Annotated in this window: 97 protein-coding genes, 1 tRNA gene and 2 pseudogenes (1 of these 100 cut by a window edge); 55 read left to right on the forward strand and 45 right to left on the reverse strand. The window is 60.2% G+C overall.

From position 1 onward, the window contains the following. The 4 genes from AC3IX1_RS08810 to puuE form a co-directional block, all read right to left on the reverse strand. A protein-coding gene (locus AC3IX1_RS08810; protein WP_008146154.1) for an ureidoglycolate lyase crosses the window boundary here: on the reverse strand, positions 1-449 show its 5' portion. It extends 55 nt beyond the left edge of the window; 449 of the gene's 504 nt are visible here — the first part of the coding sequence; the start codon lies at positions 447-449; the stop codon falls past the left edge of the window. 142 nt (positions 450-591) lie between these two features. Further along, entirely contained in the window at positions 592-1587 is a 996-nt protein-coding gene (gene alc / locus AC3IX1_RS08815; protein WP_223535490.1) for an allantoicase, read from the reverse strand. A 90-nt stretch (positions 1588-1677) separates the two neighbouring features. Then, entirely contained in the window at positions 1678-2193 is a 516-nt protein-coding gene (gene uraD, locus AC3IX1_RS08820; protein WP_489387872.1) for a 2-oxo-4-hydroxy-4-carboxy-5-ureidoimidazoline decarboxylase, read from the reverse strand. Continuing rightward, a complete protein-coding gene (puuE, locus tag AC3IX1_RS08825; protein ID WP_056721809.1) occupies positions 2190-3116 on the reverse strand; it encodes an allantoinase PuuE in 927 nt (308 codons plus the stop codon). The genes uraD and puuE overlap by 4 nt, the downstream gene beginning before the upstream one ends. A gap of 434 nt (positions 3117-3550) precedes the next feature. On the opposite strand from puuE, the gene uraH reads away from it, so the two are divergent. Continuing rightward, positions 3551-3904 carry a hydroxyisourate hydrolase gene (gene uraH, locus AC3IX1_RS08830; protein ID WP_007988144.1) on the forward strand — a complete coding sequence of 118 codons (354 nt, stop codon included), beginning with the start codon at positions 3551-3553 and terminating at the stop codon, positions 3902-3904. A 196-nt stretch (positions 3905-4100) separates the two neighbouring features. Here the strand turns inward: uraH and AC3IX1_RS08835 are convergent, their stop codons facing one another. The 3 genes and pseudogenes from AC3IX1_RS08835 to AC3IX1_RS08845 form a co-directional block, all read right to left on the reverse strand. After that, positions 4101-4727, reverse strand: coding sequence for a LysE family translocator (locus tag AC3IX1_RS08835; protein ID WP_489387873.1), 627 nt, complete (start codon positions 4725-4727; stop codon positions 4101-4103). Between the two features lie 72 nt (positions 4728-4799). Beyond that, positions 4800-6149, reverse strand: a complete 1350-nt coding sequence (locus tag AC3IX1_RS08840) for an NCS2 family permease (RefSeq protein WP_489387874.1) — start codon at positions 6147-6149, stop codon at positions 4800-4802. A gap of 275 nt (positions 6150-6424) precedes the next feature. After that, positions 6425-6770, reverse strand: a pseudogene (locus tag AC3IX1_RS08845) (MarR family transcriptional regulator); the annotation flags it as partial. Between AC3IX1_RS08845 and AC3IX1_RS08850 the strand changes: the two are divergent. Continuing rightward, positions 6760-7197: pseudogene (locus tag AC3IX1_RS08850) on the forward strand (aminotransferase class I/II-fold pyridoxal phosphate-dependent enzyme); the annotation flags it as partial. The pseudogenes AC3IX1_RS08845 and AC3IX1_RS08850 sit on opposite strands and share 11 nt — an antisense overlap. Before the next feature lie 131 nt (positions 7198-7328). Here the strand turns inward: AC3IX1_RS08850 and AC3IX1_RS08855 are convergent. The 5 genes from AC3IX1_RS08855 to AC3IX1_RS08875 all read right to left on the reverse strand — a co-directional run bounded on the left by AC3IX1_RS08855 (position 7329) and on the right by AC3IX1_RS08875 (position 10106). After that, positions 7329-7700: a glutathione S-transferase N-terminal domain-containing protein gene (locus tag AC3IX1_RS08855; RefSeq protein WP_489387875.1), complete on the reverse strand. Its 372-nt coding sequence runs from the start codon at positions 7698-7700 to the stop codon at positions 7329-7331. Positions 7701-7804: 104 nt separating this feature from the next. Next, complete coding sequence (gene folE / locus AC3IX1_RS08860; RefSeq protein ID WP_007988130.1) at positions 7805-8350, reverse strand: GTP cyclohydrolase I FolE; 546 nt, start codon at positions 8348-8350, stop codon at positions 7805-7807. 77 nt (positions 8351-8427) lie between these two features. Next, positions 8428-8985, reverse strand: a complete 558-nt coding sequence (locus AC3IX1_RS08865; protein ID WP_056721819.1) for a Smr/MutS family protein — start codon at positions 8983-8985, stop codon at positions 8428-8430. Positions 8986-9063: 78 nt separating this feature from the next. Next, a complete protein-coding gene (locus AC3IX1_RS08870) occupies positions 9064-9384 on the reverse strand; it encodes a hypothetical protein (RefSeq protein ID WP_008048404.1) in 321 nt (106 codons plus the stop codon). 131 nt (positions 9385-9515) lie between these two features. After that, complete coding sequence (locus AC3IX1_RS08875; protein WP_046042958.1) at positions 9516-10106, reverse strand: cysteine hydrolase family protein; 591 nt, start codon at positions 10104-10106, stop codon at positions 9516-9518. A gap of 238 nt (positions 10107-10344) precedes the next feature. Between AC3IX1_RS08875 and prmB the strand changes: the two genes are divergently transcribed. Next, complete coding sequence (gene prmB / locus AC3IX1_RS08880) at positions 10345-11253, forward strand: 50S ribosomal protein L3 N(5)-glutamine methyltransferase (protein WP_414929349.1); 909 nt, start codon at positions 10345-10347, stop codon at positions 11251-11253. Between the two features lie 124 nt (positions 11254-11377). Here prmB and AC3IX1_RS08885 read toward each other — a convergent pair whose 3' ends face one another. Further along, complete coding sequence (locus AC3IX1_RS08885) at positions 11378-12169, reverse strand: hypothetical protein (protein ID WP_489387876.1); 792 nt, start codon at positions 12167-12169, stop codon at positions 11378-11380. A gap of 90 nt (positions 12170-12259) precedes the next feature. Beyond that, positions 12260-13258: an alpha/beta hydrolase gene (locus AC3IX1_RS08890; RefSeq protein ID WP_489387877.1), complete on the reverse strand. Its 999-nt coding sequence runs from the start codon at positions 13256-13258 to the stop codon at positions 12260-12262. Positions 13259-13341: 83 nt separating this feature from the next. Here AC3IX1_RS08890 and aroC point away from each other — a divergent pair, with 83 nt between their 5' ends. From aroC to mtnC, 5 genes are read left to right on the forward strand one after another with little or no spacing between them, the layout of a single operon-like run. Beyond that, positions 13342-14433 carry a chorismate synthase gene (gene aroC / locus AC3IX1_RS08895; protein WP_489387878.1) on the forward strand — a complete coding sequence of 364 codons (1092 nt, stop codon included), beginning with the start codon at positions 13342-13344 and terminating at the stop codon, positions 14431-14433. Between the two features lie 29 nt (positions 14434-14462). Further along, entirely contained in the window at positions 14463-15614 is a 1152-nt protein-coding gene (locus tag AC3IX1_RS08900) for an MFS transporter (protein WP_489387879.1), read from the forward strand. Further along, on the forward strand, positions 15611-16231 hold the full coding sequence (locus tag AC3IX1_RS08905) for a methylthioribulose 1-phosphate dehydratase (protein ID WP_489387880.1): 621 nt from the start codon (positions 15611-15613) through the stop codon (positions 16229-16231). Before AC3IX1_RS08900 ends, AC3IX1_RS08905 begins: the two co-directional genes overlap by 4 nt. Positions 16232-16251: 20 nt before the next feature. Then, positions 16252-16797, forward strand: coding sequence for a 1,2-dihydroxy-3-keto-5-methylthiopentene dioxygenase (locus AC3IX1_RS08910; protein WP_489387881.1), 546 nt, complete (start codon positions 16252-16254; stop codon positions 16795-16797). A gap of 4 nt (positions 16798-16801) precedes the next feature. Next, a complete protein-coding gene (gene mtnC / locus AC3IX1_RS08915) occupies positions 16802-17485 on the forward strand; it encodes an acireductone synthase (RefSeq protein WP_489387882.1) in 684 nt (227 codons plus the stop codon). A 124-nt stretch (positions 17486-17609) separates the two neighbouring features. Here mtnC and AC3IX1_RS08920 read toward each other — a convergent pair whose 3' ends face one another. Further along, positions 17610-17888: a DUF3509 domain-containing protein gene (locus AC3IX1_RS08920; RefSeq protein WP_046042946.1), complete on the reverse strand. Its 279-nt coding sequence runs from the start codon at positions 17886-17888 to the stop codon at positions 17610-17612. A 372-nt stretch (positions 17889-18260) separates the two neighbouring features. On the opposite strand from AC3IX1_RS08920, the gene AC3IX1_RS08925 reads away from it, so the two are divergent. The 10 genes from AC3IX1_RS08925 (at position 18261) to AC3IX1_RS08970 (ending at position 27347) form a co-directional block, all read left to right on the forward strand. Further along, positions 18261-20099: a long-chain-acyl-CoA synthetase gene (locus AC3IX1_RS08925; protein ID WP_489387883.1), complete on the forward strand. Its 1839-nt coding sequence runs from the start codon at positions 18261-18263 to the stop codon at positions 20097-20099. A 97-nt stretch (positions 20100-20196) separates the two neighbouring features. Beyond that, positions 20197-20715, forward strand: coding sequence for an ankyrin repeat domain-containing protein (locus AC3IX1_RS08930; RefSeq protein ID WP_489387884.1), 519 nt, complete (start codon positions 20197-20199; stop codon positions 20713-20715). A 239-nt stretch (positions 20716-20954) separates the two neighbouring features. Beyond that, the gene (locus AC3IX1_RS08935; protein ID WP_489387885.1) at positions 20955-21485 is read left to right on the forward strand and encodes a hypothetical protein; all 531 of its coding nucleotides are present in this window, start codon (positions 20955-20957) and stop codon (positions 21483-21485) included. Between the two features lie 80 nt (positions 21486-21565). After that, a complete protein-coding gene (locus tag AC3IX1_RS08940) occupies positions 21566-21757 on the forward strand; it encodes a PLD nuclease N-terminal domain-containing protein (protein WP_046042941.1) in 192 nt (63 codons plus the stop codon). Between the two features lie 160 nt (positions 21758-21917). Continuing rightward, on the forward strand, positions 21918-22793 hold the full coding sequence (gene speE, locus AC3IX1_RS08945; protein ID WP_489387886.1) for a polyamine aminopropyltransferase: 876 nt from the start codon (positions 21918-21920) through the stop codon (positions 22791-22793). A 221-nt stretch (positions 22794-23014) separates the two neighbouring features. Further along, on the forward strand, positions 23015-23248 hold the full coding sequence (locus AC3IX1_RS08950; protein ID WP_489387887.1) for a hypothetical protein: 234 nt from the start codon (positions 23015-23017) through the stop codon (positions 23246-23248). A gap of 210 nt (positions 23249-23458) precedes the next feature. Continuing rightward, entirely contained in the window at positions 23459-23803 is a 345-nt protein-coding gene (locus AC3IX1_RS08955) for a ribonuclease E inhibitor RraB (protein WP_053157306.1), read from the forward strand. 365 nt (positions 23804-24168) lie between these two features. Beyond that, positions 24169-25578, forward strand: coding sequence for a circularly permuted type 2 ATP-grasp protein (locus AC3IX1_RS08960; RefSeq protein WP_007988088.1), 1410 nt, complete (start codon positions 24169-24171; stop codon positions 25576-25578). 12 nt (positions 25579-25590) lie between these two features. Further along, a complete protein-coding gene (locus AC3IX1_RS08965) occupies positions 25591-26541 on the forward strand; it encodes an alpha-E domain-containing protein (protein WP_095945245.1) in 951 nt (316 codons plus the stop codon). Further along, positions 26538-27347, forward strand: a complete 810-nt coding sequence (locus tag AC3IX1_RS08970; protein WP_150758897.1) for a transglutaminase family protein — start codon at positions 26538-26540, stop codon at positions 27345-27347. The genes AC3IX1_RS08965 and AC3IX1_RS08970 overlap by 4 nt, the downstream gene beginning before the upstream one ends. Positions 27348-27465: 118 nt before the next feature. On the opposite strand, the gene AC3IX1_RS08975 is transcribed toward AC3IX1_RS08970, so the two are convergent. Beyond that, positions 27466-28287 carry a c-type cytochrome gene (locus tag AC3IX1_RS08975; protein WP_489387888.1) on the reverse strand — a complete coding sequence of 274 codons (822 nt, stop codon included), beginning with the start codon at positions 28285-28287 and terminating at the stop codon, positions 27466-27468. A 593-nt stretch (positions 28288-28880) separates the two neighbouring features. Here AC3IX1_RS08975 and AC3IX1_RS08980 point away from each other — a divergent pair. From AC3IX1_RS08980 to AC3IX1_RS08990, 3 genes are all read left to right on the forward strand, one after another. Continuing rightward, positions 28881-30086, forward strand: a complete 1206-nt coding sequence (locus tag AC3IX1_RS08980) for an acetyl-CoA C-acetyltransferase (protein ID WP_489387889.1) — start codon at positions 28881-28883, stop codon at positions 30084-30086. A 24-nt stretch (positions 30087-30110) separates the two neighbouring features. Then, entirely contained in the window at positions 30111-32255 is a 2145-nt protein-coding gene (locus tag AC3IX1_RS08985) for a 3-hydroxyacyl-CoA dehydrogenase NAD-binding domain-containing protein (RefSeq protein WP_489387890.1), read from the forward strand. 95 nt (positions 32256-32350) lie between these two features. Then, entirely contained in the window at positions 32351-33073 is a 723-nt protein-coding gene (locus tag AC3IX1_RS08990) for an amidotransferase (protein ID WP_489387891.1), read from the forward strand. Between the two features lie 157 nt (positions 33074-33230). Here AC3IX1_RS08990 and AC3IX1_RS08995 read toward each other — a convergent pair whose 3' ends face one another. The 3 genes from AC3IX1_RS08995 to AC3IX1_RS09005 form a co-directional block, all read right to left on the reverse strand. Continuing rightward, the gene (locus AC3IX1_RS08995; protein WP_489387892.1) at positions 33231-34202 is read right to left on the reverse strand and encodes a magnesium and cobalt transport protein CorA; all 972 of its coding nucleotides are present in this window, start codon (positions 34200-34202) and stop codon (positions 33231-33233) included. A 172-nt stretch (positions 34203-34374) separates the two neighbouring features. Then, positions 34375-35097 (reverse strand): lysophospholipid acyltransferase family protein, encoded by a 723-nt coding sequence (locus tag AC3IX1_RS09000; RefSeq protein WP_489387893.1) that lies wholly within the window; start codon positions 35095-35097, stop codon positions 34375-34377. A 214-nt stretch (positions 35098-35311) separates the two neighbouring features. Continuing rightward, the gene (locus AC3IX1_RS09005; RefSeq protein ID WP_489387894.1) at positions 35312-36001 is read right to left on the reverse strand and encodes a crotonase/enoyl-CoA hydratase family protein; all 690 of its coding nucleotides are present in this window, start codon (positions 35999-36001) and stop codon (positions 35312-35314) included. Between the two features lie 308 nt (positions 36002-36309). On the opposite strand from AC3IX1_RS09005, the gene AC3IX1_RS09010 reads away from it, so the two are divergent. The 7 genes from AC3IX1_RS09010 to AC3IX1_RS09040 all read left to right on the forward strand — a co-directional run bounded on the left by AC3IX1_RS09010 (position 36310) and on the right by AC3IX1_RS09040 (position 40019). Then, positions 36310-36399, forward strand: a tRNA-Ser gene (locus AC3IX1_RS09010). A gap of 163 nt (positions 36400-36562) precedes the next feature. Further along, positions 36563-37906, forward strand: coding sequence for a serine hydrolase domain-containing protein (locus AC3IX1_RS09015; RefSeq protein WP_489387895.1), 1344 nt, complete (start codon positions 36563-36565; stop codon positions 37904-37906). Next, a complete protein-coding gene (locus AC3IX1_RS09020) occupies positions 37903-38223 on the forward strand; it encodes a YbjQ family protein (protein WP_489387896.1) in 321 nt (106 codons plus the stop codon). The genes AC3IX1_RS09015 and AC3IX1_RS09020 overlap by 4 nt, the downstream gene beginning before the upstream one ends. A 146-nt stretch (positions 38224-38369) precedes the next feature. Continuing rightward, positions 38370-38558 (forward strand): hypothetical protein, encoded by a 189-nt coding sequence (locus tag AC3IX1_RS09025; RefSeq protein ID WP_032829518.1) that lies wholly within the window; start codon positions 38370-38372, stop codon positions 38556-38558. 312 nt (positions 38559-38870) lie between these two features. Then, positions 38871-39239, forward strand: a complete 369-nt coding sequence (locus tag AC3IX1_RS09030) for a bacteriocin (protein WP_095945186.1) — start codon at positions 38871-38873, stop codon at positions 39237-39239. A gap of 113 nt (positions 39240-39352) precedes the next feature. Continuing rightward, a complete protein-coding gene (locus tag AC3IX1_RS09035; protein ID WP_489387897.1) occupies positions 39353-39820 on the forward strand; it encodes a hypothetical protein in 468 nt (155 codons plus the stop codon). Between the two features lie 16 nt (positions 39821-39836). Then, positions 39837-40019: a hypothetical protein gene (locus AC3IX1_RS09040; RefSeq protein ID WP_489387898.1), complete on the forward strand. Its 183-nt coding sequence runs from the start codon at positions 39837-39839 to the stop codon at positions 40017-40019. 147 nt (positions 40020-40166) lie between these two features. On the opposite strand, the gene AC3IX1_RS09045 is transcribed toward AC3IX1_RS09040, so the two are convergent. After that, a complete protein-coding gene (locus tag AC3IX1_RS09045; RefSeq protein WP_489387899.1) occupies positions 40167-43400 on the reverse strand; it encodes an RHS repeat-associated core domain-containing protein in 3234 nt (1077 codons plus the stop codon). Between the two features lie 247 nt (positions 43401-43647). On the opposite strand from AC3IX1_RS09045, the gene AC3IX1_RS09050 reads away from it, so the two are divergent. Then, positions 43648-44343: an HAD-IA family hydrolase gene (locus tag AC3IX1_RS09050; protein WP_489387900.1), complete on the forward strand. Its 696-nt coding sequence runs from the start codon at positions 43648-43650 to the stop codon at positions 44341-44343. Positions 44344-44483: 140 nt separating this feature from the next. On the opposite strand, the gene AC3IX1_RS09055 is transcribed toward AC3IX1_RS09050, so the two are convergent. After that, entirely contained in the window at positions 44484-45230 is a 747-nt protein-coding gene (locus AC3IX1_RS09055; protein WP_489387901.1) for a 3-oxoacyl-ACP reductase family protein, read from the reverse strand. Between the two features lie 124 nt (positions 45231-45354). Here AC3IX1_RS09055 and AC3IX1_RS09060 point away from each other — a divergent pair, with 124 nt between their 5' ends. Next, positions 45355-46278, forward strand: a complete 924-nt coding sequence (locus AC3IX1_RS09060; protein ID WP_489387902.1) for a LysR family transcriptional regulator — start codon at positions 45355-45357, stop codon at positions 46276-46278. Positions 46279-46381: 103 nt separating this feature from the next. On the opposite strand, the gene AC3IX1_RS09065 is transcribed toward AC3IX1_RS09060, so the two are convergent. The 4 genes from AC3IX1_RS09065 to AC3IX1_RS09080 all read right to left on the reverse strand — a co-directional run bounded on the left by AC3IX1_RS09065 (position 46382) and on the right by AC3IX1_RS09080 (position 51223). Continuing rightward, a complete protein-coding gene (locus tag AC3IX1_RS09065; RefSeq protein WP_489387903.1) occupies positions 46382-47344 on the reverse strand; it encodes an IS110 family transposase in 963 nt (320 codons plus the stop codon). Positions 47345-47577: 233 nt separating this feature from the next. Continuing rightward, positions 47578-48306: an aspartate/glutamate racemase family protein gene (locus AC3IX1_RS09070; protein ID WP_489387904.1), complete on the reverse strand. Its 729-nt coding sequence runs from the start codon at positions 48304-48306 to the stop codon at positions 47578-47580. Positions 48307-48362: 56 nt separating this feature from the next. Continuing rightward, the gene (locus AC3IX1_RS09075) at positions 48363-49904 is read right to left on the reverse strand and encodes an NCS1 family nucleobase:cation symporter-1 (protein ID WP_489387905.1); all 1542 of its coding nucleotides are present in this window, start codon (positions 49902-49904) and stop codon (positions 48363-48365) included. 578 nt (positions 49905-50482) lie between these two features. Continuing rightward, on the reverse strand, positions 50483-51223 hold the full coding sequence (locus tag AC3IX1_RS09080) for a phosphoadenylyl-sulfate reductase (protein WP_057715715.1): 741 nt from the start codon (positions 51221-51223) through the stop codon (positions 50483-50485). Between the two features lie 173 nt (positions 51224-51396). Between AC3IX1_RS09080 and thrH the strand changes: the two genes are divergently transcribed. After that, on the forward strand, positions 51397-52014 hold the full coding sequence (thrH, locus tag AC3IX1_RS09085) for a bifunctional phosphoserine phosphatase/homoserine phosphotransferase ThrH (RefSeq protein ID WP_489387906.1): 618 nt from the start codon (positions 51397-51399) through the stop codon (positions 52012-52014). Positions 52015-52167: 153 nt separating this feature from the next. On the opposite strand, the gene pabB is transcribed toward thrH, so the two are convergent. From pabB to rloA, 4 genes are all read right to left on the reverse strand, one after another. Then, a complete protein-coding gene (gene pabB, locus AC3IX1_RS09090; RefSeq protein WP_489387907.1) occupies positions 52168-53511 on the reverse strand; it encodes an aminodeoxychorismate synthase component I in 1344 nt (447 codons plus the stop codon). 239 nt (positions 53512-53750) lie between these two features. Beyond that, positions 53751-54737, reverse strand: a complete 987-nt coding sequence (locus tag AC3IX1_RS09095; RefSeq protein WP_489387908.1) for an alpha-L-glutamate ligase-like protein — start codon at positions 54735-54737, stop codon at positions 53751-53753. Further along, positions 54737-56272, reverse strand: coding sequence for an osmotic stress tolerance membrane protein RloB (gene rloB, locus AC3IX1_RS09100; RefSeq protein ID WP_489387909.1), 1536 nt, complete (start codon positions 56270-56272; stop codon positions 54737-54739). Before rloB ends, AC3IX1_RS09095 begins: the two co-directional genes overlap by 1 nt. Before the next feature lie 5 nt (positions 56273-56277). Beyond that, complete coding sequence (rloA, locus tag AC3IX1_RS09105) at positions 56278-56814, reverse strand: retropepsin-like aspartic peptidase RloA (protein ID WP_116261799.1); 537 nt, start codon at positions 56812-56814, stop codon at positions 56278-56280. Between the two features lie 297 nt (positions 56815-57111). Between rloA and AC3IX1_RS09110 the strand changes: the two genes are divergently transcribed. The 6 genes from AC3IX1_RS09110 to prpD all read left to right on the forward strand — a co-directional run bounded on the left by AC3IX1_RS09110 (position 57112) and on the right by prpD (position 65468). Continuing rightward, a complete protein-coding gene (locus AC3IX1_RS09110; RefSeq protein WP_218431358.1) occupies positions 57112-57831 on the forward strand; it encodes a GntR family transcriptional regulator in 720 nt (239 codons plus the stop codon). Further along, positions 57828-58718 carry a methylisocitrate lyase gene (gene prpB, locus AC3IX1_RS09115; RefSeq protein WP_008017616.1) on the forward strand — a complete coding sequence of 297 codons (891 nt, stop codon included), beginning with the start codon at positions 57828-57830 and terminating at the stop codon, positions 58716-58718. The genes AC3IX1_RS09110 and prpB overlap by 4 nt, the downstream gene beginning before the upstream one ends. Positions 58719-58760: 42 nt before the next feature. Beyond that, positions 58761-59888: a bifunctional 2-methylcitrate synthase/citrate synthase gene (prpC, locus tag AC3IX1_RS09120; RefSeq protein WP_489387910.1), complete on the forward strand. Its 1128-nt coding sequence runs from the start codon at positions 58761-58763 to the stop codon at positions 59886-59888. Between the two features lie 203 nt (positions 59889-60091). After that, the gene (acnD, locus tag AC3IX1_RS09125) at positions 60092-62686 is read left to right on the forward strand and encodes a Fe/S-dependent 2-methylisocitrate dehydratase AcnD (RefSeq protein ID WP_489387911.1); all 2595 of its coding nucleotides are present in this window, start codon (positions 60092-60094) and stop codon (positions 62684-62686) included. A gap of 62 nt (positions 62687-62748) precedes the next feature. Then, on the forward strand, positions 62749-63951 hold the full coding sequence (gene prpF / locus AC3IX1_RS09130) for a 2-methylaconitate cis-trans isomerase PrpF (protein ID WP_489387912.1): 1203 nt from the start codon (positions 62749-62751) through the stop codon (positions 63949-63951). Between the two features lie 32 nt (positions 63952-63983). After that, entirely contained in the window at positions 63984-65468 is a 1485-nt protein-coding gene (gene prpD, locus AC3IX1_RS09135; RefSeq protein ID WP_489387913.1) for a 2-methylcitrate dehydratase, read from the forward strand. Between the two features lie 135 nt (positions 65469-65603). Here the strand turns inward: prpD and ppsR are convergent, their stop codons facing one another. After that, on the reverse strand, positions 65604-66422 hold the full coding sequence (gene ppsR / locus AC3IX1_RS09140; RefSeq protein ID WP_007996714.1) for a posphoenolpyruvate synthetase regulatory kinase/phosphorylase PpsR: 819 nt from the start codon (positions 66420-66422) through the stop codon (positions 65604-65606). A gap of 174 nt (positions 66423-66596) precedes the next feature. Here ppsR and ppsA point away from each other — a divergent pair, with 174 nt between their 5' ends. The 8 genes from ppsA to AC3IX1_RS09180 all read left to right on the forward strand — a co-directional run bounded on the left by ppsA (position 66597) and on the right by AC3IX1_RS09180 (position 74765). Then, the gene (gene ppsA / locus AC3IX1_RS09145; protein WP_489387914.1) at positions 66597-68972 is read left to right on the forward strand and encodes a phosphoenolpyruvate synthase; all 2376 of its coding nucleotides are present in this window, start codon (positions 66597-66599) and stop codon (positions 68970-68972) included. Positions 68973-69165: 193 nt separating this feature from the next. After that, entirely contained in the window at positions 69166-70155 is a 990-nt protein-coding gene (locus AC3IX1_RS09150) for an alpha/beta fold hydrolase (protein ID WP_489387915.1), read from the forward strand. A 141-nt stretch (positions 70156-70296) separates the two neighbouring features. After that, on the forward strand, positions 70297-70785 hold the full coding sequence (rraA, locus tag AC3IX1_RS09155; protein ID WP_177318800.1) for a ribonuclease E activity regulator RraA: 489 nt from the start codon (positions 70297-70299) through the stop codon (positions 70783-70785). 26 nt (positions 70786-70811) lie between these two features. After that, positions 70812-71807: a zinc transporter ZntB gene (locus AC3IX1_RS09160; protein ID WP_489387916.1), complete on the forward strand. Its 996-nt coding sequence runs from the start codon at positions 70812-70814 to the stop codon at positions 71805-71807. A gap of 62 nt (positions 71808-71869) precedes the next feature. Next, positions 71870-72118 carry a CrfX protein gene (locus AC3IX1_RS09165; RefSeq protein WP_489387917.1) on the forward strand — a complete coding sequence of 83 codons (249 nt, stop codon included), beginning with the start codon at positions 71870-71872 and terminating at the stop codon, positions 72116-72118. A 2-nt stretch (positions 72119-72120) separates the two neighbouring features. Further along, complete coding sequence (locus tag AC3IX1_RS09170; protein WP_008048604.1) at positions 72121-72945, forward strand: mechanosensitive ion channel family protein; 825 nt, start codon at positions 72121-72123, stop codon at positions 72943-72945. Between the two features lie 90 nt (positions 72946-73035). Further along, positions 73036-73626: an RNA polymerase sigma factor SigX gene (gene sigX, locus AC3IX1_RS09175; protein WP_095945166.1), complete on the forward strand. Its 591-nt coding sequence runs from the start codon at positions 73036-73038 to the stop codon at positions 73624-73626. Between the two features lie 107 nt (positions 73627-73733). After that, a complete protein-coding gene (locus AC3IX1_RS09180) occupies positions 73734-74765 on the forward strand; it encodes an OmpA family protein (RefSeq protein ID WP_489387918.1) in 1032 nt (343 codons plus the stop codon). A 73-nt stretch (positions 74766-74838) separates the two neighbouring features. On the opposite strand, the gene cobA is transcribed toward AC3IX1_RS09180, so the two are convergent. The 8 genes from cobA to AC3IX1_RS09220 form a co-directional block, all read right to left on the reverse strand. After that, positions 74839-75603 carry a uroporphyrinogen-III C-methyltransferase gene (gene cobA / locus AC3IX1_RS09185; RefSeq protein ID WP_489387919.1) on the reverse strand — a complete coding sequence of 255 codons (765 nt, stop codon included), beginning with the start codon at positions 75601-75603 and terminating at the stop codon, positions 74839-74841. Between the two features lie 10 nt (positions 75604-75613). Then, positions 75614-78331: a nitrate reductase gene (locus AC3IX1_RS09190; RefSeq protein ID WP_489387920.1), complete on the reverse strand. Its 2718-nt coding sequence runs from the start codon at positions 78329-78331 to the stop codon at positions 75614-75616. Continuing rightward, positions 78331-78648: a nitrite reductase small subunit NirD gene (nirD, locus tag AC3IX1_RS09195; protein ID WP_046042889.1), complete on the reverse strand. Its 318-nt coding sequence runs from the start codon at positions 78646-78648 to the stop codon at positions 78331-78333. The genes AC3IX1_RS09190 and nirD overlap by 1 nt, the downstream gene beginning before the upstream one ends. After that, positions 78645-81098 carry a nitrite reductase large subunit NirB gene (gene nirB / locus AC3IX1_RS09200; protein WP_489387921.1) on the reverse strand — a complete coding sequence of 818 codons (2454 nt, stop codon included), beginning with the start codon at positions 81096-81098 and terminating at the stop codon, positions 78645-78647. The genes nirD and nirB overlap by 4 nt, the downstream gene beginning before the upstream one ends. Before the next feature lie 290 nt (positions 81099-81388). Then, the gene (locus tag AC3IX1_RS09205; RefSeq protein ID WP_489387922.1) at positions 81389-83056 is read right to left on the reverse strand and encodes a bifunctional protein-serine/threonine kinase/phosphatase; all 1668 of its coding nucleotides are present in this window, start codon (positions 83054-83056) and stop codon (positions 81389-81391) included. A 7-nt stretch (positions 83057-83063) separates the two neighbouring features. Further along, entirely contained in the window at positions 83064-84275 is a 1212-nt protein-coding gene (locus tag AC3IX1_RS09210) for a nitrate/nitrite transporter (RefSeq protein ID WP_489387923.1), read from the reverse strand. 241 nt (positions 84276-84516) lie between these two features. Beyond that, positions 84517-85092 (reverse strand): ANTAR domain-containing response regulator, encoded by a 576-nt coding sequence (locus tag AC3IX1_RS09215; RefSeq protein ID WP_008048624.1) that lies wholly within the window; start codon positions 85090-85092, stop codon positions 84517-84519. Between the two features lie 15 nt (positions 85093-85107). Continuing rightward, positions 85108-86319 (reverse strand): CmpA/NrtA family ABC transporter substrate-binding protein, encoded by a 1212-nt coding sequence (locus tag AC3IX1_RS09220; RefSeq protein WP_489387924.1) that lies wholly within the window; start codon positions 86317-86319, stop codon positions 85108-85110. Between the two features lie 228 nt (positions 86320-86547). Between AC3IX1_RS09220 and AC3IX1_RS09225 the strand changes: the two genes are divergently transcribed. Next, positions 86548-87567 (forward strand): quinone-dependent dihydroorotate dehydrogenase, encoded by a 1020-nt coding sequence (locus AC3IX1_RS09225; RefSeq protein WP_008048626.1) that lies wholly within the window; start codon positions 86548-86550, stop codon positions 87565-87567. Between the two features lie 294 nt (positions 87568-87861). Here the strand turns inward: AC3IX1_RS09225 and rmf are convergent, their stop codons facing one another. Beyond that, the gene (rmf, locus tag AC3IX1_RS09230) at positions 87862-88077 is read right to left on the reverse strand and encodes a ribosome modulation factor (protein WP_003223300.1); all 216 of its coding nucleotides are present in this window, start codon (positions 88075-88077) and stop codon (positions 87862-87864) included. Positions 88078-88607: 530 nt separating this feature from the next. Between rmf and rlmKL the strand changes: the two genes are divergently transcribed. Together rlmKL and AC3IX1_RS09240 are read left to right on the forward strand one after the other, a co-directional pair. Further along, positions 88608-90878, forward strand: a complete 2271-nt coding sequence (gene rlmKL, locus AC3IX1_RS09235) for a bifunctional 23S rRNA (guanine(2069)-N(7))-methyltransferase RlmK/23S rRNA (guanine(2445)-N(2))-methyltransferase RlmL (protein WP_489387925.1) — start codon at positions 88608-88610, stop codon at positions 90876-90878. 214 nt (positions 90879-91092) lie between these two features. Then, positions 91093-93492, forward strand: a complete 2400-nt coding sequence (locus AC3IX1_RS09240; protein ID WP_489387926.1) for a sensor domain-containing diguanylate cyclase — start codon at positions 91093-91095, stop codon at positions 93490-93492. 138 nt (positions 93493-93630) lie between these two features. Here AC3IX1_RS09240 and dacB read toward each other — a convergent pair whose 3' ends face one another. Further along, positions 93631-95091, reverse strand: coding sequence for a D-alanyl-D-alanine carboxypeptidase/D-alanyl-D-alanine endopeptidase (dacB, locus tag AC3IX1_RS09245; protein ID WP_489387927.1), 1461 nt, complete (start codon positions 95089-95091; stop codon positions 93631-93633). A 234-nt stretch (positions 95092-95325) separates the two neighbouring features. Here dacB and AC3IX1_RS09250 point away from each other — a divergent pair, with 234 nt between their 5' ends. Continuing rightward, positions 95326-95670, forward strand: coding sequence for a YggL family protein (locus tag AC3IX1_RS09250; protein WP_007971486.1), 345 nt, complete (start codon positions 95326-95328; stop codon positions 95668-95670). Positions 95671-95730: 60 nt separating this feature from the next. On the opposite strand, the gene AC3IX1_RS09255 is transcribed toward AC3IX1_RS09250, so the two are convergent. Further along, on the reverse strand, positions 95731-96921 hold the full coding sequence (locus AC3IX1_RS09255) for a benzoate/H(+) symporter BenE family transporter (RefSeq protein WP_489387928.1): 1191 nt from the start codon (positions 96919-96921) through the stop codon (positions 95731-95733). Between the two features lie 260 nt (positions 96922-97181). Between AC3IX1_RS09255 and AC3IX1_RS09260 the strand changes: the two genes are divergently transcribed. Next, positions 97182-97946, forward strand: coding sequence for a GntR family transcriptional regulator (locus tag AC3IX1_RS09260; protein WP_489387929.1), 765 nt, complete (start codon positions 97182-97184; stop codon positions 97944-97946). A gap of 163 nt (positions 97947-98109) precedes the next feature. Here AC3IX1_RS09260 and guaD read toward each other — a convergent pair whose 3' ends face one another. The 4 genes from guaD to xdhA form a co-directional block, all read right to left on the reverse strand. Then, a complete protein-coding gene (gene guaD / locus AC3IX1_RS09265) occupies positions 98110-99414 on the reverse strand; it encodes a guanine deaminase (RefSeq protein ID WP_489387930.1) in 1305 nt (434 codons plus the stop codon). Positions 99415-99422: 8 nt separating this feature from the next. Next, positions 99423-100265: a xanthine dehydrogenase accessory protein XdhC gene (xdhC, locus tag AC3IX1_RS09270; RefSeq protein ID WP_489387931.1), complete on the reverse strand. Its 843-nt coding sequence runs from the start codon at positions 100263-100265 to the stop codon at positions 99423-99425. 118 nt (positions 100266-100383) lie between these two features. After that, positions 100384-102783, reverse strand: a complete 2400-nt coding sequence (gene xdhB, locus AC3IX1_RS09275; RefSeq protein ID WP_489387932.1) for a xanthine dehydrogenase molybdopterin binding subunit — start codon at positions 102781-102783, stop codon at positions 100384-100386. Next, the gene (gene xdhA, locus AC3IX1_RS09280) at positions 102776-104230 is read right to left on the reverse strand and encodes a xanthine dehydrogenase small subunit (RefSeq protein WP_489387933.1); all 1455 of its coding nucleotides are present in this window, start codon (positions 104228-104230) and stop codon (positions 102776-102778) included. The genes xdhB and xdhA overlap by 8 nt, the downstream gene beginning before the upstream one ends. A gap of 277 nt (positions 104231-104507) precedes the next feature. Here xdhA and AC3IX1_RS09285 point away from each other — a divergent pair, with 277 nt between their 5' ends. The 5 genes from AC3IX1_RS09285 to AC3IX1_RS09305 all read left to right on the forward strand — a co-directional run bounded on the left by AC3IX1_RS09285 (position 104508) and on the right by AC3IX1_RS09305 (position 113682). Then, positions 104508-105167 carry a GntR family transcriptional regulator gene (locus AC3IX1_RS09285; RefSeq protein ID WP_056721937.1) on the forward strand — a complete coding sequence of 220 codons (660 nt, stop codon included), beginning with the start codon at positions 104508-104510 and terminating at the stop codon, positions 105165-105167. 2 nt (positions 105168-105169) lie between these two features. Beyond that, a complete protein-coding gene (gene smc / locus AC3IX1_RS09290; protein WP_489387934.1) occupies positions 105170-108658 on the forward strand; it encodes a chromosome segregation protein SMC in 3489 nt (1162 codons plus the stop codon). 257 nt (positions 108659-108915) lie between these two features. Further along, positions 108916-109770, forward strand: a complete 855-nt coding sequence (gene zipA / locus AC3IX1_RS09295) for a cell division protein ZipA (RefSeq protein WP_489387935.1) — start codon at positions 108916-108918, stop codon at positions 109768-109770. A gap of 215 nt (positions 109771-109985) precedes the next feature. Then, complete coding sequence (gene ligA, locus AC3IX1_RS09300) at positions 109986-112343, forward strand: NAD-dependent DNA ligase LigA (protein ID WP_489387936.1); 2358 nt, start codon at positions 109986-109988, stop codon at positions 112341-112343. Positions 112344-112515: 172 nt separating this feature from the next. Continuing rightward, positions 112516-113682: a zinc-binding metallopeptidase family protein gene (locus AC3IX1_RS09305; protein ID WP_489387937.1), complete on the forward strand. Its 1167-nt coding sequence runs from the start codon at positions 112516-112518 to the stop codon at positions 113680-113682. Positions 113683-113816: the final 134 nt, after the last annotated feature.

Consider the following 113816-nt stretch of genomic DNA (forward strand, 5'->3'; position numbering starts at 1 on the left):
CAGTTATTGCCTGTGCCACTGCGATCAACCACCAGGAAGTCATCCCGCTTTTCGATCGTCAGCACCGGATGGTGCCAAACGCCGCGATGGTAATTAATGCCCTGCCTGCCGTTGGTGACGAAGGCGCGGACCAAGCCTGATACAGGTTCATCGCCAAGTGGCGCGACCACGATCAGAAAAGGGTTGCCGAGCAGCGGTATGAAAGCCTGGCTGCCCAGCGGATGGCGCTCCAGCATGCTCACGGTCAGCGGCATGTCCTGCGCGTCGGCGCGGAAGATGCTGATGATCGCGTTGTCCTCTGGCTTGGCGGTTTCTACCGTGGCCAGTTTGTGGAAGCGCATGGTCGAACCGTTGTTGATCATAAAGTGATCGCTGCCGTCGGTTTCGATCACGTCACCGAAAGGGGCGAAGGCTTCTTTGGTCAGCGGTTCAATCGTCAGTGTGCGCATGCTGTTCTTCTTTGTTTAGTGTTTGTGGTTCTTTGTAGGAGCGAGCCTGCTCGCGAAAAACGTCAAGACACCGCATTCATTCAGGTTGGGCGCGTTTTCGTTAACGACCATCGCGAGCAGGCTCGCTCCTACAGGCTCAGCATTACTTCGCGACCTTGCCCAGTACACGAAGGCGGCTCACACCACCATCGGGGAACACGTTCAGGCGGATGTGGGTGATCGGGCCCAGCGCCTTGATCTGCTCGGCGAAGGTGTGTTCGGCGTGCATTTCCAGCTTCTGGCTTGGCAGCAGTTCGCGCCAGAACAGCGACTGGGTTTCGATCTGGCTGTCGGTGCCGCCCTTCACGAACGCGCCCTGGATCGAGCAGGTGTCCGGGTAGTTACCTTTGAAGTGCAGGGTGTCGACGATGACTTTCTCGACTTCACCGGCATGACCCAGCGCGACGATGACCCAGTCATTGCCCGGGGTACGGCGACGCGCGGTTTCCCAGCCATCGCCCATGTTGATGCCACGGCCCGGGTTGAGGATGTTGCTCATGCGCCCGAAGTGTTCGTCGGAGCAGGCGAGGGCGCGGCCACCGTTGAGGGCTGCGGCCAGGTCGACTTGCTCGTTGTCGCCGGTAGCCGACCAGTCACGGAACGGCACGCCGTACACGCGCAGACGGGCCACGCCGCCATCCGGGTAGATGTTGAAGCGCAGGTGGCTGAAGGCCTGGTCGTTGTTGATTTCGTGGTAGTGGTGGCTGTTGCCTTGCAGCTCGACGGCGGACAGCACTTCAACCCACTGGGTGTTTTCGTTCGGCTCGCCTTCGGCCAGGAAGCAGGCTTCCAGGGATGCCGACGGCGGGAAGTTGCCGGTGAAGAATGAAGTGTCGATGTCGACGCCCTTGATCGAACCCGGTACGCCCAGGCGGATCACTGCGCTGTCGAAGCCTTCGAAGCGCTTGCGGCGCGATTCCCAGCCGTCCATCCACTTGCCGTTGTCATCGAACACGCCCTCCTTCCATACGGCCGGGGTCGGTTGGAACAGACGGTTAGCGTCTGCGAACCAGTCATCGGTGACCGAGATGATTTTGGTGCCCAGGCGGGCATCGGCCAGGTTGACGAACTTCTCGAAAGGTACGGCGTAAGCTTTCATTCTTCTTGTCTGCCTTTAAATAAGTGGCTTGGGATGCTTGCGAGGCCCTTGGCGGTTTCGGCGTTCTTGAATTCGCTCAGGCCAGGCTTGCTATAGGGTCAGTAATCGGAACAGGGCGATCTTGTTGATCTCCGCCAGCGCGCACTTGAACTCGGTGTCGACCGGGTTGTGGATGCGCGTTTCGAACGCTGCGAGGATCTGATGCCGGTTGCTGCCTTTTACCGCCATGATGAAGGGAAACTTGAACTTGGCCTTGTAGGCGTCGTTCAGCTCGGTGAAGCGCTGGAACTCTTCGGCCGTGCATTGGTGAATACCCGCGCCAGACTGTTCTTCAGTGCTGGCTGCGGTCAACTGGCCCTGGACGGCCGCACGGCCTGCCAGGTCCGGGTGAGCGTTGATCAAAGCCAACTGGCTTTCGTGATCGGCGCTCAACAGGATGTCGCTCATGCGCTGGTGCAGGGTTTCGATCTCGTCGATCGAGGCGTCCTGGCCCAGGTCGAAGGCCTTCTCGGCCACCCATGGCGAATGTTCGTAGATGTCGGCGAAAGCGGCGACGAAAGCGTCGCGGCTCAGGGCCGAAGGTTTGACGGTTTGAAAGGTGCTCATTTGGCAGCCCCTGTGTACGGGTGGGTTTCTTGCCAGTGACGCGCGATGTCGACGCGACGGCTGAACCACACCTGTTCATGACTTTTAGCGTATTCGATAAAGCGCTTGAGTGACGCCAGACGCGCCGGACGGCCGATCAGGCGGCAGTGCAGGCCGATCGACAACATTTTCGGTGCCTCGGCGCCCTCGGCGTAGAGCACGTCGAACGCGTCTTTCAGGTATTCGAAGAAGTCGTCGCCCTTGTTGAAGCCCTGGACCTGGGTGAAGCGCATGTCGTTGGTGTCCAGGGTGTACGGGATCACCAGGTGCGGCTTGCCGGTCGGGTTGTTCGGTTCCCAGTAGGGCAGGTCGTCGTCGTAGGTGTCGCAGTCGTAGAGGAAACCACCTTCTTCCATCACCAGGCGACGGGTGTTCGGGCCGGTGCGGCCGGTGTACCAGCCCAGCGGGCGCTCGCCGGTGATTTCGGTGAGGATGCGGATCGCTTCGAGCATGTGCTCGCGTTCCTGGGTTTCATCCATGTACTGGTAGTCGATCCAGCGATAGCCGTGGCTGCAGATCTCGTGGCCGGCATCGACCATGGCGCGGATGACGTCCGGGTGACGCTGGGCGGCCATGGCCACGGCGAAGATGGTCAGCGGAATGTCGAATTCCTTGAACAGCTTCAGGATCCGCCACACGCCGGCACGGCTGCCATACTCGTAGAGGGATTCCATGCTCATGTTGCGCGCGCCTTGCAGCGGCTGGGCGGAAACCATTTCCGAGAGAAACGCTTCGGATTCTTTGTCGCCGTGCAGGATGTTGCGCTCGCCGCCTTCTTCGTAATTGAGTACGAACGACAGGGCGATTCGGGCATTGCCCGGCCAGTGTGGGTGCGGAGGGTTACTGCCGTAACCGACCAGGTCGCGTGGGTAGTCAGCGCTCACTGCAGGCTTCCTTCTTATTCGATGATGACGGTTGGTGTGACGCAGCTGAAAATTGGATGGCAGGCTGGCGTCACAGCGATGGGCTGATTGTATACAACTTTATATTCACTTTGTAAGCCTGATTTTTCGCATTTTTCACCGACTGTCATCTTTTACTGCTATTGGCGTGAGCCTGCAAGAAATCTGCCTGACTGGTCAATTATTGATTGAAGGGTTCATAGGCTGTGCGGTTTGGCGGGAAATCGACGGTAAATATGCAGATGGCGGGGGTAATGCGAAAAATGTCGTTTTTATTGTGTACAATTTTTTTGAAAAGTGTCTTAATCAGTCGCTCGCCGCAGCTTTTCGTGCTCCGAATCGGTGCGGTCTCCTTTTCAACTGACTTCGGGAGGCGCGAAGTCTGACTGCTCCACGCAGGCAGGCGCGCAGAATCAATGGGACGTTTGACTACACACGTTTTGGACGCAGCACACGGTTGCCCGGGCAGCTCGATCAAGGTCGAGTTGTACCGCGTTGAAGGATCGCAGCTGGAATTGGTCGCCAGCGCGATAACCAACAGCGATGGCCGTGTCGATGCACCGCTGCTGCAAGGCGATGACTACCGCACCGGGGTCTATCAGGTTCAGTTTCATGCCGGCGATTACTACCGCGCCCGTGGCGTCAAGCTGCCGGAGCCGGCCTTCCTGGATGTGGTGGTGCTGCGTTTCGGCATCTCCGCCGAGCAGGATCACTACCATGTGCCGTTGTTGATTTCGCCTTACAGCTACTCCACCTATCGCGGCAGCTGATCCCCCAGGTAGCTGCTGCACCCTGGAAGCGACTGCGCATATAGCTTCTTTGGTCTTTCGCCCGCTCACACTGCGGGCTTTTTTTCGTCTTCTGTAGGAGCGAGCTTGCTCGCGATGATCTCCAATGCTCCGCGCAGATCCAGAATGTACGCGTCATCGTTAACGTCCATCGCGAGCAAGCTCGCTCCTACAACTGTTATCGGCTCAACAACGATGCAGTCCCCGCACCGCTGAACAACCCCGCACTCACCCGGTTGAACCAGCTCTGCCCCTTGCCACTGCGCAGATATCGCGCCGCACCATGGGCGCCGAGGCCATAAGCCAATTTGCACAGCAGGTCGAGCACGGTCCAGGTGACAATCATCACCAGCAACTGCGGCAGGAACGGTTGTTCGGCACTCAGGAACTGCGGCAGGAAAGCGGCGAAGAACAGGATGTCTTTCGGGTTGCTGGCGCCCAGCATGAACGCACGCCCGAACAGTGCACGAAAGCGAGGCACCGGCGCGGCCTGTGGCACTTCAGCGCCGTGGGAAGGTAGGCGCGATTGCTGCCAGCTCTGCCAGGCGAGATAGAACAGGTAAAGGGCGCCAAGAATCTTCAGGGCACTGAACAACTGTTCCGACGCCAGCAACAACGCACCCAGGCCTAGCGCCGAAGCACTCAGCAGGCAGATCGATGCGGACACGCCGCCGAGGAAGGCCGGGTAAGAGCGGCGCAGACCGTAATTCAGACTGTTGCTGATCATCAGCAAAGACAGCGGCCCCGGGATCAGGATCACTATCAGCGCAGCGCCGCTGAACAGCAGCCAGGTTTCCAGACTCATCACTTTCCTCCATTTGCACAAAAGCCCCACCCGTCGGGGTGAGGCTGTTTTCAAGCGTGTACCGCGTGTGGCTTACAAGAAGATGAACTTGGCGATGAAGATCGCGCAGAGCACCCACAGGCTCACCGAAATTTCCTTGTGCTTGCCGGTACCGGCCTTCATCGCCACGTAGGTGATGAAGCCCAGCGCGATGCCGTCGGCGACCGAGAAGGTCAGCGGCATCATGATTGCTGTAACGATCGCTGGAATGCTGTCGGTCGCTTCGTCCCATTCGATGTGGGCCATGCCGCCCATCATCAGCATCGCTACATAAATCAGCGCACCCGCGGTTGCATAGGCAGGAATCATCCCGGCCAGCGGAGCGAAGAACATGGCTGCAATAAATAGCACACCTACGGTCACCGCGGTAAGACCAGTCCGACCACCCGCTGCAACACCGGCAGCACTTTCGACGTAGCTGGTGACCGGCGGAACGCCAACTACCGCACCGAATACGCTGGAAGCACTGTCGGCTTTCATGGCGCGGGAGAGGTTTTCGATCTTGCCATCAGCGCCCACCAGGTTGGCACGTTGGGCAACGCCCATCAGGGTGCCGGCGGTGTCGAACATGTGCACGAAGAGGAAGGCCAGGACCACGCTGACCATGCTGATGTTGAATACACCCACAACGTTCATGGCCATCCAGGTCGGAGCCAGGCTCGGCGGGGCGGACATGATGCCCCCGTAGTTCACCAGCCCAAGGCCCCAACCAGCCAGGGTCACGGTGATGATGCTGATGAGGATCGCGCCGAACACCTTGTGATAGCTGAGGATGGCGATCATCAGGAAGCACACGGCGGCGAGCAGCGGGCCGGGTTCGCGCAGGGAGCCGAGCTTGATCAGCGTGGCCGGGCTATCGACGACGATACCCGCGGTTTTCAGGCCGATCAGCCCCAGGAACAGACCCACGCCGGCGCCCATGGCGAAGCGCAGGCTGACCGGAATGCTGTTGAGCAGCCATTCGCGGATCCGCGAGAAGGTCAGGATCATGAACAACACACCGGACACAAACACCGCGCCGAGGGCGGTTTCCCAGTTGTAGCCCATGGTGCCGACCACGGTGTAGGTGAAGAAGGCGTTCAGCCCCATGCCCGGTGCCAGGCCGACTGGCCAGTTGGCGTACAGGCCCATCAACAGGCAACCGAGTGCCGCAGCGATACAGGTGGCGACGAACGCCGCACCGTGATCGATCCCGGCGTCGGCCATGATGTTGGGGTTGACGAAAATGATGTAAGCCATGGTGATGAAGGTTGTCAGGCCGGCAATCAGCTCGGTCTTCACCGTGGTGCCGTGCAAGCTGAGTTTGAACAGACGTTCCAGCAAGCCATTGCGTAATGGCGGCGAGATTTCCAGCGTCGATGCTTCGGATTTGCGGCTTTCCACAGCGAGTACTCCTCAAGAGTTTTATTGTTATTTCCAGGGCCGGATCCGAGAGGGGTGGCAGCGGCCCTTTGAGGTACTTGCGAATTTGTTGACCGCTTGGTCAGGAACTCGCACGAAGTGGATTATGCTTTTGTAAACAAAGAATGCAAATAATGTTTTTGGTTTTGTTTACGATTTTTTTGGCGATAGGAATATATCGCCTGATTTGACGCCTTCGCGGGCTTGCCCGCGAAGAGGCCGGATCAGCCAGCATCAAAATCAGCAGACGGAATGATTCAGTCGGTATGCGCCTGGCTTTTCCCCAACGCCAGATTCACCGCCAGCCACCCATTCACCGCCGTCTCCCCGGCTTCGGCAAACACCCGCTTCAGCAATTTCACCTGCTCGCGACGCAATGCTTGCTCAAAACGAACGCCTTCGGCGGTCAACTCCAGCAGGCGCTTGCGCTTGTCGGCTTCGGACGCGACGCTGTCGACCAGATGCATCTCCAGCAGTTGCCGCAACGGCATGTTCAACGCCTGCTTGCTCACGCCGAGCAACGCCAGCAGTTCCTTGACACTCAGGTTCATAGCGGGCGATGAAAAACACAATGCGCTGATGCACCCGGCTCAGCCCGGACCTGTTTCCCCATCTGTTGAAACTCAAGCAGTCAGCGGATTTGCACACCAACCGGGTCGGCCAGTGGCAGGCACTGCAATGGATCGGCAGCGAGAAATATCAGCAACACCGCAGTGAGTTGCGCGATTTTTATCGGGGGCGTCGGGATGCGTTTCAGGCTGCGCTGGAAACTCACTTCTCCGATCTGGCGGACTGGAACGTGCCGCAGGGCGGGCTGTTTTTCTGGTTGAAACTCAAGCAGCCGCAAGACACCCGCACCTTGCTCGATGCCGCGCTGGCCAACGATGTGGCGTTCATGCCGGGGGAACCGTTCTTCCCCGAGCCGGATAATCATCCGGGGTATTTGCGGTTGAACTTCAGCCACATTGATCCGGCGCGGCTGGATGAAGGGCTCGAGCGGTTGGCGGCGGTGGTGCGTTCGGGACTTGCGTTGTCTGGGCTGGCCTCATCGTCGGAACGCCGCCCGGAGCAAGCTCGCTCCCACAGGTTTTGTGAGCGCCACAAATCCACTGTGGGAGCGAGCCTGCTCGCGATGGCGTCAGTCAAAACACCACAGACAAATCAGGCCGCCGCGAAACGCTTGTCCAGATAATCAATGATCACCTTGGACTCATACATCCAGGTGGTCTGGCCATTCTCTTCAATGCGCAGGCACGGCACCTTGATCTTGCCGCCTTGCTCGAGCAAGGTCTGGCGATCCAGTTCGTTGTTCTTCGCATCGCGAAGGGCCACCGGCACATTCAGGCGGCGCAGGGTGCGGCGGGTCTTCACGCAGAACGGGCAGGCGTGGAATTGATACAAGGTCAGACCCTTGGCGGCGGATTCGACCTGAGCCTGAGCAGCGGCGGGGCGCTTCTTCTTGCTTGGGCGAGTAATGAAGTCGATGAAGATGATCAGTTGGCCAAGGCCGACACGAAGCGCTTTTACGAACACGTTGAAAGCCTCACGGTGCAATTGATGAAGGGCGCGCAGCTTACCTGATTTTTTGCAGGCGAAAAAAAACCGGCGATGAATGCCGGTTTTCTTCGTGCCGCGAATTACTTGATGAGGCTGAGGAACTCGCTGCGGGTGGCGGCGTTCTCGCGGAACTCACCGAGCATCACCGAGGTGATCATCGTCGAATTCTGCTTTTCCACGCCGCGCATCATCATGCACATGTGCTTGGCCTCGATCACCACTGCAACGCCCAGGGCGCCGGTGACCTGCTGGACCGCATCGGCGATCTGGCGGCTGAGGTTTTCCTGGATCTGCAGGCGGCGGGCGTACATGTCGACGATCCGCGCCACCTTCGACAGGCCCAGGACCTTGCCGCTCGGGATGTAGGCGACGTGAGCCTTGCCGATGAACGGCAGCAGGTGGTGTTCGCACAACGAGTACAACTCGATGTCCTTGACCAGCACCATTTCGCTGTTGTCGGAGCTGAACAGGGCACCGTTGGTGACCTCTTCCAGTGTCTGTTCATAGCCGCGGCAGAGGTACTGCATGGCTTTGGCGGCACGTTTTGGCGTGTCGAGCAGGCCTTCGCGGGAAACGTCCTCGCCGAGCTGGCCGAGGATCGCCGTGTAATTCTGTTCCAGGGACATGAAACTACCTGTGGGATTTTACGCAAAGGGCAAGGGTACGGTGACGGACACGACGCTGCAAGCGTGACGCGTCAGCTTTACTCGTCGCGACCTTCCATCATGGTGCGTTTGAGCATCACATATACCGCGCCGGCACCACCATGTTTCGCCTGGCACGAAGTGAAGCCGAGTACCTGTGGATGCTGGCGCAGCCAGGTGTTGACGTGGCTTTTGATCATCGGCCGCTTGCCGTCCAGGCGAACAGCCTTGCCATGGGTAACGCGCACGCAGCGGATTTCGAATCTGGTGGCTTCGGCCAGGAACGCCCAGAGGGTTTCCCGGGCTTTTTCCACGCTCATGCCGTGAAGGTCGAGGCTGCCTTCAAACGGAATCTGCCCGACCTTGAGCTTGCGCATCTGGCTTTCCTGCACGCCATCGCGGGCCCACATCAGCTCGTCTTCAGGGCCGACGTCGATGACGAACTGATCGGACAGCCCGTCAACGGTGGTGGATTCGGTGCGCACGGTGGCCGCTTGACGCAGCTTGGCAATCTGCGCGCGGTCAGCCTTGGGTTTGCCGGTTTCGGCGCGATCGTGCTTGATCGGCTTGACGCCTTGGATCGCGCTTTTGAACAGGGAAAAATCGTCGTCTTGCATGTCAGCCTCCGCGAAGGGCGGCCAGTTTACCCAACTCGAAGCGAATCGGGCGCGACAAAAACGCGCGCGACGCCAGGCTCAGTCGTGTTTTTTCATCAGGTGCGGGGACATGGCCAGTTCCCGGGACTGGCGCGAGCGGCGACGGCAACGGCGCCAAAGCCAGACACCGAGGTACAGCACGAACAGGCCGATGGCCAGGATCACGGCAGCACCGGTGCGGCTGGTGTTCAATTCACCCAGGGCGGGTGCGTGGCCGAGCAGGCTGGCGGCACCGGCCATGGCCAGCAACACGCCGCACATCGCCAGCAACGCCGCGAACGTCGCGCCGATTCGAAAACGCCAGTTGCTTTGGCCTTTGGGCCGCAAGCGGCGAGCGTCAAAACCATCGGATAACTTCATTCCGACCTTCCTCAATGGGTATCGGCCCTTCGACCGGGAGTTGACCGGGATGTTCCTGAGGCTAAGACAATTACGGCAAATGCGAGGCTTTTGCGGATGAGCGGCGTTCCAGGCCGCTCATTGAGCGTCGATCAGATCAGTTCACGGGTCAGCGCGAGGGTGGCGAAGTTGTCGCCCATGATCGCCATTTCCGTCTGATGAACGTGTGCTGCACTGAGCACGCCGCCCTTGTAAGGCAGGTCGCGGGTGGCGCAGGCGTCCTCGACCAAGGTGCAACGGAAGCCCAGGTTCTTGGCGGCACGCACCGTGGTGCTGACGCTGGAGTGGCTCATGAAACCACAGACGATCAGGTCAAGGGCGCCAAGGTCTTCCAGGCGTTTTGCCAGTTCGGTGCCGTGAAAAGCGCTTGGCAACAATTTGCCGATGACGGTTTCATCGCTCTGTGGCTCCAGGCCCGGAATGAACTCACCACCTACGCCCTGGGGGTTGAACAACCCGCCAAGCGTACCGAGGTGGCGGACATGCACGATCGGCCGGCCGGCGGCGCGGGCAGCGGCGAGCAATTGCTTGATGTTCGCGACAGCTTCATCCATGCCGCTCAGGGCCAGGGGACCGCTGAGGTATTCTTTCTGGGCATCGATGATGACCAGCGTGGCATGGCTCAGATTGGCCGCTGCATAACCGCGGCCGCTGAGTTGAAACATCGTTTTTGGAACAGACATTCTGGGGCTCCTTGGAGTGGGGCTTTTGCGACATTGTCCTCTGGCTGAGCGGTTCTGTGAATCGCTACGATCGTAGGTGCCGTCGTTGCTGGCCTGTAGCCTTGTCAATAGTCGCGTTTTGTTCAATAGCCAAGCGAAAAAATGGATAACTCCTACATTTGAATCGGTAGTTTCCCGCGTCGTCGTGACGTCGTTTGACTGGTAGAATCGCCCGTCGATTTTTCTGGAGTTTGCCGTCGTGATCACTTCCCGCCTTCGCACCCTGCGTGACCATATCCGTTGGGCTGTCAGCCGCTTCCATGGGGAGGATCTGTTTTTCGGCCATGGCACTGACAACGCCTGGGACGAAGCCCGGCAGTTGGTGTTGGGCGCACTGCACCTGCCGTGGGAAATCGCCGACAGCTACCTGGACTGCAATCTGGAAGAAGAGGAAGTGGTTCACCTGCAGCTTTTGCTCAAGCGCCGTATCGAAGATCGGGTGCCTACCGCTTATCTGCTGGGCGAGGCCTGGTTCTGTGGCATGTCGTTCATCGTTGATGAGCGTGTGCTGATCCCGCGCTCACCTATCGGCGAGTTGATCGAAAACCGCTTTACCCCGTGGCTGGCTACAGAGCCTGCGCGGATTCTCGATCTGTGCACCGGTTCCGGTTGCATCGGCATCGCCTGCGCCTACGAATTCCAGCATGCCGAGGTGGTGTTGGCGGACCTTTCGTTCGAAGCACTGGAAGTGGCCAATCAGAACATTGAGCGCCATGGTGTCGATGAGCGCGTGTACACGGTGCAGGGTGACGGTTTCGAGGGTTTGCCGGGGCAACGTTTCGACCTGATCGTGTCGAACCCGCCCTACGTCGATGCGGAAGATTTCGCCGATATGCCGGACGAGTACCAGCACGAACCGGAACTGGGTCTGGCCTGCGGTGACGACGGTTTGAACCTGGTGCGGCGCATGCTTGCCGAAGCGGCGGATCATCTGACCGAGAAGGGCTTGCTGATTGTCGAAGTGGGCAACAGCCAGGTGCACGTCGAGGCGTTGTACCCGGAAGTCGACTTCGCCTGGCTGGAGTTCGAGCGTGGCGGCCATGGTGTGTTCATGCTCAGCGCGCAGCAATGCCGTGAGCATCAGGCGTTGTTTGCTTCTCGCGTCTGACCTTTGTAGGAGCGAGCCTGCTCGCGATGGACGTTAACGATGACGCGTGTTTTCTGGAAAAAAGCGTCGACCTCAAGTCCATCGCGAGCAAGCTCGCTCCTACAAGTAATGGCCGCACCGCCGATCAGCGGTGCGTGGCAATCCAGATCAACAACCCCGCCTGAAACACCGCAAACGCCACCAGGCAGGTGATGGTGAATCGCAGACCGGCGTCTTCGCGTTTGTACTTGCTGACTTTCTCTTCGTGTTTCTTGAGTTTGACTTCCTGCTCGGCCAGGTTCTGTTCGGCTTGCTGGAGCATCTGCGCCGCTTCGAGAATTTCCACGACCTGCAGTTTTTCGCTGTTCCAGTCGCCAGAAAGGTCGCCGACCTTGACCGGCTTGACGCTGCCTTTCAAATGCTGGGCATCGGCATACACCACGTCGAAACCGTGCACACGCAAAAAATGATCGCGGCGCAGGCGGGTATCTTCGTTCAACGCGTCCTTGTTGTTCAGGTCAAAGCCGTCGACGGTGTAGGTCGGCCAGCGCTTCTTCGCCCAGTTGATGCCCTGGGCCGCCATGTAGCGGCCAATGCCACGGTTCAGCGGTTCAATCTGCAATCCGCTTTCCGGTCCGAAATGCACGCGTTTTTCGGCGTGATCGACCCACACGTCCAGATGATTCTGTTCCTTGCGTACGCGCTGGCCGGGGAGGGTGATGCTCATGCGCATCAGGCTGCGTTCCTTGTCGTTGCGTTCGGCATAGCCTAATTCGACAAAGCGCAATGGGCGCCCGCCTGTGTTGCGGTCAGTCTGCAACGGCGCCAGACGGAGCATCTTTTGGTGCTCGACGTGGACGTCCGCCCAGGGCAGCTCGACCGCTGGCGGTGCGTCTTGTTCAGCGCTGGTGTCGGGTGAAGTCTGGGTGTCAGTCATAACGGCGAGATCCTGTCCAAGCTCAGCTTGTCGCCAACCAATGTGTTGGCGACAAAGGCTTATCGGCCGTTTTTCCCAGGACTGGAGGGGTTAACTGGTGCGAAGTCCGTCAATAAATCCGAGGATTCGCGTGCCCAGTTCCGCCGCCAGGGGCAATTGCGGATCTCTATAGGAAGCCAGTTGGCGTTTGACGTCGTTGGGCACGATGCGCATGACGTGGTTCATGCCCTCGATCAGCGCCAGTTCGGCGTCCGGTTTGGCCGCCTTGAGCAGCCTTGCGTCATTGACGCCGACCTGGATGTCGTTGCTGCCCTGGATGATCAGCGCCGGCATCTTCAGCCTGGCAAACGCTGCGGCCGGGTCCTGGCGGAACAGGGAAATCAGGTAAGGCTGCACGCTCGGGCGGAAAATCACCTGCAAGGGTGGCGGCACATTGTCGTCGGTTTTCCCGGCCTTGAGGCTGTCGAGCAATTCATTGCTGCGCAGCATCAGCGGTGGCGGCAGGCGATTGCCCAGTTGCTCGCGAATGACCTGATCCACCGGCCTTGCGCTACCCGAGACAGAAATCACCGCGTCGGCATCGATATCCGGCGCAGCGAGGCTGGCGATCAGGGCGCCTTCGCTGTGACCCAGCACGATCAGTTGGCCGAAACGCGGATCGGTCTTGAGCTTGCGGCCCCAGGCTTGGGCGTCGGCCACGTAGGCGTCCACCGTCAGATTGCGTTCATCCGGGGTTGCCGCCAGGCTCGCGGCCACGCCACGCTTGTCGTAACGCACGCTGGCGATGTTGTGTTTGGCCAGCACCCAGGCCAGGCGCTTGAGGCTGTCATTGCGCCCGCCGTCGGTATTGTTTCCGTCACGATCCGTAGGGCCTGAGCCGGAAATGATCAGCACAACCGGCACTCGATTGTCGGATTTTGGCAGCAACAGCGAGCCGAAAAGCTCGCCGGTGCCCGTATCCAATGTGATCGGTCGTTGCAGGACAGTTGCCTGGGCGAAGCCGGAAATCAGGGTAAGGCTCAAGGCTAGAACTCGCAGCATCATCGCGCCATCATCAAGAAGATGCCGGTTGGACTCACCGGCACCCATAAGGTTCGAGGATGAACTACTTGGGTAGCCTGCGTATACTGGCGCGCATTACGTATTCAGGTTCATTTCACGGAGCGTCCTGCATGTCCGGCAATACCTACGGCAAGCTGTTCACTGTCACCACCGCGGGCGAAAGCCATGGCCCGGCGTTGGTCGCCATTGTCGATGGCTGCCCGCCGGGGCTGGAGATATCCCTTGAGGATCTGCAGCGTGACCTGGACCGCCGCAAGCCCGGCACCAGCCGCCACACCACCCAGCGCCAGGAAGCCGACGAAGTCGAAATCCTCTCCGGCGTGTTCGAAGGTCGCACCACTGGCTGCCCGATCGGCCTGCTGATCCGCAACACCGACCAGAAGTCCAAAGACTACTCGGCGATCAAGGATCTGTTCCGCCCGGCCCACGCTGACTACACCTACCACCACAAGTACGGCGAGCGCGACTACCGCGGCGGCGGTCGCAGCTCGGCGCGGGAAACCGCAATGCGCGTGGCGGCAGGGGCGATTGCGAAAAAATACCTGGCCAGCCAGGGCATCGTCATTCGCGGCTACATGAGCCAGCTCGGCCCGATCGAAATCCCGTTCAAGACCTGGGATTCGGTGGAACAGAACGCCTTCTTCAGCCCGGACCCGGACAAGGTGCCGGAACTGGAAGCCTACATGGACCAGTTGCGCCGCGACCAGGATTCGGTCGGCGCGAAAATCACCGTGGTCGCCGAAGGTGTGATGCCGGGCCTGGGAGAGCCGATCTTCGACCGCCTCGACGCCGAACTGGCCCATGCGCTGATGAGCATCAACGCGGTCAAGGGCGTGGAAATCGGTGCCGGTTTCGCCAGCGTCGCCCAGCGTGGCACCGAGCATCGCGATGAAATGACCCCGGAAGGTTTCCTCAGCAACAACGCGGGCGGCATTCTCGGCGGTATTTCCTCCGGTCAGCCCATCGTTGCGCACCTGGCGCTGAAGCCGACATCGAGCATCACCACGCCGGGCCGTTCCATCGACATCCATGGCAACCCGGTGGAAGTGATCACCAAGGGCCGTCACGACCCGTGCGTCGGCATCCGTGCCACGCCGATTGCCGAGGCGATGATGGCCATCGTGCTGATGGATCACTTGCTGCGCCACCGTGGGCAGAACGCCGATGTGCGTGTGACCACGCCGGTGCTGGGTCAGCTGTAAATGGTTGACTTCATGGTCGCAGCCGTCTGATGGCGACTGCGACGCTCCCGTACTGGCGGCTTTCCAGTTTCTATCTGTTCTATTTCGCCTTGCTCGGTTCGACAGCGCCGTTTCTGGCGCTGTACTTCGATCACCTGGGATTCAGCGCCGCGCGTATCGGCGAACTGGTGGCGATCCCGATGCTGATGCGCTGCGTGGCACCGAACATCTGGGGCTGGCTGGGCGACTACACTGGGCGGCGGCTGGCCATCGTGCGTTTCGGCGGGGTGTGCACGCTGCTGACCTTTTCGCTGATTTTCGTCAGCAAGACCTACGCCTGGCTGGCGATGGTCATGGCCTTGCATGCGTTCTTCTGGCACGCGGTGTTGCCGCAGTTCGAAGTCATCACCCTGGCGCATTTGCAGGGCCAGACCTCGCGCTACAGCCAGATTCGCCTGTGGGGCTCGATCGGTTTCATCATCACCGTGGTCGCGCTGGGCCGTTTGTTCGAATGGCTGAGCCTGGACATTTACCCGGCGGCGCTGGTGCTGATCATGGCCGGCATCGTGGTCAGCAGTTTGTGGGTGCCTAACGCGCAACCGATTCAGGGTGAACGGTTGACCGGGGAGGGATTTCTCCAGCAACTGCGCAACCCCGGTGTGTTGGCGTTTTACGGCTGCGTGGCGCTGATGCAGATGAGCCACGGGCCGTATTACACGTTCCTGACCTTGCACCTTGAGCGCCTGGGTTACAGCCGGGGCGTGATCGGCATGCTCTGGGCGGTTGGCGTCGTCGCCGAAGTTTTGATGTTCTTGGCCATGAGCAAGATCCTCGCGCGGTTTTCCCTGCGGCGGGTGCTGATGGCGAGTTTTCTGCTGGCGGCGTTGCGCTGGTTGCTGCTCGGGTCGTTGGCCGAATTCCTTTGGGTACTGCTGTTTGCCCAGGTGCTGCACGCGACGACATTCGGCAGCTTTCACGCCGCTGCCATTTCATTCGTGCAACGTAGCTTCGGTGCGCGCCAGCAAGGCCAGGGCCAGGCGCTGTATGCCGCGTTGGCCGGCACCGGCGGTGCGTTGGGCGCGTTGTATTCCGGCTACAGCTGGAATGCCCTCGGCGCAGCATGGACATTTAGTATTGCCAGTCTCGCAGCCGTCGCGGCTGCCGTTATCATTGCCACTCGTATGCAAGAGGACAGGCCATGAGCCTTACCCGTGAACAACTCGCCCAGGAAATCATCGACGCCGGGCGTATTCTGTATGGTCGCGGCTGGTCGCCGGCCACCAGCAGCAATTACTCGACCCGCCTGTCGCCGAGCGAAGCCTTGCTGACCGTGTCCGGCAAGCACAAGGGGCAACTCGGCATGGACGACGTGTTGGCCACTGACCTGTCGGGCAACAGCCTGGAACCGGGCAAGAAACCGTCCGCCGAAACCCTGCTGCACACCCAGCTCTACACCTGGCGCCCGGAGATCGGTGCCGTGCTGCACACCCACTCGGTGAACGCCACCGTGCTGTCGCGCCTGACGCCGCAAGACTTCATCGAGTTCGAAGACTACGAACTGCAAAAGGCCTTCAGCGGTGTGACGACCCACGAATCCCGGGTGCGGGTGCCGATTTTCGACAACGACCAGGATATTGCGCGCCTGGCCGCCAAGGTGCAGCCTTGGCTCGACGCCCATCCCGATTGCGTCGGCTACCTGATCCGTGGTCATGGCCTGTACACCTGGGGCGCGCGCATGAGCGATGCCCTGCGGCAGATCGAGGCCTTTGAATTTTTGTTCGAGTGCGAGTTGAAGATGCGCTCGCTCTTTAAAGCATGAACCGTTAAGGAGTTGCCCTGATGAGCAGCCTGTCCGTCTATCACGTCTCCAGCCCTGAAATTCCCAACAAGGTGCTGACCCATTTCGAAGACATCGCCTCGACCCTGGCCGAGCAGGGCGTGCGTTTCGACCGTTGGCAAGCGGCGGCGAAGATCCAGCCGGGCGCCACTCAGGAAGAAGTGATTGCCGCCTACCAGGAGCAGATCGACCAGCTGATGACCGAGCGCGGTTACGTCACTGTCGATGTGATCAGCCTCAACAGCGATCACCCGCAAAAAGCTGAACTGCGTGCCAAGTTCCTCGACGAACATCGCCATGGCGAAGATGAAGTACGATTTTTCGTCGCCGGCCGTGGCCTGTTTACCCTGCACATCGACGATTACGTCTATGCGGTGCTTTGCGAGAAGAATGACCTGATCTCGGTGCCAGCCGGCACCAAGCATTGGTTCGACATGGGCGAACACCCGCATTTCGTCGCGATCCGTCTGTTCAACAACCCGGAAGGCTGGGTGGCCAATTTCACCGGCGAAGACATCGCCAGCCAATTCCCGCGCCTGGAGGACTGAGTCGATGCCGATCAAAGCGATTCTCACCGACATCGAAGGCACCACCAGCGCGGTGAGTTTTGTGTTCGACGTGCTGTTCCCCTATGCCGCCAAACACCTTCCGGCGTTTGTCCGTCAGCACGCCGAACGCGCCTACGTGGTCGAGCAACTGGCTGCCGTGCGCCGCGACAGCAACGAACCGGACGCCGACGTCGAGCGGGTCATCGAGATCCTGTTGGGCTGGATCGCTGAAGACCGCAAGGCCACGCCGTTGAAAGCGTTGCAGGGCATGGTCTGGGAACAGGGCTATCAGGCCGGGCAGTTGAAGGGGCACGTGTACCCGGACGCCGTTGAAGCACTCAAGCGCTGGCATCAGGACGGCTTTCAACTGTTTGTTTACTCATCCGGCTCGATCCAGGCCCAGCGGTTGATCTTCGGTTGCTCGGAGGCGGGGGATCTGACGCCGCTGTTCAAGGGTTATTTCGATACCACTTCGGGCCCCAAGCGCGAGGCGCAGTCCTACGCCAACATCACCCAGGCGATCAACCTTGAGGCGGGGCAGATTCTGTTTCTGTCGGACATCGTCGAAGAACTCGACGCGGCGCGCACGGCGGGGATGGCCACGTGCGGGCTGGCCCGTGAGGGCGGCGAACTGGCAGGGCATGTCACGGTCGACAGCTTTGCGCGGATAAATCCTGCTGCCTTCTAAGCACTACACAACTTGTAGGAGCGAGCCTGCTCGCGATTGCGATCTGTCATTCAACATTGATGTTGACTGACACTCCGCTATCGCGAGCAGGCTCGCTCCTACAGTGTTTTTTCCACAATGTTTTCTACAGCGAGTGATAGGTCGGCAGCGCAAACCGTTGCTGGCTCTGCAGCATGGAAATCTGCGGCAGTTCACTGGCTTGTTCGGCGAGGTCACGGCGAATCGCGCTGATCACCCACGTCAGTTGGTCGCCATTGTGCAATTGCTGGTAGGAAATCGAGCGCTTGAACACTTTGCCTTCGCCGCCGCTCAGGGTCAGCAGGATCCCACCGTCAGGACGGGCCTGTGTGGTGACTTCGAAGTTGGAGAACAGGGACGAAAATTTTTCCTGAATCAGGTTCATGTCTTTCAGCTCCGTTGGCTCTTGAATGGCAAGCATACGGAGAGGGTTGCAGTGATTGTGCCAGCCTTGGTTGTTTGTAAATAACCTTATAAAACAATAAGTTAGTATCTGTGGTGATTTTTGCTTTCGTGCATTCTGCATGAACGGCCATCGTGCATCCTGCATTTTGCGCGGTCGCTCGGCGATTCGATGGAACCATTGCGTGTGCGGGGGTTCACGATCGGCCCTGTATCAATCGCGGATCAGATCGCAGATCAAGATCGCAGATACAAAACATTTCAAAAACCGCGTGTACAGCTCAAGAACCGTTGACGTATTTTCGGGCTCAGTCATCGCCGCCCGACAATAAAAAAAGATCGAACGGGAGCAAAAATGAGCCGTACGTCGCACGACACGATTACCTGGAGCATGATGCTCCGCAAGCTGCCTTCCATCGCCAAGGCCATCCCCCGGGTGGTGAAGGGCATGAAGGCCGCCAACGTCAAGGACCCGACCCAAGCGTGTGGTTTGGGCTGGAGTTTCGAGCAAGCCACGTTGCGCAACCCGGATGGCCCGGCGCTGATGCAAGGTGACGTAACGCTCAGTTACTCCGAGGTCAACCAATGGGCCAACCGCATCGCCCACCACCTGGTTGGCCAAGGCATCGGCAAGGGTGATGTGGTGGCGGTCTTCATCGAGAACCGGCCGGAACTGCTGGTGACGATTCTGGCGGTGGCCAAAGTCGGCGCGATCAGTGCGCTGCTCAATACCTCGCAGACCCGCGACACCCTGGTGCACAGTGTGAATCTGGTGGCGCCGGTGGCGATCATTGTCGGCGAGGAACTGGTCCCGGCGTACCTGGCGGTGCGTGATCGGGTGTCGATCAAGGCTGACCGAACCTGGTTCGTCGCCGATCAGGACACCTCGCGCCAACCGGGTATCGCGCCTGAAGGTTTCGTCAACCTGATGACCGTCAGTCTCGACGACGCCAGCGACAACCCGGCCAGCAGCCGGCAGATTTTCTTCGACGATCCCTGTTTTTATATCTACACCTCGGGCACCACGGGGCTGCCCAAGGCGGGCGTATTCAAGCACGGACGCTGGATGCGCAGCTCCGCGAGCTTCGGCATGATCGCCCTGGACATGCGCCCCGACGATGTCGTCTATTGCACCTTGCCGCTGTACCACGCCACGGGCCTTTGCGTGTGCTGGGGTTCGGCCGTCAGTGGTGCCAGCGGGTTCGCCATCCGCCGCAAATTCAGCGCCAGTCAGTTCTGGAACGACGCGCGCAAGTACCGTGCGACCACCATCGGTTATGTCGGCGAACTGTGCCGCTACCTGGTCGATCAACCGCCCAGCGCCGACGACAGCCGGCACGATGTGAAGAAAATGATCGGCAACGGCTTGCGTCCCGGCGCTTGGAACGAGTTCAAGACCCGCTTTGTGGTGAATCACATCTGCGAGCTGTACGCCGCCAGCGACGGCAATATCGGTTTCACCAACATTCTCAATTTCGACAACACCATCGGTTTTTCCCTGATGTCCTGGGAGCTGGTCGCGTACGACCACGACAGCGGCGCGCCGATTCGTCAGGCCAATGGCCTGATGCGCAAGGTGGCCAAGGGCGAGCAGGGGTTGTTGCTGGCAAAAATCGACGACAAGGCCCCCCTGGACGGTTACACCGATCCGCAGAAAACCGCCAAGGTCGTGCTTGAGGATGTGTTCGAAAAGGGTGACCGCTACTTCAACACCGGCGACCTGTTGCGCAACATCGGCTTTGGGCATGCGCAATTTGTCGACCGCCTGGGCGACACCTACCGCTGGAAGGGCGAAAACGTCTCGACCACGGAGGTCGAAAACATCCTCCTGCAACATCCGCTTATTTCCGAAGCCGTGGCCTATGGCGTGGAAATCCGCAACACCAATGGCCGGGCCGGGATGGCGGCGATTACCCCGGCCGAATCCCTGGCAACCCTGGACTTCAGTGAACTGCTGGCCTTCGCCCGCGAGCAAATGCCGGCCTATGCGGTGCCGTTGTTCCTGCGGGTGAAAGTGAAAATGGAAACCACCGGGACGTTCAAATATCAGAAGACCCGACTCAAGGACGAAGCTTTCGACCCGGGTAAAACCGGCGATGACCCGATCTATGCCTGGCTCCCGGGGACCCAGACCTACGTGCAGGTCACCGAGCAGTTGTTGTCCGACATTCACGGCGGCAAGTACCGCTATTGAATCTGGCTATGGCGACCCATGAGAAAAAACAAGTGACAGTGCCGGGGGCGCTCGGGAAACTGTCGGCTTTTACGAATGACAGAAAAGGGAGTGCCCAATGTCAGACAAAAGCCGCCAGATGACCCCCGAAGAAGCCGCCGAATTCACCGAACAGGTATTCAACAAGGCACGGGAGGGCGATGCGGCGATGATGGCCGCACTGCTGACCAAGGGTTTGCCGCCGAACCTGCGTAACCACAAGGGCGATACCTTGCTGATGCTGGCTGCGTATCACGGTCATGTGGACACGGTAAAAGTCCTGCTGGAGCACAAGGCCGACCCGGAGATCCGCAACGACAACGGCCAGAGCCCGATTGCCGGCGCCGCCTTCAAGGGCGACCTGGCGGTGATCAAGGCCTTGGTCGATGGCGGTGCGCAGGTTGAAGGCTCGTCCTTCGATGGCCGTACGGCGTTGATGATGGCAGCGATGTTCAACCGCGTCGAAGTGGTCGATTACCTGATCAGCAAGGGCGCCGACCCGAAAGCCAAGGATGCCAATAGCATCACTGCGCTGGAGGCTGCCAGGACCATGGGGGCTTCCGATACGGTTGCTCAGCTGGAAAAATTGCTGGGTTGACGTTGAACCCTGTGGCTACGGGGCTTTTGTGGCGAGGGGGCTTGCCCCCGTTGGGTCGCGAAGCGGCCCCAATGGCGGAAATTCAGATAAACCGCGTCTACCGGGTTTACGACTGCTTCGCAGCCGAACGGGGGCAAGCCCCCTCGCCACAGGGATTGCATCGCCACAGGTCCGCATTTCACTCATTAATGCGCTATCCTTCGCGCCCTCAAAACTCCCCTCGCTACAGGATCCGCCCCATGAAAACCGCACTCGTCGAACTCATCAGCAAAATCAGCTCCGGGTGCATGGGCGAAGACGAAATCCTCAAGGTCGCGGACGAAGCGGCCCAGGCCTACGCCGATCCCGAGGCTTTCCTGACTGCCAATCCGGATATCAACTACGACGAAACCTTCCCGATCCCGCTGGGCGAGTGGGTGGTGGTCGGCAGCCTGCCGGAAACGGTGCTGTTCCAGGCTGACACCTACATGGACCTGTTCGCGCAGATCGTCGCCTCGTTCGGCCCGGGGGTGGAATTCAATCTCAAGCCCAAGCAACTGGCCAAGACCGAAGCCCTGACCGCGCTCAACCGCATCCAGGTGCAGATGAGCAGCATGAACAAGGAAAACGGCGGCTACACGCTGATGAACTTCAGCCAGTTGCTCGATGACGAGTTGCAGGTGGTCCTGGTCTACGGCGATGACGTGCCACGGGTGCTGGAATTGTGCGCAGAAGTGGGCATCGCAGCCGCGCCATCCCTGGAAGCCCTGAAAGTGGCGATCCACGTCTGATCCAAACACTGTCAATAAAAAGGAATCCTCGCGACGACCGTCTATCCTGAGGGGGCATACCACTCTTTGGGAGCGTCACCATGGGTTCCACGTTCAACAGCCTGGTTGCCTTGATCATTTTTGTCCTGGACATCTGGGCCATCATCAACGTCTTCAAAAGCAGCGCCGAGACCGGGATGAAAATCCTCTGGGTACTGCTGATCGCGCTGTTGCCGGTGCTGGGACTGATCATCTGGGCCATCGCCGGGCCGCGGGGCAACGTCAAACTCTGAACAGGCGACACTGAACCTGAGGAATGCTGATCAACTGAGGTTCGACCTGTCATGTTCCGCGACGTAGAATGCGCGCCTTTCCCGGTCAATCGAGACGCTCGATTGGCCATCATGGGCGGGTAACCGTCCGTTGCCACCCGCATTCATCGGAGCACTTCCCATGAGCAATACCCCGACCAGCGACTACCTGGAAACCCTCTACGAAGGCTACGGCCAGCGTTTTCGCATGGAAAAACTGCTGCACGAAGTGCGCACCGAGCACCAGCACCTGGTGATCTTCGAGAACCCGCGCATGGGCCGGGTGATGGCGCTGGACGGCGTGATCCAGACCACCGAAGCCGACGAGTTCATCTACCACGAAATGCTCACCCACGTGCCGATCCTCGCCCATGGCGCCGCCAAACGCGTGCTGATCATCGGCGGCGGTGACGGCGGCATGTTGCGTGAAGTGGCCAAGCACCGCAGCGTCGAGCACATCACCATGGTCGAGATCGACGGCACCGTGGTCGACATGTGCAAGGAATTCCTGCCGAACCACTCCAAGGGTGCGTTTGATGATCCACGCCTGAACCTGGTGATCGACGACGGCATGCGTTTCGTCGCCACCGCCACTGAAAAGTTCGACGTGATCATTTCCGACTCCACCGACCCGATCGGACCGGGCGAAGTGCTGTTCTCGGAAAACTTCTACCAGGCCTGCCACCGTTGCCTGAACGAAGGCGGCATTCTGGTCACCCAGAACGGCACGCCGTTCATGCAGATCGAAGAAGTGAAGACCACCGCCGGTCGCCTGCGCAGCCTGTTCCCGGACTGGCACTTCTACCAGGCCGCCGTGCCGACCTATATCGGTGGCTCGATGACCTTCGCCTGGGGCGCCACCAATACCGCTTATCGCAAGTTGTCCCGCGAAACCCTGCAACAGCGCTTCACGGGCAGCGGTATCGTCACCCGCTACTACAATCCTGAAATCCACATCGGCGCCTTTGCCTTGCCGCAATACGTGTTGCAAGCGATAAACAAGCCAAGTAACGACTGATCTTTCAGTCCACGCACCAATCCTGTGGGAGCGGGCTTGCTCGCGAAAGCGGTGTATCAGTCAACAATTCTGTCAACTGACACACCCTCTTCGCGAGCAAGTCGAATCGCCGCACCGCCGCCCCCACATTGAATTGCGGCGCAACAAGGCGGAACAATTAGCCAGCTAACAAGGTCGAGATAGAGGTAAGCCCATCCCTGGGTTTTATCGAGGAGGCACCAATGCAAAAGTGGAAAGTCACTTTCGTGGATGATCATGGCGAAACTATCGACGAAGTCTTTGAGTGCACCGAGCGCCCGGACTACGAGCGTGCCGCCAAACTCATCAAGGCCCGGCTTCTTCCTGTTGCCGCCGAACTGGATCTGAACGATCTGGAAGGGCGAACCGCTGATGCGTGCGTCAAAGAGCTCAAGTTGCAGAACAGCATCCAAATCCTCGACATTACTCCATTCTGAAACACACCTGTCGCATTCGCATCCAGACCTTGGCAGCGGCTCTATCTTGAGGCTACTCTGCAAGCGAGATCAGCGAATGAATCGCTAAGGTCTGGTCTTGTCAGCTCCATGCTTGTTTCCCGCCGGCACATCGGTTGCCGTCGCTCGCGCTGTTCGGTTGCGGGTGAGGGAGTACGGAAAGTCTATCCATCGTTTTGAGGAGGACGTTTCATGAGCACAGCCTATCAAGAAGACATCAGCAGCAGCGTGTTGCGCCGCATGAAAGAAGGCGGTTTTGACTTTTCGCGGTTTCATCCCATCGAGTTCTACGCCATTTTCCCGGACGAGGAGCGGGCACGCAGGGCGGCAGGTCATTTCCACCGTGGTGAATCCCTGAATGCGCAAATCAGTGTGCGCGACGACGGCGCCTGGGCGCTTGAACTGAGCAAGGTGATGTACGCCACTTACGATGACATCGGCGATTTCGAGCAGGGTTTCGAAGCAGTGGTCGAGCCGTTGGGCGGCATCATCGAAGGCTGGGGTGTGAAACAGGAGGTACGAGGGCGACTCGCATAACCTTATGAACAGTGACAACCAGCAATGACGGCTGACCTTCGGGTTGGCCGTTTTCATTTGTGGGCGTTGGACACCAAAAAAAAGCCGCCAGGGCAGGCGGCTAAAAGGGAAGTTCGGTGAGCTTTTCAGCGAATGTCTGGATTATCCGCACCCGTTGCCGGGCAGTGAAATCAACTCTGGCTATGCTGGTGATAGGCGACCACCACGCCTTGCAATGAAGCGGAGGCAATCAGGTTGGGGCATTTACCGCACAGGATTGGTGCGGCGCGTGTGTCTTGATTATCCAACCGATTGAAATTTAAGCGTTTATGCCGATGGCACGGGCCTTGCGAAGGTCTGGACGTCCGAGTGACAAGGAGTACGGCATGATCCGCACCTATTTTGATGAGATGTACGATGCCGGCGGCCAGGTCCGCCCGCATTATCGGGAGTTTGCCCGTTGGCTGGCCGAGACGCCTGACGAGCTTCTGGCACAACGGCGACGCGAGGCCGATCTGTTGTTTCATCGCGCCGGGATTACCTTCACGCTCTACGGGGACGAGCAGGGCACAGAGCGCCTGATTCCCTTCGACACCATCCCCCGCAGCATCCCCGCCAGCGAATGGCGGATTGTCGAGCGCGGCTGCATCCAGCGGGTCAAGGCGTTGAACATGTTCCTCGCCGATCTCTACCACGAGCAGCGCATCATCAAGGCCGGCATCATTCCGGCCGAGCAGGTGCTGGCCAACGAGCAGTACCAGTTGGCGATGCAGGGTCTGGATCTGCACCGCGATATCTACTCGCACATCTCCGGCGTCGACCTGGTGCGCGATGGCGACGGCACGTATTACGTACTCGAAGACAATCTGCGTACGCCGAGCGGCGTCAGCTACATGCTCGAAGACCGCAAGATGATGATGCGCCTGTTCCCCGAGCTGTTCGCGGCGCAACGCATCGCCCCCATCGACCACTACCCGAACCTGCTGCTCGACACCCTGAAAAGCTCAAGCCCCATCGATAACCCGAGCGTGGTGGTGCTGACGCCGGGGCGCTTCAACAGTGCGTTCTTCGAGCATGCGTTTCTGGCACGGGAAATGGGCGTGGAACTGGTGGAAGGCGCGGACCTGTTCGTGCGTGACGACAAGGTCTACATGCGCACCACCGACGGGCCGAAAGCGGTCGACGTGATTTATCGTCGCCTCGACGACGCCTTCCTCGATCCTCTGGCCTTCAACCCGGAATCGATGCTCGGTGTGCCGGGGCTGCTGTCGTCCTACCGTTCCGGCAACGTGGTGCTGGCCAATGCCATCGGCACGGGGGTGGCGGACGACAAGTCGGTGTATCCGTTCGTAACCGACATGATCCGTTTCTACCTCGATGAAGAACCGATCCTGAAGAACGTTCCTACGTGGCAATGCCGTAATCCCTCTGAGCTTTCCCACGTACTGGCCAATCTTCCAGAACTGGTGGTCAAGGAAACCCAAGGCTCCGGCGGGTACGGAATGCTGGTGGGACCGGCGGCGACGGCGGCGGAAATCGAAGCCTTCCGTGCGCGGATCATCGCCAAGCCCCATGCGTATATCGCGCAACCGACGCTGTCGCTGTCGACCTGTCCGACCTTTGTCGAAAACGGCATTGCGCCACGCCACATCGACTTGCGGCCGTTTGTCCTGTCGGGTCGTGAAACCCGGGTCGTGCCCGGCGGTTTGACCCGTGTCGCCCTGCGCGAAGGCTCCCTGGTGGTCAATTCCTCCCAGGGCGGCGGAACCAAGGACACCTGGGTGGTCGAGGATTAAAGGAAGCCTGTCATGTTAAGTAGAACTGCCTCGGATTTGTATTGGATGTCGCGTTACCTGGAGCGGGCGGAAAACCTCGCCCGGATGCTCGATATCAGCTATTCGCTGTCGCTGATGCCGCAAGACGGTCGTGGCGACGGTTTGCACGAACTGGCCATGCCGCTGTTGATCACCGGCACCCTGGACGATTACCTGGAGCGCCATGGCGAACTGCATGCCGAACGGCTGCTGCATTTTTTCGCCCTGGATGCGGCCAACCCGGCGAGCATCTACAGCTGCCTCGGTGCCGCTCGGGCCAGCGCCCATGCAGTGCGTGGGCGCATCACCGCCGACATGTGGGAAAACATCAATGCCACCTGGCTGGAAATTCGCGGCATCGCCGAACAGGGTCTCAGTCGCTACGGCATGAGCCGTTTCTGCGAGTGGATCAAGGAACGTTCCCACCTGTTCCGGGGCGCGTCCTACGGCACCATCATGCGTAACGATGCGTTTCGCTTCATTCGTCTGGGGACCTTTATCGAACGGGCGGACAACACCTTGCGCCTGCTCGATGCCCGCTACGAAATGGCCGGCGACCAGGCCGAAGCGGTCAGCGATGGCACCGCTCACGCCTATTACCAATGGAGCGCATTGTTGCGGGCGCTGTCGTCGTTCGAGGCCTACACGGAAATCTACCGCGACGCCCCCGGCGCCCGGCATGTCGCCGAATTGCTGTTGCTGCGGGCCGATGTACCGCGATCCCTACGCGCCTGCACCGAAGAAATCGACCAGATCCTCGCGCAATTACCGGGGGCCAACGGTCGTCCCGCACAACGCCTGGCGGCAGAAATGGACGCACGCTTGCGCTACACCGGCATCACCGAAATTCTCGACGAAGGCCTGCACGCCTGGCTGACCGAATTCATCCCGCTGGTGCGCCAGTTGGGTAACGCGATTCACAGTTCTTATCTGGAGGCCGCATGAGACTTTCCATTAGCCACGAGACCACCTATCACTACGAAGACAAGGTGCGGGCGAGCATCCAGTATCTGCGCCTGACTCCCCATGACAGCGAGCGTCAGCACGTGCTCAGCTGGCAGCTCGACCTGCCGCGTCCGGTGCGGGCGCAACTCGATCCGTTCGGCAACATCCTGCATGTGCTGACCATGGACGAGCCCCACGAGGCGATCATCATCGGCGCCCGTGGCCAGGTCGATATCGATGAATGGCGCGAGGCCGAACACGAGAGCCAGTCGGCACTGCCGTTTCTGCGCTTTACCCGTTTGACCGAAGCCGACGCCGCCCTGCGGGCGTTCGCCGAGAAGGAGTGCAAGCAGCGCCGCGATCGCACGGCGCTGATCGATCTGATGCATGGCCTCAACCAGCATATGACCTACACGCCAGGCTCCACGGAAGTGGACACCAGCGCGGCCCAGGCCTTTGCCGGACGCTCCGGCGTGTGTCAGGACCACACCCACGCGTTTCTCGCCTGCACCCGCAGCCTGGGCATTCCTGCGCGTTATGTGTCGGGCTATCTGTACAGCGAGAACAGCGAACACCTGGCCAGCCACGCTTGGGCCGAAGCCTGGCTGGATGACGCTTGGTACAGCTTCGACGTGACCAATGAACTGGCCCGGCCGGAACGTCACCTGAAGCTGGCGGTGGGCCTGGATTACCTGGATGCCTGCCCGGTGCGCGGGATGCGCCGGGGCGGCGGGTGTGAGCAGATGCACGCCAAGGTGCTGGTGTCACCGACGCCCGCGCCGGTGATTTCGGTGCAACAGCAGTAACAGGCAGAGGTGATCCCTGTGGGAGCGAGCCTGCTCGCGATGGCGTCTTTTCAGCCAGTACTTTTGTGACTGACACATCGCTATCGCGAGCAGGCTCACTCCTACAGGTACGATGTTGTTACGGCTTAACCTTGCGCCCAACCATATGCTTCAAATACCCCACCAGCATCCCCAGATCCCCATCCGGCAACACCTCCGTCGAGAACCCGGGCATCTTCGCCTGCGGCCATTGGCGCAAACTCTGTGGATCGCGAATGTAGCGTTTGAGAAAGTCCGCGCCGAAGTACTCGGTCGGGTTGTACGGAATATTCAGGTCTGGTCCGAATTGCGCATCCCCGGCGCCATTGAGTCGATGGCACGCCAGGCAGTTTTTCTGGAACAACGCAAAACCCTTGTTCACCGGATCATCCGCCTTCAAGGACGGATCGGGCAGCAGGGCAGGAAAGCGTTCGGCCACGGGCGCCAGGCGTTTGATGCTCGCCACCTGGAACGGCCATTGTTCGGGGCTGATGTTGCCTGCCTGCGGATGGGTCCAAACCAGATAGAATGGCCCCGCGCCTGGCTTGCCTTCCGATAGCGGTGGCCAGGGTTTGGCCGGGTCTTCAATCGCCAGCCACGCCTGTGCACCTTGGGTATTGAGCAACGGCGCTGCGGCCATTTCGGCGGCAAAGCCATCCAGGGCCACGGCTTGCAGGTGGTCGTCAGGCTTGATGCCGGTCAGCAGCGCGGACAGGGGCACGGCGCGGTAGCTCATGTCCCGTTTGTAGGAAACGTCGTTGCTGATGTTGATGCTTTGAACCTGAGGATGCTTGAGCAATTCCTCGGTCTGCCAGGTGCGGCTGTTCGCGCCCAGCTCCAGGTTCAGCTGTGCGGCATACAGGGGCGAGCCGAACAGCAGGGCCCCGAGCAGAATGAGCATTTTCAAGTGATCGCCGTCCATGTCGTGCAAGTGCCGCAAAGATTGGCACAGCCACGCTGGCCCGGGTAGCGGGCCAGTCACATTTTGAGAGTGGCAATTCAAAAACTGTGACGCCGAATCTTTTAGACGCGACTAGCCGATCACCTTGGTCAGGTTCGGCAATATCAACAACAGCGTGGTGGCGAAAAGGATGAGACCGGCTTGACGTACTTTCGATTGTTTGAACATGGCTTGACCGCCTTTTTTGTTATTTCCTGATGCCTGCCTGCATAGCTCCATGTTGGCAGCGCGTTGCACTTCCTGTAGTGACGAGCGCCTCGGCAAAACCCGACGACAACTTCGTACAAGTTCACCTTAGAGCCCGCGTTAAGCTTGGCTTAGATCCATTTCGTATGGTGTTCTTGAAATTCGCTTTAAAAAAGGCATGAGGCCTATTGCCAGCTTCTTTGGCGCCCGTTGGCTAGACAGCTTGGTGTCCTGAATGGTAGCTGACTACCGTTCGTCTGAGCGTGAGCGTCAATGTCTGTGAGCGCTGCGGTCATTGAATCAAACGCGGCTCGGGCCAAGAGTGGGCACTCGGTATTTACCCACCTGCACTGCGGTTCGAGGACGTCATGACCCAAGCATTGATTTTCGACGCGTTACGCACGCCCCGTGGCAAAGGCAAGGCCGATGGCGCCTTGCACAGCGTCAAACCGGTGAACCTGGTGGCCGGTTTGCTCACCGCACTGCAGCAGCGCACGGCGCTGGACACCAGCCAGGTCGATGATGTGGTGCTCGGCTGCGTGACACCGATTGGCGATCAAGGTTCCGACATCGCCAAGACCGCCGCTCAGGTGGCCGATTGGGATGTCAGTGTGGCGGGGGTACAGATCAACCGTTTCTGTGCTTCTGGGCTGGAGGCCGTGAACCTCGGCGCGATGAAAGTGCGTTCCGGCTTCGAAGACCTGGTGGTGGTCGGTGGTGTCGAGTCGATGTCCCGGGTGCCGATGGGCAGCGATGGCGGGGCCTGGGCGCTGGACCCGGCGACCAACCTGCACAGTCACTTCACACCACAGGGCGTGGGCGCCGACCTGATCGCCACCCTTGAAGGCTTCAGCCGGCAGGATGTCGATGCCTACGCGCTGCATTCCCAGCAAAAGGCTGCGCGGGCGCGGGCCGACGGTTCGTTCAACAAGTCGCTGGTGCCGGTGCAGGACCAGAACGGCATCATCCTGCTCGATCACGATGAGTTCATCCGCGAAGAATCGACCCTGGAAGGCCTGGGCAAGCTCAAGCCGAGTTTCGAGATGATGGGGCAGATGGGCTTCGACGCCACCGCGCTGCGGGTCTACAGCCATGTCGAGCGGATCAATCATGTTCACACCCCCGGCAACAGTTCCGGGATTGTCGACGGCGCGGCGCTGATGCTCATCGGCTCCGAGGCCAAGGGCCGGGCGCTGGGCTTGCAGCCCCGGGCGCGGATTGTCGCTACGGCGGTCACCAGCACCGATCCGACCATCATGCTCACCGGCCCCGCGCCGGCGACCCGCAAGGCGCTGGCCAAGGCCGGGCTGCGGGTAGAAGACATCGATCTGTTCGAGGTCAACGAGGCTTTCGCTTCGGTGGTGTTGAAGTTCATCAAGGACATGGCTGTCGATCCGGACAAGGTCAATGTCAACGGCGGTTCCATCGCCATGGGCCACCCGCTGGGTGCCACCGGGTGCGCCATTCTCGGCACGCTGCTGGATGAACTGGAAGCCCGACGCCTGCGTTATGGCCTCGCGACCCTGTGTGTCGGCGGCGGCATGGGCATTGCCACCATCATCGAACGCCTCTGAGCCCGGACTTCAAGGAATCCAGTTATGAACGAAGCCATTCGTTACGAAAAAGACCAGGACCAGATTGTCGTCCTGACCATCGACATGCCGGGCCAGAGCGCCAACACCATGAACGCGGTGTACCGCGAAGCCATGGCTCACTGCGTTGCGCGCCTGGTGGCCGACAAGGAGAGCATCGCCGGTGTGATCATCACCTCGGCCAAGAAGACTTTCTTCGCTGGCGGCGATCTCAACGAACTGATCAAGGTCGGCAAGCCCCAGGCCAAGGCCTTCTACGACATGGTGCTGAGCCTCAAGGGCCAGTTGCGCACCCTGGAAACCCTCGGCAAGCCAGTGGTCGCGGCGATCAATGGCGCGGCACTCGGCGGCGGCTGGGAAATCTGCCTGGCCTGTCATCACCGCGTGGCGCTGGACAACCCGTCGGTGCAACTCGGCCTGCCGGAAGTCACCCTCGGCCTGCTGCCGGGCGGCGGTGGCGTGGTGCGCATGGTGCGCATGCTCGGCCTGGAAAAAGCCCTGCCTTATCTGCTTGAAGGCAAGAAGGTGCGGCCACAACAGGCGTTGCAGGCAGGATTGATCGATGCGCTGGCGAGCGATCACGAAGACCTGTTGGCCAAGGCGAGGGTGTGGATTCTCGCCAACCCGGCGGCGGTGCAGCGCTGGGACGTGAAGGGCTACCAGATTCCGGGCGGTACACCGTCAAACCCGAAAGTCGCGCAGATGCTGGCGATCGCACCGTCGATCCTGCGCAGCAAAACCCAGGGCACGATGCCCGCGCCGGAGAAAATCCTCTGTGCGGCGGTCGAGGGTGCCCAGGTGGACTTCGACACGGCGCACCTGATCGAAACCCGCTACTTCACCGAACTGACTACCGGCCAGGTCTCGAAAAACCTGATTGGCACGTTCTGGTTCCAGCTCAACGAAATCAATGCCGGCGGCTCGCGGCCTCAAGGTTTTGCGCCATATGTCACCCGCAAGGTCGGCGTACTCGGCGCCGGGATGATGGGCGCCGGTATCGCGTTTGTCAGCGCGTCGGCGGGGATCGATGTGGTGCTCAAGGACATCAGCCTCGCGGCGGCGGAGAAGGGCAAGGCGCATTCGGCGGCGCTGCTGGACAAGAAGGTCGCTCGCGGACAAATGAGCATCGAGCAACGCGACACCGTTCTGTCACGCATTCAAACCAGCGAAAGCGATGCCGACCTGGCCGGTTGCGACCTGATCATCGAGGCCGTGTTCGAGGATCGGGATTTGAAGGCCAAGGTCTCGTTGGCGGCGCAGAAGGTCGTCGGCGCGGACGCGGTGATCGCCTCCAACACCTCGACCTTGCCCATCAGCGGCCTGGCGTGCGCCGTGCCCGACCAGAGCAAGTTCATCGGCCTGCATTTTTTCAGCCCCGTGGAAAAAATGCCGCTGGTGGAAATCATCAAGGGCGCCAATACCAGCGACGAAACCCTGGCCCGCGGTTTCGATTACGTCCTGCAAATCAGGAAAACCCCGATTGTGGTCAACGACAGCCGCGGTTTCTTCACGTCGCGGGTGTTCGGCACCTTCACCAACGAAGGCATCGCCATGCTGGGCGAGGGCGTGAGCGCGGCGATGATCGAGACTGAAGCGCGCAAGGCCGGCATGCCGGTAGGACCGCTGGCGATCTCTGACGAAGTTTCCCTCAGCCTGATGAACCATATCCGTCTGCAAACCGCCAAGGACCTGCAAACAGAAGGCAAACCGCTGACAGAACACCCGGCATTTTCCGTGATTGACTTGTTGCTCAATGAGTTCAAGCGTACGGGCAAGGCCGGCGGTGGAGGTTTCTACGAGTATCCGGCGGGCGGTCAGAAACACCTGTGGCCTGAGTTGAAAACCCGCTTCGAGAAAGCCGACGGGCAGATTTCGCCGAAAGACGTGCGTGATCGCCTGCTGTTCGTGCAAGCCATCGAAACCGTGCGCTGTGTGGAGGAGGGCGTGTTGACCTCGACGGCGGATGCCAACGTTGGCTCGATCTTCGGCATCGGTTTCGCCGCCTGGACTGGCGGTGCACTGCAGTTCATCAACCAGTACGGCGTGCAGGACTTCGTTGCCCGCGCCCAGTATCTGGCCACGCAGTATGGCGAGCGGTTCGCGCCTCCCGCCTTGCTGCTGGAGAAGGCTGCCAAAGGGGGGGCGTTCTAAGGGGCAGATGTTGCATTTCGGGGCTTGCCTTGTCACCGCGTTTCAAGGCAGGCTCTGGGGTGTGCATTATTCCCATCACGTGTCAGGTATTTTTTATGTCGTTACGCATCTGCATTCTGGAAACCGACCACCTGCGTCCGGAATTGGTTGACCAATATCAGGGCTACGGGCAGATGTTCAAACACCTGTTTTCGCAGCAACCGATTGCCGCCGAGTTCACCGTCTACAACGTGGTGCAGGGCGAGTACCCAAGCGACGACCTGACGTTCGACGCCTACCTGGTGACGGGCAGCAAGGCCGACTCCTTCGGCACCGACCCGTGGATCGAAACCCTCAAGAAGTATCTGCTGACCCGCTACGAGCGCGGCGACAAGTTGCTGGGCGTCTGCTTCGGCCATCAATTGCTGGCACTGCTGCTCGGTGGCAAGAGCGAGCGTGCAACCCAGGGTTGGGGTGTCGGTACGCACAACTACAAATTGGCCGCCAAGGCGCCATGGATGAGTCCGGTGCGCGAAGAACTGACGTTGTTGATCAGCCACCAGGATCAGGTCACGTCGTTGCCGGAGAACGCCACGGTCATCGCTTCCAGCGATTTCTGCCCGTTTGCCGCCTACCACATCAACGATCAGGTGCTGTGCTTCCAGGGGCATCCGGAGTTCATCCACGACTACTCCCGCGCCCTGCTGGAGATTCGTCAACAGGCACTGGGCGAGCAGGTCTACTCCAAGGGCATTGCAAGCCTGGACAAGGAACACCACGGCACCACGGTTGCCGAGTGGATGATGCGGTTCGTCGCGCACAAGCCTGCAGCTGATTGAAATTAAAAGCATTCGCGAGCAGGCTCGCTCCCACAGTGGATCTTCGGTGTTGCAGAGATCAATGTGGGAGCGAGCCTGCTCGCGAAGGTCGTGAACGATAGCGCGTTGAACCAGGTGCACAGCGGCGCCCTTGGGTTTTTCGCGAGCGAGCTCGCTCCTACAACCACCCCGACTTCTTGAAACTCGCCCACAAACTCACACAACCCACCGTAATGAACCCCACCACCCCGAAATACCCGTAATGCCAAGTCAACTCTGGCATGTTCTCGAAGTTCATCCCGTAAATCCCCGCCACCGCCGTCGGGAACGCCAGAATCGCCGCCCAAGCGGCAAACTTGCGCTGCACCACGCTCTGGCGTGAGGCTTCCAGAAGTACCCCGACCTCGATGGTCTGGCTGGCAATGTCCGCCAGGGTCGCCAGGTCCTCCATCTGCCGCGTGACATGAATCTGCACATCGCGGAAGTACGGACGCATGTTCTTGTCGATGAATGGAAATCTCAGCTTTTGCAGTTCTTCACCGATCTCCACCATCGGTGCGGCAAACCGGCGCAAACGCAATACATCGCGGCGCAGACTGTGAAGCTTTTGAATATCGCGCTCATTCAGCGAGCCGCACATTACGTTGCTTTCCAGCTCATCTATCTCGGCATGGATCGCTTCGCCCATCGGCTGGTAATTTTCAATCACGAAATCGAGGATGGCATAGAGTACGAAATCTTCTCCATGTTCAAGCAACAGCGGACGTGCCTCACAGCGCTGCCGGACGTAGGCGTAGGACGCTGAGTGACCGTTGCGTGCGGTAATGATGTAGCCGTTGCCGGCAAAGATATGCGTCTCGATGAACTTGAGTTTGCCGTCTTCGCGTATTGGCGAATACGTGACGATGAACAGCGCATCGCCGAAGGTTTCCAGCTTCGGGCGACTGTGTTTTTCCAGGGCGTCTTCGATGGCCAGTTCGTGCAGGTTGAACTGGCGTTGCAAGTTATACAGTTCCTCGGCGTTCGGCTCTTCGAGGCCGATCCAGACAAAGTGACCAGGTTTGGCAGCCCAGGCTGCGCCTTCGTCGAGGGTGATATTGGTGACTTTCTTACCAGCGCTGTAAACCGCAGCAGCAACAACTCTACCCATGATCTTGATTCACTTTTTGGCAGCTTTTATTGGACGCTTTCTATTACAAAAGAAGGCCGTGGCAGGCAGTGTTCAGCTTAGCCTTGTCTGCTGCTTGAGAGTCAGTGAAATCTGCGGAGTTCGCCGGCAAAAGCGCGCAGGCAAAAGAAAACCCGCACGAGGCGGGCTTCATTCAAGCGGCTTGCAGTTGCCGGTCCATCGATTCGATGCATTCACGCATCTGCTCGCGGCACTGGGCGATCAGCAGGGGCATGTCGTCCAGGCTCAATCCGGCAGTGGGAATCGCCGGCAACGAACGAATCAGGATTTTCCCGCTGCGCCAGCGGTTCAATCGCATATGTTTGACGTAACTGCTGACACACACCGGCACGATCGGCACCCCGGCGGCAATGGCCATCTGGAACGCGCCTTTCTTGAACGGCAGCAAATCTTCACCAAGGTTGCGCGTGCCTTCCGGGAAAACCCAGATCGAGGTGTCTTTGTTTTGCAGGGTGTGGGTGGTGGTCAACATCGACTTGCGTGCCTTTTGCGCATTGCCACGGTCGATCAGCACATTGCCGGCCAGCCAGAACAACTGCCCGAACAGCGGCACCCACTTCAGGCTCTTTTTGCCGATGCAAACGGTACGGCGGGGCACCACGTTGCCAAACACAAACAGGTCATAGTTGGACTGGTGATTGGCGATGATCACGCAGCTGTCGGGTTTATCCATCAACGGCCCGACTTCGGCTTTCACCCGCAAACGCAAAATACACATGGCCGGCCATGCGTACAGGCGTGCGCACAGACGGCTATTGTCCGGGTTGAATGGCCGGCACAGGCCGAGAATCACACCCAGCACACCTGCCACAATAAAGTGCAGGCCCATCAATGACATACGGAACAAAAACAGCATCTACAGGCCCCACCGGGACAAAAGGTGGCGCAGTGTACGGATGTGCACTGTTTTCGGCAATTGCTGCCAGGGAAGTGGGAGATGGCCGATGTTTGTGCTGATGTTTCCGACTAATCGGTCAGATGCGGTCTAGAGCGCTTACAGACGTTTAACACAGACAAGTATGAAAAAGCCCGACACGACGGTCGGGCTTCTTGTTACGGCAGATCCGGGCTTAACCCAAATGTTCCTGATCCTGGAGGATCGCGTTGTCCAGGGCTTCCAGCAGCGATTTGCGCACTTTCAATTTGGTGTTCTTGTGCGCGGTCATGTTGATCTTCTTCAGCTGACGAGCCGCCGCCAGTGCCGCGCCTTGCAGTTCTTCAGGCGAGACCACGACATCAAGGAAACCGGCAGCCACGGCGCCTTGTGGATTGAACATCTCGCCGTTGACCACTGAACGCTGCAGCGCCACTTTGTTCAGGCGGTCACGTGCGATCTCGATACCGGCGTGGTGCATGGTCATGCCGATCTGCACTTCGTTCAGGCCAATGCTGAACGGACCGTCTACGCCGATGCGATAGTCGGCCGACAACAGCAGGAACGCACCCTTGGCCACAGCATGCCCAGGGCACGCGACGATCACCGGGAAGGGGTGCGACAGCAGACGACGGGCCAGGGTCGAGCCGGAGGTCACCAGTGCCACGGCTTCTTTAGGGCCGGCCGTCATCACCTTCAGGTCATAACCGCCGGAGAGAATGCCCGGCTGGCCGGTAATGATCACCACTGCACGATCAGTCACGGCCTGATCCAGCGCAGCGTTGAACGCGGCAATCACGTCCGGGGAGATGGCATTGACCTTGCCATTGCTCAAGGTCAGGGTCGCGATACCGTCTTCGAGATGGTAGGAAATCAACTCACTCATGACGCTATTCCTTTCAATAAAGTTGGGCAGACGTTACCCACCGCCGCAAGCCAGGTAAAGCGCCGTGACTGACCCGCCAGTCACCCTTTACCCGCCCGCCAAGCGTAGCCCGCCTTGCCTGCTGCGCATTCCCCTCTATATAGAAGAGGGCACGAAGCCGGAGATTGGCCGGTTTGCCATGGCCCGGAACGAGCGGAAACGCTGAATCGCGTTAACCGCATGAAAATTCTGAAAAAAATGTTTGCCATCGGAAAAGCTTTCGACTACATTAGCGCGCCTCGACAGACAGAACATGTTTGAAGAGATACGGTGAAGTGTCCGAGTGGCTTAAGGAGCACGCCTGGAAAGTGTGTATACAGGAAACTGTATCGAGAGTTCGAATCTCTCCTTCACCGCCAAATTCGATGTAGACAAAACCCCTGGTTTCGAAAGAAGCCAGGGGTTTTGTGTTTTCGGAGTTTGAATTTCGGCAAGTAAGAGACAAGAGCATCTACCGTACAAGCGGTAACCAAGCCAATCCGGCTGTTAGACTGCTCAAACTCTTCGAACGGAATCGACATCATGCTCTATCCTCGCGCCAGTTTTCGCGGCGCAGCCAAGCTCATCGCGGCTGTGTCGATAGTTGCCATGTCATCACTGGCCCTCGCATCCGCCCCCGTAACCTTTCCCGACGCTGAAGCCAGCGACCCCGCCAGGCTGGGCTGGATGGTTGGTTCGCCACCCCCCTCTGATCGCACCGTGCGTTTTGAAGACGGCAGCTATTTCCAGTTCCCGGCAATGCGCTGGAGTGTTTCGAACTTTCGGCAATTGATGCCGACTATCAACGTTTCACGCGGCCTGGGTGCTCCGGTTCCACTGGAGACAGTGCTACGCAAAGATATCGACGGGATTAGTTTTGTGCCCCTTGGCGCCAAGGCGCCTATGACCTGGGAGCAATCCCTCGCGGCCACGTACACCGATGGCATTGTGGTGATGCACCGCGGGAAAGTTGTCTACGAACGATACTTCGGCGTGTTGAAGCCGGACGGCCAGCACGCCGCGATGTCAGTGACTAAGTCCGTGGTCGGCACGCTGGGCGCCATGTTGGTGGCGCAGGGGCGTATCGATGCTGACAAGCGGGTTGCCGAATATGTACCGGAGCTGACGGATTCTGCGTTTGGCAGCGCCACGGTACGGCAGGTGCTCGACATGACCACGGGCCTCAAATACAGCGAGGATTACGCGGACCCGGATGCCGAAGTCTGGGCCCATGCCCGGGCAGGCAACCCGTTGCCCAAGCCCAAGGGTTATGGGGGACCTCGCAGTTACTACGAATTTTTGCAGACGGTGCAACCGCAAGGTGGGCACGGCAAAGCGTTTGCCTACAAAACCGTCAACACCGACGTGTTGGGCTGGGTCATTGCCCGCGCCACCGGCCGCAATGTTGCACAACTGCTGTCGGAGAACATCTGGAGCCGGTTGGGTGCCGAACAGGACGCCTATTTCACCGTGGACTCCATCGGCACGCCGTTCGCCGGTGGTGGCCTGAATACGGGGTTGCGGGATCTGGCGCGTTTTGGCGAGATGTTGCGTAACGGCGGTCGGTTCAACGGTCAGCAGATCGTGCCGCCGGCAGTGATCGACGATATCCGTGGCGGCGGTGATAAACAGGCTTTCGCCAAGGCGGGGTACACATTGCTCAAAGACTGGAGTTACCGGTCGATGTGGTGGGTGACGGACAAGGAGGGCGGGGCATTCATGGCGCGTGGGGTCCATGGGCAGCGCATCTATGTCGACCCGGAGGCCGAGATGGTCATCGTCCGCTATGCATCCCATCCGGTGGCCAGCAACTCGGCTAATGATCCCGTCACTTTGCCGGCGTTTGATGCGTTGGCTGAATATCTGAACAGGAAGGAACACCCATGATCATCACCACGACCCACTCCATCGAAGGCCGGCAAGTTACCGCCTACCTGGACATCGTCAGCGCCGAGTCGGTGCAAGGGATCAACGTTGTCCGCGACGTGTTTGCCGGGATGCGCGATTTTTTCGGCGGGCGCTCCCAGACGCTGGAACGAGCGTTGAAGGAAGCACGCATTCAGGCCACCGATGAGATCAAGGAGCGGGCACTGGCGATTCAGGCGGACGCGGTGGTCGGGCTCGATTATGAGATCAGCATGCCGGCCGGCAAGGGCGGGATGGTCGTGGTGTTTGTGACCGGGACGGCAGTCAAGTTGCGGTGAAAGGTGAGAAGCCATTCGTCGGTCACGGGGAAATCCGAACGGCAGGTCCATTAGTGACCGACTAGTCTCAAAAACCTTGGCGATCGATATTCTTTCAGGCAAAGGGCTTGCCGATGTCGATCGCGCTTTTTGAAAGGGGTGAAGAGATGGCTGATCCGTATATCGAGGACGATGGCGCAGAATTCCCGATCAACAACTCCGTGCGGTGTGGTCAAACCCAGTATGTGGCCAGCTTCGGCGAGGACCAGACTGAGGTCGACAAGATCAAGACCAGGGCGTGCCGGGTACTGAAGGGCAAATTTTTACCCAAGGTGACAGCGCCGGTCAGGAAGTAACCGAACGTCAGGCAGACCCCGTCATAGAACGGGGTTTTTCATGCCTGAAAAGTTTTATGACAATTTTTTTGAAAAGGTGATTTTTTCACAAACTTTTCACAGATCCCTTCGTAATCTCGACTCATCCGTTAGAAAGCAACACCTGGCCCGTTCCCCAGCGGGCTTTTTTTTGTCCGCGATAAAACCTTTTCGGTAAACGCTGTCCAACCGTCGCCAATCGCGAAGTTGGACCGGCGTGCTGGACTTTGTCCGCGCAAAAGCATTCAATCTCGCCCCTCTTTTTGTGTACCCCTATTTTTTGAGGTTTTTGTCATGCGTTTAACACTGCCCGCTCTGGTTCTGGGGCTTCTGGTTGCTCAAGGTGCAATGGCTGGTGACGGCACTGCCGCGCTGGGCGGTGGCTTGGGTGGCGCATTGGGTAACGTGGTCGGCCAGAAGATGGGCGGCAGCACTGGCGCAGCGATTGGTGCGGGCGTGGCTGGCGCGGCGGGCAGCGCAGTTGCCGCCAAAAAAGGTCATCGTACCAGTGCTGCTATCGGTGGCGGTGTCGGCGCTGCCGGTGGTTCGGTGATCGGCAATAGCCTTGGCGGCAAGTCCGGTGCCACCATCGGTGCTGGCCTGGGCGGTGCGTTGGGCGGCGGCGTAGGCAGCAACCTGGCCAAGGGTCACAAGGGTCACTGATCCTGATTGTGCATCTAAAAGAGCCCGGCTTGATGCCGGGCTTTTTCATTTATGAACGTTTTACGGTGCAGCGGCTCAAATCTTCCATACCCCTGAAAAATGTGAGGCATGTCATGGACCCGAAAACCAACGGCAAGAAAACCGCAAGCCTGAGTGTTCGACGATTGATGTTGCCTGCGATTGTTTTTGGTTGGCTGATCTCTCAGGCGGCACTGGCGGGAGGTAATGGAGATGCCGCGGTGGGCGGTGGTCTTGGTGGGGTGTTGGGCAACGTTGTCGGTGGTCAGGTGGGCGGCAGCACGGGGGCAGCGATTGGTGCCGGTGTCGGCGGAGCGGCCGGCAGTGCCATTGCCGCGCCCAAGCGCAGTCGCACCGAAGCAGCCGTAGGCGGTGGTTTGGGCGCGGCGGGTGGATCGGTGGTCGGCAACAGTCTTGGCGGTTCGACCGGATCGGCCATCGGTGCAGGCCTGGGCGGTGCAGCCGGCGGTGCGATCGGCAATGATCTGGGGAGTGACAGTGGTCATTCCCATTCCGGTAACGGTCATAAACACTCGAACAAGCACCACAAAAAGCATCACTAGTTGAGCGAGGCATCCCATGACTGCGAAAAGCGAAGGCAAGGAAGAAAAGGGCTCGGGCGGACTGTCACCTATCAACGATCCCGGCAATGAAGATCCGGGATCGCTGATGGATGATGCGACGGTGCCGCTTAACGATGCTGATGATTTGGGCGATGTGGGGAATGTCGAGTTTGAAGATGAGGAAGAGGACGAAGACTGATCGAGCTGAGTTGGCGGATTGACTGGTTGTCCAGCTGAACGAACGCGTCCATCGACCGCCGGACGATCCCGATGATCGGGACGATGGCGCGGGTGAGCCAGCTATTACGAAACGACAGTGAGCAAGCCTGGGCCCCGATTCACTTCGTCAAGGCGTCGGCCCGAGGGATTCAAAACCGGTTGAAAACATTTCCCGGGGCTCCCTCGAGTCTGCGCGATACGCGTATTTGTTCGAAAGTTTTGGAGAGGGTACACCAGGCTCCCCCACATCAACCTTTGCCCCTCCTTCCCCATACGGCGTCGAGCATCCCTGCTTGTTCGCTTGCGTGCAATTCCCGCCCAATCCCAATGGGTCCACCCACCCCGTCGGGTTCCGGGTGTACCGATACGGGTTCAACCCATCGGCCAGCTTGACCGGATCCGGAGTCAGATAACGACCGAAGTCGGGATGGTAGTAGCGATGCCGGTTGTAGTGCAGGCCGCTCTCGGCGTCGAAGTATTGCCCCTGAAACCGTAGCGGCTGTTCGAATCGTTCGCCGTCGCCGTGGCTGACTTCGCGGAGTTTGCCGTGGGCGGTGTATTTCACCGACCAGACGATGGCGCCACGATAGCTGGTCAGTTCCAGCGGGGTGCCGAGGTGGTCGAGTTGGTAGTAGAGCGGGCAGGCGTCTACCTGTCCCTTGCCGGCAAGCAGCGCCAGCGGGCGGAAGCTGCCGGGTTCATAAACGTAACTGCGGTAGTGCCGAGGAGCGCTTTCGGCGATGAGCTGGTCGCCTTGCCAGAAGAATTGCGTGGTCTGGCCGTCGACGGTTTTGCGGATGCGCCGGCCGAAGGCGTCGTAGCGGTAGCTGACACTTTTACCGTCCGGGGTGCTGATACTGATCAGGCGGTGCTGGCTGTCGTAGGCGTATTTACTGACCTGGGGCGGCATACCGCGGTGTTCACGGATCAGGTTGCCGAAGGCGTCGTAGACGTAGTGACTGTTGCAGTGGCGACGCAGACGGTTGCCCTGGAGCACGAACGGGCCCGGACGGCCGTGGATCTGCAGGTTGCCGGCCGGGTCATGGGTGAAGTTCTCCGCGAACTGGTCGCGGGCGTGGCGTACGCCGGTCAGGCGGTCGAGCGCATCGTATTGATAGTGGCGTTGGCCCTGACGGCTGTCGGCAATCTGCAGGAGATTGCCCTTGGCGCTGTAGGCATACTCGCGACGGTACAGCGGTCGTTGCTTTTGGCTGACGGCATGGACCTGCAAACGGCCTTGCTCGTCGTAGGCGTAATCGCTGAGCAGCTGGCCCTGTTGGCGTTGTTGTTCGCGGCCGCAGACCCAACGGTGGCTGGTCAGGCGCGTGCCATTGAGATTGATGGCGGTGAGGACGCCCCCCTTGGCATGGTGGTAGACAAGGACACAGCCGTCCGGCAGTCGCAGTCGCTTGAGCCGACCGCAGGCATCATAGCCGTAACGCAGGGTGCCCCAGCCCTGATACTCGGTGGTCAGACGCCCCTGGAGGTCGTATTCGAACGCAAGCGGGTGGTCCTGACCGTCATCGACGCGGACCAGTCGCCCGAAGTTGTCGTAGTGGTACTCGACCTTGACCCCGTCGGGCAGGGTCTTGAGCAATAAGCGCCCGGCGCTGTCACGTTGGTACTGTGTGACGAGTTGCGAACCGTCGTCACCGAACTCGGTTTTCTCCAGCAACTGGCCATTACCGTCATACGCATAGGTGGTACGTCGGCCATCGAAGTCGGTTTCCTGTCGGATCAACCCTCCTGGCGTGTACTCCAGCCGATAGGTGTCGCCGACCTCGTTTTCGATCTCGGTGATCAGTCGTTGCGCATGGTCGTAGCGGAACTTCAGTGCGCTGCCGTCGGGGTTGATCCGACGGCTGACCAAGTGCAGGTCGTCGGCGTATTCGTAACGGGTTACCCGCCCCAGTTCGTCGGTTTCGGCGGTGACCTGGCCGTAGGTGTTGTATCGATAGGCACGGCAGGCACCGGTGGGCAGCGTGGTCCGTGTCAGTCGACCCACGGCGTCCCACTCATAGCTGGTGACGGCACCGTGTTCGTCCTGCCGGGTAATCCGCCGGCCCAGCACATCGTAGGAAAAAGTGCGCTGGGCACCGTCCGGCAAGGTCTCCTCCAGCAGTTGCCCCAAGGCGTTCCAGACAAACCGGTGACCGCTCTGGTCGGGGAATCGGATTGTCAGCAAGCGCCCTTGCGGGTCGTAGACATAGCGGGTGATCTGCCCGTCCGAATCAGTAACGGCAGTGATATCGCCCTGGAGATTGCGCTGACAGGTCCACGTCTCCTGACCCCGCGTGCGGGTGTGCAGGAAACCGTAACGATACTCGCAGGACGTGGGCGCCTCATTCTGCGCAAGAAGCGTAACCAGCCGACCGACTTCGTCATATTGGTATTCGGTGACGGCGCCGAGGGCGTCCTGCTCGGCGATCAGGCGGCCTTGATCGTCGTAGGTGTAACGCGCCTCCATTTGCGTAAACGAGGCCCAATGATGGATGCAGCGGGCTGCCTTGCCGGTGCGTTCCCACGCCCAGAAGAAACTCGCGCCGCCGGCCAGTTGCCGTTGCAGGATGACGTGCTGCTCGTCGTAGTCATAGCGCTCGCTTTCACCCGCGGCGTTGGTTGCCTCGATCAAGCGCTGGCGGGCGTCGTAGCGGTAGCTGACCAGTGTCTGTTCGGTGCGCCAGGTGTTCGTCTCGGGATCGCCGCGCTGAAGCACCTGATAGTCGACGGCCACCAGGTGCTTGAGGTCGTAACGCAGCAATAAGGCGCGGTCGGCGCCGTTGTCCAGGCGTTGGATCCGGTCACAGCGGTCCCGTTGCACCGTCAGGCGGTTGCCGTAGGCGTCGCTGATCGCGCTGAGCCGGCCGTCATGAAAGTGGTAGAACCGCGCGCGGTCGCCGGCCGGGAAAAGGATCAGTTCGTCCGGCTCTTCGCCGAGGTAAATCGCCGCCCGCGACAGGCTGTTGTGGAGCTCCGGCCGCGTCGCCGTCGGCCGGGGAAAGAGCGTGCGGCGGTTTTCGGGGTCGATCCACAGTACCTTATCGCCGTGAAGTTCCAGTTGCTGGGACAGCGAATGGCTCCAGCCAAAACCGAGGCCGCTGTCGATATCGACGGCACTGGTGCGATAGAGGCGGGTGAAGTCGAAGGGCAGGATCCCGTCGAGGGTGCCGTCGGTCAGGGTCAGCAGTCCTTCGCCGGTAACCAACGACACCGGGCAGTTGTGTGTGGCAGTGCGCTCGGCGCTGTCGCCGTTGGGGTTTTTCGCCTGTCTGGAGGCGTCCTCGTGGCGTTCATGCCTGCCAGAGTGAAGTAACAGGGGACCGCTGGCGGGGCATGCCAATACCTCTTGGGGATCGAACATCTGCTGTCTTTCGCTTGGCGGAATGTGGAGCGCGAAACTCTGCGGGGGATCGGTGAGGAAATAAGTCGGGAAAGGTGGCGCTTGCTGTAGGGCGATTCGCCAAATCAGGGAAGGCCATTCGGCGTCGATCGGGATTTGATCATTGCCCTAAACCGGCGGCGCTCGCTATGCTGCTGAATCCTTTAATCCATGGGGCATCCGCCGTACCTGAGCTGCCCGGGATGCCTTAGAAAACGGATCAGATGCGATGAATGCACCACTGAAAGCATTCGGCCCGATCAAGGCCGTGATTTTCGATATGGACGGCTTGTTGCTGGATACAGAGGGCATCTACACCGAAGTCACGTCTATCATTGCCGCGCGCTACGGCCGGACGTTCGACTGGAGCATCAAACAGAACATCATTGGCCGAGGCGCGGGCGATCTGGCGCGCTATGTGGTTGAAGCGCTGGACTTGCCGATCACGGCGCAAGAATTTCTGGTGATCCGCGAGCCGCTGATGCGCGAGCGTTTTCCTACAGCGCAGGCAATGCCCGGCGCACAGGAGCTGGTACGGCATCTGAAGGCCAACAATATTCCCATCGCCGTGGGCACCAGTTCTTCGAGCCAGTCGTTCGGCCAGAAAACCACCTTGCACCGCGACTGGTTCGCCTTGTTCGACTTCATCGTCACCGCCGATGACCCCGAGGTGGGCGCGGCCAAGCCGGCACCGGATATTTTCCTGACGGCGGCGCGGCGCCTGGGTGTTGCACCGCAAGATTGCCTGGTGTTCGAGGATTCGCCCTTTGGTGTCACTGCGGCGAAAGCGGCGGGGATGACGGCGATTGCGATTCCGGATGCGGCAATGGCCGACGCCAGGTACGCACACGCCGATGGCATTCTTCGTACGCTGAAGGCGTTTGTGCCGAGTGCCTTTGGTTTGCCGGCGCTTGAGTGGACCTAGCTAAAAAAACGGGGCGACTCTGGCAAATGTGGGAGTGAGCCTGCTCGCGAAAGCGGTGTTTCAGACAACATCAACGTGTCTGATACTCCCTCTTCGCGAGCAGGCTCGCTCCCACAGTTATTGCAATTGACTGACGCGCATCAGGCGCCAAAGCCACCGTCGATGGTCAGGCTGGCTCCCGTGATGTAGCCGGCTTCAGGGCTGACGAGGTAGGCGACGAAGCTGGCGATCTCTTCGGCCTTGCCGTAACGGCCCACGGCCATCAACGGGATCAGGCTTTCCGCGAAGTCACCGTGGGCCGGGTTCATGTCGGTGTCGACCGGGCCCGGTTGCACGTTATTGATAGTGATGCCTTGCGGGCCGAGATCACGGGCCAGGCCTTTGGTCAGGCCGACCAGCGCCGACTTGCTCATGGCGTACGGACCGCCACCGGCGAAGGGCATGCGGTCGGCGTTGGTGCTGCCGATGTTGATGATGCGACCGCCTTCGGTCATGTGTCTGGCGGCGGCCTGGGTGGCGATGAACACGCTACGCACGTTAATGGCCAGGGTCTGGTCGAAGTCTTCGAGTTTGAACTCGGCCAGCGGTGCGACCGCCAGTACGCCGGCGTTGTTGACCAGGATATCCAGGCGACCGAAGGCTTCTACCGTGGCGGACACGGCACCGCGGATCGCCTCGGCGTCGGCACTGTCGGCCTTGATGGCCAGGGCCTTGCCGCCCTTGGCGGTGATGCTGTCTTGCAGTTCTTCAGCCTTGACCGTGGAACTGACATAAGTGAAGGCAACGGTCGCGCCTTCAGCAGCCAGGCGCTTGACGATGGCTGCACCGATGCCGCGGGAACCACCTTGAATCAATGCCACTTTGCCGCTGAGGTTCTGAGTAGTCATGTCAATCTCCAAGTTCCGAGGCGAGATGTCCCGGTTGATGGAGGCTAGTATCGATTCAGGATTACCTGCTGTGTAGACCATAATTGCGATAGTCTGTGTAAACCAAAAGTTTATAGTGGCGCCTATGGAAACCTTCAGCAGTATCGAATGCTTTGTGCGCAGTGCCGAGGTCGGCAGCTTTGCCGAGGCGGCGCGTCGCTTGAGCCTGACACCGGCGGCGGTGGGCAAGAGCGTTGCCAAGCTCGAGGCGCGCCTGGGTGTCAGATTGTTCCAGCGCAGCACTCGCAGCCTGACCCTGACGGAGGCCGGTCAGTTGTTTCTCGGCGAAGTCAGCGGCAGCCTGCACACCATCCAGAATGCCGTGGCCAATCTCGCCAGCGCCGGAGGTCAGCCGGCGGGCACTTTGAAAGTCAGCATGGGGACGGTGTTCGGCTGCCTGTACATTGTGCCGATGCTCGGCGAGTTTCTGCGGCGATTCCCGGCGATCAACCCGGACTGGCACTTCGACAACCGCCAGGTCGATCTGATCGGACAGGGGTTCGACGCGGCAATCGGCGGCGGCTTCGAATTACCCCAGGGCGTGGTGGCACGCCGGTTGAGTCCGGCGCATCGGGTATTGGTGGCTACGCAGGACTACCTGGAGACACATGCGGCGATCACCGAGCCGGATGACCTCAAGCACCATGACGGGATTCTGATCCGCTCGCCGCAGACCGGTCGGGTGCGCTCCTGGCAGTTGACCCATCGCAATCAGCAGCACAGCCCGTTGACGCTCAAGGCGCGGATGACCATGAGCGATTCCGAGGCGGCCTGCGCCACGGCCGCGCAGGGTCTGGGCATTGCGCTGGTGAGCATGCCGTTTGCCGCGGGCTATCTGGAGTCGGGCAGGTTGCAGCGGGTGTTGCCGGACTGGTACATCGATGATGGCTACACCTCCATCTATTACGCCGAACACAAACTGCTGCCTGGCAAGACCCGTGCGTTTGTCGAATTCGTCATTGAGCAGTTTGCCGAGCGGGGGTTGGGGCAGCGGTTTAGTGCGGTTTGAGGCAGGCTCAGGACCGAGGTGCGACCATCGCGGGCAAGCCACGCTCCCACAGGTTTTGCGTCGAACACATTACTGAGGTACGACGCAAAACCTGTGGGAGATTCTATGTTGCAGGGGAACCCTGCAGCCTTAAATTAGGTTGGTATTCGCTCTGATTTTTCATGAGGGCGAATGCCACCCGGCAAAGTTTGCGGGCGAGAATGACCAAGGCTTGGGTTTTGGCGAGACCTCTGGCCAAGTAGGACTCGTAGTACGGCCTCCAAGCGGGTGATCGACAAGCGGCCATTGCCGCGTTGTGCGCCAGACGGCGCAACTCTGCATCGCCTTTTTTGGACAGATGCCGAGGCCCGTTCTTCTTGCCTGAATCCTTTGCTCTCAGGTCCATACCCAAAAAGGCAATGAAAGCATCGCCGCTGGCGAATTGGCCACGCATGAAAGCGGTCGCCAAGCCAGTGGCCGTAAGCTCTCCAACTCCTTCAATGGCTTTGCAGCGCTTGATGTTTGCGGTGATGCCAGCCTCTCGACTGGCTTCGCGCAGCAACTTCTGAATGGCCTGCTCAGCTTGTTCGCAGGACTTCAGCAGCAGGGCCAATGTCTCTTGTAGAAGCGGTTCGCTGGACCAGCTCAGCGTGATACTGACACGCAACTTGATTAGCTCTGCACGTCGATGGAGCAGGCTTTTCAAGACCTTGTAGGTCTGCGGAGGTGGGCTCCAAATGCGCAACCGCTCCTGTTCGCTGCTCAGATAACGCGCTAGCAAACGCGCATCACAGGGGTCGGTCTTCGCCCGCTGGCCAATACTTTCGCGGTAATGACTGACCCGATAAGCATCCACAACGTAAACCCGATGGCCCATTTCGTGGGCCAGTTCGGCGGTGTCCAAGTGGTAGAGACTGGTCGCCTCCAGGGCAATCGAGCTGTGCGCTGGCAGCGTTTTGAGCCAGCGGCCAACAGCCTGCCGGTTGTTGTCGACGGTTTGAGTGTTTTTCGGGTCTTCGCGGTAAGCGACTATTGCGGCCTTGGCGACATCGATGCCAACCACTGTTGGCAAAGTAAGGATTGTCATGACGAATCCTCGGAGCTAGGGTTTAGGTGCTTGTCGGGGTCTACCGTTGCGCTGGCTTGCCTCTATCGTCGGTTTTACCGATGAATTCCTTATCGGCGCTTTGGGTAGAAAGGGCGGGACGAGAAGTCTCCCACGGTCCGTACTGGCTAGAGTCGGAATCGAGCTTTTAGTCCCGCCCACCCCTTCAAGTCTAAACATACAAGCGAGCTTGCTCGCGATTGGGGCACTGCGGTCTACCGGGCAAACCGCCCCGGCCAGCCAATGATGTTTTTCGGCCGTGGCGTCGCATAAGTCCGCACCTTCGACGTCGACAACCCCAACCGCACCAATGATTCGGCAATGGTCACCGCCGCCGTCACCCCATCCACCACCGGTACCCCGGTTCGCCGGCGAATCTGCTCGTCCAACCCGGCCATGCCGCCGCAGCCCAGGCAAATCACTTCGGCCTTGTCGTGGCTCACTGCCAGTTCGGCCTGATGCACGATGGCCTCCAGTGCGCGCTGCGGTTCGTGTTCCAGTTCCAGCACTGCCAAACCACTGGCCCGTACCGAGGCGCAACGGTCCCACAGGCCAGAGAGCTTGAGGCGATCTTCGATCAGCGGCACGGTGCGGTCGAGGGTGGTGACCACGGAATAGGCGTGACCGAGAAACATCGCCGTGCTGGCGGCGGCATCGGTGATGTCCACCACCGGCACATTGAGCAGTTCCTGCAAGCCTTCACGGCCGTGTTCGCCGTAGCCGGCCTGGATCACGGCGTCGAACGGCTGGTCGTAGGACATCACCCGGTCCATGACCGCGATGGCCGCCAGGTAACTTTCGAAGTTGCCTTCGATGGAGTCGGCGCCGAAGTGCGGGGTGAGGCCGACGATTTCCGTGCCGGGCGACGCGACGGCCTGCGCCGAGCGGGCGATGGCCTGGGTGATGGATTCGGTGGTGTTGACGTTGACCACGAGAATGCGCATGGGGAGTCCTTATTGCTGTTGGTTCTGCGGCCCGACAACACCGGGCCGCGACAGGATCAATGGCTGACGTTGTCGACCGCGATGGCTTCGCCGCTGACATCGGCGTAGTGCGGTTGGCGCTTGGCGATGATCAGGTAGAGCATCCCGGCGATGCCGGCACCAATCAGCCAGGAGAACGGCGATACGCTGTGGAAACCCGGCACCAAGGCCAGGACGATGGCGATCAGAGCGGCGGGAATGAACGCTGCCACGGCGCGCAAATTGACCCCGCGGCTGTAGTAATAAGGGCCGTTCGGGTCTTCGCTGTACAACTGCGGCACGTTGACCTGGCCTTTTCGCACCAGCCAGTAGTCGACCATGATCACCCCGTACAACGGGCCGAGCAGGGCGCCGAGGCCGGACAGGAAATACACGATCACCAGCGGGCTGTTGTAGAGGTTCCACGGCAGGATCAGCACGGCGATGGTCGCGCTTATCAGCCCGGCGCGGCGGAAGGTCAGGTACTTGGGCGCCAGGTTGCTGAGTACGAACGCCGGGGCGACGAAGTTGGCCATGATGTTCACCGCCACGGTGACGATCAGGAACGCCAGGCAGCCGAGCACCAGGAAGAAGGTATTGGGGATCGAGGCGATGATTTCGGTCGGGCTTTCGATGATCCGGCCATTGATCTGAAATTGCGCACCGCACAGCAGGACCGTGATGCCGGCGAACACCAGAATATTCACCGGCAGGCCCCAGAAATTTCCGACCTTGATGGTCTTGCGGCACGGCGAAGAGCGGGCGAAGTCGCAGAAGTTGAGGATCAAGGTGCCGTAGATCGCCAGCCACAACGCGCCACCGGCAAAGATATTGCGCCACATCTCACCGCCAGTCAGCGGCTCACGGATCGACCAGGCGATGGTCGCATCGGCCTGGGTGTACATCCAGGCGGCAAGGGCGGCGACGGTCAGCAGAATCACCGGGCCGGCAAACGCCTCGTAGCGCCGCACCATCTCCATGCCATAGGCAAGGATCGCCAGTTGCACGAACCAGATCGCGACGAAACACACCCAGCCCAGGGTCGACAGGCCGAGGATCGAGTCGTGGTCGTAGTCGGCGAACCCGGGATGGACCGCCGTCAACAGCACGCGAAAGACCACGGACGCAAGGTACGTCTGGATACCGAACCAGGCGATGGCGATAACGGCGCGGATCAATGCAGGAATCTGCGCACCGTGAATGCCGAAACTGATCCGGCTGATGACCGGAAACGGCACCCCGGTTTTCTGGCCCATGTAGCCAGACAGGTTCATGAAGAAGTAAACCAGCGCCGCGCCGATCCCCAGGGACAACAGAATCTGCCAGCCGCCCAAGCCAAGGGCATACAGGCCGATGGCAAACGAGTAGTTGGCAATGTTGTGCACATCGTTGGTCCACAGGGCAAAGATGCTGTAGCGGCCCCAGCGTCGGCCTTCGGACTTGGTCGGTGCCAGGTCCTTGTTGTGCAATCGGGGACTGAGTACCACGGGGGCGTGATGCGCCTGATTGTCGGCGGTGTGAGTGGATTGGGAGGAGGGTAGATCCAGCGCGATGTTGTTATTGGAGAGACTAGTACGCATTCCGGCAGGCTCCTGATGTTCGACGCCGCGATGACTGTGCATGAGCGTTGGCTCGACAAATCTTCGTCGCGGGTGGCGAATATCACTGGTTACGGGGCATCTGCAGCCTGTACGGGATAGGGCGCTTCAGGCTTGCGGATCTAAAGTGTGTGTATGTTTTGAATTGATTGTATACAAAACATGTATGCACTAAAGCCAGATCCATGCCAGTCAGAAGTTCTATGAAAGGCGCTGCTCATTTCGTTTTGTTATGGCTTTTCGCCAAGCTACTGAAAAATAGTCAATATAAATTGACTGTTTGATCAGGTATTTATTTTTGGAAGGGGTTCAGGAAGGCGTAGCGGCGCGAGTCAGGCGTCGGAATGTAACTTTTGGGGGCGCAGAAACTAAAAGTGCACACATAAATGGCACCGATGGTGACATTCTTGTGTACACATTTTTGAAGCTGCAGATAACACTGTAGGAGCGAGCCTGCTCGCGATGGTCGTCAACGATAACGCGGGGTGCCTGATACCCCGCTGCGTTCTCGGGTTCATCGTCGGAACGCCGCCCGGAGCAGGCTCGCTCCTACAGTGGGTTTACGCTTTGGATTTGCTGATGATATTCCCCGCATGCAGCCCGCACTCCTTCTGCGTCGCTTCTTCCCACCACCAGCGGCCTTCGCGCTCATGCTGGTTCGGCAGCACCGGGCGGGTGCAGGGTTCGCAGCCGATGCTGATGAAGCCGCGTTCGTGCAGGCTGTTGTACGGCAACTCCAGCATGCGGATGTAGCCCCAGATCTCTTCGCTGGTCATTTGTGCCAGCGGGTTGAACTTGTACAGGGTGCGTTCCGGGGTGGAGAACGCGGTGTCGATTTCCATCACCGCGACGGCGCTGCGGGTGCCGGGGCTCTGGTCCCGGCGCTGGCCGGTGGCCCAGGCCGTTACGCCAGAGAGCTTGCGGCGCAGCGGTTCGATCTTGCGGATGCCGCAGCATTCGCCATGGCCGTCCTTGTAGAAGCTGAACAAGCCTTTTTCCTTCACGAAGGGTTCGAGTTTCGTGTAGTCCGGCGACACCAGCTCGATGTCGATCTTGTAGTGCTCGCGCACCTGATCGATGAAGCGGTAGGTCTCGGGGTGCAGGCGGCCGGTGTCGAGGCTGAACACTTTGACGTTCTTGTTCAGCTTCCAGGCCATGTCCACCAGCACCACATCCTCGGCGCCGCTGAAAGATATCCACAGGTCATCGCCGAACTCGGCGAACGCGAGTTTGAGAATGTCCTGGGCGGACTTGTTGGCATAGGTCGTGGCGAGTTCCACGACGTCGAACGTTGGGCTCATCAGGGCGGCTTCCTACAGGTCGGTGGCGCTGGGCGCTCTATATGGGGTCGATGGTAACAAAAAGCTGCGCGGGCCGGGGCATCCTCTGCGTTGCGCAGGCAAGCCCGAGTCGCTAGAGTTCGGCAGTCTTTTTGCTCGCTCGACTCAATAATCAATACAAATGGGAGTGTCTTGTGGAAATTGCCTGTCTGGATCTTGAAGGTGTGCTGGTCCCGGAAATCTGGATCGCCTTCGCCGAAAAAACCGGGATCGAAGCCCTCAGGGCCACCACCCGGGACATTCCCGACTACGACGTGCTGATGAAGCAGCGCCTGCGGATTCTCGACGAGCACGGCCTGAAGCTCTCCGACATCCAGGAAGTGATCGCCACGCTCAATCCGCTGGACGGCGCCATCGAATTCGTCGATTGGCTGCGCGAGCGCTTCCAGGTGGTGATCCTGTCGGACACCTTCTATGAGTTCTCCCAGCCGTTGATGCGCCAGCTGGGCTTCCCGACCTTGCTCTGCCATCGCCTGATTACTGACGACACCGGGCGAGTCACTGACTATCAACTGCGTCAGAAAGATCCAAAACGTCAGTCGGTCCTGGCCTTCAAGAGCCTCTACTACCGGGTGATCGCGGCGGGGGATTCCTACAACGACACCACGATGCTGGGCGAGGCCGATGCCGGGATTCTGTTCCATGCGCCGGATAACGTGATTGCGCAGTTCCCGCAGTTCCCGGCGGTGCATACGTTTGAGGAGCTGAAGCAGGAGTTTATCAAGGCTTCGAATCGGACCTTGAGCCTGTAACTCGATCCCCTGTGGCGAGGGGGCTTGCCCCCGTTCGGCTGCGCAGCAGTCGCAAACCGGTACACGTGTTCTATCTGAGGATGCGCGGTCTTAGGTATTGGGGTCGCTTCGCGACCCAACGGGGGCAAGCCCCCTCGCCACAAAAGCGGTGTGTCAGAGGTTTTGTAAGGTATCGAGCAGCACCTTCACCTTGGTGATCGACTCCTGATACTCAGCCTGCCACTCTGAGTCCGCGACAATCCCGCCACCGCCCCAGCAACACACCTGCCCGTCCTTGACCAGCAAACTGCGGATGGCGATGGAACTGTCCATTTCGCCGCGCACGTCCAGATAGATCAATGAACCGCAATACAGGCCGCGCCGGGTCGGTTCCAGCTCGTCGATAATCTGCATGGCGCGAATCTTTGGCGCGCCGGTAATCGAGCCGCCGGGGAAGCTGCCGGCGATCAGGTCCAGGGCGTCGCGGTCATCCGCCAGTTCACCGGTGACGCTGCTCACCAGGTGGTGCACGTTCGGATAGCTTTCCAGGCTGAACAATTCCGGCACCCGTACCGAGCCGGTGCGGCAGGTGCGACCGAGGTCATTGCGCAGCAGGTCGACAATCATCAGGTTTTCCGCGCGGTCCTTGGGGCTGGCCAGGAGTTCGGCGGCGTTCGCGGCGTCTTGCTCAGGCGTCAGGCCTCGCGGGCGTGTGCCCTTGATCGGGCGGGTTTCCACATGGCCCTGGCTGACTTTGACGAAGCGCTCCGGCGACAGGCTGAGTACGGCATCGCCATCAGGCAAGCTCTGGAAGCCGGAAAAAGGCGTCGGACACGCTGCGCGCAGTGCGCAGTAGGCGGCCCATGGATCACCCTGGCAGGGTGCGCGAAAACGCTGGGCGAAGTTGACCTGATAACAGTCGCCGGCCTGAATGTATTGCTGGATGCGCTCGATGGCCTGTTGATACTCGTCAGCGCTCAAGTCGGCAGTCATAGGGGTGAGCAGTTTGAAGGGCGCGACCTCTTGCGGTGCAGGCTGGCTGAACAGTTCGATCAGGCGCTGACGCTCGCTGTCGGGCAGGGTCGGGTGGAACACCAATTGACTGGTCAGCGACAGGTGATCGCTGATCAATGCCCAGCCGTACAAGCCGAAACGCGCGTCAGGCAGATGCAGGTCGTCACGGGCCTGGCTCGGCAGGCGCTCCAGATGTCGGCCGAAGTCGTAACTCAGGTAGCCGATCAATCCACCGGCAAACGGCAACTCATGAGGTGCCGGTAGAGTGGCTTCGCCCAGGCGTGTCAGGTTATCGCGCAGGCGTTGCAGGAAAGCGTCGCCACTTTCGTCGGGCGATACCGTCAGTTGCTCCAATGGCCAGGCGCTGAGCAGGTCATAGCGACCGCGGTCGGCGCTGGGGCGTCCGCTGTCGAGCAGGACGGCGCCAGGGGCATGGCGAATCGCCGCGAAATATTCGGCGGGGTTGGCGCGATAGGGCAGCGGGTGTACGGAGCAGGTCAACATGGGCGGGGGAAGTCAGCCATCGAGGCGGGGTGGCGATTGTAGTCCTCTGCAGGATTTGGTCCTAGAGGGATGTCGGAAAGAGGCATGTGGCCGCACACTCTTGTGGCGAGGGGGCTTGCCCCCGTTCGGCTGCGCAGCAGTCGCAAACCCGGTTAACTCGGTCTAGCTGATAAACCAGAGGCGGATGGATTGGGGCCGCTACGCAACCCAACGGGGGCAAGCCCCCTCCCCACAAGGGATCAGCCTTCGACCGCAGGAATATGCCCAAACATCTCCTGCACAAACGCCATGCGCTCTTCGACCGTTTCGGTCACGCCACGAGCCTTGAGGTCTTCCAGTCGCGCCTCGACCGCATGAGTGCGCAGCGTCAGGCCGCAGTCATTGGCAATCTGGATATTCAGCCCCGGTCGGGCGTTGAGCTCCAGAATCAGCGGGCCTTTTTCCTGGTCCAGGACCATGTCGACACCGATGTAGCCCAGGCCGCACAACTCATAGCAACCAGCGGCGAGTTTCATGAAACCGTCCCAGTAGGGCAGTTGCACGCCATCCACTGCGTTCGTGGTGTCCGGGTGTTTGTTGATGATGTTGTTCAGCCAGGTGCCGCGCAGGGTCAGGCCGGTGGCCAGGTCCACGCCGACACCGATGGCGCCCTGGTGCAGGTTGGCCTTGCCGTTGGACTGGCGCGTCGGCAGGCGCAACATGGCCATTACCGGGTAGCCCATCAACACAATGATGCGAATGTCCGGCACGCCTTCATAGCTGATGCTCTTGAAGATCTGGTCCGGAATCACCCGGTATTCGATCAGCGCCCGGTCGCGGTGACCGCCCAGGGAGTACAGGCCGGTCAGGATGCTGGAAACCTGATGCTCGATTTCTTCATGGCTGATGATCCTGCCGGACACCGTTCGATAACGCCCTTCAAAGCGGTCGGCGATGACCAGGATGCCATCGCCGCCAGCGCCCTGGGCCGGTTTGATCACGAAATCACTGCGTGCGCCGATGATCTGTTCGAGGTTGTCTATTTCCTTCTCGGTGGAAATTACGCCATACAGCTCGGGCACGTGGATGCCGGCGGCGATGGCGCGTTCCTTGGTGATGATCTTGTCATCGACGATCGGGTACAGGCTGCGCTTGTTGTACTTGAGCACGTAGTCTGCGTTGCGCCGATTGATCCCCATGATGCCCCGGGCTTCCAGGGCCTTCCAGGTCTTCCAGAGGCCGAACATCAGGCGTCAACCTTTTTCAGGAAGGCCTTGAAGCGCACCAGTTCGGTCAAGCGATAACCGCGATAACGCCCCATGGACAGCATGAAACCTACCAGGATCAGCAGAATCGCCGGGAAAGTGAATACGAAGTACACCAGTTCCGGCACGGTCATGATCAGATGCGCCAGGGAGGCTGCGAACAGCGTGCCGATGGCCACTTTCATGGCATGGCCACCGCCGCGCTCTTCCCAGGTGATCGACAGGCGTTCGATGGTCATGGTCAGGATCACCATCGGGAACAGCGCGACCGACAAGCCGCGCTCCAGGCCGAGTTTATGACTGAGCAGGCTGATGGCCGCAATCAGCACCACCACGAACGTCAGCACCACCGACAACCTCGGCAGCATTTGCAGTTTCAGGTGTTCGAGGTAGGAGCGCAGCGACAGGCCCAGCGCCGTGATGATGGTAAACAGCACGATACCGAAGCCGAGCTGGGTTTCGCGGAAGGCCAGGGCGATCAGCACCGGGGTGAAGGTACCCAGGGTCTGGATGCCGATCAGGTTGCGCAGGATCAGGATCACCAGCACGCCGATCGGGATCATCACCATGATCATGAAGGTCTGCTGGGTTTGCAGCGGCAGGCCGTACAGCGAGTACTCGAGGAAGTTGGCGTCGGTGTTTTCGTCGGTCAGCTTGGCCAGGCGAATGGCGTTCATTTCGCTGTTGTTCAGACTGAAGGTCACGTTGGCTTTCTTGCCGCCATCGACGGTGATCAGGTTTTCGTCGCCGGTCCACCACAGCAGGCGGTCGGTCGGCAGGCCCTGTTCACCGGATTCCGGGTTGAAGTACAGCCAGTCGGTGCCATTGAAACTGCGCAGCCACAGTTCCGGCATTTGCGGCTGGTCAGCCACCAGGCGGATGGTGTGGACCTTCTCGATCGGCACGTGGGCGATGGACAGCAGCAACTCGACGATTTTCGCCTTGTGCGCGGCGGATGGATCACCGGCCAGCAGCAGTTTCACGTTGTCGTCGTTGAGGTTGTTGACCCGCTTGATGGCTTCGCCGACGAAGGTTTCGACGTCGGCCGAGTGTTGGCGAATCGGTGCGAGCAGGGCTTCGGCGGCGATTTTTTCCGGGCCTTCGATGGTGATGCTGTCGCGAAAGGTCGGGCCTTTGATCTTGGCTTTCTCGCCGGAATAGCGCTTGGTCAGTACCAGGCGGTAATACAGCGTCTGGTTGCCTTTGGCCCGGCGTGCCGACCAGGTGACCTTGCGGTTGCCGTCGACCCGGTTCACGGCCACGCCGTAGTTGTTGGAGATGAAGCTCTCGTTGAGGCTGACGAAGTCGCGGCTCAGCGGAGGCACGAACATCTGGATCTTGACCGGGTCCTTGGCGCTGGCGACGAACTCGACCTTGGCGTCGATGTTCCACAGGTCGTCGGTGGCGTCTTCGGTCACGGGGATGCCCAGCACGAAGATCTGATAGGCCGTAACTGAAATGCCCAGCACCACCAGGATGGCGATCAGCAGTTTCAGGTGAAGGGTAAGAGAGCGCATTTGAATTACTCGGCGGTATGAGCGTCGGTGGTGCAGGCAGGTTTGCCGGCAGCATATTTAAGGCTGGGGTCAACCAGTGCATCGAAGCGTTTGAGCGCTTCGGAGCCAATCAGTAGCGGGTATTGGAAAGCGCTGCGGTCGGTCAGGTTCACTTCGATGCTGCGCAGGGCCGAGCCCATGCAGATGTCCAGTTCGATCACCGGGCGGGCCGTGTACTTCTTGCCTTCCTCCGGGTCGTAGTCGCCGGCCCTGCGCTTGATCTTGCTGACACGGGCCAGCGGGCGTTCGATCGGGTGCGAATGGGCGGTGTCGATGGCCAGATAAAAACGCACCCACGACTCGCCGTTGCGTTTGAAGCGTTTGATATCCCGTGCACTCAGGGAAGCGGTTTTCGCCCCGGTGTCGAGTTTGGCCGCCACTTCCAGATCGATGCCATTGAGCGATGCGTACTCATTGAGGCCATACACGGTCTTTTCCCCGGCCATTGCGAAGCCGGGCAGGCAAAGAAAATAAAGGAAGGCAGGGAAGGGCTTGAGTCTCATAAATCCTGGTGCGCAGCGGTCCGACTTGATTCAAGGCCCTGGCATCACTGCGCAAGCTCCCTCGTATGCCTGGCAGAGTTTTATGACAGGCAGTGCAGATGTGACAAACAAATGCGGGCGGCATTCTAGCACGGTGGCTTGATGGCGCCAGCGCTGGCCGGTGGCTATAAATAGACGGGTTGCGTCGTTATGGTGCAGCCGGTTATCAAAAGATTGTCGACAATATCTATTTATCCTTTGACTGGCGCGCCTGTATTCGTTAGTTTTTACGGCATTGGCTTACAAGGTGTCGACAATATGCTGGATCAACTCGATCCCCCGGTTTCTACGCAAGACGATACGGAGACGCTTTCCGAGAACGTCTTCCGACGCATTCAGGCGGCTATCGTCAAAGGCGAGATCGCGCCGGGCAGCAAAATCTCCGAACCGGAACTGGCGCGCACCTACGGCATCAGCCGTGGCCCGTTGCGCGAGGCCATCCACCGTCTGGAAGGCCAGCGCCTGCTGGTTCGCGTGCCGCATGTCGGCGCTCGGGTGGTGTCGCTCAACCACGCCGAACTGATTGAGCTATACGAAATCCGCGAATCCCTGGAAGGCATGGCCTGTCGCTTGGCCGCCGAGCGCATGAGCCTCGAAGAAATCGACGAGCTGCGTCGGGTCCTGGAAACCCACGAGCGCGATGAGGCGTTTCAGGCCGGGAGAGGCTACTACCAGCAGGAAGGCGATTTCGACTTCCATTACCGAATCATTCAGGGCAGCGGCAACCGCACGCTGACCCAAATGCTCTGCGGCGAGCTGTATCAACTGGTGCGCATGTACCGCATCCAGTTTTCCACCACGCCCAATCGCCCGCACCAGGCGTTCGCCGAGCACCACCGAATTCTCGATGCCATCGCCGACCGTGACGGTGAACTGGCCGAGTTGTTGATGCGCCGTCACATCGGCGCCTCCAAACGCAACATCGCCCGTCATTACCAGGACGGCGCCAACCCGACAGCCAAACGAGGTGAGTCATGAGTTTGAACAAGAGCACTCCAGGCCAGCGTTTCCGCGATGCGGTCGCCAGCGAGCATCCATTGCAAGTGGTCGGTGCGATCAATGCCAACCATGCGCTGCTGGCCAAGCGCGCCGGTTTCAAGGCGATCTACCTGTCGGGTGGCGGGGTGGCTGCCGGCTCCCTCGGCGTGCCGGACCTGGGCATCACCGGTCTGGATGACGTGCTGACCGACGTACGGCGTATCACCGATGTTTGCGACCTGCCATTGCTGGTGGACGTGGACACCGGTTTCGGTTCCTCGGCGTTCAACGTCGCTCGCACCGTCAAGTCGATGATCAAGTTTGGCGCCGCAGCGATTCATATCGAAGACCAGGTCGGTGCAAAGCGCTGCGGTCACCGTCCTAATAAAGAAATCGTGACCCAGCAGGAAATGGTCGACCGCATCAAGGCCGCCGTCGATGCGCGTACCGACGACAGCTTCGTGATCATGGCCCGTACCGACGCCCTGGCGGTGGAAGGCCTGGAGTCTGCCCTGGATCGCGCCGCCGCGTGTATCGAGGCCGGCGCCGACATGGTGTTCCCGGAAGCCATCACTGAACTTGAAATGTACAAGCTGTTCGCCAACCGCGTGAAAGCGCCGATCCTGGCCAACATCACCGAATTCGGCGCGACGCCGCTGTACACCACCGAGCAACTGGCCGCTGCCGACGTATCCCTGGTGCTGTACCCGCTGTCGGCGTTCCGCGCCATGAACAAGGCGGCGGAAAACGTCTACACCGCGATCCGTCGCGATGGCACGCAACAGAACGTCATCGACACCATGCAGACTCGCATGGAGCTTTACGATCGCATCGACTACCACACCTTCGAGCAGAAGCTCGATGCGTTGTTCGCCGCGAAAAAGTAAGTCGAATAACTCCCTAATAAATTCAAGAAACTGGAGGCAGAAATGGCCGAAGCAAAAGTACTCAGTGGCGCCGGGCTCCGTGGCCAGGTAGCCGGGCAAACCGCACTGTCCACCGTGGGCCAGTCGGGTGCCGGTCTGACCTATCGTGGTTATGACGTTCGTGAACTGGCGGCAGACGCGCAGTTTGAAGAAGTCGCTTACCTGCTGCTGTACGGCGAACTGCCGAGCAAGGCGCAACTGGCAGCCTACGTTGCCAAGCTGAGCAAGCTGCGCGACCTGCCGCAAGCGCTGAAAGAAGTGCTGGAACGCATCCCTGCCGACGCCCACCCGATGGACGTGATGCGCACTGGCTGCTCGTTCCTGGGCAACCTGGAGCCGGAGAACAACTTCTCCGAGCAACACGACAAGACCGACCGCCTGCTGGCCGCGTTCCCGGCGATCATGACCTACTGGTATCGCTTCAGCCACGAAGGCAAGCGCATCGAATGCGTGAGCGACGAGCCGTCCATCGGCGGCCACTTCCTGCACCTGCTGCACGGCAAGAAGCCGAGCGAGCTGCACGTGAAAGTGATGAACGTTTCGCTGATCCTCTACGCGGAGCACGAGTTCAACGCGTCGACTTTCACCGCACGTGTTTGCGCGTCGACCCTGTCCGACCTGTATTCGTGCATCACCGCGGCCATCGGCTCGCTGCGCGGCCCGCTGCACGGCGGCGCCAACGAAGCGGCGATGGAAATGATCGAGCGCTTCTCGTCGCCGGAAGATGCGATCAAAGGCACCCTCGGCATGCTGGAGCGCAAGGACAAGATCATGGGCTTCGGTCACGCGATCTATAAGGACAACGATCCGCGCAACGAGGTGATCAAGGGCTGGTCGAAAAAGCTCGCCGACGAAGTGGGCGACAAGGTGTTGTTCCCGGTCTCCGAAGCCATCGACAAGACCATGTGGGAGCAGAAGAAACTGTTCCCGAACGCCGACTTCTACCATGCCTCGGCGTACCACTTCATGGGCATCCCGACCAAGTTGTTCACACCGATTTTCGTCTGCTCGCGCCTGACCGGCTGGGCCGCCCACGTGTACGAACAACGTGCCAACAACCGCATCATCCGTCCAAGCGCCGAGTACACCGGCGTTGAACAGCGCAAGTTCGTACCAATCGAACAACGCTGAATGGTGGAGGCTAAGCACTGATATTGAAGTTCACCGAAAACCCTGTGGGAGCGGGCTTGCCCGCGATAGCGGCGGGTCAGTCGACATACCTGTTGGATGTGACTCAGTCATCGCGGGCAAGCCCGCTCCCACAGTGGATAGTGTGACCTTCAGTACTGGTGCCAGGCCCCACCTTTTGTAACTACCGTGACCGAGTCCTGACGATGAACACTCAATTCCGTAAACCGCTGCCCGGCAGCAAACTGGATTACTTCGACGTCCGCGCGGCAGTCGAGGCGATCCAGCCCGGCGCCTACGACACCCTGCCGTACACCTCCCGTGTGCTGGCGGAAAACCTTGTGCGTCGCTGCGACCCGGCCACGCTCACCGAATCCCTGAAGCAATTCATCGAGCGCAAGCGCGACCTCGACTTCCCGTGGTTCCCGGCCCGCGTGGTGTGCCACGACATTCTCGGTCAGACCGCTTTGGTCGACCTGGCCGGCCTGCGTGACGCCATCGCCCTGCAAGGCGGCGACCCGGCGCAAGTCAACCCGGTGGTGCCGACGCAACTGATCGTCGACCACTCCCTGGCCGTCGAGCGTGGTGGCTTCGATCCGGAAGCGTTCGAGAAGAACCGCGCCATCGAAGACCGTCGCAACGAAGACCGTTTCCACTTCATCAACTGGACCAAGAAGGCGTTCAAGAACGTCGACGTGATCCCGCCGGGCAACGGCATCATGCACCAGATCAACCTGGAGAAAATGTCTCCGGTGATCCAGGTGCGTGACGGCGTGGCCTTCCCTGATACCTGCGTCGGCACCGACAGCCACACCCCGCACGTCGATGCGTTGGGCGTGATCGCCATCGGTGTCGGTGGTCTCGAAGCCGAAAGCGTGATGCTCGGCCGCGCATCGTGGATGCGCCTGCCGGAAAGCGTTGGCGTCGAACTGACTGGCAAGCTGCAACCGGGCATCACCGCCACCGACATGGTGCTTGCGCTGACCGAGTTCCTGCGCAAGCAAAAAGTCGTTGGCGCGTGGCTGGAGTTCTTCGGCGAAGGTGCATCGGCGCTGACCCTCGGCGACCGCGCGACCATCTCCAACATGGCCCCGGAATACGGCGCCACCGCGGCGATGTTCTACATCGACCAGCAAACCATCGACTACCTCAAGCTCACCGGCCGTGAAGACGAGCAGGTGCAGTTGGTCGAGAACTACGCCAAGCAGACCGGCTTGTGGGCTGACAGCCTCAAGGGTGCGCAATACGAGCGCGGCCTGACGTTCGATCTGTCCTCGGTCGTGCGCAACATGGCTGGCCCAAGCAACCCACACGCCCGTGTAGCGGTTGCGGATCTGGCGGCCAAAGGCATCGCCGGTCAGTGGGACGACGTGCCTGGCCAAATGCCGGACGGCGCGGTGATCATCGCGGCCATCACCAGCTGCACCAACACCAGCAACCCGCGCAACGTAATCGCTGCCGGCCTGCTGGCGCGCAACGCCAACAAGCTCGGCCTGACCCGCAAGCCGTGGGTCAAGTCGTCCCTGGCACCGGGTTCGAAAACCGTCGCGCTGTACCTCGACGAAGCCGGCCTGACCAATGAGCTGGACAAACTTGGCTTCGGCGTCGTCGCCTTCGCCTGCACCACTTGCAACGGCATGTCCGGTGCACTGGACCCGGTGATCCAGCAAGAGATCATCGACCGCGACCTGTACGCCACTGCCGTGTTGTCCGGCAACCGTAACTTCGACGGCCGGATTCACCCGTACGCCAAGCAAGCGTTCCTGGCGTCGCCGCCATTGGTGGTCGCTTACGCCATCGCCGGTACCATCCGTTTCGACATCGAAAAAGATGTGCTGGGCGTGGTCGACGGCAAGGAAATCCGCCTGAAAGACATCTGGCCGAGCGACGAAGAAATCGACGCAGTGGTCAAGGCCTCGGTGAAGCCGGAGCAGTTCCGTCAGGTCTACATTCCAATGTTCGCCATCCACGAAGACACCGGCCCGAAAGTCGCGCCGCTGTACGACTGGCGCGAAATGAGCACCTACATCCGCCGTCCGCCGTACTGGGAAGGCGCGCTGGCCGGCGCCCGTCCGCTCAAGGGCATGCGCCCGCTGGCGGTACTGCCGGACAACATCACCACCGATCACCTGTCGCCGTCCAACGCCATCATGCTTGACAGCGCCGCCGGCGAATACCTGGCGAAAATGGGCCTGCCGGAAGAGGACTTCAACTCTTACGCGACTCACCGTGGTGACCACCTGACTGCGCAACGCGCGACCTTCGCCAACCCGAAACTGTTCAACGAAATGGTTCTGGAAAACGGCAAGGTCAAGCAGGGTTCGCTGGCCCGTGTCGAGCCGGAAGGCAAAGTGATGCGCATGTGGGAAGCCATCGAAACCTACATGGATCGCAAGCAGCCGCTGATCATCATCGCCGGCGCCGACTACGGTCAGGGTTCGTCCCGCGACTGGGCGGCGAAGGGCGTGCGTCTGGCCGGTGTGGAAGCGATTGCCGCCGAAGGTTTCGAGCGCATTCACCGCACCAACCTGGTGGGCATGGGCGTGTTGCCGCTGGAGTTCAAACCGGGCACCAACCGCCATACCCTGGCCATCGACGGCAGCGAAACCTACGACGTGATTGGCGACCGCACTCCGCGTGCAGACCTGACGCTGGTGATCCATCGCACGAACGGCGAACGCGTCGATGTGCCGGTGACCTGCCGCCTCGACACCGCTGAAGAAGTGTCGATCTACGAGGCCGGTGGCGTGCTGCAACGCTTCGCCCAGGACTTCCTCGAAGAATCGGCGGTTGCCGTTTAACACAAGCAGTACAGACACGGGACTTCAGGTCCCGTGTCTCATTTAAAGGAGTAACGAGCACCATGGCTCACGCAGCTACTTTTCCAAAGCAAATAAGGATACCCGCAACCTACATGCGCGGCGGCACCAGCAAAGGCGTGTTTTTCAGCCTCAAGGATTTGCCTGAAGCGGCACAGGTCCCGGGCCCGGCCCGCGATGCTTTATTGCTGCGGGTGATCGGCAGCCCGGATCCGTACGACAAACAAATCGACGGCATGGGCGGCGCGACCTCCAGCACCAGCAAAACCGTGATCCTGTCGAAAAGCATCAAGGCTGATCACGACGTCGACTACCTGTTCGGTCAGGTGTCGATCGACAAGCCCTTCGTGGATTGGAGCGGCAACTGCGGCAACCTGTCGGCGGCGGTCGGTTCGTTCGCCGTCAGCAATGGCCTGGTGGACGCCAGCCGCATCCCGCACAACGGCGTGGCGGTGGTTCGCGTGTGGCAGGCCAATATCGGCAAGACCATCATCGCCCACGTGCCGATCACCAATGGTGAAGTACAGGAAACCGGTGATTTCGAACTCGACGGCGTGACCTTCCCGGCGGCCGAAGTGCAGATCGAGTTCCTCGACCCGGCGGCGGACGAAGAGGGCGGTGGCGGTTCCATGTTCCCTACCGGCAACCTGGTGGATGACCTCGAAGTACCCGGGGTCGGTACCTTCAAGGCGACCATGATCAATGCCGGCATCCCGACGATTTTCGTCAATGCCGAAGACATCGGCTACAAGGGCACCGAATTGCAGGGCGCGATCAATGGCGACCCGAAAGCCTTGCTGATGTTCGAAACCATCCGCGCTTACGGCGCATTGCGCATGGGCCTGATTTCCAATATCGACGAAGCGGCCAAGCGCCAACACACGCCAAAAGTGGCCTTCGTGGCCAAGCCGGCGGACTACGTTTCGTCCAGCGGCAAAGCCATTGCGGCAGGCGATGTCGACCTGTTGGTGCGTGCGCTGTCCATGGGCAAGCTGCACCACGCAATGATGGGCACGGCGGCCGTCGCAATCGGCACGGCGGCAGCGATCACCGGCACTCTGGTCAACCTCGCGGCGGGCGGGATCGAACGCAACGCGGTGCGCTTCGGCCATCCGTCCGGCACTTTGCGCGTCGGCGCCGAAGCCAGCCAGGTCAACGGCGAATGGACCGTGAACAAAGCCATCATGAGCCGCAGTGCGCGGGTGTTGATGGAAGGGTTTGTGCGGGTGCCGGGTGATTCTTTCTAACCGACATTAATTCCCTTCAGGGTGAATCGAACATGAGTGCCAACGTCGACCTGAACAACCGCCCCGACTACGACAAGGTCCTGCAGGACATTGCCGATTACGTTCTCAACTACAAGATCGAGTCCGCAGAGGCGCTGGATACCGCGCGCAACTGTCTGATCGATACCTTGGGTTGCGGCCTGCTGGCCCTGCGTTTTCCCGAGTGCACCAAGCATTTGGGACCCGTGGTGGAAGGCACTGTCGTGCCGTTCGGCGCCCGGGTGCCGGGGACCGGTTACCGACTCGATCCGGTGAAGGCGGCGTGGGACATCGGCTGCATTGTGCGTTGGCTCGACTATAACGACACCTGGCTCGCGGCGGAGTGGGGGCATCCGTCGGACAACCTCGGCGGCATTCTCGCGGTAGCCGACCATTTATCACAAAAGCACCTGGCTAATGGCGTGGCACCGCTGACCATGCGTACAGTGCTTGAAGCGATGATCATGGCCCACGAGATTCAAGGCGTGATCGCCCTGGAAAACTCGTTCAACCGTGTCGGCCTCGATCACGTGATTCTGGTCAAAGTCGCCTCAACCGCGGTCACCGCCAAGCTGATGGGCGCCAATCGCGAGCAGATGTTGTCGGCGTTGTCCCACGCCTTTGCCGACGGTCAGGCCCTGCGCACGTACCGGCATGCGCCGAATGCCGGCTCGCGCAAGTCCTGGGCGGCGGGTGATGCGTCCAGTCGTGGCGTGCGATTGGCGGATATTGCGATGCGTGGCGAGATGGGTATTCCCGGCGTGTTGAGTGCCAAGCAGTGGGGGTTTTACGACGTATTGTTCAGCCACACCAACAATGACCTGGCGCTCAAGCCTGAAGACAAGCGCGGCTTCAGTTTTTCGCGGCCGTACGGCAGTTATGTGATGGAAAATGTGCTGTTCAAGATCAGTTTTCCGGCCGAGTTTCACGCGCAAACCGCATGTGAAGCGGCGGTGACCCTGCATCCGCAAGTGCGCAATCGTCTGCACGAAATCGACCGGATCGTCATTACCACTCATGAGTCGGCGATTCGCATTATTTCCAAGGTCGGCCCGCTGGCCAATGCCGCCGACCGCGATCACTGCATCCAGTACATGACTGCCGTGCCGCTGGCCTTCGGCAATCTGGTGGCGGAGCACTATGAGGACGATTTCCACAAAGCACATCCGATCATCGATGTGCTGCGCGACAAGATGGTTATCGTCGAGGAACCACGTTACACCCGTGAATATCTGGAGGCCGACAAGCGCTCGATTGCCAATGCGCTGCAGGTGTTTTTCAAGGACGGTTCGAGCACGGAAAACGTCGTCGTGGAATACCCGATTGGGCATCGTCGGCGCCGGACTGAAGGTATCCCGTTGCTGGAGGACAAGTTCAAGGCGAACGTGCTGACACGATTCGCGGGGCAGCGCAGCGAGGAAATTTTCGAGTTGTGCAAGGATCAGGCGAGGCTTGAGGCGACAGCGGTGAACCGGTTTGTGGATTTGTTTGTTATCTAGGAGACCGAGTTATCGTTCATCGCGAGCAAGCCCGCTCCCACAGGGGATCTGCTGTGAACACAAAATTTGTGTATGACAGAAATCCAATGTGGGAGCGGGCTTGCTCGCGAAAGCGGTAGGTCAGGCGCCGGAGAACTACTTGAAACGCCGCTCCACACCTTTCTCCACGAGAATCTTCGCGGAGATTTCTTCCACGGAAAAATGTGTGGAATTGATGTTCGGAATGTTCTCGCGGCGGAACAGGTTCTCGACCTCGCGCACTTCGAACTCGCACTGGGCGTAGCTCGAATAGCGGCTGTTGGGTTTGCGCTCGTTGCGGATCGCGGTGAGGCGGTCCGGGTCGATGGTCAGGCCGAACAGCTTGTGCTGGTGGGCGCGCAGGGCGTTTGGCAGTTGCAGGCGTTCCATGTCGTCTTCGGTCAGTGGGTAGTTGGCTGCGCGGATACCGAATTGCATGGCCATGTACAGGCACGTCGGCGTCTTACCACATCGCGACACGCCCACTAGTATCAGGTCGGCCTTGTCGTAATAGTGCGTGCGGGCGCCGTCGTCGTTGTCGAGGGCGAAGTTAACGGCCTCGATGCGCTCCATGTAATTGGTGTTGGCGCCGATGGAGTGGGACTTGCCGACAGTGTAGGAAGAATGCTCGGTCAGTTCCTGTTCAAGCGGTGCCAGGAACGTCGAGAAAATGTCGATCATGAAACCATTCGAGGTTGCGAGAATCTCACGAATGTCCTGATTGACGATGGTGTCGAAGATAATCGGACGGAAGCCGTCGGTTTCGGCGGCTTTGTTGATTTGTTGTACCATGGCCCGCGCTTTGTCCACGTTGTCGATGTACGGCCGCGTGACTTTGCTGAAGGTAATGTTTTCGAACTGCGCCAGAAGGCTTTGACCCAGGGTTTCGGCGGTAATGCCGGTACCATCGGAGATAAAGAAAGCAGATCGTTTCATTTGCACCTTGGGCCTTAAGCTAGTAACGAATCTTGGATATGATAGGCGCGATTTGCCGGCCGCCATTGGCCCGCATTCTCACTTATTTTCCAGGTCCAGGCCATATAGCCGGCAAATGCACACTTAAGCAGCCGGTTTCTGAGCTTTTCCAACACAGTTAGTGGAGAGATCACCTTGGTAGAGTACGTAGTTTCCCTCGATAAGCTCGGCGTCCATGATGTAGAGCATGTGGGGGGCAAGAACGCATCCCTGGGCGAGATGATCAGCAACCTTGCAGGTGCCGGTGTATCGGTGCCCGGCGGCTTCGCCACGACCGCTCAGGCTTATCGTGATTTCCTGGAGCTGAGCGGCCTGAACCAGCAGATTCACGACGCACTCGATGCCCTGGACGTCGATGACGTGAATGCCCTGGCCAAGACCGGTGCCCAGATCCGCCAATGGATCATGGAAGCCGAGTTCCCTGAAAAACTGAATGCCGAAATTCGCACTGCGTTCGCCACGCTGTCCGCCGGCAATCCTGACATGGCCGTGGCCGTGCGTTCTTCCGCCACCGCTGAAGACTTGCCGGACGCTTCCTTCGCCGGCCAACAGGAAACCTTCCTGAACATCCGTGGTGTCGAAAACGTCATTCGCGCCGCCAAAGAGGTGTTCGCCTCGCTGTTCAACGATCGCGCCATTTCCTATCGCGTGCATCAGGGCTTCGACCACAAGCTGGTGGCCCTGTCCGCTGGCGTGCAGCGCATGGTCCGTTCCGAAACCGGCACCGCCGGCGTGATGTTCACCCTCGATACCGAATCGGGCTTCCGTGACGTGGTGTTCATCACCGGCGCCTACGGCCTGGGTGAAACCGTCGTACAAGGCGCGGTGAACCCGGATGAGTTCTACGTCCACAAGGGCACGCTGGCTGCCGGTCGTCCGGCCATCCTGCGTCGCAACCTGGGCAGCAAGGCCATCAAGATGATCTACGGCGACGAGGCCAAGGCCGGTCGTTCGGTCAAGACCGTCGACGTGGACAAGGCCGAGCGCGCGCGTTTCTGCCTGAGCGACGCCGAAGTCAGCGAGTTGGCCAAGCAGGCGATGATCATCGAGAAGCACTACAAGTGCCCGATGGACATCGAGTGGGCCAAGGACGGTGACGACGGCAAGCTGTACATCGTGCAGGCCCGTCCGGAAACCGTGAAGAGCCGCACCCAGGCCAACGTCATGGAACGTTACCTGCTGAAAGAGACCGGCACTGTGCTGGTGGAAGGCCGCGCCATTGGCCAGCGCATCGGCGCCGGCAAGGTCCGCATCATCAAGGACGTGTCCGAGATGGACAAGGTCCAGCCAGGCGACGTACTGGTTTCCGACATGACCGACCCGGACTGGGAACCGGTCATGAAGCGCGCCAGCGCCATCGTCACCAACCGTGGCGGCCGTACTTGCCACGCGGCGATCATCGCCCGTGAGCTGGGTATTCCAGCGGTAGTAGGTTGCGGCAACGCCACCCAGCTGTTGAAAGACGGCCAGGGCGTGACCGTTTCCTGCGCTGAAGGCGACACCGGTTTCATCTTCGAAGGCGAATTGGGCTTCGACATCAAGAAGAACTCCGTGGACGCCATGCCGGAGCTGCCGTTCAAGATCATGATGAACGTCGGCAACCCGGACCGCGCCTTCGACTTCGCGCAGCTGCCGAACGCCGGAGTGGGCCTGGCCCGCCTGGAGTTCATCATCAACCGCATGATCGGCGTGCACCCCAAGGCACTGCTGAACTACGACGGTCTGCCGCAGGACATCAAGGAAAGCGTCGACAAGCGCATCGCCGGTTACGACGATCCGGTCGGCTTCTATGTCGAGAAACTGGTCGAAGGCATCAGCACCCTGGCGGCTGCGTTCTGGCCGAAGAAAGTCATCGTGCGCCTGTCGGACTTCAAGTCCAACGAATACGCCAACCTGATCGGCGGCAAGCTGTACGAGCCGGAAGAAGAGAACCCGATGCTGGGCTTCCGCGGTGCTTCGCGTTACATCAGCGAATCGTTCCGCGACTGCTTCGAACTCGAATGCCGCGCTCTGAAGCGTGTGCGCAACGAGATGGGCCTGACCAACGTCGAAATCATGGTGCCGTTCGTTCGTACCCTGGGCGAAGCGAGCCAGGTGGTCGATCTGCTGGCGGAAAACGGCCTGGCCCGTGGCCAGAACGGTCTGCGCGTGATCATGATGTGCGAACTGCCGTCCAACGCCATCCTGGCGGAAGAATTCCTCGAGTTCTTCGACGGTTTCTCCATCGGCTCCAACGACCTGACCCAGCTGACCCTGGGCCTGGACCGTGACTCCGGCATCATCGCCCACCTGTTCGACGAGCGTAATCCGGCGGTGAAGAAGCTGCTGGCCAATGCGATTGCCGCGTGCAACAAGGCCGGCAAATACATCGGCATCTGCGGTCAGGGTCCTTCGGACCACCCGGACCTGGCCAAGTGGCTGATGGAGCAGGGCATTGAAAGCGTTTCGTTGAACCCGGACTCCGTACTGGAAACCTGGTTCTTCCTGGCAGAGGGTCAGGCGCAGGCTTGATCCTGTAGGAGCGAGCCTGCTCGCGATGGACTGCAGAACAGCGCGTTTTTTCAGCATGAACGCGTTATCGTTGGCGACCATCGCGAGCAGGCTCGCTCCTACAATGACTGGCAGCGTGTTCGGTGAACGCTGCCTTTGAGACTCAAGCAGGGCGGGCTCCATCTGGATGCCGCCCTTTTTTGTGCAAGAGATTATGCAAAGCAGCAGCAACCTATTTCCTGTCGCCCTGATCAGCGCCGAACGGCGCGGCGATCTGAGCGAAGATGTCTATCGTTTGAAACCCGGTAACAGCCCCGACTTCACTGTCGAACTGGCTGTGACACGCCTTGGCATGGCCGATGAGTCGTCCTCCCGTGGCGTGCCGGTGATCCTGCTGCACGGCAGCTTTTCCAATCGCCGTTTCTGGTTTTCCCCCAAGGGCCTGGGGTTGGGCGCTTACCTGGCCCGCCAGGGGTTCGACGTCTGGATTCCGGAAATGCGCGGTCACGGCTTGTCCCAACGTAACCACGACTACCGCAAGAACCGTGTCGCCGACTACGCACGTTATGACCTGCCGGCCATTGGCGCGTTCGTGCGTGAGCAGAGCGGGCAGGTGCCGCACTGGATCGGTCACTCGCTGGGCGGTATTACCCTGGCGGCGGCGCTGGGTGGCGAGTACATCGGTGAGCCGGTCGTGGCCTCGGCGGCGTTTTTTGGCACCCAGGTCAGCCGCACTTACTGGCCCTTGAAGATTCCGCCCGTGGAGTGGAGCAGTCGTTTCATTCTCAAGCGTTTTGCCCAGTTGTCCGGCTCAAGGCTCAAGCGCGGTCCCGAGGACGAGCCAATTGGCCTGGCCCTGGAAAGCATGCGTTGGTTCGGCCTGTTCGGGCGCTTCGGCGATGCCGACAAAAACTGGTGGGACGGATTGGCCGAGATCAAGTTGCCGGTGCTCGCCGTGAGCGCTGCGGGTGATCATCAGGATCCTGCGTGGGCTTGTCGCAAACTGTTCGAACAGTTCGGTTCCGAGCACAAGCAATTTATCAATCTGGGTCGTGATCAAGGTTTTGCCGATAATTTCGGCCATGTTGAAATGCTTGTCAGCAAGCCTGCCCAGACCGAAGTCTGGCCTTTGGTAACCCGCTGGCTGGCGGATCAGCAGGCACCGTTGTTGGGAGGGCAACGGGATTTGTCCGCGGCGATTTGAGCCTGACGCTCTAACAAGGGCATTTCGCTCTGATCGGCTTGCGGCTAAGATATGACGCATTGAGCTGTTCTGGTCACTTTCCGTGACTGAGTCATCACTGATGTTCGTGCAGTCTTCCTCTTTAACAGGAGTTTCTCGATGATCCATTACCTCACGCCTGACCTGTGCGACGCCTATCCGGAACTGGTGCAGGTGCTGGAGCCGATGTTCAGCAATTTCGGCGGCCGTGATTCCTTTGGTGGCGAAATCGTGACCATCAAGTGCTTCGAAGACAACTCGCGGGTCAAGGAGCAAGTCGAGCTCAAGGGGGATGGCAAAGTGCTGGTGGTAGACGGTGGCGGTTCCCTGCGCCATGCGTTGCTGGGTGACATGCTGGCCGAGAAAGCCGCGAAAAACGGTTGGGAAGGGCTGGTAATCTACGGTTGCATCCGTGACGTCGATATCATCGCACAGACCGATCTGGGCGTTCAGGCCCTTGCCAGCCACCCGAGGAAATCCGACAGGCGCGGGCTCGGCGATCTCAACGTTGCCGTGACCTTCGCTGGCGTGACATTCCACCCGGGCCATTACATCTATGCGGACAACAACGGCGTGATCATCTCGCCCAGCCCGCTGAAAATGCCTGAATAAAGCGCTGGTCGACCAAAGGAGTGCGGATGTTCGAGGAAGAAAACGCGCAATGGGGGCTGGTGCATGCCCTGGTGCTGGACGGTAAAGGCGGTGCGCGTTCGATTGCCCGGACTGAACTCGATGACTTGCAGCTGCAGGCCCATGAAAGCCTGTGGCTGCACTGGGATCGCAGTCATCCGCAAACCCGGACCTGGTTACGCAAGTCCAGCGGTCTGAGCGAATTCAGCTGTGACCTGTTACTTGAAGAAAACACCCGTCCGCGACTTTTACAGCTTTCCGACAGCGAACTGCTGCTATTTTTGCGCGGGGTCAATCTGAACCCCGGTGCCGAGCCGGAAGACATGGTGTCTGTGCGGATCTTCGGCTCTGCCCAGCGTGTCATTTCCCTGCGTTTGCGTCCGTTGCGTGCCACTGATGAGTTGCTGGTGCAACTGTCCGAGGGCAAAGGGCCGAAAACCGCCTCCGAACTCATCCTTTGCATGGCGCAGTACCTCACCAACAAGGTGCAGGATCTGGTCAGCTGTCTCTCGGAAGTGGTCGATGAGGAAGAAGAAAAGCTGGATGCCGACGAACGGTATACTCCTGAGCACGGATCGGTTTTGCAGATTCGTCGCCGGGCGGCTGCGTTGAAGCGCTTTCTCGCTCCGCAGCGGGACATTTTCGGTCAACTGACGCGGATCAAATTGCCCTGGTTCGTCGAGGACGACGGCGATTACTGGAACGAATTGAACAACAGCCTGACCCGCTACCTGGAAGAGCTGGAATTGACCCGGGAGCGGGTGGGGCTGGTCCTGGAGGCTGAGGATCGTCGCCTGAGCGTGCGCATGAACCGCACGATGTATCGCTTCGGGATCATCACCGGGATCTTTTTGCCGATGAGTTTTCTGGCCGGGCTTTTGGGGATCAACGTCGGTGGAATTCCGTTCTCTTCCAGCCCTTACGGCTTTCTGATCGCCTGCCTGATGATGGTCTCGGTGGCGCTGGGGCAGTGGTGGTTGTTCCGACGTTTGCGCTGGGTCTGAGGGAAACCATGTGACCCGAGCAAAACTGACCGCGTCTCCCACAGACATCACGAGAGGTGCGTATGCACGATCCGTTTGAACAGTCTTTACGCGACATGCTCAACGCCTCACCGTCCACCCGGGACGACGATGCGTGCCTGGGGCGTGTGCTGAAAACCGCCAACCGCCAGGTCGGCGCCGGTGATCTGTTCAGCCTGCTGGGGCGCTGGTTGCCCGCACTGATGATCGCCCTGAATAGCGGATCGGCCCATGTCGCGCCGGTATCCCGTCTTCGTAAACCTGCTGCCCGCACTGCTGATAAGGCTGATTGAATATGGAACTTGATCTCTGGACTCAGAGCCTCGTCACTGCAATGACTGCGTTGTGGACCAAGGTTGCGAACTTCATTCCGAACCTGTTCGGCGCACTGGTTGTGCTGCTGTTGGGTTTTGTCGTGGCCAAACTGCTGGACACCTTGCTCTCGAAGTTGCTCGCCAAACTGGGCCTTGATCGCTTGATGGGTGGCACCGGCCTGACCAAATTGCTGTCCCGCGCCGGGTTGCAAGTGCCTATTTCGACCCTGATCGGCAAGATCGTCTATTGGTTCGTTCTGCTGATTTTTCTGGTTTCTGCCGCAGAATCCCTTGGTCTTGAGCGAGTTTCAGCTACGCTGGACATGCTTGCGCTGTATTTGCCGAAGGTATTCGGCGCGGCGCTGGTGTTGCTGGTAGGGGTCTTGCTGGCGCAACTGGCCAACGGGCTGGTGCGCGGAGCGGCAGAAGGCGTGGGTCTGGACTATGCTTCAGGGCTTGGGCGGATTGCCCAGGGTCTGGTGATCATCATCAGTATCTCGGTTGCGATCAGCCAGTTGGAGGTCAAGACTGACCTGCTGAACCATGTGATCGTGATTGTGTTGATAACCGTTGGTCTGGCGGTAGCGCTGGCCATGGGGTTGGGAAGCCGGGAAATTGCCGGCCAGATTCTTGCGGGAATCTACGTGCGTGAGCTGTACCAGGTTGGGCAACAAGTGCGTGTTGGCGAGGTCGAAGGCCAGATTGAAGAGATCGGCACGGTTAAAACCACATTGCTGACCGATGAGGGTGAGCTAGTCTCTCTTTCCAATCGGATCCTCCTTGAGCAGCACGTGAGTAGCCGCTAACCCGGCAAACCCTGCTAATGTATGCCGCCGCAAAATGCCTGCTGATGCTGGCTGCGGCGGACATTGACCTGACTGTCGGCCCGACTTGTTTTGAATAAAGCCCAATCGTTATCCATGCGCTACGACCCCCGCGAGCTCTCTGATGAGGAGTTGGTCGCGCGCTCGCATTCCGAGCTGTTTCACGTAACACGCGCCTATGAAGAACTGATGCGGCGTTACCAACGAACACTATTTAATGTGTGTGCACGATATCTCGGGAACGATCGCGACGCAGACGATGTCTGTCAGGAGGTCATGTTGAAGGTGCTGTATGGCCTGAAGAACTTCGAAGGTAAATCGAAGTTCAAGACATGGCTATATAGCATCACGTACAACGAGTGCATTACACAATATCGAAAGGAACGGCGAAAGCGTCGCTTGATGGACGCATTGAGTCTTGACCCTCTCGAGGAAGCGTCAGAAGAAAAGACGCCGAAACCTGAGGAAAAGGGTGGACTTGATCGCTGGTTGGTGTATGTGAACCCGATTGACCGGGAAATTCTGGTGCTACGATTTGTCGCAGAGCTGGAGTTTCAGGAGATCGCAGACATCATGCATATGGGTTTGAGCGCAACAAAAATGCGGTACAAACGCGCTCTAGATAAATTGCGTGAGAAATTTGCAGGCATTGCTGAAACTTAGTTCAGCGCAAATATCTCTTACGTGTAGGCAAGTTCTGTTAGACTTGCCGCCGAGTTGTCCCCCGGTTTGCGGGACTGCTTCACAATCACCAGATGGGGATTTAACGGATGAAACTGAAAAACACCTTGGGCTTGGCCATTGGTACTCTTATTGCCGCTACTTCGTTCGGCGCATTGGCACAAGGCCAAGGCGCAGTTGAAATCGAAGGCTACGCAAAGAAGCAATATTTCGATAGCGACCGTAACTTCAAGAACGACGGCATCCTGCCGGGTGGTTCTATCGGTTACTTCCTGACTGACGACGTTGAACTGCGTCTGGCCTACGACGAAGTGCACAACGCCCGTGCAAACGACGGCAAGAACGTTAAGGGCGCGAACACCGCTCTGGACGCTCTGTACCACTTCAACAACCCAGGCGACATGCTGCGTCCTTACGTCTCGGGCGGTTTCTCCGACCAGAGCATCGACCAGAACGGTTCGAACGGTCGTAACCGTTCCACCTTCGCCAACGTTGGCGGCGGTGCCAAGCTGTACTTCACCGACAACTTCTATGCCCGTGCTGGCGTTGAAGCTCAGTACAACATCGACCAGGGCAACACCGAGTGGGCTCCTAGCGTCGGTATCGGTGTGAACTTCGGTGGCGGCAGCAAGCCTGCTGCTGCTCCAGTTCCAGCTCCGGAAGTTTGCTCCGACAGCGACAACGATGGCGTTTGCGACAACGTTGACAAGTGCCCGGACACCCCGGCCAACGTAACTGTTGACGCTGATGGCTGCCCAGCTGTTGCTGAAGTCGTTCGTGTAGAGCTGGACGTGAAGTTCGACTTCGACAAGGCGGCAGTCAAGCCAAACAGCTACGGCGACATCAAGAACCTGGCTGACTTCATGAAGCAGTACCCATCCACCACCACTACTGTTGAAGGTCACACTGACTCCGTCGGTCCTGACGCTTACAACCAGAAACTGTCCGAGCGTCGTGCAAGCGCCGTTAAGCAAGTTCTGACCAACCAGTACGGTGTTGAGTCGTCCCGCGTTCAGTCCGTTGGCTACGGCGAATCCCGCCCAGTTGCTGACAACAAAACTGACGCTGGTCGTGCAGTTAACCGTCGCGTAGAAGCGCAGGTTGAAGCTCAAGCTAAGTAATTAGCTCGCAGCTCTGAAAAGCCCGGCTCAGGCCGGGCTTTTCTTTGTCTGCGATTTGGTGAAACAGATGAAACTAAGCTGACTGATCTGCCGCCATTACAGGCAATTCACGCTCCCACAGCGATTGAGTTGCACAGGCTGCCACTGCACCGATCACCAGTATGGCAGGGCTTTTCAGTTGGAATCTGTAGGCAGCTTCATCCATGTCTGTGAGAGTGCTCCGACATTCTCGTTGATGGGGCAAAGAGGCGTTTTCAATCATGGCCACCGGTGTATCCGGCGCCATGCCGCCGACCAATAGCTGCTCACGGATTTCACCGAGCTTGGCCACTCCCATGTAAATCACCAACGTCGTTCCGCCTTGGGCCAGTGCCTGCCAGTTCAATTGGCTGTCGTCCTGGGTGTGTGCGGTGACCAGCGTGACACCACGGGCTACACCGCGCAAAGTCAACGGAATATCGCATTGGGTTGCCCCCGCCAGCCCGGCAGTGATGCCGTTGACCAACTCGGCTTCGACCCCGCGCTCACGCAGCCACTGCGCCTCTTCACCGCCGCGGCCGAAAATGCACGGATCGCCGCCCTTGAGCCGCGCCACGCATTTACCCTGCCGGGCATAACGAAGCATCAGGCGATGGATGAACGCTTGCGGGGTGGAGCGGCAGCCGCCGCGCTTGCCCACCGGGATGATCCGCGCCCCGGGGCAATGCTCGAGTACCGCGACATTGACCAGGTCATCGATCAGCACCACATCTGCCTCGCGCAAGGCGCGTACCGCTTTCAACGTGAGCAACTCCGGATCACCCGGGCCCGCACCTACCAGCCAGACTTTTGCACTCATAGTGTTTTCCTCACGAGAAGACGGTGACTGGCTGCGCCGTGGCAGCCAGCAGGCGTTTGATTTCCGGAACGCAGGACCCGCATTGCGTGCCGCAACCCAGTTCTTGCTTGAGTCCCTGCAAGTCCAGGCCACGGCTGATGCCGGCGCAGATCGCGTTCTGGCCGACGTTTTTGCAATTGCACAGGATCTTGTTCGCGTTGACGGGCGCGTCGAGGCTGCCCGGTGGTGCGCTCAGCGGTGCAAGCAGCCAGCGCCGCAGTTGCTGGTCCGCGCGACCTTCGAGCCACAGCCCCTGCAACCAGTGCTGGGCAAGGGTTTCACCGGCCAGTCGAATGGCAGTGATCCGGCCATTTTCGATCCGCACGCGCTTGCCAATGGCCCGTCGAGGGTCGTCGTAAGCCAGCACCGGGCCGTCATCGAGCGCCAGGTTTTTATCGATTTCGCTTAGCAGTTCTGCCGAAGGTGCTGAAGTATTGGCGGCCCGTACAAGCAGGGCAGGGCGCTCACGACCAATCAGGCTGAGGCTGACGTAGGAAAACGCCTCACAGAGCGGTCGTAGCGTCTCAAAATGCCGTTGAACATCGCCCTCGATCAGTGCGAACAGTTTCCAGGGCAAATCCACCGGATCCAGGCGAACGCCGCTGTGTTTAAGTTCGGGCTGTTTCGACAAAGGATCGAACGCGGGCAGGGTGAGGCTGTTCACCCCGCCCTTGAGAAAACGGTCGCCCCAATGCATCGGCAAAAAGGCCTGGCCCGGGCGCACGCTGTCATCGCTGGCAACCGCGACGACGATTGCGCCGCGTCGGCTTTTCAAGCTGACCAGATCCCCCGGCTGCAGGCGATGGCGGCGCAGTTCGTCCGGGTGCAGGCTCAACTCCGCTTCGTTGACATGGCCGAACAACTGCGCGGCGGTGCCGGTGCGGCTCATGCCGTGCCATTGATCGCGCAGGCGGCCGGTGATCAGGGTCAGCGGGAAGCGTGCATCGCGTTGCTCTTTGGCGGCGCGGTACGGATCGGCTACGAACTGTGCGCGCCCATTGGCAGTGGCAAATATCCCGTCGACGTACAGCCGGGCCGTGCCTTCAATGGCACCCGCAGGGAAGGGCCACTGCTGCGGGCCGAGACGATCGATCAGTGCATGGCTGATACCGGACAGATCCAGATCGCGACCTTGAGTCAGTTGTTTGTATTCGTCAAAGACCTGAGCGGGATTGTCAAATTCAAACAGGCTGGTTTGGCCGGGGCGCAGGTGTTTTTCCAGGCGTTGTGCAAAATCTACGGTGATTGCCCAGTCCGGCCGCGCCTCACCCGGTGCGACGATTGCCTGGCGTACGTGGGAAATGCGTCGCTCGGAGTTGGTCACGCAACCTTCCTTTTCCCCCCAACTGGCGGCGGGCAGCAGAAGGTCGGCGAACTTCGCGGTTTCAGTGGTGCTGAAGGCTTCCTGCAACACCACGAACGGGCAGGCTTGCAGAGCTGCGCGCACGGCTGTCTGGTCTGGCATGGATTGCGCGGGGTTGGTACAGGCGATCCACAATGCCTTGATCTTGCCGTTGCGCACTTGCTCGAACAGCTCGATCGCGGTGAGTCCGGGATTTTCCGGTAGCTGCTCGACGCCCCAGTAGGACGCCACTTGCGCACGGTGTTGCGCATTGGCGGCGTCACGATGGCCGGGCAGCAGGTTGGACAAACTGCCGGTTTCCCGCCCGCCCATGGCATTTGGCTGACCGGTGAGGGAGAAAGGTCCGGCGCCGGGACGACCGATCTGCCCGGTGGCCAGGTGCAGATTGATCAATGCACTGTTTTTCGCGCTGCCGGCAGTGGACTGGTTAAGCCCCATGCACCACAGCGACAGAAAGCTCGGTGACGTGCCGACCCACTCGGCACACTGCTGCAATTGCCCGAGGCTGATACCGCAGAGCTGCGAAACCATTTGCGGTGTGTAGTCACGCACCAGGTTTTTCAGTTCAGCCAGGCCTTCGGTGTGGTCGCGGATGAAGTCACGATCGATCCAGTCTTCCCACAGCAGCAGATGCAAAATCCCATGGGACAGGGCGACATCGGTGCCCGGCAAGATCGCCAGGTGCAGGTCAGCCAGATCGCAGGTGTCTGTGCGACGTGGGTCAATGACGATGACCTTCATCTGCGGCCGGCGGGATTTGGCGGCTTCCAGCCGGCGAAACAGCACCGGGTGGGCGTAGGCCATGTTGCTGCCGACGATCATCACGCAATCGCTCAGCTCCAGGTCTTCGTAGCTGCAGGGCGGGGCGTCGGCACCCAGGCTGCGCTTGTAGCCGACCACCGCCGAGGACATGCACAGGCGCGAATTGCTGTCGATGTTGTTGGTGCCTACCAAGGCACGTGCTAGCTTGTTGAAGGCGTAGTAGTCCTCGGTCAACAGTTGCCCGGAAATGTAGAACGCGACGCTGTCCGGGCCATGTTCGGCAATGGTCGCGGCAAAGACGCTGGTGGCGTGATCGAGGGCGGTGTCCCAGTCGGTGCGGTGGCGGGCCAGGCCTTTACCGAGGCGCAGTTCGGGGTACAGCGCCCGCGCCGTCAAGTCGCCGGTCAGGTGCAGGGTCGAGCCCTTGCTGCACAGTTTGCCGAAATTGGCCGGGTGCGCGGGGTCACCGCTGACGCCGAGGATGCGCTCGCCGTCGTGCTCGATCAGCACGCCGCAGCCGACCCCACAGTAACAGCAGGTGGACGCAGTGATCTGGCGGTCCATCAGCCTGCATCCCGCAGGGCCAGCATCACCCGGCCATTTTCCACCCGGGCGAGATGGTGATGGGCACAGCCGATATCCGGGGCCAGGGCTTCGCCGCTTTCCAGGTCGATTTGCCAGTTGTGCAACGGGCAGGCCACCCGCTTGCCGTAGACCAGACCTTGGGACAACGGGCCGCCCTTGTGTGGGCAGCGGTCGTCAAGGGCGAACACTTCGTCGTCGCTGGTACGAAAAATCGCGATGTCTCCCTTTGGCCCGGCGATGATCCGCGAGCCCAGGGCATTGATCTCTTCCAGTGCGCAGATATCCAGCCAGTTCATGCCAGCACCTCCAGGTTTTTCACGGGGATGACGTCGAATTCTTTTTTCAGCTGTGGCTGTTCCAGGCGCTCTTTCCACGGGTCCTGTTCGAACGACAGGGAGAATTGCAGGCGATCGTTGAGCGCCTTGCGCCGTTCCGGATCTTCCAGCACGGCTTTCTTGATGTGTTCCATGCCGACCCGTTGCAGGTAGTGCACGGTGCGTTCGAGGTAGAAGGCTTCTTCGCGATAGAGCTGCAGGAATGCACCGTTGTATTCGCGCACTTCTTCGGCGGTTTTCAGTTTGACGAAGAACTCCGCGACTTCGGTCTTGATCCCGCCGTTGCCACCGATGTACATCTCCCAGCCGGAGTCCACACCGATAATTCCCACATCCTTGATACCGGCTTCCGAGCAGTTGCGCGGGCAACCGGAGACAGCCAGCTTCACCTTGTGCGGCGACCACATGTTGAACAGGTCATGTTCCAGCTCAATGCCAAGTTGTGTGGAGTTCTGCGTGCCAAAGCGGCAGAACTCGCTGCCGACGCAGGTTTTCACCGTGCGGATGGATTTGCCATAGGCGTGACCGGACGGCATGTCCAGGTCTTTCCACACCCCCGGCAGGTCTTGCTTGCGAATGCCCAGCAAGTCGATGCGCTGGCCACCGGTGACCTTGACCATCGGTACGTTGTACTTGTCGGCGACGTCGGCAATGCGCCGCAGCTCTGAAGGATTGGTCACGCCGCCCCACATCCGCGGGACTACAGAGTAGGTGCCGTCTTTCTGAATGTTGGCGTGGGCGCGTTCGTTGATCAGGCGCGATTGCGGATCGTCCCTGGCTTCCCCTGGCCAGGTGGAAATCAGGTAGTAGTTGAGCGCCGGGCGGCAGGTGGCGCAGCCGTTGGGTGTGCGCCAGTTCAGGTAGCTCATGGTGCCGGCGATGGTCAGCAGGTGCTGCTCGCGGATGGCCTGACGGATTTGCCCGTGATTGAGGTCGCTGCAACCGCAGATGGCTTTTTCGCTTTTCGGTTTGACGTCCGCCGCGCCGCCCACGGTGTTGATCAGGATCTGTTCGACGAGGCCGGCGCAGGAACCGCAGGAGCTGGCCGCCTTGGTGTGTTTCTTGACGTCGTCGACACTGAACAGCCCGTGTTCCTGAATGGCTTTGACGATAGTGCCCTTGCACACACCATTGCAGCCGCAGACTTCGGCCGTGTCGGCCATGCTCATGGCCTTGTCCTGGCCTTGGTGTCCTACGTCTCCGAGGGCGCCTTCGCCGAACATCAGATGATCGCGGATCTCGCCGATGGCGTGATTCTCACGGATCTGCCGGAAATACCAGCCGCCGTCTGCCGTATCGCCGTACAGGCAGGCGCCGACCAGCACGTCATCCTTGATCACCAGTTTCTTGTAGACCCCGCCAATCGGGTCCGAGAGGGTGATGGTCTCGGTGCCTTCACCGCCCATGAAGTCGCCTGCGGAGAACAGGTCGATACCGGTGACCTTCAGTTTGGTCGAGGTCACCGACCCCTTGTAGGTGGCAAAACCCAGTTGGGCGAGGTGGTTGGCGCAGACTTTGGCCTGTTCGAACAGCGGCGCCACCAAGCCATAGGCGATGCCGCGGTGGCTGGCACACTCGCCGATCGCATAGATCCGTGGGTCGTAGGTTTGCAGTGTGTCGTTGACCAGAATCCCGCGGCTGCACGGAATGCCGGATTTCTCCGCCAGTTCGGTATTGGGGCGAATGCCGGCGGCCATCACTACCAGATCGGCGGGGATGATGTCACCGTTCTTGAATTGCACCGAACCGACCCGGCCGTTGCCCGCGTCGTGCAAGGCCTGGGTCTGCTCGCACAGGCGAAAGTGCAGGCCACGAGATTCCAGCGCGCTTTGCAGAAGCTGGCCGCTGGTCTTGTCCAGTTGCCGTTCCAGCAACCACTCGCCGATATGCACCACCGTCACGTGCATGCCCCGCAGCATCAGGCCGTTGGCGGCTTCCAGACCGAGCAGGCCGCCACCGATCACCACGGCGTGCCGGTGGGTTTTCGCGGTGTCGATCATCGCCTGGGTGTCGGCGATGTCGCGGTAGCCGATCACGCCCTCAAGGGTGTTGCCGGGAATGGGCAGGATAAAGGGCGTCGAGCCGGTGGCGATCAGCAGGCGATCGTATTCGGCTTCGCTGCCGTCTTCGGCAATGACCCGGCGCTTGACCCGGTCGATCTCCACCACCTTGCGGTTGAGCAGTAGCTTGATGTTGTTTTCCAGGTACCAGTCCAGGTCGTTGAGCACGATCTCTTCGAAGGTTTGTTCGCCCGCCAGCACCGGCGACAACAGGATGCGGTTGTAGTTGGTGTGCGGTTCGGCGCCGAAGACCGTGATGTCATACAGCTCAGTGCTCAGCTTGAGCAGCTCTTCCAGGGTCCGGACCCCGGCCATGCCGTTACCGATCATCACCAGTTTTAGTTTTTTCATCAGGTTCTCCGGGGAGCTCAGGCCTGCCTCATCAGGGTTCAGGCCATGCTCGACAAATTTTGCGCAAACAAAAAAAGGCGTCCCGCTAGTTGCCTAGCGAGGACGCCTTTGTCCTGGTCCCGTTCTCTCGGGAAGTGCAACCTTCGTCGTTGAAGCCTGCGCTGTATGTCTGTTGCAAGAGGTAATGCAGTGGTTATGCCAAGTCGCTCAAAACCCGTGTTTGTTGGCTTTTTTTTCGTTCACAAGGGCAGAACCGTGAGGGAGCGCACCGATTCAAGGCGCTTTGCCCGCTAATGGAGCGCAACCACCAGCAGCACCAGATTCAGCAGCAACGATACCAGCGCCAATGTCCGCCAGACCTTCAGCGGCTCGCGCTCCAGCAAGGGCCTGGGGCGTACGCTCAAACTGCGGCGTTCGCCCTGTTCCATCAGCAGCAGCCATTCTTCCGCCGTTTCGAAACGCTGGTCGGGGGCCGCCGCCACGGCGCGTTCCAGGTTATGGGCGATCCAGTCCGGCAGGTCGGGCCGGTAACGGCTGGCATTGACCGGGAGGCCAAACCTCGGGCGCTGGAACGCTTCGATTTCGCCATAGGGATAGTGCCCGGTGAGCAGGAAATACAGGGTTACACCGACGGCGTACAAGTCCTGCTGTGGTGTCGGTACTTCGCCGCGAAAGGCTTCTGGCGCGATGTAGCTGGGTGTACCCGGCAGCGCCCAGGGCAGATCTTGCGAGAGACCCGGGCAGTAGGCCAGGCCGAAATCCAGCAGGCGCAACTCGCCATCGTCCCCCAGCAGCAGGTTTTCCGGTTTGATATCGCGATGCAGGATCTGCCTTCGATGCAACAGGCCGACCGCTCGCAGCAAGCGTTCGGCAATGTCTTGCCACTGGGGCAGCGGCAGCGGTCCGCTTTGTTCATGCCGTTGGGCCAGGGTAGCGCCCGAATATTCACGCATCACATAGTACAAATGCTGACGCTGGCTGGCGGCATGGACTTCAGGAAAGTGTCGACCAGCCACGCGTTTGAGAAACCATTCTTCCGACAGTAACGCTTGCCCGGCCTGGGGATCGTCGTGCAGGCGCCCCGGCAGGGTTTTCAGCAGCCAGGGTTGTTGCTGACTGTCGCGAACCCGATAAAGTAGCGATTGCTGGCTCTGTGCGACGATCCCCTCGACCTGCCAGCCCTCGAACGCCTGGCCCGGTTTCAGGGCTGGCGGCAGTGGCCATTGTTGTAAGTGCATCAAGGCATCGCCAATGCTCGCTTCGCCCAGGGCATCGACCCGTACCAGCAGGGCGCTGGCGTTGTCCTGACTGCCCGCCAGATGCGCGGCATTGACCAAAGTTTGCGCAGCGCTGTGCAAGTCCGGTTGATCGCGCAGGATCGCGGCAATCGCGGTATCCCCCAGGACAGCCCAGACGCCGTCGCTGAGCAGGACGAAGCTTTCATCGGGGCGCAACTCACCGTCGAGAAAATCCAGCACCAGGTGTTGATCGAGCCCCAGCGCCCGTTTCAGCACATGCTGCATGCCCGGCTGGTCCCATACGTGATCCTCGCTGATTCGCTGCAATTGGTCGGCGTGCCAGCGATACACCCGGCAATCACCGACATGGGCCAGGGTAAAACGCCGGCCACGCAGGACCAGCGCACTGAGGGTGGTCAGCAGCGGTTGCCCGCCGCCATTGGCCTGCAACCAGCGGTTCTGCGCCAGCAGCAGTCGGTCGAGTGCCTGTGCGACGCTCCAGGTTTCCGGTGTGGCGTAGTAATCCAGCGCCAGGGCCTGCAGCGTCGAACGGGCAGCCAGACCGCCATCGACGCACTGGCTGACACCGTCGGCGATGGCGAACAGATAGCCCTTGCTCGCGGCCAGCGCCGGAGCCGGCGTGACCAGGCGCAGGGCGTCCTGGTTTTCCTCGCGAGGACCGATGGCGCTGGCTTCGGCGAAACTCAGTTGCAGGCTCATCGCGGCGTCAGACCCGCGCAGCCGTCACGGCGGCCGAACCCCAGGTGGTTCTCCAGCGACGTTTCACACCGTGCAGACCGAACCAGGCCAGAACGCCGAGGCTGGCGAACAACCACAGTGCCATTTGATAGCTGCCGGTGCTCTGCTTGATCGCGCCCATGCCAGCCGCGAGGGCAAACCCGCCGATGCCGCCGGCCATGCCGATCAGGCCGGTCATCACGCCGATTTCCCGGCGAAACCGCTGGGGCACCAACTGGAACACCGCGCCATTGCCTGCACCCAGACCGAGCATGGTGCAGACGAAAAGCGCCAGTGCGGCGTAGGAACTCGGCAGGTTGAAGCCGACCACGGCAATGCAAATCGCCGCGACGGTGTACATCGCCAACAGGGTCCGAATGCCGCCGAACCGGTCAGCCAGGGCGCCACCCAGGGGGCGCATCAGGCTGCCGCCGAACACGCAGGCAGCGGTGTAGTAGCCGGCAGTCACCGGGCTCAGGCCGTACTGGTCGTTGAAATAACCGGGCAGGGCGCTGGCCAGGCCGATGAAACCGCCGAACGTCACGCTGTAGAAAAACATGAACCACCAGCTGTCACGATCACCCAGGGCCTTGAAGTAGTCGGCCATGGATTTGGCTTTTGGCCGCTCGGGGGCATTGCGGGCCAGCCAGGCGAAGACGATCAGGGTCAGGATCAACGGAATCAGGGAAAAGCCGAACACGTTGCTCCAGCCAAACGCCGCCGCCAGCACCGGGGCGATCAATGCGGCTAATACCGTGCCCGAGTTACCCGCACCGGCGATGCCCATGGCCTTGCCTTGATGCTGCGGCGGATACCACTGCGAGGCCAGGGGCAGGGCGACGGCGAACGAAGCGCCGGCCATGCCGAGGAACAGGCCCAGCAGCAAGGCTTGTTCGTAGCTGTGGATCCCGAGTTTCCAGGCGCCGAACAGGGCGCAGATCACGATGACCTGACCGATCAGGCCGGCGGTTTTTGGCGACAGGCGATCAGCCAGCATTCCCATCACGAAGCGCAACACCGCCCCGGCCAGAATCGGCGTGGCGACCACCAGGCCTCGTTGCTGCGTCGTCAGGTGCAGGTCGGCGGCGATCTGTACCGCCAGAGGACCGAGCAGGTACCAGACCATGAAGCTCAGGTCGAAATAGAGGAACGCTGCGAACAATGTGGGTGTATGGCCGGATTTCCAGAAGCTTGAATTCATTGCGCACCTCAGCTGTGAAGAGTCTCGAAAGGAGTCATGAGCTTGCAGGTGGGGCGCCGATACGGCCGCACCACCGGCCCCGTGCTGTGGGGCCAAAACGAAAAAACGCCGCCACCCGATCCGCCAAGGGCAAATGAGGTGAGCGACGTCTTTGTCGTAGGTGGGGCAACCGCCGTTGGTTACCTGTGGTGATTACTTAGCGAGATCTGTGCCAACACTGCTTTTGTGGCGAGGGGCGGGGTCAGCCGAGCAACTCGCTCATGGCAATAATCTGCTCCGCCACTTGAATCAGCTTCTGCTGGCGGCTCATCGCCTGGCGGCGCATCAGTGTGTAGGCCTCTTCCTCGTTGCAGTCCTTCATTTTCATCAGCAATCCCTTGGCCAGTTCGATGCGCTTGCGCTCGGCCAACTGCTGGTCGCGGGCATGCAGCTGGGCACGCAAGGCCTGGTCGCTTTCGAAGCGTGCCATGGCCACATCGAGAATCGGCTGCAGGCGTTGTGCGTGAATGCCTTCGACGATGTAGGCACTGACCCCGGACTTGATCGCCTGGCGCATCACATCGGGGTCATGTTCGTCCGTGAACATCACAATCGGTCGTGGCTGGTCGCGCGTCACCAGCACCACTTGCTCCATCACATCGCGACCCGGTGACTCGGTATCGATCAGAATTACATCCGGACGCACCGTTTCGACGCGTTCAGGCAAGTCGATGGTCAGGCCGGATTCATCGATCACTTCGAATCCGGCTTCGGTCAGGGCGGCCTTCAGGCGTCCGACTTTTTTGGCGGTGTCGTTGATCAGCAGGATACGCAGCATGTTCGTGGTCTCCTGTCAGCGGCTGGCGGATCGGTGCGAGCTGTCGCTCATGGCGTGCAGTTTGAAACTGCGGGCATAACCGGCCGGGTCCGAGCCGTCCCAGATTTTGCCGTCGATCAATTGACTGCTGCGCATTTCCTCGGCTGATGAAGCGACGCCGACGGCACGGGCGGCCTCACGGTAGAGATCCAGTTGCTGGACCTGCCGGGCCACTGCGAGATAGTCCGGATCATCGCGCAACAAGCCCCAGCGACGGAACTGGGTCATGAACCACATGCCGTCGGACAGGTACGGCAGGTTGACCTCGCCATCCCCGTGCAAGCGCAGCGCGTGCGGGTCTTGCCAGTGATGGCCAAGGCCGTCGGCGTATTCGCCCAGCAGGCGCGGTTCGATGCAGTCCAGTGGCGCATCAAGGTACTGCGCGGCACTGAGCAATTGTGCGGTACTGCGGCGATTCTCGGTGCTTTCTTCGATGAAACGGCTGGCTTCCAGAACCGCCATCACCAACACCCGGGCGGTATTGGGGTATTGCTCGACGAACGCACGGGTGCAGCCGAGGACCTTTTCCGGATGATCGGGCCAGATGGTCTGGGACGTGGCCAAGGTGAAGCCAAGGTCCTGTTGCACGGCGCTGGCGGACCAGGGTTCGCCAACGCAGAAGCCGTCGATACGCCCGGCCCGCAGGTGCGCGACCATTTGCGGTGGAGGCACCACCACGCTGTCGACATCCAGCAGCGGGTGAATGCCCTGGCTGGCGAGCCAGTAATACAACCACATGGCGTGGGTGCCGGTGGGAAACGTCTGGGCGAAGGTGAGTTTTGAGCGAGTTTGGTGCACGTGCCGATCCAGTGCTTCAGGACTGGTCACTCCAAGCGCCTGCAAGCCGCGGGACAGGTTGATGCTCTGGCCGTTCTGATTCAGGCCCATCAGCACGGCCATGTCGGTCGCGGCCACGCCACCGATGCCCAGGTGAACGGCGTAAATCAGGCCATAGAGGCTGTGGGCGGCATCGAGTTCGCCGCTGACCAGTTTGTCCCGCAGGTTGGCCCAGGACGATTGGCGCTTGAGGTTCAGGGTCAAGCCGTGGGGCTGGGCGAAGCCCTGGGTGGCGGCGACCACCACCGAGGCGCAGTCGCTCAGGGCCATGAAGCCGAGATTGATTTCGGTTTTTTCCGGGGCATCGCTGCCATTGACCCAGGCCAGAGGGCCGGCTGACGGTTCGTTCATCGCGTGTTCACCTTGCAAAAAAAACGTCGTCCCGAGTTCTTGCATGAGCAGGCCGGGGACGACGCCATTGTCTTTGCACACATTCGTTCGTTGGCATGGGTGCTGGTGCCCAGAGTGGTGCAAGGCATATGCCATTATCCGTTGATTTGATCACGCGCCTCGCTTGCCACCCTGTTGCCCGGCTATAATCGCCACCTCAATTCGCCGCCAATCGAGTCAAATCCGCCCATGTACACCCTGGCCCGTCAGCTGTTGTTCAAACTCTCCCCGGAAACCTCCCACGATCTGTCCCTGGACCTGATCGGCGCGGGCGGGCGTCTTGGGCTCAACGGCTTGCTGTGCAAGGCCCCGGCGAAGCTGCCGGTGAATGTCATGGGCCTGGACTTCCCGAATCCGGTGGGGTTGGCCGCCGGCCTGGACAAGAACGGCGCGGCCATCGATGGTTTCGCCCAACTGGGTTTCGGTTTTGTCGAAATCGGCACCATCACGCCGCGCCCGCAACCGGGCAACCCGAAGCCGCGCCTGTTCCGTTTGCCGGAAGCCGAGGCGATCATCAACCGCATGGGCTTCAACAACCTCGGCGTCGATCACCTGCTGGCCCGTGTGGCGGCGGCCAAGTACAAAGGCGTGCTGGGCATCAACATCGGCAAGAACTTCGATACGCCGGTCGAGCGTGCCGTGGACGACTACCTGATCTGCCTGGACAAGGTCTACGCCCACGCCAGCTATGTGACGGTCAACGTCAGTTCGCCGAATACACCGGGCCTGCGTAGCCTGCAATTCGGCGACTCGCTCAAGCAGTTGCTGGCCGATCTGGCCGAGCGTCGCGCAGAACTGGCATTGCGTCATGGCAAACATGTACCGCTGGCGATCAAGATCGCGCCGGACATGAGCGACGAAGAAACCGCACAAGTTGCGCAAGCGCTGATCGAAACCGGGATGGATGCCGTCATCGCCACCAACACCACCCTGAGCCGCGTAGGCGTCGAAGGCATGGAGCACGGCGAAGAAGCCGGTGGCCTGTCCGGCGCACCGGTTCGTGACAAGAGCACCCACACCGTGCAAGTGCTGGCGTCGGAGCTGGGCGGACGTTTGCCGATCATTGCGGCGGGTGGCATTACCGAAGGCAAGCACGCAGCGGAGAAAATCGCCGCAGGCGCGAGCCTGGTGCAGATCTACTCGGGCTTCATCTACAAAGGCCCGGCGCTGATTCGCGAGTCGGTAGACGCAATCGCAGCGCTTCGCTAAAGGTTGCTTGGGGGCTTTTGTGGCGAGGGGGCTTGCCCCCGTTGGGCTGCGAAGCAGCCCTAAAACCGAACAATGCGGTGTATCAGCAGTTTTGCGATCATAGGGTTTACGACTGCTTCGCAGCCGAGCGGGGGCAAGCCCCCTCGCCACAAAGGGTTTGTCGCTGAGTTTGTGCAGGCATAAAAAAGGGCTCCATAAAGGAGCCCCTGGGCCGTAGCCCGCCGTCCGGATGGGACGTGCGTGGTTAATTCAGTACAAGTTCAGATTGTCGTGTCGGAGTGTTGTGCCCTGTAATTAGCCGACGGCGTGAAGTTCGTTGAGTCTGTGGATTCCCGCAGTGCCGGTCATACCGTCCCAGTTGTCGCCGCGTCCTTCTCGCCAGCCGTTGATCCAGGCTTGACGTACCGACGGTAGAGTAAATGGGCAAAGCTCACGGGATTTACCACCAACGCCATATTGATATCCGCGCAAAAATGCTCTTTCCAACGGATCACGCTTAAGTCTTCTCATAGGGTGTTGCCCTCACTTGTTGACTGTATTTATCGCGTTGACCTCTATTAAGGTCTGGCAGAAAAACTCTGCCGTTGGCGGCTCGTTGCCGGCGTGACGAGCCAAGGTGTTGGCGTCATTGCGGCGCCAACCTGTATTGAGTTCTAACCAATGCGTCACATCGAGGGAATGATCGTTTTGTCATAAGGACGTAACCATTCATGTGCTAACGCCATAAGTAACAGAGCGTTTGTAGCGTATTTATTGGCCAAACCCCGGTATGATCGGCCCTGCGCTGGATGATGGGCTTAATCCTTTACTGAGAATGGCTCCCGTTGCCGGGAAGCACTATTCGACGAAGGGTCGACTTATGACATTTTGTTGCATCAACTTTTTTATCTGTCCTTGCATCTAAGCTCATTTAACCCGGGCAGCAGGGGTGGAACGGCACACCTTCGTGCCACGCGGGCGTTCTTCGAGAAAAGCGCCTGATTGAAAACCGGACCGGCAATGCGTTGCCCGGTCACTCAGCTAAAGGTTCTGGAATTCCCATGTCCGATCATTTCGAACTCTTCCTCACTTGCCCAAAAGGCCTTGAAGGCCTGCTCATCGAGGAAGCCGTCGGGCTTGGCCTTGAGGAAGCGCGGGAGCACACCTCCGCCGTACGCGGCATGGCCACCATGGAAACCGCTTATCGCCTGTGCCTGTGGTCGCGCCTGGCCAACCGCGTGCTGCTGGTGCTCAAGCGTTTCCCGATGAAGGACGCCGAAGACCTGTACCACGGCGTGCTGGACATCGAGTGGCAAGACCACATGCTCAATGACGGCACCCTGGCCGTCGAATTCAGCGGCCATGGCTCGGGTATCGACAACACCCACTTCGGCGCGTTGAAGGTCAAGGACGCCATCGTCGACAAACTGCGCACCCCGCAGGGCGACCGTCCGTCCATCGACAAGCTCAACCCGGACCTGCGCATTCACCTGCGTCTGGACCGTGGCGAAGCCATTCTTTCCCTCGACCTGTCGGGTCACAGCCTGCACCAGCGCGGCTATCGCCTGCAGCAAGGTGCGGCACCGCTCAAGGAAAACCTCGCGGCCGCCATCCTGATCCGTTCCGGTTGGCCACGTATCGCGGCCGAAGGCGGCGCACTGGCTGACCCGATGTGCGGTGTCGGCACCTTCCTGGTGGAAGCGGCGATGATCGCCGCCGACATCGCACCGAACCTGCGTCGTGAGCAGTGGGGCTTCACCGCTTGGCTCGGTCACGTCCCGGCGCTGTGGAAAAAACTGCACGAGGAAGCTTCCGAACGCGCAGCGGCCGGCCTGGCCAAGACACCGTTGTGGATCCGCGGCTACGAAGCCGATCCGCGATTGATTCAACCGGGCCGCAACAACGTCGAGCGTGCCGGCCTGAGCGAGTGGATCAAGATCTACCAGGGCGAAGTCGCGACTTTCGAGCCGCGTCCGGACCAGAATCAGAAAGGCCTGGTGATCTGCAACCCTCCGTACGGCGAACGTCTGGGCGATGAGGCGAGCCTGCTCTACCTCTACCAGAACCTCGGCGAGCGCCTGCGCCAGGCCTGCCTGAACTGGGAAGCGGCGGTGTTCACCGGCGCGCCGGACCTGGGCAAGCGCATGGGTATCCGCAGCCACAAGCAGTATTCGTTCTGGAACGGCGCCTTGCCGTGCAAGCTGCTGCTGATCAAGGTGCTGCCGGACCAGTTCGTCACCGGCGAGCGTCGTACTCCGGAGCAGCGCCAGGTCGAGCGCGAGCAAGCCGCCTACGATCAGGCGCCGAACGAACCGCAGGAACGCAAGTTCAACAAAAACGGCAACCCGATCAAACCGACGCCGGCACCGGCTCCGGTGGTCGAGCAGCCGCGCCTGAGCGAAGGCGGGCAGATGTTCGCCAACCGCCTGCAAAAGAACCTCAAGGCCCTGGGCAAATGGGTCAAGCGTGAAGGCATCGACTGCTACCGCGTGTACGATGCCGACATGCCGGAATATTCCATGGCTATCGACCTGTATCACGATTGGGTCCACGTCCAGGAATACGCCGCGCCGAAATCAATCGATCCGGAAAAGGCCTCGGGCCGTATGTTCGATGCCCTGGCAGCTATCCCGCAGGCGTTGAACATCGACAAGAGCCGTGTGGTGGTCAAGCGCCGCGAGCGCCAGAGCGGCACCAAGCAGTACGAGCGCCAGGCGGCACAGGGCAAGTTCGTCGAGGTCAATGAAGGCGGCGTGAAGCTGCTGGTGAACCTCACCGACTACCTCGACACCGGTCTGTTCCTCGACCATCGGCCGATGCGCATGCGTATCCAGAAAGAGGCGGCCGGCAAGCGCTTCCTCAATCTGTACTGCTACACCGCGACCGCCAGCGTGCATGCGGCCAAGGGCGGCGCGCGCAGCACCACCAGTGTCGACCTGTCGAAAACCTATCTGGACTGGGCGCGTCGCAACCTGTCGCTGAACGGTTTTTCCGACAAGAACCGCCTGGAGCAGGGTGATGTGATGGCGTGGCTCGAAGCCAGTCGTGACGAGTACGACCTGATCTTCATCGACCCGCCGACGTTCTCCAACTCCAAGCGCATGGAAGGTGTCTTCGACGTGCAGCGCGATCAGGTGCAACTGATCGACCTGGCCATGGCGCGCCTGGCGCCCGGTGGTGTGTTGTACTTCTCCAACAACTTCCGCAAGTTCGAACTGGAGGCCAATCTCGGCGAGCGTTATGCGGTCGAGGAGATCACCGCCCAGACCATTGATGCGGATTTTTCCCGCAACGCCAAGATCCATCGCGCCTGGAAAATCATGGCTCGTTGAATCACTGAATGAACCCTTGTAGGAGCGAGCCTGCTCGCGATGGTCGATAACGATAACGCGTGCCTTCTGGAGTCACGCGGTACTCTTGCTACCATCGCGAGCAAGCTCGCTCCTACAGGATCCCATCAGTGCTGGTCAAATTAGTGGCAAATGGCTATAACTCAACTCACGGCCAAAGGGCTTCTCCGCACCTGGCGTTTTGAGTTTGCGTTCTATGTCGTTGCACGCCGTGCGCCCCAGGATCCTGGGTTTTATCAGCGAAGATGTCTCGGCCTGGCTGGTCGCGCTGCTGGTATTGCTGGTCGGCGGGGTGCTCACCGGGTTGCTGGCGTGGTCGACGCTGAATCTGTTCCACCATCAATTGCGGCAACGTTTCCAACTGCTGGCCAGTGAACGTTACAGCCGTATCGAAGAGCGTTTCGAAGATCAGGAGCAGCGCCTCGATGGCCTGCGCCGGTTTTTCGCCAATTCCGGTTCGGTGTCCCGAGCGGAATTCGACGGTTATACCCAGCCTTTGTTGCTGCGAACCCAGGCGTATTCCTACGCCCAGCGGGTCACCCGTGACGAGCGTGCGGCGTTCGAGCGTCGGGTGCGTGACGAAGGCTTGAGCAGCTTCACCTTGAGAGAACTCAACGCCGACGGCCAATTGCAACTGGCCGGCGAGCGAGATGAGTACGTGCCGGTGCTGTATAGCCAGACCCAAAGCAAACTCGGTTCTCCCCTCGGCTACGATTTGCTGGCCCAGCCGCTGCGGCGTGCCACGCTCGATCGGGCTGATCAGCATGGCCGCATGGCGGTGTCGCAACCGATGCGCCTGGTGAGTATCGAGCCGGCTTATGCGCGCGGCGTGCTGCTGGTCGCGCCGGTCATGCAGCGCAACATTCAAGACCACAAAGCCACGAAGCCCTACGGTTATGTCATGGCCGTGATCAGCATGCGCCAGTTGCTGGCCGACGGACTGCCGGAAGCGAGCCGTGACTATCTCTCGGTGCGCATCCTCGATTTGTCGATCGATGACCAGCACGAGGTGCTGTTCGAGTCGCCCAACCCGCCGGTCATCAGCGAGTTGTCCGCCACGCGCCTGTTGCGCATGGCTGACCATGACTATCAAGTCGATATTCAGCCCAGCGGCGCGTTCGTGCAGGCCAACCATTCCTCCGTGACCAGTGTAGTGGTGTTGGGTGGATTGCTCAGCGTGATGCTCAGTGCCTTGTTGTATGTGTTGGTCAGTCAGCGGCAGCGGGCGTTGAAACTGGTGGAGCAACGCACCCGGGAGCTGCGCGATCGAGAGCAGGAGTTGCGTGGCACCCATGGCCAGTTGCGTGGCGTGCTGAATGCCGCCACCCAGGTCGCGATCATCGCCACCGACCTGCGTGGCGTCATCAGCACCTTCAATGCCGGTGCCGAGCAGATGCTTGGCTATTCCAGCGCCGAGGTGGTGGGGCATATGACCCTGGAGAATCTGCACCTGCCCCGGGAGCTGGTCGCTCGCTCGGCAGAGTTGAGCGCACGCTATGGCAAGCCGGTGCCGACCTGCCAGGCGATGCTGGTCGAGGGCGACGTGGAGGGTGACCACGAGGCGCGGGAGTGGACGCTGGTGCGCGGCGATGGCAGCCATTTGATGGTCAACATGCTCGCCACGCCAGTGCTCGACGAGCAAGGCCTGTGGGTCGGGCACCTGGCGGTGTGCATCGACATCACCGAACGCAAACGGGTCCATGAAGCGCTCGCGGCGCGGGATCTGCTGTTGAAGAAACTCAGCGCCCACGTGCCTGGTGGCATCTACCAGTTCAAGATGGAATTCGACGGACGTTTCAGCGTGATTTATGCCAGCGACGGCATTCGCGAGATCTACGAGCTCGAACCTGATGTGCTGCTGCTCAATGCCGAAGCGATCTTCACCCGGATTCACCCCCAGGACACCACCCGTGTCCGCGCCTCGATCCGCGCCTCCGCCGACACCCTCAGCCCCTGGCGCGAGGAATACCGTGTGCAATTGCCGCAACGGGGTCTGCGTTGGGTGCGTGGCGAGGCTACACCGGAGGAATTGCCCGGTGGCGGTGTGCTGTGGCACGGCTACATCTCGGACATTTCCGATATGAAGCGGGTGGAGGAGGAGTTGCGCGCGTTGTCGGTCACCGATTCCCTGACCGGTATCCACAACCGGCGTTATTTCCAGGAACGCCTGACCACCGAAATGGCCCGGGTGGAGCGCAGCGGTGGGGATCTGTCGGTGATCATGCTCGATATCGACCATTTCAAGCGCATCAATGACCTGCATGGCCATGCCATCGGTGATCGGGTGTTGAAAGCCCTGTGCGAGCGTATCGGCCACCGGCTGCGCCGCACCGATGTGTTCTGCCGCTTGGGCGGTGAGGAGTTCATGGTGCTGTGCCCGGATATCAGCGGCGAGCATGCCTATATGTTGGCCCAGCAATTGTGGCAGGGGCTGCGCAGCTCACCTATTGAAGGTGTCGGTACGGTCACCGCCAGTTTCGGGATTGCCAGTTGGCGTCCCGGGGAGGGCGCCGATGCCTTGCTGTTGCGCGCGGATTCGGGGGTCTATGCGGCGAAGCAGGCAGGAAGGGATAGGGTTGAGGGGGAGATGAATTAACCCGGACAGTGCGCTGACCCTTGTAGGAGCGAGCTTGCACGCGATGGATTCGAGAGCGCCGCGTACATCCAGTATGCCCGCGTAATCGTTATCGACCATCGCGAGCAAGCTCGCTCCTACAAGGGGCAGAACGGTGCTTTACAACACCGAAGCCGTCTGCGGCATTTTCGGTTGGCGGTACAGGTCCAGCAGCACTTGATCGAGCACCGACGAGGCGCCGAACGGGGCCTTGTCGTTGAGGATCGCCACCACCGCCCAGGTGTTGCCGTTGACGTCGCGACTGAAACCGGCAATTGCCCGCACGGTGTTCAGGGTGCCAGTCTTGACGTGGGCTTCACCGCGCATGGCCGTGGTCTTCAGGCGTTTGCGCATGGTGCCGTCGGTGCCGGCAATCGGCATCGAACTGATGTATTCGGCGGCATACGGACTGTGCCAGGCCGCTTCGAGCATCGAGCCCATTTCCCGGGCGCTGACACGCTCGGAGCGCGACAGGCCGGAGCCGTTCTCCATCACCAGGTGCGGCGCGGTGATGCCCTTTTTCGCCAGCCACTGACGCACGACACGCTGGGCAGCCTTGGCGTCGTCACCATCGGCATCGGTGCGGAAACGTTGGCCGAGGCTCAGGAACAACTGCTGGGCCATGGTGTTGTTACTGTACTTGTTGATGTCGCGGATGATTTCCGCCAGGTCCGGGGAGAACGCCCGGGCCAGGACCTTGGCGTCTTTCGGTGTTGGCGCCAGCACATCCTTGCCCTGAATGCTGCCGCCCAGTTCCTTCCAGATCGCGCGGACGGCACCGGCGGTGTAGGTCGCGTGATCGAGCAGCGACAGGTAAGTCTGCGAGCTGCAGCCTTCACCCAGCTGACCGCCGACCGTCACGGTCACGCTGCCGTCGGCCTGAGCCACCGGGTTGTAGCGCACGCCACCGGTGCATTGCTTGGAGTTGAGGGCCTTGACCTGGTTGTCGATGCGGATGCTCGCAATCGGCGGCTCCACCGAGACCAGCACCTTGCCCGAGTCATTGCGTGCGACGAAGCGCAGCGCCTTGAGGTTGACCAGCAGCGAGTCGGGTTTGACCAGGAACGGCTTGTTGTCGTCGTTGCCGTCGTCATTGAACTCCGGTAGTTGCGGCTGCACGAAGAAGGTTTTATCCAGCACCAGGTCGCCGGTAACCTGGGTCACGCCGTTGGCACGCAGGTCGCGCATCAGCAGCCAGAGTTTTTCCATGTTCAGCTTCGGATCGCCGCCACCCTTGAGGTAGAGGTTGCCGTTGAGAATGCCGCCACTCAAGGTGCCGTCGGTGTAGAACTCGGTTTTCCACTGGTGATTCGGGCCGAGCATTTCCAGGGCCGCGTAGGTGGTGACCAGTTTCATGGTCGACGCCGGGTTGACCGACACGTCGGCGTTGAACACCGTCGCGGTGCCGGGGCCGGTGAGCGGGATCATCACCAGCGACAGGGCGTTGTCCTGCAACTTGCTGGCTTTCAGGGCTTTTTCAACGTTGGGCGACAACGCGGTATTGACTGGAGCGGCGGAAACGGAGAGGGCCAGGGGAAGAAGAAAACCGGCCAACAGCAAAGGACGCAAAGATTTGATCATCTGAAATAAAACCCTACAGCCGAGGGAAAATACAAAGAGGGCATGGAGATAAATTCCCTCAATAGTCATGAAAGTGTCGGCATTATGCCCCAAGGTGTCACGGCTTGTGCCGTGCGAGGGCTGTCTGATCGGCTATTTTTTTACCGACGGTAGGTGTGGTGGCCCAGAGAGTCAGGCAATCGGCGGCTTAAACTGCTAAAGTGCCGCCCGTTATTACTTAAGAGGATTGTTCCAATGGCGACTAACCGTTCCCAGCGTCTGCGCAAAAAACTGTGCGTCGATGAATTTCAAGAGCTGGGTTTCGAACTGAACCTGGATTTCAAAGAAGATTTGGCTGATGAAGCCATTGATGCTTTCCTCGATGCGTTCCTCAAAGAAGCCATGGAAGCCAACGGTCTGGGTTATGTTGGCGGCGACGACTACGGTCTGGTTTGCCTGCAGAAGCGTGGCTCGGTCAGCGCTGAACAGCGCGCTGCCGTTGAAGCCTGGCTCAAAGGCCGCACCGAGCTGACCAGCGTTGAAGTCAGCCCGCTGCTGGACGTCTGGTACCCGGAAAAGCCGATCAATCCGGTAGCTTGATGTTCTGAAAAAACGGCGCCCCAAGGGTCGCCGTTTTTTTATGCCCCGGTTTTGTGTATTTCAGGCCTTGCGCCCGTTCAGAATCACCAGCGTCACCACCCCCGCGACAATCCCCCAGAACGCCGAACCGATGGAAAACAGCGTCAGCCCCGATGCCGTGACCATGAAGGTGATCAGCGCCGCTTCACGTTCCTTCACTTCGCTCATGGCGATGCTCAAGCCGTTGATGATCGAGCCGAACAGCGCCAGCGCCGCAATCGACAGCACCAGTTCCTTGGGCAATGCGGCAAACAATGCCGCGAGCGTCGCGCCGAACACGCCGGCGATGCCGTAGAAAATCCCGCACCAGACCGCAGCGGTGTAGCGTTTATTGCGATCCTCATGTGCGTGCGGTCCGGTGCAGATCGCCGCGCTGATCGCCGCCAGGTTGATCCCGTGAGAGCCGAACGGTGCCAGCAGCAAACTGGCAATGCCGGTGGTGGTGATCAGCGGCGAGGCGGGCACCGTGTAGCCATCGGCGCGCAATACGGCGATGCCGGGCATGTTTTGTGAGGTCATGGCGACGACAAACAGCGGGATGCCGATGCTGATGGTCGCGGCCAGCGAGAAGTGTGGCGTGGTCCAGACCGGCGTGGCCACTTCCAGGTGGAAACCGCTGAAGTCCAGCAGCCCCATGAAACCTGACAATGCCGTGCCGATCAGCAATGCAGCCAGAACCGCATAGCGCGGCGACAGGCGCTTGACCACCAGATAAGTGACAAACATCCCCAGTACCAGGGCGGTGCGGTGTTGCGCCGCGACGAAAATCTCGCTGCCGATCTTGAACAGGATCCCTGCCAGCAGGGCGGCGGCCAGGGATGCCGGGATTTTTTTCATCAGCCGTTCAAAGCTGCCGGTCAGTCCGCAAATCGTCACCAGCACCGCGCAGGTGATGTAGGCGCCGATGGCTTCGCCGTAGCTCACGCCGCCCAGGCTGGTGATCAGCAGCGCGGCGCCGGGGGTCGACCAGGCAATGGTGATCGGCGTGCGATAGCGCAGGGACAGGCCAATGGAGCACACCGCCATGCCGATCGAGATGGCCCAGATCCACGACGAAATCTGCACGCTGCTCAGGCCTGCCGCTTGCCCGGCCTGGAACATCAGCACCAGGGAGCTGGTGTAGCCGGTCATCATGGCGATGAAACCGGCGACGATGGCCGAGGGCGAGGTGTCGGCCAAAGGGCGGAGCTGCGCGTGCGTGGCGTCGTTCATGACGGGGGTGTTCCTTGTTTATGTGAAGCAATCAAATGCAGAGAGCTTTTTGTGGCGAGCCACCGCTTCCGGGGTTTAAGCCTAAACTCAAAAGTAACCAGGCGTTGCGATACAGCCGAGGCAACATTCAGCCGTACAGTCGTGTTGCCACCCTCCATTGTGTACAATCGACATGTTTATTACGCGATACTTGCCAGCGACCCACCGTGCCGTATTACAGTCACCGTCAATTCGCCGCAGTTCTTACGACTCGAGTGCCCATGAACGAACAGTTGCAACCCCTAAAGAAACAACCGCGAGCAGGCAAAGCCGGCCGCAGCGGTACCCAGGACGATATTGTCTACGCGCATATCTTCGAGGCCATCCTCGAGCAGCGTCTGGCGCCCGGCACGAAGTTGAGCGAAGAAGCGCTGGGGGAAATTTTCGGGGTCAGCCGCACCATCATTCGCCGCGCCTTGTCGCGCCTGGCCCATGAAGGCGTGGTGTTGCTGCGTCCGAATCGCGGCGCCGTGGTTGCCAGCCCGAGCGTCGAAGAAGCCCGCCAGGTGTTCATGGCCCGCCGTCTGGTGGAGCGAGCGATCACTGAGCTGGCCGTTCAGCACGCGACCGCCGAGCAGATTGCCGAATTGCGCCAGATGGTCAACGACGAACGCGACAGCTTCTCCCGTGGCGATCGCGGTGCCGGCATCCGCCTGTCGGGTGAATTCCACCTGAAACTGGCCGAAGCTGCGAAAAACGCGCCGCTGATCAGCTTCCAGCGCAGCCTGGTGTCCCAGACGTCGCTGATCATCGCCCAGTATGAAAGCGGCAACCGCTCCCACTGTTCCTACGATGAGCATACCCAGTTGATCGACGCCATCGAAAAGCGCGACGCTGTACTGGCGGTCGACCTGATGATGCATCACATGGATCACATCGACAGCAAGCTCAACCTCGATGAGGAAAGTGCTTCGGATGATCTGCATGCGGTGTTCTCGCATTTGTTGCAGACCAAGAAGCCTGGGCGGTCGACGGCGAAAATCTGACCTGTAGGAGCGAGCTTGCTCGCGATGGTCGTGAACGATAACACGGGGTGCCTGAATTACTGCGGCGCTCTTGCGTTCTTCGCGAGCAAGCTCGCTCCTACAGAGGATCAAAAAAATCCCCCGCAACCAACGATTGCGGGGGATTTTTTATGCCTGAAGAAATTTAGCGCTGATGCACCAGATTCCCCGCCGCATAAGTCTGCTGAACAGTCCGGTCATCCCCCAGGGTCATCAACACAAACAACGTCTCGGCGATGTTATTGGCCTGCTTCAGGCGATAGCCCAGCAGCGGCGTGGCGTTGTAATCGAGCACCAGGAAGTCGGCGTCGGTGCCCGGTTGCAGGGTGCCGATCTTGTCCTCCAGGCGCAGTGCGCGGGCGCCACCGAGGGTGGCCAGGTACAGCGACTTGAACGGGCTCAGGCGCGCACCTTGCAGCTGCATGACCTTGTAGGCTTCGTTGAGGGTTTGCAGCAGCGAGAAACTGGTGCCACCGCCCACATCGGTGCCGATGCCGACATTGAGCTTGTGCTTCTCGGCCATCGGCAGGTTGAACAGGCCGCTGCCGAGGAAGAAGTTCGAGGTCGGGCAGAACGAGATGGCCGAGCCGGTTTCCGCCAGTCGCGCGCACTCGTCATCGCACAGGTGCACGCCGTGGGCGAACACCGAGCGCTCACCGAGCAACTGGTAGTGATCGTAGACGTCCAGGTAGCCCTTGCGCTCCGGGAACAGCTCCTTGACCCACTCGATTTCCTTGAGGTTTTCGCTGATGTGGGTCTGCATGTACAGATCCGGGTATTCGGTCAGCAACTGGCCGGCCAGGGTCAGCTGTTCCGGGGTGCTGGTCGGTGCGAAGCGTGGGGTGACCGCGTAGTGCAGGCGGCCCTTGCCGTGCCAGCGCTCGATCAGCGCCTTGCTTTCGACGTAGCTGGATTCGGCGGTGTCGGTCAGGTAGTCCGGGGCGTTGCGGTCCATCATCACCTTGCCGGCGATCATCCGCAGGTCGAGCTGCTCGGCCGCTTCGAAGAACGAGTTCACCGACTGCGGGTGCACGCTGCCGAACACCAGCGCAGTGGTGGTGCCGTTGCGCAGCAGTTCCTTGATGAAAATGTCCGCGACCTGGTCGGCGTGGGCCTTGTCGGCGAACTGGCTTTCGCACGGGAAGGTGTAGGTGTTGAGCCAGTCCAGCAACTGCTCGCCATAGGCGCCGACCATGCCGGTTTGCGGCAGGTGGATGTGGGTGTCGATGAAGCCGGGGGTGATCAATGCATCCTGGTAGTGGGTGATTTCGACGTCAGCCGGCAGTGTCGGCAGCAGTTCGCTGGCGTGGCCCAGGGCGCTGATCTGGCCGTTATCCACAACCAGCAAGCCGTCTTCGAAATACTCGTAGGAGGCTTCGATGCCCACGACGGCTGGGTCGGCGATGCTGTGCAGGATGGCGGCGCGGTAAGCTTTGCGAGTCAGTGACATGAGGATTCTCAATTGGAGGCTTGGCTGCGGCGTGACGCAGGCAGCAGTTTGGCAATCGATCCGGCGCTGGCAGTGTGTTGGCCGAAGTTCGCGTTATAGGTGGCGATGATCTCGCCGGCGATGGAGATGGCGATTTCCACAGGCAATTTGCCTTTGACTTCGCCGATGCCCATCGGGCAGCGCATGCGTTGCACGACGCTGTTGTCGAAACCGCGGTCGCGCAGGCGATGTTCAAACTTCACCCGTTTGGTCTTCGAGCCGATCAGGCCGAAGTAGGCGAAGTCGTTGCGCTTGAGGATCGCAGCGGTCAGTTCGAGGTCGAGTTGATGGTTGTGGGTCATCACGATGCAGTAGCTGCCGGCCGGCAGATCATCGATTTCATCCACCGGTTCTTCGCTGACGATCTTGCGTACGCCATGGGGGATCTGCTCGGGGAATTCTTCCTCCCGCGAATCAATCCAGCGCACCCGGCAAGGCAGGCCGGCCAGCAACGGCACCAACGCCCGGCCCACGTGGCCGGCACCGAACACGGCGATCTGCGCTTGAACCTGGCCCATCGGTTCGAACAGCAATACCGTGGCGCCACCGCAGCATTGGCCCAAGCTGGCGCCGAGGCTGAAGCGCTCCAGATGGGTGTCCTGTTTGCCGCTGGTCAGCATCTCGCGGGCGATCTTCATCGCCTTGTATTCCAGGTGCCCGCCACCGATGGTGTCAAAGGCCTGGTTCGCGCTGATGACCATCTTCGAGCCAGCGTTGCGCGGCGTCGAGCCGAGCTCTTCGATGATGGTCACCAGCACGCAGGGCTCACCCCGGTTTTGCAGGTCGGCGAGGGCGTCGATCCAGTTGTACATAAACACCTCAACATCTCTGTTGTCTGTTCGGGCCTCATCGCGAGCAGGGCTCACTCCTACATTTGGAATGCATTCCCCTGTAGGAGTGAGCCTGCTCGCGATGGGCGCGCCTCGGTCTTTAAAGCGAAGCCAACTCGGTCTCAGCTTCGACAGCCTTCGCCGCCTTCAACTGGCGCATCTGCTCACAGCCCCACAACACTCTTTCCGGGGTCGCCGGGGCATCGATTTTCGGTTGATGTTTGTAATCGCCCAGGCTCGCCACGGCGTCCTTGATCGCACACCACGAGGCGATGCCGAGCATGAACGGCGGCTCGCCCACGGCCTTGGAATGGAACACTGTGTCTTCCGGGTTCTTGCGGTTTTCCACCAGCTTCACCCGCAGGTCCAGCGGCATGTCCGCCACGGCCGGGATCTTGTAGCTGGCCGGGCCGTTGGTCATCAGCTTGCCCTTGTTGTTCCACACCAGCTCTTCCATGGTCAGCCAGCCCATGCCCTGGATGAAACCGCCCTCGACCTGACCGATATCGATGGCCGGGTTCAGCGAGGCGCCGACGTCGTGGAGGATGTCGGTGCGCAGCATCTTGTATTCGCCGGTCAGGGTGTCGACCAGCACTTCGCAGCACGCCGCGCCAAAGGCGAAGTAGTAGAACGGACGGCCGCGCGCCTGGCTGCGGTCGTAGTAGATTTTCGGGGTCTTGTAGAAGCCGGTGCTCGACAGCGACACCTGGGCGAAGTACGCCTGCTGGATCAGTGCTTCGAAGGTCAGGATGTGATCGCGAATCCGCACGTGGCCGTTGTGGAATTCCACGTCTTCTTCGCTGACCTTGTACTGGCGCGCCGCGAATTCCACCAGGCGTTGCTTGATGGTTTCGGCGGCGTTCTGCGCGGCCTTGCCGTTCAGGTCGGCACCGCTGGACGCGGCGGTCGGCGAGGTGTTCGGTACTTTGTCGGTGTTGGTCGCGGTGATCTGCACGCGGTCCATTTCCACCTGGAACACTTCGGCCACGACCTGCGCGACCTTGGTGTTCAGGCCCTGGCCCATTTCGGTGCCGCCGTGGTTGAGGTGGATGCTGCCGTCGGTGTAGACGTGCACCAGCGCGCCGGCCTGGTTGAGGAAGCTGGCGGTGAAGGAAATACCGAATTTCACCGGGGTTAGCGCCAGGCCTTTTTTCAGGATCGGGCTGTTGGCGTTGTAGCGACGGATCGCTTCGCGACGCTCGGCGTACTGGCTGCTTTCTTCCAGTTCGGCGGTCATCTCTTCGAGCATGTTGTGCTCGACGGTCTGGTAGTAGTGGGTGACGTTGCGCTCGGTCTTGCCGTAGTAGTTGGCCTTGCGCACGGCCAAAGGATCCAGGGCCAGATGGCGGGAGATGGCGTCCATCACTTCTTCGATGGCGACCATGCCTTGCGGGCCGCCGAAACCACGATAGGCGGTGTTCGACGCAGTGTTGGTCTTGCAGCGGTGACCGTTGATGGTCGCATCGCCCAGGTAGTACGAGTTGTCCGAGTGGAACATCGCGCGGTCGACGATCGACGCCGACAGGTCAGGGGAGCAACCGCAGTTGCCGGCCAGTTCCAGGTTGATGCCGTGCAGGCGGCCGGTGCTGTCGAAACCGACGTCGTACTCGACATAGAACGGGTGACGCTTGCCGGTCATCAGCATGTCTTCGACCCGCGGCAGGCGCATCTTGGTCGGCTGGCCGGTGATGTGTGCGATCACCGCGCACAGGCACGCCGGGCTTGCGGCCTGGGTTTCCTTGCCGCCGAACCCACCGCCCATGCGGCGCATGTCGACGACGATCTTGTTCATCGATACGTCCAGCACTTCGGCCACCAGTTTCTGCACTTCGGTGGGGTTCTGCGTGGAGCAGTAGACGATCATGCCGCCGTCTTCGGTCGGCATTACCGAAGAGATCTGGGTCTCCAGGTAGAAGTGTTCCTGGCCGCCGATGTGCAGCGTGCCCTGGATGCGATGTTCGGCAGTGGCCAGCGCCGTGGCCGAATCGCCGCGCTGATGGGTGTGGCTGTCGAGTACGAAGTGGCGCTTGCGCAGGGCTTCGACGACGTCCAGCACAGGTTCCAGGTCTTCGTATTCGATGATCGCGGCCATGGCGGCCTTGCGTGCGGTTTCCAGGTCTTTCGCCGCGACGGCGATCACTGGTTGACCGACGAACTGCACGGTGTCGATCGCCAGCAGCGGATCGCCCGGCAGCAACGGACCGATGTCTTTCAGGCCCGGCACGTCTTCGTGGGTGATGGCGATGCGCACGCCTTCAAAGGCGTAGCAGGGCGAGGTGTCGATGCTGATGATCCGCGCGTGGGCACGGTCCGACATGCGCGCATAAACGTGCAACTGGTTCGGAAACTCCAGGCGATCGTCGATGTATTGCGCTTCACCGGCCACATGCTTGGCGGCGCTGTCGTGCTTGACGCTGCGGCCGACACCGGTGGTCAGGTCCTTGGCGAACAGTTCAGCCAATTCGGCTTGGGTCTTCTCTACGGCGTGATGATTAGACATAAGCGGTCACCCGAGTCTCGATGTGCGGTGTTTGCAGTTCGATGAAGTATTTGCGCAGCAGGTTCTGCGCGCTGAGCAGGCGATATTCCTTGCTGGCGCGGAAGTCCGAAAGCGGCGTGAAGTCTTCGGCCAGGGCAGCGCAGGCGCGTTCGACAGTGGCGTTATTGAATGGCGAACCGAGCAACGCGGCTTCACAGGCAGCGGCGCGTTTCGGGATGGCGGCCATGCCGCCGAAGGCGACGCGGGCTTCAGCCACTACGCCGTTTTCCAGGCGAATGCTGAAGGCGGCGCACACAGCGGAGATGTCGTCGTCCAGACGCTTGGAAACCTTGTAGGCGCGGAACAGTTTTTCGACGCTGGCACGCGGCACGATGATCTTCTCGATGAACTCGCTTTCCTGACGCGCCGTGACGCGGTAATCGATGAAGTAATCTTCCAGCGCCAGCGTGCGGCGGGTTTCGCCTTTGCACAGGACGATTTGCGCACCGAGGGCGATCAGCAGGGGCGGCGAGTCACCAATTGGCGAGGCGTTGCCGATGTTACCGCCCAGGGTGCCCTGGTTGCGGATCTGCAAGGACGCGAAGCGGTGCAGCAATTCACCGAAGTCCGGGTACTCGGCATTCAAGGCCTCGTAGCAATCGGAAAGGGAGGTGGCGGCGCCGATTTCCAGGCGGTCGTCAAAACGGTCGATACGCTTCATCTCGGCGACGTTGCCGACGTAGATCATCACCGGCAGGGTGCGGTGGAACTGCGTGACTTCCAGCGCCAGGTCGGTACCGCCTGCCAACAGGCGGGCCTGTGGATAAGCGTCGTAGAGGTCGGCCAGGTCGGCCACGGTCAGCGGCACCAGGCAGCGTTTGTCGCCGCTGTTGAGTTCGCCGATATCGGTCGGGGCAATGGCTTTGAGGCGCGCGATGGTGTCGGCCTCGCGGGCGTCGAACTGGTCCGGTTGCTTGGCGCAGCAGGACTGCTCGGCGGCTTCCAGGATCGGCCGGTAGCCGGTGCAGCGGCAGAGATTGCCGGCCAGAGCTTCGTGGGCCTTGGCATGATCCGGTGCATCGCTGTTCTTTTGCAGGGCAAACAGCGACATCACGAAGCCAGGGGTGCAGAAGCCGCATTGCGAGCCGTGGCACTCGACCATGGCTTTCTGCACGCTGTGCAGTTCACCCTTGTGCTTGAGGTCTTCAACGCTGATCAGTTGTTTGCCGTGCAGGGACGACACGAAGGTCAGGCACGAGTTGAGGCTGCGATAGCGAATGTGTTCGCGGCCGTCATCATCGGTCTGCAATTCGCCGACCACCACGGTGCAGGCGCCGCAGTCACCGCTGGCGCAGCCTTCTTTGGTGCCGGGCTTGCCCACATGGTCGCGCAGATAATTGAGCACGGTCAGGTTCGGGTCCAGGGCGTGCTCGCTACGGAGTTCCTGGTTTAGTAAAAACTGGATCACGGAAGGCCTCGCAGACTCATTATTGTTGTTAACCGATAGGAACTGAATTTAGCAGGTCTGACTTTTCGGTCAATGATTTTCTGACTTAAAGGTCAGGAAATTGCAATTTGTCGATTAACATCCTGTTCCTTAATTATTGTCGTTGGTTCGATAGCCTGCCTTTTTGCTTGGATTAGCTTGAATCGTGCCAAAAACCTCCGGGCGGGCACTCCGCCATGACGCAGCAATTGCGCTACACTGCGCCGCTTGTACAGATCAAAGAGTTTGAAGGACAACCATGACGTTCAAGGCGCCGGACAGCCTCGCCGAGCAAATCGCTCACCACCTCGCCGAACGCATCATTCGCGGCGAAATGAAGCCCGGGGAGCGCATCCAGGAACAGAAGGTCACACTGGCCCTCAATGTCAGCCGCGGTTCGGTCCGCGAGGCCTTGCTGATCCTCGAGCGGCGGCACCTGATCGCGATCCTGCCGCGACGTGGCGCCCATGTCACCGAACTCACGCCGCACAAGGTGCAGAGCCTGTGCACGCTGATGAGCGAACTCTATATCCTGCTCGGTAACTCGGTGGCCAGCGGCTGGAAAACCCAGGCCGACATGGCGCCGTTCGTGCAGATCCAGCAGCGCCTGACCGCCAGCTACGAACGTCAGGACATCCGCACTTTCGTCGACGACAGCTTCAATGTGATGCGCGCCGCGTACCCGTTCGCCAACAACCCGTACTTGCAGGAGACAGTCGAGAATCTGCAGCCGGCCATGAGCCGTGCGTATTTCCTCGCGCTGGACCTGCGCAAAGCGTCGATGAGCGAATTCCTCGAGCTGTTCGAGCGCTTGCTCGCTGCCGTGCTGGCCCGTGACTTTGTGCAGATTCGCGAAGTGCTGACGGCTTACGCCCAGCGCAGTTGCGATCTGGTGATCTCTGCGCTGACGGACGCCTGAGGGTGCGGCTCAAGTGCATCAAGCTGGCGGGGTTCAAGTCCTTCGTCGACCCGACCACGGTGAACTTCCCCAGTAACATGGCGGCGGTGGTCGGACCCAATGGCTGCGGCAAATCGAACATCATCGACGCCGTGCGCTGGGTGATGGGCGAGAGTTCGGCGAAGAACCTTCGCGGCGAATCGATGACCGACGTCATCTTCAACGGCTCCACCAGCCGCAAGCCGGTGAGCCAGGCGAGCATCGAACTGGTGTTCGACAACTCCGACGGCACCTTGCTCGGGGAGTACGCCGCCTACGCGGAAATCTCCATTCGCCGCAAAGTGACCCGCGACAGCCAGACCACCTATTACCTCAACGGCACCAAATGCCGGCGCCGCGACATTACCGACATTTTCCTCGGCACCGGCCTTGGCCCGCGCAGCTACTCGATCATCGAGCAGGGGATGATTTCCAAGCTGATCGAGTCCAAGCCCGAAGACCTGCGCAACTTCATCGAAGAAGCCGCGGGCATCTCCAAGTACAAGGAGCGCCGGCGCGAGACGGAAAACCGCATACGCCGCACTCACGAAAACCTTGAGCGCCTGACCGACCTGCGCGAAGAGCTTGAGCGCCAACTGGAGCGCTTGCACCGCCAGGCCGAGGCCGCCAAGAAGTATCAGGAATTCAAGGGCGAGGAGCGTCAGCTCAAGGCCCAGCTGTCGGCCCTGCGCTGGCAGGCGCTGAACGATCAGGTCGGCCAGCGTGAAGCGATCATTGGCAACCAGGAAGTTTCTTTCGAAGCCCTGGTGGCCGAACAACGCAATGCCGACGCGAGCATCGAGCGCCTGCGTGACGGCCATCACGACCTCTCGGAGCGCTTCAACCTGGTGCAGGGGCGCTTCTACTCGGTCGGCGGCGACATCGCCCGGGTCGAGCAGAGCATCCAGCACGGTCAGCAGCGTTTGCGCCAGTTGCAGGATGACCTGAAAGAGGCCGAGCGCGCACGCCTGGAAACCGAATCGCACCTGGGCCACGATCGCACGCTGCTGCTGACCCTCGGCGAAGAGCTGGACATGCTCACCCCGGAGCAGGAAGTCACCAGCGCCGCCGCCGAAGAGGCCGCCGCCGCGCTGGAAGAATCCGAAACCACCATGCACGGCTGGCAAGAGCAGTGGGATAGTTTCAACCTCACCGCCGCCGAGCCGCGCCGTCAGGCCGAAGTGCAGCAATCGCGGATCCAGCAGCTGGAAATCAGCCTGGAGCGCCTGGCCGATCGCCAGAAGCGTCTTGGTGAAGAACGCGCCTTGCTCTCGGCGGACCCGGAAGACGCGGCGATCATGGAGCTTAGTGAGCAGCTCGCCGAATCCGAAGCGACCCTTGAGGATTTGCAGACCAGCGAAGAAGCCCAGGTCGAAAAGCTTGAGCAGTTGCGTCAGGAATTGCAGCAAGCGCTGACCGCGCAGCAGCAGGCCCAGGGCGATTTACAGCGCCTCAACGGCCGGCTGGCTTCCCTCGAAGCCTTGCAGCAAGCCGCGCTCGATCCGGGCACCGGCACCGCCGAATGGCTGCGCGAACAGAATCTTGCGAGTCGCCCGCGCCTGGCTGAAGGCCTGAAGGTTGAGGCCGGTTGGGAACTGGCGGTGGAAACCGTGCTCGGCGCCGACCTGCAAGCGGTGCTGGTGGACGATTTCAACGATTTCGATCTATCGGGTTTTGCCCAAGGCGATTTGCGTTTGCTCAGCCCGTCCAGCGATGGCGTACGGGTGCCGGGCAGCCTGCTGGACAAGGTCGAGGCGCAGCTCGATCTGTCGCCATGGCTGGGGCAGGTCAAGCCGGTCGACAGCCTGGAACAGGCCTTGGCCTTGCGGGGTCAACTGGCTGCCGGGCAGAGCCTGATCAGCCGTGACGGTTACTGGGTCGGTCGGCATTTTCTGCGGGTGCGTCGGGCCAGTGAGGCGGAAAGCGGCGTGCTCGCCCGGGGTCAGGAAATCCAGCAACTGGGCCTTGAGCGTGAAGAGCGCGAAGCCGCTGTCGAAGCTCTGGAAACCCAATTACAGAACCTGCGGGCGCAGCAGCGTCAGCAGGAAAACGGTCGCGAACATTTGCGCCGTTTGCTGCAGGACGAAGCGCGTCAGCAAGGTGAATTGAAGGCTCAATTGTCCGCCGGCAAAGCCAAGGCCGAACAATTGACCCTGCGCCGTACCCGTCTCGACGAAGAGCTTGTCGAACTCGATGAGCAGCGAGCGCTGGAACACGAAAACATCGGTGAAGCGCGCCTGCAATTGCAGGAAGCCCTCGACAGCATGGCGCTGGACACCGAGCAGCGTGAGTTGCTGCTGGCCCAGCGCGACAGCCTGCGTGAGCGTCTGGACCGGGTGCGTCAGGAAGCGCGGCAACACAAGGATCACGCCCACCAGCTGGCGGTGCGTCTGGGCTCGCTCAAGGCGCAGCATGATTCGACGCGCCAGGCGCTGGAGCGCCTGGAGATGCAGTCCGAGCGCCTGACGGAAAAGCGCGAGCAACTGAGCCTCAATCTGGAGGAGGGCGAAGCACCGCTGGAAGAGCTGCGCCTGAAGCTCGAGGAGTTGCTGGACAAGCGCATGACCGTCGACGAAGAACTCAAGACCGCGCAGATCGCCCTCGAAGACGCCGACCGCGAACTGCGCGACGCCGAAAAGCGCCGCAGCCAGGCCGAACAGCAATCCCAGTTGATTCGCAGCCAGCTCGAAACCCAGCGCATGGAATGGCAAGCCCTGACCGTGCGCCGCAAGACCTTGCAGGACCAATTGCTGGAAGACGGCTACGATCTCCACGGCGTACTCGCAACATTGACCGCCGAGGCCAGCGAGAAGGACGCCGAAGAAGAACTCGAGCGCATCGCCGCCAGGATCCAGCGTCTGGGCGCGATCAACCTGGCGGCCATCGATGAGTACCAGCAACAATCGGAACGTAAACGTTATCTGGATGCCCAGAACGACGATCTGGTGGAAGCGCTCGATACCCTTGAGAACGTGATTCGCAAGATCGACAAGGAAACCCGTAACCGTTTCAAGGATACCTTTGATCAGATCAATGGCGGTTTACAGGCGCTTTTCCCAAAAGTTTTCGGTGGAGGCCGCGCGTATTTGGAACTGACGGGCGAAGATTTACTCGATACAGGGGTAACAATCATGGCGCAGCCGCCCGGAAAGAAGAACAGCACCATCCATTTGCTCTCCGGCGGCGAAAAAGCCCTGACCGCATTGGCCCTGGTTTTTGCGATCTTCAAATTGAACCCGGCGCCGTTCTGCATGCTCGATGAGGTTGACGCGCCACTGGATGACGCTAACGTTGGACGCTACGCGCGATTGGTAAAAGAGATGTCACAGACAGTGCAGTTCATCTATATCACCCACAACAAGATCGCCATGGAAATGGCCGAACAACTGATGGGTGTGACGATGCACGAACCCGGTTGTTCACGTCTGGTGGCGGTGGATGTCGAGGAGGCGATGGCGATGGTGGATGCCTGAGTCGTGGTTGTAGGAAGAGTGTTTGCGGTTTGTAGGACTCTTTTCCTGGCCTCGACTTGCTGGCCAATCGACATATTCGCGCTAGCCAACGTGGTAGACGGTGTAAAGTTGCCTTTGGTCGTGCTAGTTTAATGTCAATTTTTCGTATACGTGGGCAAAACGCCTGTCAGAACATAGAGTTGGCGCCACGTTTTAAAGCGGTTTGCAGGTTGTAAACCCCTTATTTTTCAGCATTTTTTATAGAGGCACGGGATTACATGGAAATCGGTCTGCGCGAGTGGCTGATCGTCATCGGCATTATTGTCATTGCCGGTATTCTTTTCGATGGCTGGCGCCGTATGCGCGGCGGCAAGGGAAAACTGAAGTTCCGTCTTGATCGAAGTCTGTCCAACCTGCCGGACGAGGACAGCAGCGCCGAGCTGCTGGGCCCGCCGCGCGTGCTGGACGCACATAAAGAGCCGCAACTGGACGAGCAGGATCTGCCGTCAGTGAGCATGTCGGCCCGCGTACCTCGCGAGTCGGGTTCCAAGCGCGGCAAGCGTGGCCACAGCGAGCCTTCCCAGGGCGACATGAACCTCAGCCTGGACCTGGACGGCGGCCCGAGCTTCAGCAGTCGCGACGACGATTTCCCGGATGACACCAAGTCCGCGCCAGCGGTCAACGACAAGGATCAGCCGCAAGCGGAAGAAGTGCTGGTGATCAGCGTGATCTGCCGCGACGCTGCCGGCTTCAAGGGCCCGGCGCTGTTGCAGAACATTCTGGAGAGCGGTTTGCGTTTCGGCGAGATGGACATCTTCCATCGCCACGAAAGCATGGCGGGCAACGGTGAAGTGCTGTTCTCCATGGCCAACGCCGTCAAGCCTGGCGTATTCGACCTGGACGACATCGACCACTTCAGCACCCCGGCGGTGAGCTTCTTCCTGGGTCTGCCGGGCCCTCGCCATCCGAAGCAAGCCTTCGACGTGATGGTGGCAGCGGCGCGCAAATTGTCGCAAGAGCTGAACGGCGAATTGAAAGACGACCAGCGCAGCGTACTGACCGCCCAGACGATCGAGCACTACCGTCAGCGCATCGTCGAGTTCGAACGTCGCGCCCTGACCCAGAAGCGCTGATTGAAATGGTTGGAGCGGGCTCTTGTGGCGAGGGGGCTTGCCCCCGTTGGGCTGCGAAGCAGCCCCATTCAACTACACCGAGTTTGCCGGTTTTTACGACGGCTTCGCCGCCGAACGGGGGCAAGCCCCCTCGCCACATAGTGCAAGCCTTCTGGCTATCGTAATTAAAAAATTGAGCAGCCTCGGCTGCTCTTTTGCTTTATGAGAGAACACCCATGACCGCCGCCAAGAACCGTATTTTAGAGCTGCGCGCTGAGCTGGATCAGCACAACTATCGTTACCACGTGCTCGACGAGCCGAGCATTCCGGACGCCGAATACGACCGTTTGTTCAACGAGCTCAAGGCTCTGGAAGCGGCCAATCCCGAACTGATCACCAGCGACTCGCCAACCCAGCGAGTGGGCAGCGCGGCGCTGTCGGCGTTTACCCAGGTGCGTCACGAAGTGCCGATGCTCAGCCTCGGCAACGCCTTCGAAGAAACCGATATGCGTGAGTTCGACCGCCGGGTGACCGAAGGCCTGGACCTGCCGGCCGGTGATCTGTTCGGTGGCGGCGCGACAGTCGAGTACAGCTGTGAGCCCAAGCTCGATGGCCTGGCCGTCAGCCTGCTGTATCAGGACGGTATCCTGGTGCGCGGCGCCACCCGCGGCGACGGCACCACCGGCGAAGACATCAGCGTCAACGTGCGCACCGTACGCAACATCCCGCTCAAGCTGCACGGTGCCGGCTGGCCGGCGACCCTGGAAGTGCGCGGCGAAGTGTTCATGTCCAAGGCCGGTTTCGAGCGGCTCAACGCCACGCAACTGGAAGTCGGCGGCAAGACCTTCGCCAACCCGCGCAACGCGGCGGCAGGCAGTTTGCGCCAGCTGGATTCGAAGATCACCGCCAATCGTCCGCTGGAGTTCTGCTGCTACGGCATCGGCCAGATATCGGCGGACATTGCCGATACGCACATCGGCAATTTGCAGCAACTCCAGGCCTGGGGCATGCCGATCAGTCATGAGCTGAAACTGGCGCACGGTATCGCCGAGTGCCTGGACTACTACCGCGACATTGGTGAGCGTCGCAGCGCGCTGCCGTATGAAATCGACGGCGTGGTGTTCAAGGTCAACAGCATTGCCTCCCAGCGTGAACTGGGTTTTCGCGCCCGTGAGCCACGTTGGGCCATCGCCCACAAATTCCCGGCGATGGAAGAGCTCACAGAGCTGCTCGATGTGGAATTCCAGGTCGGCCGCACCGGGGCGGTGACGCCGGTGGCGCGTCTGAAACCGGTCAAGGTCGCGGGTGTCACGGTGGCCAACGCCACCCTGCATAACATGGACGAAGTCGCGCGCCTGGGCCTGATGATCGGCGACACGGTGATCATCCGCCGCGCCGGTGACGTGATTCCGCAGGTGGTGCAAGTGGTCATGGAGCGTCGCCCGGAAAACGCCCGGCCGGTACAGATTCCCGAGCAGTGCCCGGTGTGCGGTTCCCATGTCGAGCGCACGCAGCTGATCAAGCGCAGCAAGGGCCGCGAGACGGTCAGCGAAGGCGCGGTGTATCGCTGCGTCGGTCGTCTGGCCTGTGGCGCGCAACTCAAGCAGGCGATCATTCACTTCGTTTCCCGTCGCGCAATGGACATCGAAGGCCTGGGTGAGAAGAGTGTCGAGCAACTGGTCGACGAAGGCCTGGTGAGCTCGCCGGCCGATCTGTACGCCCTGACGTTCGAACAGATTGTCGATCTGGAAGGCTTTGCCGAACTGTCGAGCAAGAACCTGCTCGGCGCCATCGAAGACAGCAAGAAGCCGGGCCTGGCGCGGTTCATCTACGCCCTGGGGATTCCCGATGTCGGTGAGGAGACGGCCAAGGTCCTGGCGCGCTCCCTGGGTTCGCTGGAGCGGGTGCAGCAGGCTTTGCCGCAGGTGCTGACGTACTTGCCGGATGTCGGGCTGGAAGTCGCGTACGAGATCCACAGCTTCTTCGAGGATGCGCATAACCGGCAGGTGATTGCTGATTTGCTCAAGCATGGATTGCAGATTCAGGATCAGGGCGAGTTGGGGGCCGGGTTTTCGGCGAGCACCACGCTGGGCGGCTTCCTCGACAAGCTGCATATCCCCTTGGTCGGTCCGGGCGGAGCGCAGAAACTGGCGGACAAATTCGGCTCGCTGCAGGCAGTGATCGGCGCGGATTGGCTGGACATGCGCCAGGCGTTGCCGGAGAAACAGGCCAACTCGGTGCGCGAGTTCTTTGCGGTCGAGGACAATCGCCAATTGGCCGAAGCGGCGGAGAAGCAGCTGATCGATTTTGGCATGCACTGGCAGAGCGAGAAGAAAGTCGTCGAAGGCTTGCCGCTGGCCGGGCAGACCTGGGTGCTGACCGGCTCGCTGGAGCTGATGAGCCGCGACATTGCCAAGGACAAACTCGAAAGCCTCGGCGCCAAGGTCGCCGGTTCGGTGTCGGCCAAGACCCATTGCGTGGTCGCTGGGCCGGGTGCCGGTTCGAAGTTGACCAAGGCCAATGAACTGGGGTTGAAGGTGCTGGATGAAGAGGCGTTTGTTGAAACATTGCGCGGGTACGGCAAGGTAGATTGAGTAGCAATTCAACCTGTAGGAGCGAGCCTGCTCGCGATGGTGTATCAGGCGCATTGATGTCGACTGACACTCCATCGCGAGCAGGCTCGCTCCTACAGGTGTTGCGTTCGACCTGGGAACGATCCTCCTAGGGAAATGATCTAGTCTCTGCAAGCCCCAGGGAGAGATCGCCATGTACCCTTTCTTCGAGCAGCTCAGCTCGCGCATCGCCGCGCCGTTCATGGGCGAAAGCTCGCGCAACAGCAAAGTCTGGTCCTGTCGTTGCGGGCAGTCGCTGTTCTTTCGCAACAGCCAGTGCCTGGCCTGTTCGGCGGCGTTGGGTTATCAGTCGGAGCAGAGTCGCTTGTCTGCGCTGCAACCGGGTGTGCAAGCGGGCACCTGGCTGCTGGATGCCGATCCCGGGGCTGGCCTGTATCGACGCTGTGCCAACCTCGACTCCCCGGCGGCCTGTAATTGGTTGCTGCCTGCCAATGACCATGACGTCTTGTGCATTGCCTGCAGCCTCAATCGCACCATTCCTGACCTGTCGATAGCCGACAACCACGAGCACTGGCGCAAGGTGGAAACCGCCAAGCGGCGCCTGGTCGCGCAACTGCTCAGCCTGGGGTTGCAGGTGATACCCAAAACCGTCGATGAAGACACGGGCCTTGCCTTCGACTTCATCGGCGTGGACCTCGAAGGTAAACCGCCCACCACCGGACACGTCAATGGCCTGGTCACCCTCGATATCAAGGAAGCCGACGATGCCCACCGCGAGCAGGTGCGGGTGCAAATGCACGAACCCTATCGCACGCTGCTCGGGCATTTCCGTCACGAGGTCGGGCACTACTACTGGGATCGATTGATCGCCAATAGCCAGTGGCTTGAGCCTTTTCGCGGATTGTTCGGCGATGAGCGCGCCAGCTATGCCGACGCCCTCGAACGGCATTATCAGCAGGGCGCAGCGCTCGACTGGCAGCAGCACTACGTCAGCGCCTACGCCACCATGCACCCGTGGGAAGACTGGGCCGAAACCTGGGCCCATTACCTGCACATGATGGATGCGGTGGATACCGCGCTGGGGTTTGGCATGAGTGCCCGGGAAATGGACTTCGACTATCAGCCGTTTCCACCTGAAACTCTTTACGATCCACGGCATCCGGGCGGCGCGGCGTTCCTGTCGTTCGTCAACGCGTGGATCGAACTGGCGGGTATGCTCAACGAATTGTCACGCAGCATGGGGCAGCCGGATTTCTATCCGTTCGTCCTGCCGCCGGCGGTCATTGCCAGGCTGCACTTTATCCATCTGGTGATTCAGCAGGCGGGCGGCAGGGCGGACGAGGTGCTTCAGGACCTGTAGGTGCCATCTTCCAGGGTTCGACGCATGTCCTTGAAGCAGCTCATATTTTTTAATCCGTCCGAACGGTTGTAACTTCGCCTCAGATAGGTACAATGGCGCGGCTCGCCGACAGGTGAGCGTCGTTATGGTGACCC

Source organism: Pseudomonas sp. KH_046_2 (assembly GCF_057838985.1).

What these genes read in the sequence shown, in the direction of transcription:
- AC3IX1_RS09255 (WP_489387928.1), bottom strand. Translation starts at nt 96,921, where the DNA reads ATGAACGACGCCACGCACGCGCAGCTCCGCCCTTTGGCCGACACCTCG.
- AC3IX1_RS09205 (WP_489387922.1), bottom strand. Translation starts at nt 83,056, where the DNA reads ATGAGCCTGCAACTGAGTTTCGCCGAAGCCAGCGCCATCGGTCCTCGC.
- AC3IX1_RS09000 (WP_489387893.1), bottom strand. Translation starts at nt 35,097, where the DNA reads ATGCTGTTTTTGTTCCGTATGTCATTGATGGGCCTGCACTTTATTGTG.
- AC3IX1_RS08975 (WP_489387888.1), bottom strand. Translation starts at nt 28,287, where the DNA reads ATGGACGGCGATCACTTGAAAATGCTCATTCTGCTCGGGGCCCTGCTG.
- AC3IX1_RS08885 (WP_489387876.1), bottom strand. Translation starts at nt 12,169, where the DNA reads ATGACTGACACCCAGACTTCACCCGACACCAGCGCTGAACAAGACGCA.
- prpB (WP_008017616.1), top strand. Translation starts at nt 57,828, where the DNA reads ATGAGTTTGAACAAGAGCACTCCAGGCCAGCGTTTCCGCGATGCGGTC.
- AC3IX1_RS08955 (WP_053157306.1), top strand. Translation starts at nt 23,459, where the DNA reads ATGAGCACAGCCTATCAAGAAGACATCAGCAGCAGCGTGTTGCGCCGC.
- AC3IX1_RS08970 (WP_150758897.1), top strand. Translation starts at nt 26,538, where the DNA reads ATGAGACTTTCCATTAGCCACGAGACCACCTATCACTACGAAGACAAG.
- AC3IX1_RS09285 (WP_056721937.1), top strand. Translation starts at nt 104,508, where the DNA reads ATGACGTTCAAGGCGCCGGACAGCCTCGCCGAGCAAATCGCTCACCAC.
- AC3IX1_RS09080 (WP_057715715.1), bottom strand. Translation starts at nt 51,223, where the DNA reads ATGAGCCCAACGTTCGACGTCGTGGAACTCGCCACGACCTATGCCAAC.
- AC3IX1_RS08950 (WP_489387887.1), top strand. Translation starts at nt 23,015, where the DNA reads ATGCAAAAGTGGAAAGTCACTTTCGTGGATGATCATGGCGAAACTATC.
- speE (WP_489387886.1), top strand. Translation starts at nt 21,918, where the DNA reads ATGAGCAATACCCCGACCAGCGACTACCTGGAAACCCTCTACGAAGGC.
- AC3IX1_RS08920 (WP_046042946.1), bottom strand. Translation starts at nt 17,888, where the DNA reads ATGAACCTGATTCAGGAAAAATTTTCGTCCCTGTTCTCCAACTTCGAA.
- xdhB (WP_489387932.1), bottom strand. Translation starts at nt 102,783, where the DNA reads ATGTCTAATCATCACGCCGTAGAGAAGACCCAAGCCGAATTGGCTGAA.
- AC3IX1_RS09035 (WP_489387897.1), top strand. Translation starts at nt 39,353, where the DNA reads ATGGACCCGAAAACCAACGGCAAGAAAACCGCAAGCCTGAGTGTTCGA.
- AC3IX1_RS09165 (WP_489387917.1), top strand. Translation starts at nt 71,870, where the DNA reads ATGCACGATCCGTTTGAACAGTCTTTACGCGACATGCTCAACGCCTCA.
- AC3IX1_RS08935 (WP_489387885.1), top strand. Translation starts at nt 20,955, where the DNA reads ATGAAAACCGCACTCGTCGAACTCATCAGCAAAATCAGCTCCGGGTGC.
- AC3IX1_RS09005 (WP_489387894.1), bottom strand. Translation starts at nt 36,001, where the DNA reads ATGAGTGAGTTGATTTCCTACCATCTCGAAGACGGTATCGCGACCCTG.
- AC3IX1_RS09190 (WP_489387920.1), bottom strand. Translation starts at nt 78,331, where the DNA reads ATGGACCGCCAGATCACTGCGTCCACCTGCTGTTACTGTGGGGTCGGC.
- prpC (WP_489387910.1), top strand. Translation starts at nt 58,761, where the DNA reads ATGGCCGAAGCAAAAGTACTCAGTGGCGCCGGGCTCCGTGGCCAGGTA.
- AC3IX1_RS09075 (WP_489387905.1), bottom strand. Translation starts at nt 49,904, where the DNA reads ATGCGTACTAGTCTCTCCAATAACAACATCGCGCTGGATCTACCCTCC.
- AC3IX1_RS09070 (WP_489387904.1), bottom strand. Translation starts at nt 48,306, where the DNA reads ATGCGCATTCTCGTGGTCAACGTCAACACCACCGAATCCATCACCCAG.
- AC3IX1_RS09030 (WP_095945186.1), top strand. Translation starts at nt 38,871, where the DNA reads ATGCGTTTAACACTGCCCGCTCTGGTTCTGGGGCTTCTGGTTGCTCAA.
- AC3IX1_RS08960 (WP_007988088.1), top strand. Translation starts at nt 24,169, where the DNA reads ATGATCCGCACCTATTTTGATGAGATGTACGATGCCGGCGGCCAGGTC.
- nirB (WP_489387921.1), bottom strand. Translation starts at nt 81,098, where the DNA reads ATGAAAAAACTAAAACTGGTGATGATCGGTAACGGCATGGCCGGGGTC.
- guaD (WP_489387930.1), bottom strand. Translation starts at nt 99,414, where the DNA reads ATGTCACTGACTCGCAAAGCTTACCGCGCCGCCATCCTGCACAGCATC.
- AC3IX1_RS08995 (WP_489387892.1), bottom strand. Translation starts at nt 34,202, where the DNA reads ATGGGTAGAGTTGTTGCTGCTGCGGTTTACAGCGCTGGTAAGAAAGTC.
- dacB (WP_489387927.1), bottom strand. Translation starts at nt 95,091, where the DNA reads ATGATCAAATCTTTGCGTCCTTTGCTGTTGGCCGGTTTTCTTCTTCCC.
- AC3IX1_RS09180 (WP_489387918.1), top strand. Translation starts at nt 73,734, where the DNA reads ATGAAACTGAAAAACACCTTGGGCTTGGCCATTGGTACTCTTATTGCC.
- cobA (WP_489387919.1), bottom strand. Translation starts at nt 75,603, where the DNA reads ATGAGTGCAAAAGTCTGGCTGGTAGGTGCGGGCCCGGGTGATCCGGAG.
- prpF (WP_489387912.1), top strand. Translation starts at nt 62,749, where the DNA reads ATGGCTCACGCAGCTACTTTTCCAAAGCAAATAAGGATACCCGCAACC.
- AC3IX1_RS09305 (WP_489387937.1), top strand. Translation starts at nt 112,516, where the DNA reads ATGTACCCTTTCTTCGAGCAGCTCAGCTCGCGCATCGCCGCGCCGTTC.
- AC3IX1_RS09170 (WP_008048604.1), top strand. Translation starts at nt 72,121, where the DNA reads ATGGAACTTGATCTCTGGACTCAGAGCCTCGTCACTGCAATGACTGCG.
- uraH (WP_007988144.1), top strand. Translation starts at nt 3,551, where the DNA reads ATGGGACGTTTGACTACACACGTTTTGGACGCAGCACACGGTTGCCCG.
- AC3IX1_RS09250 (WP_007971486.1), top strand. Translation starts at nt 95,326, where the DNA reads ATGGCGACTAACCGTTCCCAGCGTCTGCGCAAAAAACTGTGCGTCGAT.
- AC3IX1_RS08890 (WP_489387877.1), bottom strand. Translation starts at nt 13,258, where the DNA reads ATGGGTGCCGGTGAGTCCAACCGGCATCTTCTTGATGATGGCGCGATG.
- alc (WP_223535490.1), bottom strand. Translation starts at nt 1,587, where the DNA reads ATGAAAGCTTACGCCGTACCTTTCGAGAAGTTCGTCAACCTGGCCGAT.
- AC3IX1_RS08980 (WP_489387889.1), top strand. Translation starts at nt 28,881, where the DNA reads ATGACCCAAGCATTGATTTTCGACGCGTTACGCACGCCCCGTGGCAAA.
- AC3IX1_RS08910 (WP_489387881.1), top strand. Translation starts at nt 16,252, where the DNA reads ATGAGCAGCCTGTCCGTCTATCACGTCTCCAGCCCTGAAATTCCCAAC.
- rmf (WP_003223300.1), bottom strand. Translation starts at nt 88,077, where the DNA reads ATGAGAAGACTTAAGCGTGATCCGTTGGAAAGAGCATTTTTGCGCGGA.
- AC3IX1_RS09215 (WP_008048624.1), bottom strand. Translation starts at nt 85,092, where the DNA reads ATGCTGCGTATCCTGCTGATCAACGACACCGCCAAAAAAGTCGGACGC.
- prpD (WP_489387913.1), top strand. Translation starts at nt 63,984, where the DNA reads ATGAGTGCCAACGTCGACCTGAACAACCGCCCCGACTACGACAAGGTC.
- acnD (WP_489387911.1), top strand. Translation starts at nt 60,092, where the DNA reads ATGAACACTCAATTCCGTAAACCGCTGCCCGGCAGCAAACTGGATTAC.
- AC3IX1_RS09210 (WP_489387923.1), bottom strand. Translation starts at nt 84,275, where the DNA reads ATGAATTCAAGCTTCTGGAAATCCGGCCATACACCCACATTGTTCGCA.
- mtnC (WP_489387882.1), top strand. Translation starts at nt 16,802, where the DNA reads ATGCCGATCAAAGCGATTCTCACCGACATCGAAGGCACCACCAGCGCG.
- AC3IX1_RS09095 (WP_489387908.1), bottom strand. Translation starts at nt 54,737, where the DNA reads ATGTTCGGCCTCTGGAAGACCTGGAAGGCCCTGGAAGCCCGGGGCATC.
- AC3IX1_RS08865 (WP_056721819.1), bottom strand. Translation starts at nt 8,985, where the DNA reads ATGCAAGACGACGATTTTTCCCTGTTCAAAAGCGCGATCCAAGGCGTC.
- folE (WP_007988130.1), bottom strand. Translation starts at nt 8,350, where the DNA reads ATGTCCCTGGAACAGAATTACACGGCGATCCTCGGCCAGCTCGGCGAG.
- AC3IX1_RS08985 (WP_489387890.1), top strand. Translation starts at nt 30,111, where the DNA reads ATGAACGAAGCCATTCGTTACGAAAAAGACCAGGACCAGATTGTCGTC.
- AC3IX1_RS09225 (WP_008048626.1), top strand. Translation starts at nt 86,548, where the DNA reads ATGTACACCCTGGCCCGTCAGCTGTTGTTCAAACTCTCCCCGGAAACC.
- rlmKL (WP_489387925.1), top strand. Translation starts at nt 88,608, where the DNA reads ATGTCCGATCATTTCGAACTCTTCCTCACTTGCCCAAAAGGCCTTGAA.
- AC3IX1_RS08925 (WP_489387883.1), top strand. Translation starts at nt 18,261, where the DNA reads ATGAGCCGTACGTCGCACGACACGATTACCTGGAGCATGATGCTCCGC.
- AC3IX1_RS09240 (WP_489387926.1), top strand. Translation starts at nt 91,093, where the DNA reads ATGTCGTTGCACGCCGTGCGCCCCAGGATCCTGGGTTTTATCAGCGAA.
- AC3IX1_RS09015 (WP_489387895.1), top strand. Translation starts at nt 36,563, where the DNA reads ATGCTCTATCCTCGCGCCAGTTTTCGCGGCGCAGCCAAGCTCATCGCG.
- pabB (WP_489387907.1), bottom strand. Translation starts at nt 53,511, where the DNA reads ATGTTGACCTGCTCCGTACACCCGCTGCCCTATCGCGCCAACCCCGCC.
- nirD (WP_046042889.1), bottom strand. Translation starts at nt 78,648, where the DNA reads ATGAACTGGCTGGATATCTGCGCACTGGAAGAGATCAATGCCCTGGGC.
- AC3IX1_RS08875 (WP_046042958.1), bottom strand. Translation starts at nt 10,106, where the DNA reads ATGTCTGTTCCAAAAACGATGTTTCAACTCAGCGGCCGCGGTTATGCA.
- uraD (WP_489387872.1), bottom strand. Translation starts at nt 2,193, where the DNA reads ATGAGCACCTTTCAAACCGTCAAACCTTCGGCCCTGAGCCGCGACGCT.
- AC3IX1_RS09025 (WP_032829518.1), top strand. Translation starts at nt 38,370, where the DNA reads ATGGCTGATCCGTATATCGAGGACGATGGCGCAGAATTCCCGATCAAC.
- xdhC (WP_489387931.1), bottom strand. Translation starts at nt 100,265, where the DNA reads ATGTACAACTGGATCGACGCCCTCGCCGACCTGCAAAACCGGGGTGAG.
- AC3IX1_RS08990 (WP_489387891.1), top strand. Translation starts at nt 32,351, where the DNA reads ATGTCGTTACGCATCTGCATTCTGGAAACCGACCACCTGCGTCCGGAA.
- AC3IX1_RS09160 (WP_489387916.1), top strand. Translation starts at nt 70,812, where the DNA reads ATGTTCGAGGAAGAAAACGCGCAATGGGGGCTGGTGCATGCCCTGGTG.
- AC3IX1_RS09020 (WP_489387896.1), top strand. Translation starts at nt 37,903, where the DNA reads ATGATCATCACCACGACCCACTCCATCGAAGGCCGGCAAGTTACCGCC.
- AC3IX1_RS09260 (WP_489387929.1), top strand. Translation starts at nt 97,182, where the DNA reads ATGAACGAACAGTTGCAACCCCTAAAGAAACAACCGCGAGCAGGCAAA.
- AC3IX1_RS08905 (WP_489387880.1), top strand. Translation starts at nt 15,611, where the DNA reads ATGAGCCTTACCCGTGAACAACTCGCCCAGGAAATCATCGACGCCGGG.
- AC3IX1_RS09060 (WP_489387902.1), top strand. Translation starts at nt 45,355, where the DNA reads ATGGAAACCTTCAGCAGTATCGAATGCTTTGTGCGCAGTGCCGAGGTC.
- AC3IX1_RS08835 (WP_489387873.1), bottom strand. Translation starts at nt 4,727, where the DNA reads ATGAGTCTGGAAACCTGGCTGCTGTTCAGCGGCGCTGCGCTGATAGTG.
- AC3IX1_RS09055 (WP_489387901.1), bottom strand. Translation starts at nt 45,230, where the DNA reads ATGACTACTCAGAACCTCAGCGGCAAAGTGGCATTGATTCAAGGTGGT.
- aroC (WP_489387878.1), top strand. Translation starts at nt 13,342, where the DNA reads ATGTCCGGCAATACCTACGGCAAGCTGTTCACTGTCACCACCGCGGGC.
- ppsR (WP_007996714.1), bottom strand. Translation starts at nt 66,422, where the DNA reads ATGAAACGATCTGCTTTCTTTATCTCCGATGGTACCGGCATTACCGCC.
- AC3IX1_RS08965 (WP_095945245.1), top strand. Translation starts at nt 25,591, where the DNA reads ATGTTAAGTAGAACTGCCTCGGATTTGTATTGGATGTCGCGTTACCTG.
- AC3IX1_RS09050 (WP_489387900.1), top strand. Translation starts at nt 43,648, where the DNA reads ATGAATGCACCACTGAAAGCATTCGGCCCGATCAAGGCCGTGATTTTC.
- rloB (WP_489387909.1), bottom strand. Translation starts at nt 56,272, where the DNA reads ATGCGCTCTCTTACCCTTCACCTGAAACTGCTGATCGCCATCCTGGTG.
- AC3IX1_RS09045 (WP_489387899.1), bottom strand. Translation starts at nt 43,400, where the DNA reads ATGTTCGATCCCCAAGAGGTATTGGCATGCCCCGCCAGCGGTCCCCTG.
- AC3IX1_RS09110 (WP_218431358.1), top strand. Translation starts at nt 57,112, where the DNA reads ATGCTGGATCAACTCGATCCCCCGGTTTCTACGCAAGACGATACGGAG.
- ligA (WP_489387936.1), top strand. Translation starts at nt 109,986, where the DNA reads ATGACCGCCGCCAAGAACCGTATTTTAGAGCTGCGCGCTGAGCTGGAT.
- AC3IX1_RS08870 (WP_008048404.1), bottom strand. Translation starts at nt 9,384, where the DNA reads ATGAAGTTATCCGATGGTTTTGACGCTCGCCGCTTGCGGCCCAAAGGC.
- AC3IX1_RS09065 (WP_489387903.1), bottom strand. Translation starts at nt 47,344, where the DNA reads ATGACAATCCTTACTTTGCCAACAGTGGTTGGCATCGATGTCGCCAAG.
- AC3IX1_RS09040 (WP_489387898.1), top strand. Translation starts at nt 39,837, where the DNA reads ATGACTGCGAAAAGCGAAGGCAAGGAAGAAAAGGGCTCGGGCGGACTG.
- AC3IX1_RS09150 (WP_489387915.1), top strand. Translation starts at nt 69,166, where the DNA reads ATGCAAAGCAGCAGCAACCTATTTCCTGTCGCCCTGATCAGCGCCGAA.
- AC3IX1_RS08900 (WP_489387879.1), top strand. Translation starts at nt 14,463, where the DNA reads ATGGCGACTGCGACGCTCCCGTACTGGCGGCTTTCCAGTTTCTATCTG.
- zipA (WP_489387935.1), top strand. Translation starts at nt 108,916, where the DNA reads ATGGAAATCGGTCTGCGCGAGTGGCTGATCGTCATCGGCATTATTGTC.
- AC3IX1_RS08940 (WP_046042941.1), top strand. Translation starts at nt 21,566, where the DNA reads ATGGGTTCCACGTTCAACAGCCTGGTTGCCTTGATCATTTTTGTCCTG.
- AC3IX1_RS09220 (WP_489387924.1), bottom strand. Translation starts at nt 86,319, where the DNA reads ATGAACGAACCGTCAGCCGGCCCTCTGGCCTGGGTCAATGGCAGCGAT.
- rloA (WP_116261799.1), bottom strand. Translation starts at nt 56,814, where the DNA reads ATGAGACTCAAGCCCTTCCCTGCCTTCCTTTATTTTCTTTGCCTGCCC.
- AC3IX1_RS08930 (WP_489387884.1), top strand. Translation starts at nt 20,197, where the DNA reads ATGTCAGACAAAAGCCGCCAGATGACCCCCGAAGAAGCCGCCGAATTC.